The organism is Flexivirga sp. B27 (genome assembly GCF_052905685.1).
The window spans coordinates 54658-169012 of the sequence record NZ_JBPYUM010000002.1 but is presented as its reverse complement, the minus strand read 5'-3'; the positions used below and the strand labels follow the sequence as shown (position 1 = coordinate 169012).

Sequence of the window (114355 nt, the reverse complement as noted above, 5' to 3'; positions counted from 1 at the left end):
GGACGTCGGGATTGCGCGCGACCCACACGCCCAGGACCACGGCCACCACGACATTCGCCAGCGCGGTCGTGATCCACCACCACCGGGTCCGGTAGAGCACGGCCGGGAAGTCACGGGTCACGAAGTCCGCGAGTCGCGACCAGGTCAGTGTGCGCCGCCGCAACGACGCGGTGCGCGCCCTGGCCAACACCGTGGACAGGTATTGCACGACCGTCGGGTCCGGTGCTGCCGACCGGATGAGCGACAGATGCGTGGCAGCCCGCTGGTAGAGATCGAGCAGCTCGTCGGCCTCGGCACCGTTGAGCGTGCGACGAGCACTGAGCACCCGCAGCTGCTCCCACTCGGGGTAGTGCGCCGTGACGAACGCGTCGAGGTCCACGAACCCGACTATAGGCTGGGCGTATGTCGCAGCCGGCCAGCACGCAGCCCCGACGCCTGCGCGGCGCGGACAGCGATCTGATGATCACCGGCGAGGCGGTGCTCATCGACGTGCCGTCGGCGCCGCTGCCGACTCGGATGGTCGCGTCACTGATCGACTGGGCGGTCTACATCCTCGTGCTCATCGGACTGGTCTTCGTCGTGAGCGTGTCCACGTCCGGCAGCAGCGACGCGACCTTCAGCACGCTGATGCTGCTGTCGGTGATCGCGTGTTTCCTCGCCCTGCCGGTCACCGTCGAGACACTCACCCGCGGCCGATCACTGGGCAAGCTGATCATGAAGCTGCGGGTCGTGCGCGACGACGGCGGACCGATCGTCTTCCGGCATGCGTTCGTGCGTGGTCTGGTCGGAGTCATCGAGTTGCCGCTGCTCAGTGCGGTGCCGGCAGTCATCGCGTCGGCCAGCAACGCGCGCGGCAAGCGGCTGGGTGACCTGGCCGCCGGCACGTATGTCGTGCGCGAGCAGACCGGGCTCAAGCTCAGTCCGCCACCACCGGCCCCGCCATACCTCGCGGCCTGGGTGCGCAGCGCCGACCTCGCGCCCCTGCCCGACGGTCTCGCACTGGCGATCCGGCAGTTCCTGATCCGACGGTCCACGCTCACGCCCGCGGCCCGAAATGCGTTGACCGACAACCTGATGCGTCAGGTGATGCCGCTGGTCTCTCCCCCGCCGCCCGCACACACCCACCCGGAGGACGTGCTGTCCGCGGTGCTCACCGCCCGCAGCGATCGCGAGGCCGCCCGGCTGCGGCGCGAGCAGGAGGTCCGGGCGCGGCTGCTCCCGCCGGACCCGCTGCGCTAGGCGCGAGCGGTCGCCTCGTCATACCCGGGTTTGATGACGTCGTCGATGATGGCCAGCCGCTCGTCGAACGGCAGGAACGCCGACTTCATCGCGTTGATCGTCACCCAGCGCAGGTCGTCGAGGGTCCAACCGGCCTCGTCGACCAGCAGCTGCATCTCCCGTGACATCGACGTCCCGCTCATCAGCCGGTTGTCGGTGTTGACGGTCACCCGGAAGCGCAGGTCCTTCAGCCGGGTGATCGGGTGGCCGGCGATCGAATCCGCCGCTCCTGTCTGCAGATTGGACGACGGGCACATCTCCAGCGGGATCCGGCGATCACGGACGTATGCCGCGAGCAGACCCAGCTTCTCGCCGGGCTGGCCGAAGTCGGTGATGTCGTCGACGATCCGCACACCGTGCCCGAGCCGCTCGGCGCCGCACCACTGGATCGCTTCCCAGATGCTCGGCAGCCCGAAGGCCTCGCCGGCGTGGATGGTGAAGTGGGCGTTCTCGCGCTGCAGGTATTCGAAGGCGTCCAGGTGTCGAGTGGGCGGGAAGCCCGCCTCGGCGCCGGCGATGTCGAAGCCGGCAACCCCTTCGTCCCGATAACGCACCGCGAGCTGGGCGATCTCGGTCGACTTGGCCGCATGCCGCATCGCAGTCAGCAGGGCTCGCACCACGATCCTGCCGCCGGATGCCGCCTCACCGTCACGGAAACCCGCGTTGACCGCCTCGACGACCTCCTCCAAGGTGAGGCCGCCCTCGAGGTGCTGCTCGGGGGCATACCGCACCTCGGCGTAGACGACGCCGTCGGCGGCGAGGTCCTGCGCACACTCGGATGCGACGCGGCGCAACGCGTCGGCGGTCTGCATGACGGCGACCGAGTGACTGAACGTCTCCAGGTAGCGCTCCAGCGAGCCGGAGTCCGCGGCCTCCCGGAACCACCGGCCGAGCGAGTCGGCGTCCGACGCCGGCAGCTCGGTGTAGCCGATCTGCGCCGCCAGTTCGACGATGGTGGCCGGCCGCAGTCCGCCGTCCAGGTGGTCGTGCAGCAGCACCTTGGGCAGTGCCTTGATCTCGGGCCGGATGGTGTCCTCACTCATCGCGGTTGACCGTGTCCGGGGAGAAAGCCGGCAGGCAGACAGCGATGTAGTCGGCACCATCGGGTCCGGTGGAGTAGCGAATGCGTTCTCCCGCAGTGGTTTTCAGCGACTGCCCGGCATTGACGGTCGTGCTCTCACCGTCGCCGTGCTCCACGATCACTGCTCCGCGCAACACCACGGTGAACTCGTCGAACTCCGGCGTCTGGAACGGCTCGGACCAGTCGGCTGGCGCCTGCATGTGCGCAACGCTGAGGCGCGACTCATCGGTGCTGGCAGCCCCGATGTGTTCGTCAATGATCTTGCCGCCGGGCACCGGGATCCGCACCGGCTCCGAATAGAGTTGAACCATCAGGCCACTCTAGTGACGTGTGGTGGCTGAGCCTGTCGAAGCCACCAATGTGACCTCGACAAGCTCGGCCACCGCTCAGCAGGCTCGGCCACCTTGCTCAGGCGATCCGGTCGATGACCAACGGCCCTGTGTCTGCTGGGGACTCGCCGATCTCCCACGCACCCTGCAGCGCCTCCTCGGCACGCGAGAAGCGATAGGGAGTGTCGGTGTGCAGGGTCAGCAGCGGCTGGCCGGCCGTCACCCGGTCCCCGGGCTTGGCGTGTATGACGACACCCGACCCCGCCTGGACCCGGTCCTCCTTGCGTGCCCGGCCCGCACCCAGCCGCCAGGCGGCGACGCCGACCGAGAGCGCGTCCAGTCGCTGCAGCACGCCGCTGCTGTCGGCGGTGATGACCTCGGTGTCGCTCGCCACCGGCAACTTCGCATCCGGGTCGCCGCCCTGCGCCGAGATCATCCGACGCCATACGTCCATGGCCCGGCCGTCCCGCAACGCATCCGCCGGGTCGACGTCGGATTTGCCTGCGGCAGTGAGCATTTCGCGCGCGAGCGCGACGGTCAGCTCGACGACGTCGGACGGTCCACCACCGGCCAGCACGTCGACCGACTCCTGCACCTCCAGCGCGTTGCCGGCGGTCAGCCCGAGCGGCGTCGACATGTCGGTCAACAGCGCCACGGTGTGCACACCGGCGTCGGTCCCGAGGTCGACCATGGTGCGCGCGAGCTCACGCGCCCGGTCGGCGGTCTTCATGAAGGCGCCGCTGCCGACCTTCACGTCGAGCACCAACGAGTCGGTGCCCTCGGCGATCTTCTTGCTCATGATCGAGCTGGCGATCAGCGGGATCGCCTCGACCGTGCTGGTGACATCGCGCAGCGCGTAGAGCTTCTTGTCAGCCGGCGCGAGTCCGGCACCCGCCGCGCAGATCACCGCCCCGATCTCGTCGAGTTGCCGCAACATCGCCTCGTTGGACAGCGAGGCCTGCCAGCCGGGGATCGACTCCAGTTTGTCCAGGGTGCCGCCGGTGTGCCCGAGGCCACGACCGGACAGTTGCGGCACCGCCACGTCATACACCGCGACGAGCGGAGCCAGCGGCAGGGTGATCTTGTCGCCGACACCGCCCGTGGAGTGCTTGTCGGCGGTCGGGCGGGACAGGGAGCCGAAGTCCATCCGCTCCCCCGACGCGATCATCGCCGTGGTCCAGTGCGCGATCTCCTCCCGGCTCATGCCGTTGAGGAAGATCGCCATCGCGAGCGCGGACATCTGCTCGTCGGCCACGTCACCCCGCGTATAGGCGTCGATGACCCAGTCGATCTGCTCCTTGCTCAGCGGGGTCTTGTCCCGCTTCGCAGCGATCACGTCGACGGCGTCGAACCGCTCACTCATTGCTGTCACCCACTGCTCTCGCGCCACTCCCGATCATTACGGCCCAACCTTGCTGATCTTGCCAGCACCCGGGGGCACTGCGCGCGACAACCCGCTGATACGGCACAGTTGCCCCTGGTCCCGTGCGGAGAGTCATCGGGAACCATCCGTCCGACCGGTGCGTCAGTGCTACCGGTGACAGGAAAGCCACACCCCGATCCCCCAGGGAGGAACACCATGAAGATCGCCACCCGCACCGCAGCAGCCGCGATGCTGATCGCCCTGCCGATGGGCCTGACCGCCTGCGGCGGCAGCAAGCCGGCCAAGGACGACGTCAAGGCCGGCTACGTCAAGGCCGTGAAGAAGAACCTCGGATCGACCGGCAGCAAGGTGCCCGACTCGCTCTACGACAAGCTGGCCGACTGCATGATCGACAAGTCGTACGACGACCTGAGCGCCGACACCCTCAACAAGCTCAAGGACGGCGACGCGACTGCCGAGACCAAGGTCAAGAAGGAAGACAAGGAGACCATGGACAAGGTCAGCAAGGAGTGCCAGACCAAGCTCTCCGGCGACTTCAGCAAGCTCAACTGACGCGAGCAGTCTCCAGCACGCAATCGCCCCGGCCGGTGTGAAACCGACCGGGGCGTTGCTGCGTCATACCCCGGACAAGTGACACTTCGGAGAGGACACCATGCGTTCGCTTCCCGCCCACCGCGCCGCAGCCGCAGCCGTGCTGCTGGCCCTGCCGCTGAGCCTCGCCGCCTGCAGCTCGTCGAGCAAGCCCGACGCCACCAAGGCTCCTACTTCGAAGTCGGCGCCCTCCAGCGCCGCCCCCACGACCGACAGCGGCACGAGCTCCGAGGAGGGCGGCAAGCCGTCCAAGGCCCAGGTCGCGAGCGGTATGTCGGACTACTTCGTCGGCAAAGGCGTCCCACGGTCACTGGTCGACGACGTCTCGACCTGCGTTGCAAACAAAGGCTATTCGCAGTTCTCCGATGCCACGCTGCGTGCCCTGAAGAACGGCAAGGTCGGCAAGCTCAACCCGCTGGACGCAGGCAAGCTGACCAAGGTCACCACCAACTGTCTGGCCGGCGGGAAGGGCGCCTCACTGCCCAGCGGGATCAGCTGAGCCACGATCGGTTGAGCCACGGGCCGTCGTGTCGGCGACGTGCTGCAGGTCGTCGGGCCCGAACGCCTGCGGCAGCACCTCGGTCATCGGTTGCACACCCTGCGGGGTCAGCAGCAGGCACCGCGCCCCGCCGTGCTCCCACAGCAGTTGCCGGCAGCGCCCGCACGGCATCAGCGCCTCACCGAGCGTGTTGACGCACGACACCGCCACCAGCCGTCCGCCACCGTGCCGGACCAGCTCGCTGACCATCCCACACTCCGCGCAGAGCGTGACACCGTATGCCGCGTTCTCGACGTTGCACCCGGAGACCACCCGGCCGTCGTCGACCAGGCCGGCAACGCCGACCGGGAACCGGCTGTAGGGCACGTAGGCGTGACCGGCGGCGTCGACCGCCGCGGCGGTCAGCGCCTCCCAGTCCACCCCGCCCGCTTCCGGTGACGACACGAGTCATCAACCCTTCACGTAGGGCTCGCCGTCGGCTGCCGGCGCCTTGACCCGGCCGACCAGTCCGGCGACCGCGAAGATGGTGGCCAGGTAGGGCAGCATCTGCAGCAGGTTCTGGTCGATCTTCACCGGCGTGGCGAGCAGCGACAACGCGGTCTGCAACGCGCTGGCGAAACCGAAGAACAACGCAGCACCGAGGGCGCCGCGCGGCGTCCAGCGACCGAAGATCAACGCGGCCAGCGCGATGAATCCTTGCCCGGACGTCATGTTCTTGTTGAACTGCCCGACCGAGCCGATCGTCAGTGCAGCACCTGCCAGGCCGGCGATCCCGCCGCCGACGATGACGTTCTGATAGCGCAACCGCAGCACGTTGATGCCGACCGTGTCCGCCGCCTTCGGGTGCTCACCGACGGCGCGGGTGCGCAGGCCCCACCGGGAGCGCAGCAACATCACGTCGATGACGATCACGATGATGTACATCAGGTAGGTGATGATCGTCTGGTTGAACAGCAACGGCCCCACCACGGGCAGGTCGCCCAGCCCGGGGATCTTGATCGGTGAGAAGACCGACGGCTGGTTGGTCGACGGGGTGTCGTCGGCCATCACCGCGTCATACAGATAACCGGTCAGACCCAGCGCGAAGGCGTTGATGACGACGCCGAGGATGACCTGGTTGACGGTGAACTTGATCGCGAACACCGCGAGCAGCGCACCGACAAGGCCGCCGACGATGACCGCCGCGACCAGCCCGCCCCAACTGCCGACGATGGTGCCGAAGAGCGCACCGGCGAACGCACCGAAGAGCATCTGCCCCTCGATCGCCACGTTGATCACGCCGGTCTTCTCGCACATCACACCGGCCATCGAGCCCAGGATGAGCGGCGTCGCCAGGAACAGCGTCTGATAGAGCAGCGAGCCGACCTGCACCGATTGCTTGCCCTCGGTGCCCGCCCAGGTGAGGAAGGCGATCACGAAGAGCACGCCGGCACCGATGCCGACCCACCGCAGGGTGCGCTTGCCGAAGCCGATCGCGAGGTGCGCGGCTCCCAGCAGCATGATGATCACACCGCAGACCACGATCACGCCCACACCGGGGATGCTGAACTTCGGGACGGTCAGGCCGGTGTCGCGGCTGTTGAGGTCGAACGTCGTCGAGGAGGAGCCGGCCGACATACCCAGCAGCACCGCGGCGATGGCGCCGATCACGACGATCGCGGCACCCGTGCCGATCCGCTTGGTGGTCGTCTGCTTCAGCTCGACGACGTGCTGCTCGACAACCTCGCCGGGAGCAACCTCGACCGTCTCGACCGAGGAGTCGACGACGTCCGCGCGGTCCTCGTTGAGCTCGGGGCTCATCCGTTCCATCCCTTCGCCAGCACCGCCGAGCCGGAGGCCTTGCTACGCCTCAGACGGAAGATCAACCGGATCAGGCCGGGCGCGGCGATGAAGATCACCACGAGGGCCTGCAGGACCTGCACCAGGTCCGGAGGTGTCGGTGTGGACGCCTGCAACTGGCCGCTGCCCGCGGTCAGCGCGCCGAAGAGCAGGCCCGCCCAGAACGTCCCCCACGACGTGCCTCGCCCCAGCAGCGCGACGGTGATCGCGGTGAAGCCGACGCCACCGTCGACGCTCGCGGTCACCTGGTAGTTGTTCGCGTCACCGAGGATCTGCGACGCACCGGCCAGGCCACACAGCACACCGACGATCACCATCACGCCGACGTATGTCGTCGCGACGCTCATGCCGGCGGTGCGGGCCGCGTCCTGGTTGGATCCGACGGCGCGGATCCGGAAACCGAAAGTGCCGTACTTGAGCAGCCACCACACGAACGCCGTGGCGAGGACCGCCAGGACGAAGGAGAAGTTGACGCGCAGGTCGGAGCCGAACAGGTGCCAGAACTGCGCATTGTCCTTGACCGAGCGGGACACCGCCTGCTGGTAGGGCGGGGCCTGGAACCACGTCTGCGTCAGCAGCCAGCTGATGAAGAAGACCGCGATGTAGTTGAGCATGATCGTGGTGATCACCTCGTGCGCACCGGTCTTGGCCTTCAGCAGACCGGCCAGTGCCGCCCATACCGCGCCGCCGACGATGCCGCCGAGGATGGCGACGATGATGTGCAGCCCGGCGGGCAGGTCCCACGCGAAACCGATGTAACCGGCGAAGGCCGCCGCCATCAGGATCTGGCCCTGCGCACCGATGTTGAACAACCCGGCCCGGAAGGCCAGCGTCACCGACAGTCCGGCCAGGATCAGCGGCGTCGCATAAACCAGTGTTTCGGAGATCGGCGACAGCGCCTGCCCGGCGTTCGGGTTGTAGATCGCGCCCTCGAAGATCGCCACGTAGGCGTTCTTGATCGCATCCCACCCGGTGCTGAGGGTGTCGCCGGGCGCCGCGGTGAAGTACTTGGCGGCGTTGCGGGTCGCCTCGTCGGACGCGACGATCAGAATCGCGCCGACGATCATCGCGCAGATCATCGCCAGCACCGTGACCACGGCAGGGTGGTCACTGCGCAGGATCTGCCCGATCGTCTCCCGGGCGTCGCCGGTGTCCTCCTGCTCGGCCAACAGGGTGTCGCCTTCGACCGCAGCGTCTTCAGCCGGCTCGTTCTTCTTGCCGAGGTCGGGGCCTTCCCCGCGCTCGCTCATGCTGACTCCTTGCTGTCGGAGGTCTGCCCGGCCATCAGCAGACCGAACTCCTCCGCTGTCGCTGTCGGCGGTAGCTCGCCGATGATCTTGCCGGCATACATGACGCCGACGCGGTCGGCGAGGCCGATGACCTCGTCCAACTCGGTGCTGACGAGCAACACCGCGGTGCCGCGGTCGCGCTCCTCGACGATGCGCTTGTGCACGAACTCCTGGGAGCCGACGTCGACTCCGCGCGTCGGCTGGGAGACCACGAGCAGCCGCAGCGGACGGCTCATCTCGCGGGCGAGCACGACCTTCTGCTGGTTGCCGCCGGACAGTGTCGACGCGGCGGCGTCAGCGCTCTGGGTGCGGACGTCAAATTCGTCGATGCGCTCGTCGGCGTTCTGCGCGATCGCCGACAGGTTCAGCGAGATCGCGTTGCCGAAGGGCGCCTCGTCATACGTGTCGAGCACGAGGTTCTCGGCGATGCTGAAACCGCCGACCAGCCCGTCGTGCATGCGGTCCTCGGGCACATAACCCACGCCGCGACCGAGGATCCGGTCGGTGCTGTCGTCGGTGATGTCCCGGCCCTCCAAGGTGATCCGGCCGGCGGTCGGCTCGATCAGCCCCACGACCGCCTCGGTCAGCTCGGACTGGCCGTTGCCCTGGACGCCGGCGATCGCATAGATCTCGCCGCCGTGGACGTCCAGGGACACGTTGTCGACCAGCACCTGGCCGGTCGGCGCGGTGACGCTCAGGCCCTCGATGCCCAGCACCACGTCCTTGGCGTCGGCCGGCGCCTTGTCGACCTTCAGCTGCACCGGGCGGCCGACCATCATCGCCGCCAGCTCGGACGGGCTCGCCGTCGGCTCCGCCTGGCCGACGACCTTGCCGCGCCGGATGACCGTGATGGTGTCGGCGATCGCCCGCACCTCGCGCAGCTTGTGGCTGATGAAGACGATCGAGGTGCCGCTCTCCTTCAGCGACCGCATGACGTCCATCAGGTGGTCGGTCTCCTGGGGCGTCAGCACAGCGGTCGGCTCGTCCAGGATGAGCACCTTGGCGTCGCGGGCGAGCGCCTTGAGAATCTCGACGCGTTGCTGGATGCCGACCGGCAGGTCACCCACGACGACGTCCGGGTTGACCTCCAGGTGGTAGTCCTTCGCCAGCCGGCCGACGACGTCACGTGCGCGCTTCTGGTCCAGCATTCCGGCGGACCGGGTGTATTCGTCACCCAGCATGACGTTCTCGGCGACGGTCAGCACCGGCACGAGCATGAAGTGCTGGTGCACCATGCCGATCCCGGCGCGCATCGCATCACCGGGACCGTCGAACTTCTGGGGCGTGCCGTCGACGACGATCTCACCGGCCGTGGGTTCGTAGAGGCCGTAGAGGACGTTCATCAGGGTCGACTTGCCCGCGCCGTTCTCGCCGAGCAGCGCATGGATCTGGCCGGGTTCGACGACGAGATCGATGTGATCATTGGCGGTGAACGAGCCGAACATCTTGGTGATGCCGCGCAGTTCGAGTTTCACTCGTGCTCCTTATCGACGTCGGGACATTGTCGGCCCACGTCGGTCCACGTCAAGCGGGTTGGGCGCAGGTGGATCGCACCGCTCACCCGTCATACCCACGGACGACCGTGGGTGGTCGGCAGTTTAGTTTGCCGACCACCCACGGGATGGTAATTCTTACTTCGGCTGCGCCGGAGAGGTGATCTTGATCTTGCCGGCGACGATGTCCGCCTCCGCCTTCTTGAGTTCCTTCTTCAGGTCCGCGGGCACCTTGGACTCGAACTCGTGGAACGGCGACAGTCCGACGCCCTTGTCCTTCAGCGAACCCACGTAGTTGCCGGTGGGGAACTTGCCGTCGGACGCATTCTTCAAGTAGGTCTCGACTCCACCGGAGAGGTTCTTGGTGGCGCTGGAGATGAAGTACTTGCAGTAGTTGGCGGCGCTCTCGCAACCATCCGTGTCGACCCAGATCAGGTTGAGCTTGCCACCGGCGGCCTTCGCAGCGGCACCCGCGCCGAGTCCGGCGGCACCCGCGACCGGGAAGACGATGTCGGCGCCCTGGCTGACCATCGCCTGGGTGATCGACTTGCCCTTGTTCTGGTCGGTGAACGAGCCGGAGAACGTGCCGCTCTTCTGCTTCTTCTCGTTCCAGCCCAGGACCTTGACGTCCTTCTTCTTGGCCTTGTTGTAGTACTGGACGCCCTCCCAGAAGCCGTCCATGTAGATCGTCACCGGCGGGATGGACAGGCCACCCCAGGTGCCGACGGTGCCGGTCTTCGTCATACCCGCTGCCAGGTAGCCCGCCAGGAAGCCGGCCTCGGCGGTGTTGTACTCGATGCCGTAGACGTTCTTGACACCGGCGCTGCTGGCGTCGATCTCAGCAAAGTGAACCTTGGGGTACCGCTTGGCGACCTGGTCGACGTTCTTCTGCATCAGACCACCGACCGCGATGACCGAGTCACACCCGCCCTGGGCGTACTTGGTGAGGTTCGGGGTGTAGTCGCTGCTGGAGTTGGAGGGGACGTACTTGATCTTGATGTTCGGGTTCGCCTTGCTGGCGGCCTGCATACCGGCCCAGGAGTTCTCGTTGAACGACTTGTCGTCCACACCACCGGTGTCGAGCACCATGCAGGCGCTGATCTTCTTACCTGTGGCCTTGCCCGTGGTGCCGGCGTCGCCGCCGCCACTGGCCGAGCTGCTGTCCGCGGGCTTGCTACCGCAACCGGCGAGCGCCATCGCCGCGACGGCCGAGACGGCCGCAATCTTCATCACCGAACGCACGGTGTCTCCTTTTCGTGGTGCTTCTTCTGACCAGAGTCGTAGCGATCGTTCCGCGATGGCGGGTTGCGAAGGCGTATGACGAACCGGCGGGTCCCCCATCACCCGGCGGTGGGGCAAGTCGGCAGCCTAGCGTCCAGATGCCGAACACATCCACTGATCCGGGTTCTGCGATCGAACTGTTATCTGCGGATCGGATCAGACCTCGCTCAGTGCTGCTACCGCGAGCATCCGCGCGCCCACTCCGATGGCCGACTCATCGATCACCAGGTCGCCCTGGTGCAGCTCGAAGGTCGGCCCGCCGACGGTGCGGGTGCCGAGCCTGGCCAGCGCACCCGGGGTCGCCTGCAGCATCCAGGAGAAGTCCTCACCACCGAGCGACTGCCGGGTCGGCACGACGCTGCGCTCCCCCTCCGTGGTCCGGGCCGCCATCGCGAGCGCGGTGACGGCGTCCTTGTCGTTGACCACCGGCGGGACGCCGCGGATGTGCTCGACCTGCGCCGTCACCTTGTATGGCGCCACGACCTCCCGCACCACTTGCTCGACGAGACCGTCGACGCGCTTCCACTCGTCGGCGTCCAGCATCCGCAGCGTGCCCAGGGCACGCCCGGTCGCGGGTATGACGTTGACGGCGTGGCCGGCCTCGACCTGCCCCCAGACCAGGGCCACCCCGGACCGCGGGTCCAGTCGACGGCTCAGCACCGCGGGCACCTCCGTCAGCACCTTGCCCAGCGCGAAGGTGAGGTCGGCCGACAGGTGCGGCCGGGAGGTGTGCCCGCCCGGGCCGGTCAGCGTGATCTCGATCTGGTCGCACGCGGCGGTGATCGGGCCGGCGGTCAGCCCGACGGTGCCGGCGTCGATGCTCGGGTCGCAGTGCACGGCGAGCGCCCGGTCGACGTCGTCCAGGACGCCCGCGGCCAGCACGTCGTGTGCGCCGCCGGGCATGACCTCCTCGGCCGGTTGGAAGATGCAGCGGACCGCGAGGCCCCGGTCGGCCAGCGACGACTCGATCGTCTTCAACGCCAACGCGACTCCGAGCACGACCGTGGTGTGCACATCGTGTCCGCAGGCGTGGCAACGGCCCTCGACCGTGGAGCGGAAGGGCAGACCGGTCCGCTCGGGCACCGGCAACGCATCCAGATCGGCGCGTATGGCGACCCGCTGCTGCGGGTCGGTGGCGCCGATGTCGGCGACCAGGCCGGTCTCGGGGAGCATCGTCACGGCGATGTCCGCGTCGGACAGCGTGTCGTGCAGGAACGCCGTGGTGCGGGTCTCGTGTCGGGCGATCTCCGGGTGGGCGTGCAGGTCGCGACGCCAGGTGATCAGGGTCGGGAGCAGTCGCTCGACCTCGGCGATGACTGCCGTGACGGGATCGGCGGTCGGACGAGACGTGGCAAGTTCACTCACAAGTCGTTCATGGTACGACCGGTGGTCGTTTCGTCGTTCATCGCCTCGTCGTTCATGGCCTCGTCGTTCATGGCGTCTCAGTAGAGCCACCGACCAGCACCAGGAACGGCCCGATCGATCCGCCGGTCCGGTCCGCCCGCTCGGTGAAGATCTCCACCGCTGTCTCGCGGACGGCGGGGTCGAGTGCGCCGGCGCCGTGCCACAGCACCAGCGTGCCGGGGCGGGCATTGACGTCGCTCAGGCTGTCGGCGAGAGCGTCCCAGTTGCCGCCGAACCACTCCGGCAGCGAGAACGCCTGGCGGCATACGTCCAGGAAGTAGGGCTTGTCGTGCCCGGCCGACGTGTCGAGGTCGACGATCCGCCAGCCGGCGTCCTCGCCCGCGGCGCGGGCGGCCGCCGGTGCGTCGGTCGGGTGCAGCCCGGAGGAGCCGGCAGTGATGAGGTCGACGGGAGTCGTCATGAGGTCACGATCCTCCGGAAGCTGTTGTAGTGGTCGTCGGTGTAGTAGAGCGTGCCGTCGCGGGCGGAGATGATCCGGCGTGCTCCGCGGTCCGGTGACCCGGGCGTCTTGACGGTGAATTCGTGGTAATAGCCGGAGGATTCGCGTGGCAGCAGGCGCTCGCGGTTCTGGAAGACCGTGCCGTCCTGGTGGTAGGGGTAGGGCCCGCCCGACGCGATCAGCCGCATCGTGTCGCGGGCTTCGGCGGGCAGGTCGGCGGCGGCGACGGTCGGCAGGCCGTCGGCCGCGTGATTGCTGCGCGGCATACCCGAGGTCGCGGCGGAGCCGGCATCGTTGCCCGCGCCTGCAGCCGCACTGTTGCCGCCGTTCGCGCTCGGGCCACCGCTCGCAGCGCTGCTTGTGCAACTGGCGAGCACGCAGACCAGCGTGATCAGGACGAGCAGCCCGAAGACCCCGGGGATGAACAGTTCCCGAATGCGCTTGAGCCGCTGCAGCATTCGGTCAGGCTACCGGCGATACCCCCTCCTGACCGAGAGGCGTACCAAGTGACCGAAGGGCGTACTAAATCGGACCCATTTTGTGCGCCACTCGGTCATTTAGTGCTCCTCTCGGTCAGCGGCTGTGGACAACTTCTGCGCGGACTCGCCGGGACGCGCCACGCTGTCACGGCATGAACGCCATCCAGCCCTTGGCCCCGGTCGCGAAGCCGATGTTCGATCCCGCTGCGCTCACCGCTCACGTCGCGCAGCGGGCGGCCGAGGTGCGCCGGCTCCGCGGACTGTTCGCCCCCACATCCATGGGGAAGCTGAGCCTGACCACCGCGCTCGAGTCGTATGACGGGCCCGACCCCGGAGCATGGTCCCGGCTGCGTCGAGGGGCGTTCATGGCAGGAAATCCGGCCGAACTCGACACCCAGGAGCGCCTCATCATGATGGCCGTCGCCGTGCACGAAGCCGCGGAGCGACCGCCCCTCTTCACCCACGGCACTGCCAGGGCGATCCTGGATCTGCCGTCCATCGGTCGCGATCCGCAGCTGATCGAGCTCGCGAAGCCACCCGGCAGATCCGGCAGGTCACCTCAGACCCGCCGGCGACGGACATCGATCGAGCCGACCGGCCTGGCAGTTGATGAACTGCTCGTGACCACCATCGACAGGACCGTCATCGACAGCGCCCGCGAGCGGAGCCTCGAGTCGGCCGTCACGACCGCCGACGCAGCGCTCAGGCGCGAGATCGCAGACGCCGGATCACTTCTCGCCCAGGTTCGTGCGCTGCCGAAGGGAGCACGCGGTTGCAAGATGGCGGAGCTCGCACTCTGTCTCGCCGATGGCCGGGCAGAGTCTCCGCTGGAGTCGCTGAGCCGGATCCGCATGTTCCAGCTCGGGCTGCCGATGCCGGAGTTGCAGGTCGAGTTCTACGACGCATCGGGGTTCATCGGGCGGGTGGACTTCTTCTGGCGCCAGCTCGGCATCATCGGCGAGGCCGACGGGCGGGTGAAGTTTCGGGTGACTGAAGGGCTGACGGGCAAGGCCGCCGAAGAAGCCGCCTGGCGAGCCAAGCGCCGCGACGACCGGCTGCTCCGTCACCCCGCTGTGCGCAAGGTTGGTCACTGGGACTGGGGTGAAGCGTTGAGGTCGCACGTTTTCGTCCAGGTCATGTCAGAGCTGGGCGTCCGTCCTGTGCGACAAGGCGGCTGGCCGATCCCGGACGGTCCGCTCCCCCGCAAGTCACGGGCGATGCCCCTGTGACCGAGAGGAGCATCAAACGACCGAAAGGAGTAGAAAATCCGGGTGATTTCGTACTCCTCTCGGTCACTTGGTACGCCTCTCGGTCAAGACAGGGCGCGGTTGAGGTCGGCGACGAGGGCGGGGCCGCGGTAGATGAAACCGCTGTAGACCTGCACGAGGGAGGCGCCGGCATCGATCAACGCGCGTCCGTCGTCGGCAGTCATGACTCCCCCGACGCCGATCACCGGCAGCGGCGACCGGTCGGCGATGCGCGCCACGACGTAGCGCGCGCGGCGGGTCAGCGGCGCACCGCTCAGTCCCCCGGCCTCGTCGGCGAGCGGCAGGTCGGTCTCCGCGATGCCGTCGCGCGACAGCGTGGTGTTGGTGGCGATGATCCCGCTGGCGTCGGCACGCTGGGCGACCTCCAGCACGTCGTCGATCGCGCCGTCGGTCAAGTCGGGCGCGATCTTGACGAAGATCGGCGTGCGTGAGCGGGTCGCGGTGGCATTGACCAGCTCGGCGAGCAGCTCGGCCAGCGGCTCCTTGTCCTGCAGGGAGCGCAGTCCCGGGGTGTTGGGGCTGGAGACGTTGACCGCGAAATAGTCGGCATGGGCATCGAGCGCGGCAAGGCTGGCCAGGTAGTCGTCGATGGCGTCCTCGACGGGCGTCACCTTGGTCTTGCCGATGCTCACACCCACGGGTATGCCAATCGGGCCCGCCGCAGCGAGCCGGTCCGCGAGAGCCTGCGCGCCCGCATTGTTGAAGCCCATCCGGTTGATGATCGCGTCGCTGCCGCGCAGCCGGAAGAGCCGCGGCTGCGGGTTGCCGGGCTGCGCCTGTGCCGTCACCGTGCCGAGCTCGATGTGCCCGAATCCCAAGTGTTCCCAGACCTTTACGCCCAGGCCGTCCTTGTCGACGCCGGCCGCGAGCCCGACGCGCCCGGGGAACGTCACGCCGGCGACCTCGACGGGCCGGCGCGGTTGCGGCATGCCCCAACCCAGCGCACGTATGGCGGAAGGGTGCTCCCCGAGCTGCGCCATACGGCGGAGCGTGAGGTGGTGCGCGGCCTCGGCGTCACCGCCGCCCACGCGGAAGAGCGCGGGGCGCACGGCGCGGCGGTAGCCAGTGTGCAGAGCCCAGCTCGGCAGGCCCATCAGACGAGCTCGTCGCGACCGCCGGACTTCAGCCGGGCAACGACGGTTTTGACGTCCTGTGCCCGCTCGCGGGTCGTGACCAGCAGCGCGTCAGGGGTGTCGACGACGATGATGTCCTCCACTCCGAGGGTGACGACCACCCGTCCGGAGCGCGGCGCGATCACACCGGTGGTGTCCTCGGCCACGACGTCCTCGGCATTGCCGAGCACCTTGATACCGTCGATGGACTCGGTCAGCAGGGAGCCGAGTGAGTCGAAGTCGCCGACGTCGTCCCAGTCGAAATGCCCTGGGATCACTGCGACTTGACCGTCTGCAGCGGCCGGCTCGGCGAGCGCCTTGTCGATCGCGATCTCGGTCAGTCGGGGCCACAGCTCGGTCAGTCGCAGCGGATTGTCCGCGATGGCACGCAGGTCGGCAGCGAGCCCGGGCTGGTAATGGTCGAGCATGTCGAGCAACATGCTCGCCCGGAAGACGAACATGCCTGCGTTCCAACGGTATTCGCCACTGGCGAGATAGGCGCGGGCAGTGTCGACGTCGGGCTTCTCCACGAACGAGTCGACACCGTGCGCGTTGGGTGCGCCCTGGACGTCGAGCGCCGCTCCGAGCTTGATGTAGCCGAAACCTGTTGCGGGACCTTTGGGTTCGATGCCGATGGTCACCAGCTTGCCGGTGCGCGCGACGGCGACGGCCTCGCGGACGCTGGCACGGAACGACTCGTCGTCGCGGATGACGTGGTCGGCCGCGAAGGACCCGATGATCGCGTCATGGTCGCGCTGCTCGAGGATCGCAGCGGCCAGTCCGATGGCCGGCATGGACTCGCGCGGGGACGGCTCGACCAACAGGGAGTCGATGCCGAGGTCGGGCAGTTGCTGGCGCACCTCGGGTGCGTGGCGCAGGCCGGTGGCGATCAGCAACCGGTCCTCCGACAGCGGCGCCAGGCGGTCGACCGTGCCCTGCAGCAACGACCACCCCGAGCCGGTGAGATCGTGCAGGAACTTCGGCGACCCCGAGCGCGACAGCGGCCACAGCCTGGTGCCCGAACCGCCGGCGGGGATCACCGTCCAGAAGTTCGCGATGGGTCCGGTCTCGTCGGTCGACATGGGCAACAAGCTAATGCACGTTCTTCACCGCGCGCTCACGGGATCGGACACCCACTGTTCACTCGAAGTACACACGCGCACGGCACCGTGTCACTCGTGAGAGTTGCGATTGTGACCGAGTCCTTCATCCCGGCCTGGGGTGGCGTGACCACGACCGTGTGTCAGGTCCTCGACCGCCTGGCTGCCACCGGCCATCAGGCGATGGTGCTCTGCCCCGGCCCAGCGCCTGCGTCATACCGCGGATTCCCGGTGCGAACGGTGCGCGGCATCAGAGTCGACGGGCTGCGCCTGCGCGGCCGCACCGCGGAGCTGGAGCGGCACCTGCACGATTTCGCACCCGATGTCGTGCATGTGGCCTCACCGCACGGCTTGGGCCCGCGCGGCCTGAATGCCGCCGATCACCTGGGCATCCCCAGCGTCGCGGTCTTCCAGACCGATCTCCCCGGGCGCCTCGCGCACCCGTCCGCCAAGTCGCTGCGGCGTGCCCTGTCCGTCGCCGGTATGACGCTGGCGCCCAGCGCCGCGGCGATGCAGCAACTCGCTGCACACGGCGTGCCGCGCGTCGGCCGCTGGGCACGCGGTGTGGACACGACCGTCTACCACCCGAACCGCCGGGACAGCGAACTCACCCGCGAACTGCGCCGTTGCCTGGCGCCCGGGGGCGAGACGATCGTCGGGTATGTCGGCAGACTCACCTCCGAGAAGGAGCTGCATCGGTTGGCCGAGATCGCCGACCTGCCCGGCGTCTCGCTGGCGGTTGTCGGCGACGGTCCGTGCCGCGACCAGTTGGAGCAGTTGCTGCCGCGTGCGTCGTTCCTCGGTCACCGACAGGGCATGGAGCTCGCCGGGACCTTCGCGGCCTTCGACGTCTTCGTGCATCCCGGCCGGCACGCGATGTTCGGCCAGACGCTGCAGGAGGCAATGGCATCGGGTGTGCCTGTCGTGGCACCCGCTGCCGGCGGCCCGCTGGACATCGTCCGACCCGGCGTCACCGGTCTGCTCTTCGACCCGGACCGCTGCGGCGGTCTGCGCGAGGCCGTCGGCGGACTCGTCGCCGACCCGTCGATGCGGGCACGGATGAGCCGCAGCGCCCGGAGCAAGGTCGAGAAGCGCAACTGGCCGTACGCGGTGGACGAGCTCGTCGCGATCTATCGGACCGTGGTCAGCGCGTCCGGCACCCGACGCGCCGCCTGAGTCTCTCCTTCCCGCCCGAACTTGCCCGGCGCACGGTCCACAACCGTGCGCCGAAGTTCGCTAGCGTCCCGTGGGTCGAACTGGTCCAGACCTCTCCCCGCTGGGCCGGGCCTGAGGAAGGAAGACCATGGTGACCACACACCCGTCCCCCACCCCTGCACCGCTCCCCCGTCATCGCATCGCGCGGCGTACGACCGTCGCGCTCGGCACCGCCGTTGCCCTCGCGTTCAGCCTCGCCGGCACCGCCGCGGCGCCCGCCCACGCTGCGGGTAAAAACTCCACAGCCCCAACGACATCCGCGCTCCCGAAGATCTTCCCGCAGCCGCAGCAGATGCAGGCGTCCGGCGCTCCGGTCCCGCTCAGCGGCAAGGTCCAGATCGTCACCGGTGACAACGCGGACCAGCCGACCGTCGAGCTGGTGACGCAGCTGGTGAAGGCGGCCGGTGGCACACCGACCGTCGTCAAGACCGCCTCCGGCGGCGGCAAGCGCATCTACCTCGGCACCGTCGCCAACAACCCCGCGATCGACGACGTCGTCGGTGCGCTCGGCACCAAGGACGCGACCGGCCTGAAGGCCGACGGATACGTGCTGGCCACCGGTCGGTATGACGACAAGCCCACCGTCGTGCTCAACGGCGTCGACCAGCGCGGCACGTTCTACGCAGCGCAGACCTTGCGCCAGCTGATCACGCACAAGCGAGTGCCCGGGGTGAGCATCCGGGACTGGCCGCTGATGTCGATCCGCGGAGCGATCGAGGGCTTCTACGGCATTCCCTGGTCGCACCAGGCCCGTCTGGACCAGATGGCGTTCTACGGCAAGCACAAGATGAACACCTACATCTACACGCCGAAGGACGACCAACTGCTGCGGGCGAAATGGCGCACGCCATACAGCGGCGACGACCTGACCCGGATGCAGGAGCTGGTCAAGACCGCGAACGCCAACCACGTCGACTTCACCTTCGCACTGTCCCCCGGCAACGACATCTGCTACTCGTCACAGTCCGACTTCGACGCGACCGTCAAGAAGTTCGACCAGCTGCGCAACCTCGGCGTCCGTTCCTTCTACATTGCCCTAGACGACATCCCGCTCAAGTTCCACTGCGACGCCGACAAGCAGAAGTACCCCGACAACGGCGACTGGCACTGGCTGGCCGACGCCCAGGCCGACTACCTGAACAAGCTGCAGAAGGAGTACATCGAGCCGAACCACCTCGAGCCGCTGCAGACCGTCCCGACCAACTACAACGGCTCCGGCCCGGACCCCTACAAGGCCGAGTTCGGTGCCCGGCTGGGCGGCGACGTGCGCGTGCAGTGGACCGGCGAGGGCGTCTTCTCCGACACGATCACGGCGGAGTCGGTGCAGCGCGCCAGCACGTCATACAACACCGACCACCTCTACATCTGGGACAACTTCCCGGTGAACGACGGCAAGCGCGGCCGGCTCTTCCTCAACCCGTTGACCGGGCGGGCGCCCGACCTCTACAAGTACATCGACGGCTTCACGTCCAACCCGATGATCGAGCCCTACGCGTCGATGCCCGCGCTCGCCAATTACGGCGACTACACCTGGAACGGCCCGCAGTATGACGCAGACGCCTCCATGTCCGCGGCGCTCGACGAACTCGCCGGTCCCGACCAGGGCACCCGCGAGGCACTGCGCACCTTCGCCGACCTCAACCAGGAGTGGCCGTACCGCGACAGCACGCAGAAGGCCCCCGCGCTGAGCAAGGACATCGCGGCGTTCTGGACCGCCCGCGAGGACGGCACGACCGGCGGCACCGCGCTCGCGAAGCGGCTCGCGGCGATCGTCGATCTCCCCCACAGTCTCAGCGCTATGGCGCAACGCGGCTTCACCAGCGACACGAAGCCCTGGGCCGACGCGGCGTCGTTGTGGGCCAAGGCGTTGCAGCACGAGATCGCGATGCTCAAGGCGATCGACGCCGACGACGGGGCGAAGGCGACCGCTGAGTACTTCGCCGCACAGAAATTGATCGATCAGGCGAAGCAGCCGACCGTGCCCGACCAGGACTCGAGCGGTGCACCGCAGCCGAACCAGATCGTGCCGACCGTCGGCGACGGGGCGTTCGGGGCGTTCACCGCCAAGGCGAACAAGGAACTGATCAACTGGCTCGGCGCGAAACCCATTGACGTCAATAAGTATCCGAGCACGCCCAGCACGTCGATGGGCACTTACTCCACCTACGCCATCGGTCGTATGACGGACGACGACACGTCGACCTACTACTGGTCGAACGCCGCCCCGTCGGTGGGCAGCAACGTCCAGGTCGATCTCGGCTCGGTGCAGCAGGTCGGCAACGTCGTGGTGCGTCAGTCGGACAACGACACAGAGACCGGCGACATGATCTACCACGCGGCGCTGGAGTACTCCACGGACGGCCAGAACTGGTCCACCGCAGGCGAATTCGACACCAAGGCGGTCATCCAGTACAGCTTCGACAAGCCGGTGCAGGCACGCTACGTCCGGCTGCGCGCGACCGCGACGAACCCGGGCGGCAAGTGGGTCAAGATCCGCGACTTCGCTGTCTCGGCGACCTCGCCGGCCTCCTCGAACCTGCCGGCCACCGACGGCACGAGTCCGGCAGAGGCGTTCGACGCCAATCTGACGACGGCCTACCACGCGGCGTCGAAGCCGGTCGACGGCTCGTATCTCGCTCATACATATGACGATCCGGTGTCGTTGCACCAGCTCTCGGTCGTCGCGTCGGCCGGATCCGGCGAGCTCCAGGTGCAGCACGACGGCACCTGGTCGACCGTCGGCACGCTGGCGTCGGGCTCGTCATACGCGACGGGTGACGTCGACCCGTCCTGGCAGGTGACGGGCGTGCGGATGCTCTTCACTCCGGGCTCTGCCGCTCCGGAGATCAACGAATTGGCCGCGCGGTAGGGACGAGCACAGCAGAAGGGCCGGTCGGGAGATCCCGACCGGCCCTTCTCGTATGACGACAGCGCCGCCACAGACTCAGCTCAGTGCTTGGCCTTGATGAAGTCCCGGTTGAGCTGGCTGATGACGTCCAGCGGGATCTCCTTGGGGCACGACGCCGAGCACTCGCCGAGGTTCTGGCAACCGCCGAAGTCCTCCGCGTCGTGCTGGTTGAGCATCTTCACGACACGGGAGTCGCGCTCGGCCTGACCCTGCGGCAGCTCGCCCAGGTGCGTGACCTTCGCACCGAGGAAGAGCATGCCCGAGGCGTTCGGGCAGGCGGCGACGCATGCACCACAGCCGATGCAGGTCGCGGTGTCGAAGGCACGGTCGGCCTTGTGCTTCTGCACCTGCAGGTTGTTGGCCTCCACCGCAGCACCGGTGTTGACCGAGATGTAGCCACCGGCCTGGATGACCCGGTCGAATGCCGAGCGGTCCACGATCAGGTCCTTGACCAGCGGGAAGGCCTGGGCACGCCACGGCTCGATGGTGATGGTGTCGCCGTCGGTGAACGAGCGCATGTGCAGCTGGCAGGTCGTGGTGACCTCCGGGCCGTGGGCCTCGCCGTTGATCATCAGCGAGCACATGCCGCAGATGCCTTCACGACAGTCGGAGTCGAACGCGACCGGCTCGTCGCCCTGCTGGGTCAGCTGCTCGTTGAGCACGTCGAGCATCTCGAGGAACGACATGTCCTCGGAGATGTCCGTGACGGGGTAGGTCACCAGCTCGCCCTGTGCGTCGGGGCCGGACTGGCGCCAGATCTTCAGTGTCAGATTCATTACTTGTAGCTCCGCTGCTTCAGCTGGATGAAGTTGTAGACGAGGTCTTCCTTGTGCAGCACGGGCGGCTCGAAGCTGCCCTCGTTGCCGCCGGCGAACTCCCAGGCGGCGACATACGCGAACTTCTCGTCGTCGCGCAGTGCCTCACCGTCCTCGGTCTGCGACTCGGATCGGAAGTGGCAGCCGCACGACTCGGTGCGGTGCAGTGCATCGATGAACATCAGCTCGGCGAGCTCGAAGAAGTCGGCCACCCGGCCGGCCTTCTCCAGCGACTGGTTGAGCGTCGCGGCCGAGCCCGGCACCTTGACATTGCGCCAGAACTCCTCGCGCAGCGAGCGGACCAGCTCGATGCCCTTGCGCAGCCCGGCGTCGTTGCGCTCCATGCCGCAGTACTCCCAGACGATGTTGCCGAGCTCCTTGTGGAAGGAGTCGACCGTCCGGTCACCGTCGATGGACAGGAACTTCTCGATGCGGTCCTCAACGGACTTGCGGGCCTCGAGCACCTCCGGAGCGTCCTCGGCGACCGGCTCGAACGGGCCCTGCGCCAGGTAGTCACGGATGGTGTTGGGCAACACGAAGTAGCCGTCGGACAGGCACTGCATCAGCGAGGACGCGCCCAAGCGGTTGGCACCGTGGTCGGAGAAGTTGGCCTCGCCCGCCGCGAACAGGCCGGGGATGGTGGTCTCCAGGCCGTAGTCGACCCACAGGCCGCCCATCGTGTAATGCACCGCCGGGTAGATGCGCATCGGCACCTTGTAAGGGTCCTCACCGGTGATCCGCTGGTACATGTCGAAGAGGTTGCCGTATTTGGTCTTGACCGCCTCGACACCCATCCGCTCGATCGCGGACGCGAAGTCGAGGTAGACGCCGCGCCGGAAGTCGCCGACCTTCGGGCCGACCCCGCGGCCCTCGTCGCACACGACCTTTGCCTGCCGGCTACCGATGTCACGCGGCACCAGGTTGCCGAACGCGGGGTACTTGCGCTCCAGGTAGTAGTCGCGGTCCTCCTCGGGTATGTCGCGCGGGTCCTTCTCCACGTCGTCGCGGCTCTTCGGGACCCAGATGCGGCCGTCGTTGCGGAGCGACTCGCTCATCAGCGTCAGCTTGGACTGGTAGTCGCCGGACACCGGGATGCAGGTCGGGTGGATCTGCGTGTAGCACGGGTTGGCGAAGTAGGCGCCCTTGCGGTGCGCGCGCCAGGTCGCGGTGACGTTGCAGCCCATCGCGTTGGTCGACAGGAAGAAGACGTTGCCGTAACCGCCGCTGGCCAGCACGACCACGTCGGCGAGGTGCGTCTCGATCTCGCCGGTGACCATGTCACGCGCGATGATGCCGCGTGCCTTGCCCTTGACCATGATCAGCTCGAGCATCTCGTGGCGGGTGAACTGCTCCACCGTGCCGGCCGCAACCTGGCGCTCCATCGCCTGGTAGCAGCCGATCAGCAGCTGCTGGCCGGTCTGGCCGCGGGCGTAGAACGTGCGAGCGACCTGCACACCACCGAACGAGCGGTTGTCCAGCAGACCGCCGTAGTCGCGGGCGAAGGGCACACCCTGCGCGACGCACTGGTCGATGATGTTGGCGCTGACCTCGGCCAGGCGGTAGGAGTTGGACTCGCGACTGCGGTAGTCGCCGCCCTTGACCGTGTCGTAGAACAGGCGGTAGATCGAGTCGCCGTCGTCGTTGTAGTTCTTGGCGGCGTTGATGCCGCCCTGTGCCGCCACGGAGTGCGCCCGACGCGGGCTGTCCTGGTAGCAGAAGGACTTCACGTGGTAGCCGGCCTCGCCGAGTGTGGCTGCGGCAGCGCCACCGGCCAGCCCGGTGCCCACGATGATGACCGACAGCTTGCGCCGGTTGGTGGGGTTGACGAGCTTGTTGTCGAACTTGGCCTGGGTCCACATCTCCGGGATGGGGACGTCCGGGGCCTTGGTGTCCTCGATCGTGTCGCCGATCGAGTAGAGGTTGTCGATGAGTTCAGACATCTGGCAGCAGTCCTTACTTGATTCCGCCGAAGGCGATGGCGAGCGGCGGGATGACGAAGCCGACGGCGACGATCAGCGCGACGACGATGCCGACGGTCTTGGCGATGGCACGGGACCGAGCGGTCGAGGTGAAACCGAGGGTCTGCGACGCGCTCCAGATGCCGTGGTGCAGGTGCATCCCCAGGGCGAACATCGCCAGCACGTAGATCAGCGTCACCCACCACACGTTGAAGCTGTGCACCACCAACTCGTAGGGGTCGTTCTTGATCGCGACGCTGTTGCCACCCTCGCCGACGTTGAACTTCGGGTTGGTGAACTGCAGCAGGTGCCAGATCACGAAGAGCAGAATGAACAGGCCGCCCCATCGCATCCATTTGCTCGAGAACGACTGTGCGATCGACTTCTTCATGACATACCGCTGCGGGCGCGCGGCCTTGGCGCGCTTCCACAGCACCACGGCGCTGTAGGCATGCAGCAGCACGCTGACGCCCAGGATGACTTCCATGACGGTGAGGAAGCCGTGCCGCGGGAGCATCGGCTCACCGATGGTGCGCAGGTGCTCGGAGTATTCGTTGAAGGCCGCATGGCCGTCGAAGAGCTTGTAGAGATTGCCGTACATGTGGGCAATCACGAAGAGCACGAAGATGATGCCTGTCACGGCCATCAGCAGCTTGAGGAAGACCGTGCTTCCCTGCTTACCGGTGCGGACTCGAGGCGGCTTGGAGACGGTTGAGGTTGCCACGGCTCTCAGGTTACGCCGCAAAGTACCTTGACATCGAAATAAGGTTCACCTAATCGGCCGGGAGCTACCGTCCGAGCGGCCAGGTCGCGACCGACCGCCATACCTGATCGTCACCGTGCTCGTAGAGATCGAACCCATCGACCACAAAACTCCGCTCGTATGACGCCAGTGCGCTGAACGCACCGTCCAGCGCCGCCTCGGGGACGCCGTGGGCGATCGTGACGTGCGGGTGGTAGGGAAACGCCAGCTCACGAGCGACCGGACCGGAGCGCACGGCCGACTCCAATTGCTCACAACTGGCGATGCCCTCGACGACCGCGACGAACACCACCGGTGAGATCGGCCGGAAGGTCGCGGTGCCACGCAGCGTCATCCGGAAGGACGAGACCGACTCCGCGACCGCAGCCAGGTGCGCACGCAGCCCGGGCTCCGCGTCGGCCTCGATCGGCGTCGGCGGCATCAGCGTCACGTGCGGCGGGACGGCGTCGGCCAGCGGGTCACCGGCCTCCAGCCGCGCCTGCTGCAACTCTGCGGCGTAGGGCGCCGGGATGGGGATCGATACGCCGATCGTCTTCATCGGGCAGCAGCCCCCGAGGGGAGGAATCCGACTGCGGCATAAGCACGTTCGAGCACAACGGCGGCAACCGAACGCGCTCGCTCAGCACCGCGCGCGAGGATGCGGTCGAGCTCGGCCGGGTCGGCCAGCAGCTCCTCGACGCGTGCCTTGAAGGGCGCCTGCACGTCGGCGACCAGCGCTGCCACGTCGGTCTTGAGCGCGCCGTATTTGTTCTCCCCCGCGTAGCGCTCGACGAGTGCCTCGATCGAGTCGTCGGACAGCGCGGAGTGGATGCGCAGCAGGTTGGCGATGCCGGGCTTGGCCTCGACGTCGTAGCGGACCTCGTTGTCGGTGTCGGTGACGGCCGACTTGATCTTCTTGGTGTTGGCCTTCACCTCGTCGAGCATCATCAGGTTGCCGTTCTGGTTGTCCGCCGACTTGCTCATCTTGGCCGTCGGCTCCTGCAGCGACATGATCTTGGCGGTGCCCTCGGGGATGTGGCCGCCCGGCACGACGAACGTCTCGCCGTAGCGGGAGTTGAAGCGCTGCGCCAGGTCGCGGGTCAGCTCCAGGTGCTGGCGCTGGTCCTCGCCGACCGGGACAGAGGTGGCGTCATACAGCAGGATGTCGGCGGCCATCAGCATCGGATAGGTGAACAGGCCGACGTTGGTGCCGTCGGTGCCCCGCTTGGAGGACTTGTCCTTGAACTGCGTCATCCGGGCGGCCTCGCCGTAGCCGGTGATGCAGTTGAGCACCCAGGCGAGTTGGGAGTGCTCGGGCACGTGCGACTGCACGAACACCGTCGACGTCTCCGGATCGATGCCACCGGCGAGATACTGCGCCGCGGTGACCCGGGTGCGCTGGCGCAGATCAGCTGGGTCCGGGTTGACGGTGAGCGCGTGCTGGTCGACGACACAGAAGAACGCATCGAAATCCCGCTGCATGCGGACCCAGTTGACCTGAGCGCCGAGGTAGTTGCCCAGGTGCAGCGAGTCGTGGGTGGGCTGCATTCCCGACAGGATCCGTGGGGTGCCCGGTTGGAAGCTCGGTTTGGTAAGGCTGCTGGGCGCGGTCTCGCTCATGGACGGCACGTGCTCTCTTTCATTGCACTCGAACTCATTGCACTGGAACTCACTGCACTCGAACCTGATTCGTGCGGCACCGGACAGTTGGGTGGGGCGACGGATGCCCGGGCACGCGGGAAAGTGTCTCACTCCCACGTCACCGATCGGGCCATCGGTCACCCCTGACTGGACTGTGCCGCCATGTTTGATCGTGTTTAGAATCTTTCGATCCGGTCGCACGGTCCGGATCAGTGTGCCCCGAAGGGAGGTCACGATGCTCGCCCGTCAGCGGCAGGAGCTCATCGCGCAGGCGGTGGAGCAGGACGGCGGCATCCGCGTGTCCGAACTCGTCGCCGAGCTGGGCGTCAGTGACATGACCATCCGTCGGGACATCGAGACGCTCGCCCGCAAGGGCATCGTGCGCAAGGTGCACGGAGGCGCGACCCGCGCGGACCGCAGCACCGACGAGCCCGGGTTCTCCGCCAAGTCCGAGCTGAACCAGGTGGCCAAGTCCGAGATCGCCCGCACCACAGCCGGTCTCATCTCCCCCGGCTCCTCGGTCGCCGTCTCGGCCGGCACCACCGCGTATGCCGTCGCCGAGCAGCTTGTCGGCATCCGTCGGCTGACCGTCGTGACCAACTCCCCCCGCGTGGCGGAGCTGCTGCACGATCCCGACGACAACGACCGCGTCATCGTGCTGACCGGAGGGGTGCGCACTCCCTCGGACGCACTGGCCGGACCGGTGGCCAACGAGATGCTGAGCACCGTGCACGTCGACACGTTGATCCTCGGTGTCCACGGCATCGACCTCGAGGCCGGCATCACGACTCCGAATCTGCTGGAAGCACAGACCAATCGGGCACTCATCAAGGCTGCGCAGCAGGTCATCGTGGTCGCCGACCACAGCAAGTGGGGCACCGTGGGCCTGTCGACCATCGCCACGCTTGACAAGGTCGACACCCTGATCACCGACGCCGACCTCGACGAGCGCGCTCAGCGCCAGATCAGCAAACAGGGCGTGCACCTCGTCATCGCGGCGCGTTGACCCGCCATACCTCGAAGATGTGCTTGGTGTGCTGTGCACCGGCGTAGGTCGCGTAGGACACCGCGAGCGTCGGGGTGCGGGCAGCCACCGCGCGCTGTGACTGCGGGTCGGTGACGATCATGACGAAGCCGACCTTGCCGGGCCCGAGGTAGCTGTCCTCGAAGATCAGGTCACCGGGCCGTTCGTCTCCGGGCTGCACGCGAGTGCCGTGCCCTGCGGCGAGCCAATCACGTTGCTGCTGGGCGGTTCTCGGCAGTTGCACGCCTGCGTTCTTGTATGCCGCCTGCACGAACGACGAACTGTCCCAGGCATCCGGACCGTTCGCGCCGAAGCGATAGGCGTGTCCGACCTCGCTCTCGGCCCACCGGACCGCACCGGCGGCCCGGCTGCTGGCCGCCGTCTCGGCGCCGTCGGTGCAGGCAACACCGCCTGCGCCCTTGCCGTATGCCGCCGCGTAGTAGAGCACGTCGTTGACGTACCACTCCGCATGGTTGTAGGCGAACAACGCGCGCCGCACACCAGCGGCACCCTGCGCGACGTCGACCGCACGCAGCAGGTTGGCAGCGGAGTAGACGCTGTCGGCGTCGCTGTGGATGTCCACCTTGCCGTCGCCGTCGCCGTCGACGCCGTAGTGCGCGAACGTGCTCGGCAGGAACTGCATCAGGCCCATCGCACCGGCCGACGAGGTGGTGTTGTTGCGGCCCTGGGCCGTCTCCTCCATGCCGATGCCGGCCAGCAACGCCCAGGGGACGCCATACTTCTCGCCCGCGCCGCGGTAGAGCTGCATCAGCTTCGGCGGGATCGACATCGCGCCCTGATGCAGGCTCGCCTTGCGCGGAGTGCCCGCCGCCGGAAGCGCGAAGCCTGCCGCGGACGGAGTCGCCGTGACCGGAGCCGGCGCGCGCCCGTCGAGCGGCGCGTTGTGCTGCTTCATGAACGGCACCGGATTGACCGGCTTGCCGTTGACGTGCACCTCGAAGTGCAGGTGCGGCCCGGTGCTCGCACCGGTCGAGCCCTCCTTGCCGAGCACCTGGCCGGCCTGCACCTTGCTGCCGGGGGTGATGTCTGCGGCGATGTGCGCCATGTGGCCGTAGAGGGTCTGCACACCATTGGCGTGCTGGATGGTCACCTCGTTGCCCAGCCCGCCGTAGGGTCCGGAGCGGACCACGGTGCCTGCATCGGCGGCGACGACCGGCCCGGGACCCGGCTGCATCGCCAGGTCGACACCCGCATGCAGCCGGTATTTGTGCGAGATCGGATTGTCGCGGTCCCCGAACGGTGAGGTGATGACATAGCGCTGCTGGACCGGAGCGCGCCATCCGGCCTGTCCGACAACGCAGTCACCTGCGGCAGACGACTTCGATTTCGAGCTGCCCGCTCCGGACGAGTCGGTTGCCGACGCCGAGGACATCGGCACCGCCACCGCGAGCGCTGTGGCCGTGACCAGAGCTGCCGCTCGCAACCGCGAACCGCTCACGCGCGCACCTCGCGACCACTCGTCGGCCTTGGATTGGTCGGTCGACCCAGCACGCATCTGTGCCTCGCTCTCTCCCTCGCCCCGGATCTCGATCATAAGAGGCTCTGTGACGCAGACAACAGTCTTTGCACGAATGATTAGCATCGGGTGGGTGACTGATCAGCGACCTGACGACTCCGGCGACCGCACCACTTCCGCCCCTGCCGCATCTCCCGACACAACACTCACCGACCCGCCCGCCGATGCCCTGGTCCGCCGGTCGCACACACTGGCGACCGCCGCCGGATCCCTCACCTACACCAGCGAGTCCGGCACCCTCGTCCTGCACGCCGACGAGCTGACCGACGGTGTGTGGCACGGCCGCAAGCCCGTGGCGGAGGTCGCGATCACGGCATACACACTCGACGACGCGGATCCCCGGGAGCGCCCGGTCACCTTCGCGTTCAACGGCGGTCCCGGCAGCTCCAGCCTCTGGCTGCACATGGGTCTGCTCGGGCCGCGGCGGGTGGAGATGGGCGACGCCGGTGCGTTGCGGCCGCCGCCATACGACCTGGTCGACAACCCCGAGACGCTGCTCGGCTCGACCGATCTGGTCTTCATCGACCCCGTGTCGACCGGTCTGTCGCGCGTGGTGACCGGCGGCAAGCCGAAGGACTTCCACGGCTTCACCGCCGACATCGAGTCCGTCGGCGAGGTGATCCGCACCTGGGTGACCCGCCAGAACCGTTGGCTCTCACCGAAATTCGTCGCGGGCGAGTCCTACGGCACGACGCGTGCGGCGGCGCTGGCGCAGCACCTGCAGGAGAAGCTCGGGCTCTATCTCAACGGCCTGATCCTGATCAGCAGCGTGCTCGACTTCGGCACCGCGAATTTCGAGCGCGGCAACGACCGAGCACACACGCTCTACCTGCCGTTCTATGCCGCAACCGCGCACTTCCACGGCAAGCATCCGGGCCGGACGCTGCGCGAGGTCCTCGACGAGGCCGAGGAGTATGCCGCCCGCGACTACCCCTGGGTGCTCTCCCGCGGCAACCGGCTCACCGATCTCGAGCGGGCAGAAGCCATTTCGCGTCTTGCGTCGCTGACCGGGCTGAGCCCGGACTACGTCGACCGGGCCGACCTGCGCATCGAGCACTGGCGATTCTTCGGCGAGCTGTTGCGTGACCAGCGGCGCACGGTGGGGCGACTCGACTCACGCTTCACCGGGCCGGCCAGGAGCGCGATCGCCGAGGAGATGGACGCCGACCCGTCGATGGATGCGATCACCGGGCCCTACTCCGCCGCGTTCCAGCACTACCTGGGCGTCGAGCTCGGTGTCACCAGCGAGCAGGTCTACCGCGTGATCAGCGAGGACGTCGGTCGCGAGTGGAGCTTCAAGGAGTTCGAGAACTCCGCGGTCTACGTCATCGACCGGCTCGCCCGGTCGATGCGCCAGAACCCCCATCTGGCAGTGCATTTCGGCTACGGCTACTACGACGGTGCCACTCCGTACTTCTGTGCGATGGACGACGTCGCCCGGCTCGCACCGGAGCTGCTCCCCCGGCTGGAGCACCACTTCTACGAGTCCGGGCACATGACCTACGTGCATCAGCCGACGCGCGTGCAGCAGAGCGCCGATCTCGCCGATTTCGTGCGCCGGCACAGCGGCCGCGGCGACGAGCACTGAGCACGCATGGTTCGATGAACACCGTGGCTACCGGCCGGTAGCCACCAGGCGAAAGGTGAACGTGTCGTGTCGGATCGACGAGTGCTGGTCACCGGGGGTGCGGGATTCATCGGCTCCCACCTGGTGGAGCGATTGCTCGACCGCGGCGACGAGGTCCTCGTCGTCGACAACTTCTACTCGGGGATGCGCTCGAACCTGCATCACCTCTTCGACAACCCGGCCTTCGAGCTGATCAGGCACGACGTCACCTTCCCCCTGTATGTCGAGGTCGACGAGATCTTCCACCTCGCATGCCCGGCGAGTCCGGTTTATTACCAACGTGATCCGGTCCAGACCACCAAGACCAGCGTGCACGGGTCCATCAACATGCTCGGCCTGGCCAAACGCACCGGCGCCAGGATCCTGCTGACCTCCACGTCCGAGGTCTATGGCGACCCCGATGTGCATCCTCAGCCGGAGGACTACTGGGGCAACGTCAACCCCATCGGGGTGCGCTCCTGCTATGACGAGGGCAAGCGGTGCGCGGAGACGCTCTTCTTCGACTACCGGCGCCAGCACGACCTGCCGATCAAGGTCGCGCGGCTCTTCAACACCTACGGGCCGCGGATGCGCCCGGACGACGGGCGGGTCGTCTCCAACTTCATCATGCTCGCGCTGCGCGGCGAGCCGATCACGATCTACGGCGACGGCACGCAGACCCGGTCCTTCTGTTACGTCGACGACCTGGTGGGCGGCCTGCTGGCGCTGATGGAGTCCGATCCGTCATTCACCGGCCCGGTCAACCTGGGCAACACCGGCGAATTCACCATGTTGGAGCTGGCCGAGTTGGTGGTGCGGCTGACCGGCAGCCGGTCACCGATCGTGCACGAGGCACTGCCGGAGGACGACCCAACGCGGCGCCGACCGGACCTGTCGCTGGCGAAGTCCGCCCTCGGCTGGGAGCCGGTGACACCGCTGGCCGACGGGCTGGCCCGGACCATCGAGCACTTCCGAGCCTCCTACACCAACTGAGGCCGGCACGGCAGGCCGAGCACAGCGTCGGACGACGGGTCAGTCGCCCGGAGCGAACTCGTCCACCAGCGGCACGACGTCGGCGATCGAGTCGACGACCCGGGTCGGCACGAACGGGTGCCGCGCGACCTGCTCCGGCGACGTGGACCCGGTCAGCACCAGGATCGTCCGCAGGCCGGCTTCGAGCCCGCTGACCACGTCGGTGTCCATCCGGTCACCGATCATCACCGTCGACTCCGAGTGCGCCTCGATGCGGTTGAGCGCGCTGCGCATCATCAGCGGGTTGGGCTTGCCGACGTAGTAGGGCTCGACACCGGTCGCCCGGGTGATCAATGCCGCGATGGACCCGGTCGCCGGCATCAGCCCGTCCGGTGACGGTCCGCTGGGGTCGGGGTTGGTGGCGATGAACCGTGCGCCTCCGGCGACCAACCTGATCGCCCGAGTGATCGCCTCGAACGAGTAGGTGCGGGTCTCCCCCAGCACCACGTAGTCCGGGTCCCGCGAGGTCATGATGTAACCGATGTCGTGCAGCGCCGTGGTCAGGCCGGACTCCCCCACGACATACGCCGACCCGTTGGGTCGCTGGTCGTCCAGGAACTTCGCGGTCGCCAGGGCTGAGGTCCAGATGGCTTCCTCGGGGATGTCGATCCCGCTGGCGGACAGCCTCGCCCGCAGGTCGCGTGGGGTGAAGATCGAGTTGTTGGTCAGGACCAGGAAACGCAGTCCGAGCGCCTGCAACCGGCCGAGGAACTCCGCCGCGCCGGGTATGGCGCGCTCCTCGTGCACCAGGACGCCGTCCATGTCGGTCAGCCAGCTGTGGACCTCGGCCTTGTCGATCATGCTGCCAGTATCCCTGATCTCGGCGACATACCCACATATCGCCCGACACGCGAGAAGCCCACGTGTGCAGCGCAATTCGCGCTGCACACGTGGGCTCGTCCCGCGAGTGTCCGTCCACTGGCCGAAGGATCGGCCAGTGGACAGGTGGGTCAGGCTGCGGCGCCGACCATGGCCTGCTGGAGGTTTTCGTCGAGTGCGGCGAGGAACTCCTCGGTGGTCAGGTAGGACTGGTCCTTGCTGATCAGCAGCGCGAGGTCCTTGGTCATCTTGCCGCTCTCGACGGTCTCGATGCAGACCCGCTCGAGAGTCTCGGCGAACTGCGTGACCTCGGGGGTCTCGTCCAGCTTGCCGCGGTGGGCGAGCCCACGGGTCCACGCGAAGATCGACGCAATCGGGTTGGTCGATGTGGCCTTGCCCTGCTGGTGCTGACGGTAGTGCCGGGTCACCGTGCCGTGCGCGGCCTCGGCCTCGACGGTCTTGCCGTCCGGGGTCATCAGCACCGAGGTCATCAGGCCGAGGGAGCCGAATCCCTGTGCGACGGTGTCGGACTGGACGTCACCGTCGTAGTTCTTGCAGGCCCACAGGTAGCCGCCCTCCCACTTCAGCGACGCGGCGACCATGTCGTCGATCAGCCGGTGCTCGTAGGTGATGCCGGCGGCGTCGAACTGCTCCTTGAACTCCTCGTCGAAGATGCGCTGGAAGATGTCCTTGAACTGGCCGTCATACGCCTTGAGGATGGTGTTCTTGGTCGACAGGTAGCACGGCACGTTGCGCTGCAGCGCGTAGTTGAGCGACGCGCGAGCGAAGTCCTCGATCGACTTGTTGTAGTTGTACATGCCCATCGCGACGCCGCCGTCCTCGCCGTACTCCGCGACCTCGTGCACCTCGGGCTCGCCGCCGTCGGCGGGCGTGTAGGTGATCGTCACCTTGCCGGCGCCGGGCACCTTGAAGTTCTGCGCCTTGTACTGGTCGGCGTGTGCGTGACGGCCGATGATGATCGGCTTGGTCCAGCCGGGCACCAGGCGCGGCACGTTGGAGATGATGATCGGCTCACGGAAGATGACGCCGCCGAGGATGTTGCGGATCGTGCCGTTGGGGCTCTTCCACATCTCCTTGAGGCCGAACTCCTCCACACGCGCCTCGTCCGGAGTGATGGTCGCGCACTTGACGCCCACGCCGAACTCCTTGATGGCGTTGGCCGCGTCGACCGTGATCTGGTCGTCAGTGGCGTCGCGGCTCTCGATCCCGAGGTCGAAGTACTTCAGGTCGACATCGAGGTAAGGGTGGATCAGCCGGTCCTTGATGAACTGCCAGATGATGCGCGTCATCTCGTCGCCGTCGAGTTCGACGATCGGGTTCTTGACCTTGATCTTCTCCATGCCTGTTTCTGGCTCCTTGTATAGGTCGTGCCGGCTGATCGAACCGGGGGTCTGTGGCGCTGTCGCGCCATACCAGGCTAGCGGCAGCGGGACAAGACCTCGGTGTCAGGCCTTGTCGAGTCGCTGCTAGCGTCATAGGGCGTCATAGCAAAGGAAGACTGTCCCCTCGCCCGAATTGGGAGTTCACGTGAGCGCAACGCCAGTCAAGGTCGCCGTCACCGGCGCCGCCGGCAACATCGGATACAGCCTGCTTTTCCGCATCGCCGCAGGCGACCTCTTCGGCCCGGACACCCCGGTCGAGTTGCGACTGCTGGAGATCACCCCGGCACTCAAGGCGCTCGAGGGCGTCGTCATGGAGCTCGACGACAGTGCTTTCCCGCTGCTCGCCGGCGTCGAGATCGGCGATGACGCCGAGACGGTCTTCGACGGCGTCAACCACGCCCTCCTGGTCGGCGCAAAGCCGCGCGGCCCGGGCATGGAGCGCGGCGACCTGCTCAAGGACAACGGCGGCATCTTCGGCCCGCAGGGCAAGGCCCTCAACAAGGTCGCTGCTGACGACATCAAGGTCACCGTCACCGGCAACCCCGCCAACACCAACGCGCTGATCGCGATGAGCAACGCTCCCGACATCCCCAACGAGCGCTTCACCGCCCTCACCCGCCTGGACCACAACCGCGCGCTCGCGCAGCTGGCCGCCAAGCTGGGCGTGAAAACCACTGACATCACTCAGATGTCGATCTGGGGCAACCACTCCGCGACGCAGTACCCCGACCTGTTCCACGCGCAGGTCGGCGGCAAGTCCGCGGCCGAGGCGATCAACGACCAGGACTGGATCGCGAACACCTACATCCCGACCGTCGCCAAGCGCGGCGCCGCGATCATCGAGGCCCGCGGCGCGTCGTCCGCCGCGTCGGCCGCGTCCGCGACCATCGACCACGCCCGTGACTGGCAGAACGGCACCAACGGTGGTTGGGTCTCGATGTCGGTCCCGTCCGACGGCTCCTACGACGTCCCGGAGGGCATCATCAGCTCCTTCCCAGTGACCGTTGCCGACGGCAAGTGGTCGATCGTGCAGGGCCTGGAGATCGACGACTTCTCCCGCGGCAAGATCGACGCCTCGGTCAAGGAGCTGCAGTCCGAGCGCGACACCGTCAAGGAGCTCGGCCTGATCTGAGGCTGGTAGGCGTTCCGCCGGATGGCTCGGCGGTTTCGTCATACCTCTCGCCATACAAGGAACGGGCGCTGGTCTTCGGACCGGCGCCCGTTTTGTGTGTCATCTGTATGCCGCGCCGGCGCTCACCTCCACACAACTGGCGACCGTTGCCGCTTACGTACGCGAAACCGGTCGAAACGCAGACTTTTCCGGCGACCGTTGCCACTTGTGCACGCCGATGCTGACCAGCAGTCGATAACCGGCGGCCGTTGCCGCTTATGTACGCGAAACCGGAGCGAGCACGCACATTTCCGGCGACCGTTGCCGGTTGTGCACGTGCTGCCCCAGCCTCCCCTCCAGGCGACGCCTGTGGACAACTTCTGCGGGGTGGTCACACACGATGCAACTGTGAGGCATGACCTCCCCGGAACCGATCGACTGGCCGAACCCGGCGGCCCTGCCTGACCTCTTCACGGCTCAGGAGGCGTATGCCGCTGGGCTTGAACGTCGCGACCTCGCCAGCGACAACTACCGCCGACTCTTCCGCGGCGGATACGCCCGGGTGGGAGCCGATCCGCCTTACGTCGACCTGCTGAAATTCGGTCTGCGAGCTGTACCGAGCGCGCAGTTTGCTGCGGAGCACAGCGCCGGTCGGCTCTACGGTGGCATCACGCCAACGGCCTCGTCCTTGCACTTCGGCACCCGCACCAGGCATCACTGCACTCTGGACGGCGTTCGACTGCGCTTCTACAAGAACGACCCGGACCTGGTGACCTACAAGGGAATTCGTGTGACGACGCCCGGCCAGACGTTCCTCGACCTGGCGCGACCCCTGGAGTTCGTCGATCTTCTGGTCTTCGGCGACTCGCTGGTCCGCAATGCACCGTGCAGCCCGACATACCTTCGGCAGTTCGTCGCCGACAAGACCTGCCACGGGGCTCCGCACGCGCGTGAGGTTGCCCGCATGGTACGAGCTTGGGTTCGATCACCGAACGAAAGCCGCCTCCGCCTGCTCATGCTCAGCGGTGGCCTGCCAGAGCCGGAGATCAACTTCGTGGTCCACGACAGATCGACCGGCAGAAGCCGCGAGATCGACCTCGCCTTTCCCGACTGGAAGGTGGCGGTCGAGTTCGACGGGCGCCATCACGTGGAGCGGATCAACCAGTGGGACAAGGACATTCTGCGCCGCGAGGACCTGGAAGCGTTGGGCTGGAAGTTCGTCATCATCACGTCGACATCGATGTATGCCGACCCGTTACGCGTCCTGGTCCGCATCACCGACAAGGTCGTCGCTGCCGGCGGCCCTCGCATCCGGATCCAAGACGGCTGGCGCCGGCACTTCGGCTGAGCATCGCTGATCAGCTGCAGGTTATGACTGTGTCGGCAATGGCCCCACCCATAACCAGCGACCGTTGCCGGTTATGTACGCGTTGAGACGGCATACCCACCCATAACCAGCGACCGTTGCCGGTTATGTACGCGTTGAGACGGCATACCGACGCACAACCGGCAACCGTTGCCAGTTATGCACGCACGGGCTGTCCCGCTCGCACCGGCCGCCCGCAGGTCAGCCGGGCAGCGGGGTGAGCTTCACGATGCCGAAGATGAAGCCGATCGCGCAGGCGAGGATGAGGAACGCCGCGCCGTCCAGCGCTCTCGACCGTATGACGAGGGCGCCGACCAGGCTCTCCGGCAGCGCGAGCCGTCCCAGCCCGGCGACGGCGAACACGAGCGCCAGCAGGTAGCCGCCACCGCGGACCGGACCGGTCGACAGCACGAAGAGCGCGACCGCGCTGCCGAGGATCACGAACCACCACAGCGGTCCGAGACTGAACTTGTTCACGCCTGTTCGGCCTGCCGTTCAGCCGCCGCGACGACATTCGTCAGCAACATCGCGCGCGTCATCGGGCCGACGCCGCCCGGGTTCGGGGTGAGGTGTCCGGCCACCGACGCCACGTCGGGGGCCACGTCTCCGGCGATCTTGCCGTCGACTCGGGAAACGCCGACGTCGAGCACGGCGGCGCCGGGCTTCACCATGTCGGCGGTGATCAGGCCGGGCACACCGGCGGCCGCGACGATCACGTCGGCACCGCGCGTGTGCGCGGCCAGGTCACGAGTCCCGGTGTGGCACAAGGTGGTCGTCGCATTCTCCGAACGGCGGGTCAGCAGCAGCCCCAGCGGGCGCCCGACAGTCAATCCGCGGCCGACCACCACGACCTCCGCACCGTTCAGGTTCACGTCATACCGGCGCAGCAGCTCGATGACGCCGATCGGGGTGCACGGCAGCGCACCGGTCTCCCCCAGCACCAGCTTGCCCAGGTTGACCGGGTGGAGGCCATCGACGTCCTTGTCCGGGGAAACCCGTGACAGCAAAGCGAATTCGTCGAGTCCGGTCGGCTGCTGCACCAGGAAGCCGGTGCACGCCGGGTCGGCGTTGAGCTCGTCGATGACTGCTTCGACCTCGGCCTGGGTGGCCGTCGCAGGCAGATCGCGCCGGATCGAGTTGATCCCGATGCTCGCGCAGTCCTTGTGCTTGGCGCCGACATACCACTTCGAGCCGGGGTCGTCACCGACCAGCACCGTGCCGAGACCGGGGACGATCCCGCGCTCAGCGAGCGCCGCCACGCGCGCACGCAGCTCGTCCTTGATCGTCGCGAGAGTCGCCTTGCCGTCCAGGATGGTTGCCGTCACAGACCGCATCTTTTCACGCGGCGCCGCGCACGGCTGGCACCTGGTCGGCCGGCCGGGATCGGGCAGGGATCCGGCAGGGACGGAGCGGGGATCAGCCGGGCATCGAGGTGAGGCGCACCGAACGTTCCGGATTGTCGATGTTGACGTCGACCAGGCAGATGCTCTGCCAGGTGCCCAGTGCGAGCCGGCCGCCCACCACCGGCACCGTGGCGTATGGCGGGATGAGTGCCGGCATCACGTGCGACCGACCGTGTCCGCGGCTGCCGTGTGCGTGCTGCCACCGGTCGTCGGCGGGCAGCAGATCGCCCAACGCCGCCAGCAGGTCATCGTCGCTGCCGGCTCCGGTCTCGATGATCGCGATCCCAGCGGTCGCGTGCGGCACGAAGACGTGCAGGAGTCCATCCGGTCCGCCGGCTGCGAAGTCTGCGCACTCGCGGGTGATGTCGAGGACGACTTCCCTTGTGCCGGTGTGGAATTGGCGGGTCTCGGTGCGCATGATGTCCATCCTTCCACGAGGGTTTGTGGTCTCGATACGCTCGTTCGTCCCTCACGAGCTACTCGACCAGCATGACTTTCGCTCGTTCCTCACGAGCTACTCGACCCACTTCTGGTGGTCTCGATACGCTCGTTCCTCGCTACTCGACCAACATGACCTTCGCTCGACCTGCTTAACGGCGCAGCTTCTCGGCTGCGGCCAACCAGTCGTCGACATGCTCGGCCATGATGTCAGCACCCTTGCGGCGGTACGCGTTCCGCGCGCGCTCGGCGGCCTTCTCCGCACCCGTCCGGTCGCCGAGCAGCAGCAGGGTGACGGCCTCGTCGACGGCCTGCTCGGCCAGTGTGATCGGCATCGACATACCGGAGGTGGCCGCACGCGCCTCACGCACCCGCTGCAACGCGAGCTCGCCGTTGCCGGTCGCAGCGAGCAGTTGCGCCGCGACCGACTCCCGCAGCCCGGGTGCGTAGCCGTCGTCCTCCAGGGTCGGAGTCTCCGGGTCGTCGTCGAACGCGTCGAGCGCCGCGTCGAGGTCCCCGACACGCAGCAGCATCCGCACGATCCACATGCTGTTCTCCAGCTGGGTGATGTGCGCGGTCAACGGCAGCGCTTCGATCAGCGCGTCCGCCGCGCCGCCCGCGTCGCCGAAGCTGTAGAGCGCCATCGCCCACCGGTCGGTCTCGCTCGCCAGGTATTCCGGACCGCTGGACAGCTCCTTGACCCGCTCCCAGTCGGCGGTCGCGCCGGTGCGATCACCCTGCATGGCACGCAACCACACGCGCAGCGGCAGCAGATTGAGCACCCGGTCGTGTTGTGCCGCACTCGCCGTGATCGCCTGGTCGACGTCTTCCAGCACCAGGCTGACCGACTCGTCGCTCCACATGCCGTATTCGACCCGCGCTGCCGTCAGCCGCCGTTGCACCGGCCGGTCCTCGATCCGTCCGGCAAGGGCGGTCAGCCGACTGACCTCGCCGAGCCCCTCCGTCATACGCCCGGCGAGTCCGTAGGCGATCACCCGTGCCCAGCCGACGTCGAGCGCGACCGAGGGTATGTCGAAATCTGTTGCCGCACCGACGAGTTCGGTGGCGACGCCGATGCCTTCCAGCGGAAGGGTCGCAGCGGTCTGCAACCTGCCCGCCAGCAGAATGCCTTCGCGTTGCACGAGCCACGCGGGCGCTTCGTCGAGCTTCTTGTCGAAGCGTTGCACGACCTCCTCGACCTCCGGGAAGTCCGCGTGGTCGGAGCGCATGAACGCCCGGTGCGCGACGTCGTGCAGGTGTGGGTCGCCGTCGGCATACAGCGGGGTGAGCGAGAGGTATGCCGCCCGGGCACCCGGCTCACCGCGCAGATCGAGCTCCTCCGCCGCATCGAAGGATGCCTTCGCGGCACGGTCGCGCACGCTCTCGATGAGGGAGACGTCGGACGACACGACGGAGATCTCGTCGTAGGCCTTGCGGACGTGCTCGGCGATCGCGCGGCGCTGGGAGCCTTCCAACTCGTCGGCGTGTGCGGCGATCCAGTCGGCCGCTCGCAGGTGGCGTTCGGAGCGGACCTGGCGCGCCTGGGTCCGATAGGCGGTCTCCATCAGCATCGACTGCGCGAACTGGTAGCGGGTGAAACCGGAGTTGTCCTGGTCACCCAGCTCCAGGATGTTCAGCTGGCGAAGTCGGTGCGCCACGTCGTTGCCGTCGTCGTCCGGGTCGGGATTGGCGGTGCGGACAGGACCGACGGCCTCGGCGTAGAACTCGCGTCCGAGGATCGAGCCGACCTCACAGAACGCCCGCTCCATCGGCGTCAGCCGATCCAGCGTCGCCTCGAAGAGGGTGTGCACCGAAACGGGCAGCTCCTCACCGTCGCACATGCACTCCAGCAGCACCTCGAACACCTGCGGGTTGCCGTCACTGCGGCGGATCAGCGCATCGAGGGTCACGTCCACGGGCCGGCCGGACTCGGCGGCCGCGGCTTCCAGCTCGGGCATCCGCTCCTCGGCCATGACGCGCAGCTCGTCCGGCTCGAGCGGATCGATCGGCTCGACGCGGGACTGCTGGCCGCCGCCCCACATCGGTCGTTCCTCGAAGAGCTCCGGCCGTGTGGTGCAGATCGTCAGCACGGGGTAGGTCAGCAACGGCTCGATCAACTGCTCGATCAGGTCGAGCATGGGCTCGCTGGCCCAGTGAATGTCCTTCCACCACACCGCGATCGGGCCACCGAGCGCGAGGCGGGACAGCAGCTTGCGCACCGCCCAGACGATGTCATCGGTCGACGTGGTCTCCTCCGAGCGAGCCGTCGCCGACTCGAGGCGCCGGATGATCGCCGTGGCAGTGCGCTCGTCGAACATCTTGGTGACGGTGTCGGCCCAGTCATCGCCGATGCTCGACAACAACTTGTTCAGCGGCCCGTAGTTGCCGTCGGTGCCCAGCGGCTGCGCCGTGCCGCGCAGCACGCGCAGGCCGTCCCGCTGGTCCAGCAGGTGAGCAACCATGCGGTTCTTGCCGATGCCGGGTTCGCCGACATACGTCACGAACCAGCCCTGCCCGAGCCGTCGCGACCGATCGGCGATGACACTGAGGTCGTGCAGCTCGACCTCCCGGCCGACGAAGGGACTGCGCCGCAGCTCGCCGGAGCGTGCGTCGCGGTCACTGACCTTGTAGACGTCCTGCGGCTCGGTCTTGCCGCGGTGGGTCATCGGCCCGACGAAGTCCAACGAGACCTCGGTGCCGACCATCGCGGCGACGGTGTCGCCGACATAGGTCTCGTCCGGGCCTGCCGCCGACTCGAGCCGTGCCGCGACGTTGACCGCGTCGCCGGTGACCGAGAACTGCCCGTCCGGCTGATGCGTCACGAAGACCTCACCGGAGTTGACGCCGATGCGGACCCGCAAGCGCTGCCCGAGGCGCGCCTGCATCCGCTTGGACAGCTCGCGCATCGCCTCGTGTATGTCGGTCGCGGCCGACACCGCTCGCAGCGCGTCGTCCTCCCGCGTCGCGGGGACGCCGAAGACGGCCATCACCGCGTCGCCGATGAACTTCTCGACGGTGCCGCCGTATTTCCACACGATGCGGGAGATGGCGTCGAAATAGCGCGCCAGGCTGGCGCGCAATGCTTCAGGGTCGAGCGCCTCGCCCAGGCTGGTGGAGCCGACAATGTCGACGAAGAGTATGACGACGTGCTTGCGCACGGGCGCCTGCAGACCTCCCTGTGCGAGCGGCGCCCCGCAGTTGGGACAGAACTTCGTCCCAGCAGGCGACTCGTGGCCGCAACGCCAACAGGTGATCACGATGAGTCATTCTTCCAGACGTTCACGCCGTCGAGCGCCGCCCTGAGTAGCCGCGAGGTACGAGCGGCGTATCGAAGGGTAGCGACGAAGGAGCGTATCGAGACCAAGGAGTGGCGCGCTCATCGCCGCAGCTTGTCGGCGTTGCCAACCCAGCTGTCCACCTGGTCGCACAGCGCGGTCGCGCCTTTTCGCTCGAAGGCATCCTTGGCCGCGTCGACCGCTGTCTGCGAGGCCGTGTCGTCGCCGAGCAGGTGCTCCACGATCGCCGTGCCGACCTGGAGGAGTCCCGCATCGACGAGACTCTCGTCCGGTCGATCAACCCGCGAACTGATCTCAAGCTGCTCGAAGGCGCCCGCGCGGTCACCGTCGAGTGCGTGGTCAACCGCCGCCGTGAGCGATCGGACGTTGGCACGGACCCAGCCGAGCGCCTCTGGGAGGTCGAGCGCGAGCGCCTCCGTCACCTGGACCCGGGCCGTCATCAGATCGCCGGCGAACAGCGCCCACCGAGCCGCCGAAGCACGCAGCGCCGCCGCGTAGGCCATGGCGGTGCCACTCTCGGCCACCTCCCGACCGAGGTCGCTCGCGAACTCGGCCGCCTCGCTGAGCTTGCCCGCGGCAACCAGCGTCCGGTGGTAATGCTGCAGGTCGTAACGGGTCTCCGCACGGGCGACGCCGCGGAACGCCTTCTCGTGCAGCGCCCACTGTCGTTGTGCGTCGTCGAACCGGCCGGTGGTCGCGAGTGCGACTGCGAGCACGGCGGTCGTGGTGCCCCACAAGCCGCGGTTTCCGGAGACCACGACCTGCAGCTTCCGGGCAGCGTCGATGACTTCGTCCAGCGGTGCATTGCCGGCGTAGGAGATCTGCAGGTCCAAATTGAGCCAGACCCGCTGTTGCGCCGTCCGCTGTGCCGCCCTGCTGGCGCGCACACCATCGCGGCAGAGCTCTCGGCATGCGCTCAGATTGCCCAGGTCCGCCTCGACCTGGCTCAGGTAGACGGCTGCAAGCTCCACGGCGAAAGGATCTGCCTGCGGTTGTGCCCGGAGCTTGTCCACCATCGTCGACGCCTCCGCGCGGGCGTCGGCCAGGGTGAGCCCGCCGGTTCGTATGTCGATCAGGTGGCGCGGCACAATTGCGACCGACTGCCAGGTCGGGTCCTGGGCCATCGCTTCGTCGAGCAGGTCCAACCAGCCCTCCCAGCGCTCGATCGAGCCACCGCTGTTGCGTACGATCCCGACCGCATAGGCGACCTCGAAATGCCGCGGGTCATCGGGCGGCAAGAGCCCGAGCAGTGCATCGATGGAGTCTGGCATCGCCGGATCACCGCGAAGTTGTTGCGCTCGCAGCAGATCCATCGCCGCGTCCGCGGCTGCCTCCCGCAAGGACCGCCGTTCGTCGGCCGGTCCGTCGATCTCCTGCAACAACTCGTAGGCCCGCCGACGATGCGCCGCAACGAGTGCGACCGTGTCCGCAGCAACATTGTCACCATGCTGCGACAGCCAGTCCGCGAGCGCCGAATGCCGAGTGATGCGAGTGCGTTTCGGCATCGTTCGATAAGCGGTCTGCTGGAACACCGCCTGTGCGAAGCGGTAGTCACCCCCGTCCGCGACCTCGAAGACGTTGCGGCCCCGCAGCCGTCCGACGGCGGCGTCCGGTTGCGCTACGCCCGCGACGTCGACGACCGGCGCAAGTGGGAAACGCCGGCCGTAGACCGCCGCAACCTCCGCCACGGCACGCTCGTCGACGGTGAGCCGGTCGAGTGCGGCTTCGTAGAGCTGGCTCACCGACGCCGGCAGCCCCTCACCTGCCGCGGCGGACTGGGCGAGCAACTGGAGCACCTGCGGGTTGCCGTCGGCACGCGAGACGAGCTGATCCAGCTCGGCGTCAGCGCCCGAATCGGTGGCGCCTCCGGTGTCCCGGCGCTGCGCCGAGATCGCTTCGGCCGCAACGGCATACAGCTCGTCGGCGGCCAGCGGCACCACGTCCTCGACACGCGACTTGCGACCGCCGCCCCAGCGCGCATCGATGTCGAAGAGTTCCGGCCGGGCGAGGCAGATCGTCAGCACCGGCAGGCCACGGCTGGCCTCCGCTGTCCGACCGATGAAGTCCAGCTGCGCCGCGGTCGCCCAGTGCAGGTCGTCCCATACCGACGCGACCGGCGAGGTCGCACACATCGCGTCGAGGACCTCGTGCACAGCCCACACAACGTCCTCGACGGAAGTCTGCGCGTCGGACAGACCGACTGCTGACCGCAGGCGCTGCAGGACGGCCGACGACTCGTCCCCGAGCAGTTGCCCGACGTACGCCTGCCAGTCGGTGTCGAGGCTGCTCAACCAGCTCGCAAGTGGTGCGAACGCACCGGTGTTCATCGCATCGCACCCGCCGGCGACGACCTGCAGCTGGTCCGCACGACCCTGCGCGAACTGACGGATCAGGCGCGACTTGCCGATGCCGGGGTCACCGACATAAGTGAGCAGCCAGCCGTCCTTGCGCTGTTCCGAACGATCGGCGAGGGCGTCAAGATCGGCCAGCTCCGCCGCCCGCCCGACGAACTCCGGCTCGTGCACCTGGACCACTCGATCCTGGTCGGCTGCCACCCGAAACACCTGCTGCGGCACGGTTTTGCCCTTGTGCAGGATCTCGCCGACATCGTCGAGCACGATCTCGTCCCGCACCAACTCGGCCACAGTGTCGCCGACATACGTCTCGTCGGTGCCTGCCGCTGCCTCCAGCCGCTGCGCCGTGTTGACCGCATCACCGGTCACCGAGAACTGCCCGTCCGGCTGATGCGTCACGAAGACCTCACCGGAGTTGACGCCGATGCGGACGTGCAGCCCGACACCGATCTCGGCCTCGAACTGCCGGGAGAGCTCGCCAACCGCATCGTGTATGCCGCGCGCGGCACGCACCGCCCGGACCGCGTCGTCCTCGCGAGTGCTCGGGACACCGAAGACCGCCATGACCGCGTCCCCGATGAACTTCTCGACCGTGCCGCCCTGCTCCCAGATCGCCTTGGAGACTGCGTCGAAATAGCGAGCAAGCCTCTCCCGCAACGATTCCGGGTCGGCTGCCTCCCCCAACGTCGTCGAACCCACGATGTCGCAGAAGAGGATCACCACGTGCTTGCGCGCGGGTGCCTGCAGGCCACCCTGCGCCACCGCCGCGCCGCACGACAGGCAGAAGCGCGCCTCCCCCGGCAACTCCGCGCCGCACCGAGCACATGTCGTCATACAGCCAACCCCTCATCCCTCACGATTCCGGCCACCACCTGGCCACCACGTCGGCGAAGCCCTGCAGCGTCTTCATGCAGCGCTGTCACGCAGTTTGTCGGCATTGCCGACCCAGGTGTCGACTTGCGGCACCAGCGCCGTCGCCCCCTTGGCGGTCAACGTCTCCCTGGCCAGGTCGGCCGCCGCGGCCGAGGCGACGTCGTCACCGAGCAGCCGCTCGATGATCGCAGTCATCGTATGCATGGCGGCCGCATCCATCGGGCTTTCGTCGGGACGATCCACCCGTGCACTGATCTCCACCTGCCGCATGGCGCCGATCCGATCACCGCGCAGCGCACACTGGACGGCGATCATGTAGGCGGAGTTGGAGTCCTCCAGATAGGCCTGCATCGGCGGCAACTCGACGGTCAGCAGCTGCCTGCAGCACTCGACGGCGTAGGCCAAGTCGCCGGCGAAGATGGCGTCACGCGCCGCGACTCCGAAGAGCGCGGCTGCGAAGCTGGTCAGCTCCACCTCGCTCGCGCGCTGCGCCGAGTATCGCGCGGCATCCTGCGGGCGCCCCTCCGCCAGCAGCAGCTGGGGATAGTGCTGCAGCTCGAAGGCACGCTCCGCCGGCGATTCCTCTGCGTAGGAGTTCGTCAGCTCGTGCCACAACGACCGTGCCCCGCCCAGGTCACCGGTGCTGGCCAGCGCACCGGCCAGCACCGCTGTCGCCGTACGCCACAGCTGCCGCTGACCGGACACCATCTCCTGCAGCGTCCGCGCATCGGCGATCACCTCGGGCAACGGCGTCTGCCCGATGTATGCCGCCTGTATGTCGAAACTGCGCCACCGGCGCTCGATCGCGGTGCGACCATGCTGCCGCGCACGAGCGATGCCGGCCAGGCACTCCTGGTGACACGCGGCGAAGTTGCCCAGGTCGGCTTCGGCCTGTGCCAGCAGGTTGCAGACGATGTCGACGGCCAGCGGGTCGACCTCGTCCAACTCGCCCAGCAGGTCGAGGATCTCCAGACTCTCCTCACGAGTCTGCTCCAGACCCACATCGCCACTGCGCACCGCCGCCAGGCTGCGTGGTGCCCACCGCATGATCTGCCAGGTGGGGTCGTCACCCATGGCGTCGTCGAGCCGATCGAGCCAACGGTTCCACCGAGCCGGCTCCACCCTGGTGCGCAGGTCGCAGCCGGCATGCGCTGCCTCGAAATGCCGATCATCACCCACCGGCAGCACGTCGAGCAGTCGCTCGACGGCGTCCGGCATCCCCGGGTCACCGCGCAGCTGCATCGCCAGCAGCGACTCCAACGCCGCGTCGGCCGCCATACCCTGCAACGCGGTGCGCTCCGCCGGTGAACCCTCGATCTCCTCGAGCAGGGCGAACGCACGCTGCCGGTGCGACGCGATCAGTGCGACCGAGTCCGTCCGCACCGTGTCCCGATGCTCGCCGACCCAGTCGGCCAACGCCGAATGCCGTGTGATGCGAGTGCGTTTGGACATCGTGCGATAGGCCGTCTGCATGAAGGCCGTCTGCGCGAAGCGGTAGTCGCCGTCGGAGGCGAGCTCGAACACGTTGCGGTCCCGGAGCCGGTCGAGCACCGCGGCGGCATCGGTCACGCCGGCAACTGCGCTCACCGGCTCGGCCAGGAACCGTCGCCCGTAGACCGCTGCGGCTTCGACCATCGAGCGCTCCTCGGCGCCCAACCGGTCCAATGCGGCTTCGTAGAGCTGCGTGACCGACGCGGGCAATGCGCCGCCGGCTGCGGCCGACTGGGCGAGCAGTTGCACCACCTGCGGGTTGCCGTCGGCCCGGTCGACGAGATCCTCTGCGGTGACGGCAATATCCCCTGTTTGCAAGGCGATTCGCTCAGCGGCCAACGCCAGCATGTCGTCGTATTCGAGCGGCTCGACGTCCTCGACACGAGCCTTGCGGCCACCACCCCACGCCTCGTCGACATCGAAGAGCTCCGGCCGGGCGAGGCAGATCGTCAGCACCGGGAGCGCCCGGCACGCCGCCGCCAGTCGGCCGATGAAATCGAGCTGTGTCGCGGTCGCCCAGTGCAGGTCGTCCCACACCGACGCCACCGGCGAGGTCGCACACATCGCGGCCAGCACTGCCTGCGCAGCCCAGACGACATCCTCGGTCGAGGTCTGCGCGTCCGACATACCGACCGCGGAGCGCAGGCGCTGCAGGACAGCCGTCGACTCGTCCCCGAGCAGCTGCTCGACATACAGCTGCCAGTCGTCGGCCAGACTCGCCAGCCAGCCGGCCAGCGGCGCAAAGGCGCCGGTGCTCATCGCGTCGCACCCTCCGGCGATCACCCGCAGGCGATCCTCGCGACCACTCGCGAACTGGCGCACCAGCCGCGACTTGCCGATGCCCGGGTCGCCGACATACGTCAGCAGCCAGCCCTGTCTGCGGGCAGCCGACCGGTCGGCGAGCGCAGCCAGGTCGGCCAGCTCGACCTCGCGGCCGACGAAGGCCGGCTCGCGGACGGTGAGGGCGCGGTTCTGATCGGGCGCGACCTGGAAGACCCGCTGCGCGATGGTGCGGCCCTTGTGCACGATCTCCCCCACCTCGTCGAGCACGATCTCGTCCCGGACGAGCTCGGCGACGATGTCGCCGATATAGGTCTCGTCGGTGCCCGCAGCTGCCTCCAGCCGCTGCGCCGTGTTAACCGCGTCGCCGGTGACCGAGAACTGCCCGTCCGGCTGATGCGTCACAAACACCTCGCCGGAGTTGACCCCGATCCGCACGTGCAGCTGCTGATCGTCCCGCTCACCGTGTGCGGACAGGCCCGCCACTGCTTCGTGTATGGCGCTCGCCGAGCGCACCGCCCGGATGGCGTCGTCCTCGCGAGTGTTGGGGACACCGAAGACCGCCATGACTGCGTCGCCGATGAACTTCTCGACAGTGCCGCCCTGCTCCCAGATGGCCCTGGACACGGCATCGAAATAGCGCGCGAGGCGCTCGCGCAACGCCTCCGGATCGGCGAACTCACCGAGGCTCGTCGAGCCGACTATGTCGCAGAAGAGGATGACCACGTGCTTGCGGACCGGCGCCTGCAGATCGCCGTGCGCCACCGCGGCACCGCAGGAGGCACAGAACCGAGCACCCTCGGTCAGATTCGCCCCGCATCGTGCACACGTCACCACGTGTCGAACCTATCGTGGGGCGCCACCGAATTTCCGGACCTCGCCCGTCCACGGTCGAGCTCGCGGTGACAGTCGAGGTCGCGGGCCAGGTCACAGTCGAGGTTGCAACTGCGGTTCGCGATCCGACCCGCGCAACCGCCGCCGCGCTGCTAAGTTGGCCCGGTCACCGCACGGGCGTCAATCGTTCATTTCTCAAGGGGTTCATCCATGGCAAGCTCTCAGTTGAAGCAGATCCTCGCAGGCATCGACCTGTTCGCCGGCCTCAGCCCGGCAGCGATCTCGCAGATCGCCGAGAGCGGGTCGACGTTCCGCAGCGGCCCGGGATCCAAGGTGATCACCGAGGGCGCGAAGGACAGCGGGCTGCGGGTCGTGCTCCAGGGTTCCGCCACTGTCGTCGTCGGCGACGAGGAGCGCGGTCAGATCGGCGTCGGCGACTACGTCGGCGAGCTCTCGATGATCGACGGTGCTGCGCGCTCGGCCACGATCACCGCCGGCCCCGACGGCGTCGAGACGTTCGCGCTCTCCCCGATGGCCTTCATGCCGCTCGTGCGCGGCGACGGTGACATCGCCGCGGCACTGCTGAAGACGCTGGTGGCACGGTTGCGCAAGGTCGAAGCCGCCTCGCACAAGTAGGCATCCCGCGGCAGTAGGGACTCACCGTAGGGATTCCACGGCGGGTCCGTCAGAGGAGGAGCGCAGCGAAAGGGCTCAGCCATTGAGGCTGGGGTCGTAGGCCGAGAGCGAACTCTCGGCCCACGACAAAGCCTCAGTGTGCGAAGTGCCGCGTGCCGGTGAAGTACATCGTGATGCCGGCCTCCTCGGCCGCGTCGATTACTGCCTGGTCACGCATCGAACCACCGGGCGCGACAACGGCTTTGACCCCCGCGTCAATGAGCACCTGCAACCCGTCCGGGAAGGGGAAGAACGCGTCCGATGCGGCGACCGAGCCACGAGCCCGCTCCTCGCCGGCGCGGTTGACCGCGAGGTGGCAGGAGTCGACCCGGTTGACCTGGCCCATGCCGACGCCGACCGAGGCACCGCCGGACGCGAGCAGGATCGCGTTGGACTTCACTGCTCGTATGGCGCGCCACGCGAACTGCAGGTCGGCGAGCGTGGCGTCGTCCGCGGCCGCACCGGACACGAGTCGCCAGTTGGCGGCGTCGTCGCCGCCGGTGACGTTGCCGTCGTCGTCCTTGACAACCGCGTCGACCTTGTCGATCCGCTGCATGAGCATGCCGCCGCTGATCGGCCGAATCTGGACCGGGTCACGCTGCTGGGCGTCTTCCGAGGACAGCTTCAGCAGCCGGATCGCCTTGCGCTTGCTCAAGATCTCGACCACGCCCGGCTCGAAGTCCGGGGCGACGACGACCTCGGTGAAGATGTCCTTCACGGTCTCGGCCATCTCCACGGTCACCGGCCGGTTGGTGGCGATCACGCCGCCGAAGGCCGACATCGGGTCACATGCGTGCGCCTTGCGGTGAGCGTCCGCGATGTCCGAACCAACAGCAATGCCACAAGGATTCGCGTGCTTGATGACAGCGACGGTCGGCTGGTCGCCGTGGTCGTATGCCGCCTGCACCGCCGCGTCGGCATCGACGTAGTTGTTGTAGGACATCGCCTTGCCGAAGAGCTGCTCGGCGGAAGCAATGCCGGGGCGCCAGTGCCGGTAGAGCGCGGCACCCTGGTGGGGGTTCTCGCCATACCGCAGGTCCTGGGCCTTGTCGAAGGTCGCGCCCGACCAGCTCGGGAAACCGGTGCCGTCGCTGGTGTCGACATACACGTTGCTCAGCCAGTTGGCGACGGTGTTGTCGTAGTCGGCGGTGTGCTGGAAAGCCTGCGCTGCCAACAGCTTTCGCTCATCAAGAGTGTAGCCGCCGGCAGCAACGGCCTCGAGAGTTGCGGCATACGAGTCGGGCGAGGTGACGATCGCGACGCTGGGGTGGTTCTTCGCGGCGGCGCGCACCATCGACGGGCCGCCGATGTCGATCTGCTCGATGCACTCGTCCGGGGTCGCGCCGGAAGCGACCGTCTCGCGGAACGGGTAGAGGTTGGAGACGACGAGCTCGAACGGCGCGACGCCCAATTCGCCCAGCTGCGAGAGGTGTTCGGGGATCCGGGTGTCGGCGAGGATGCCGGCGTGGACCTTCGGGTGCAGCGTCTTGACCCGGCCGTCGAGGCACTCCGGGAAGCCGGTCAGGTCCTCGACCTTCGTGACGGGGATGCCGGCCTTCTCGATGAGAGCGGCCGAGCCACCGGTGGAGACCAGCTCGACCCCGGCGGCGTGCAGGCCGCGGGCGAGGTCCTCCAGACCGGTCTTGTCGTAGACGGAGACGAGTGCGCGCTTGATCGGACGGCGACCTTGCTGGTCGGACATGACTCTCCTTGCGAGGGTTGGCAGTTCCTGCGCGCACCCAGGCGGGCGATGCACGCGACTTCCACTCCCTGGTGGTTACCCACCTGCGCCAGTCGTGTGGGGAAAGCCTAACGGGTCCTCCGAGCGCACTCGATCTCGATACGCTCCCTCGTTCCTCGGTCGCTACTCGATCAGCGTGAGCCGACGCGCACCCGGCGCCCGTCCACGGCGAAACCGTCACGCGCCATCCGACCGACCCACTCCACGAGCTGCGGGCGCTCGGCCTCCTTGATCCGCTCGGTCAGGGTGTCGACGGTGTCGTCGTCCTCCACGGGCACGGCACACTGCGCGACGATCGCGCCGGTGTCGACACCGGCATCGACGACGAAAAGCGTTGCGCCGGCGAGCTTTACGCCATACTCCAGCGCATCGCGCGGGCCGTGTATGCCGGGAAAGCTCGGCAACAACGCGTTGTGACTGTTGAGGTAGCGCCCGCCGAACTCGGCCAGGAACCGCTCCCCCACCAGCTTCAGAAAGCCCGCCGAGATGACCAGCTGCGGTGCGTGCGCGGCCACCTGCTCGGTCAGTGCGGCATCCCATGCGTCACGGCTGTCGAAGTCACACACCCGAGACACGAATGTCGGCACGCCGGCGCGTTCGGCACGGGCAAGACCCTCGATGTCGGACCGGTCGGCACCCACGGCCGCGATCCGCACGCCGTATGCCGGGTCCTGCGCGGCATCCAGGAGCGCCTGCAGCAGCGTCCCCGAGCCGGAGACGAGCACAACAACGGGTACGGGCTCGGAAGTGGGGGCCGCGGTCACGACGACCACACTATGGGAGGGCGTGCGGACCGTGAATCAGTGGCACCCGACGTTCGGCTCGCAGGACACGATGTGCCGGCTGCGGCCTCAGCGGCGCAGCGCGCGCTTCCAGTGCAGGAACAGCGTCGCCACCAGCGCCCCGAGCAACAACTCGACCACCAACAGCGGCACGAGCAACAACGACGGGCCGATGTAGTCCAGCGACCCACCACTGACCCCGGCCGTCGACAGCCAGGTCAGCAGCAGCACGATGGCCACCGTCATGCCGACGGCCTGCGCGGCAGTGGTGGCCTTGGTCTTCAGCGACGCGTATGTCGTGAGGTTGGCCAGTGACCGATAACCGACGAACGCGCCGAGCGCCACCGGGATCAGCGGCGCGATGACGGTCCCGGTCGGCAGGGCTCCCGCGTCAGGAACGGCACCGAGCACAGGGATCATCGGCAGCAGGCCACCGTGCACCGAGGTGCTACCGACGCTCACCGCACCGATCTGCATGGCTGCTCCGGTGGTCCAACCGGCCGACCACAACAGCAGGTTGGGCAGTGCGGCCAGTTGCCCGACCCACAGCACGACGCCACCGAGGATCCCCGGCTCGAGTTGGCCGTTGAGATCCCCGATCTGTGCAGCATGGGTCAGCACCAGCAGCAGCACGATCACCAGGCCGACGGCGAGATAGCCCAGCACGGCCTCGGCCGCAGGACGCAGAGCACGGCGGGTCGAGAGCGAGATGCGTTGGTCCAGCATGGTTTTCGCCTGCTCCGCGACTGGTTCGTCGCTGCGCAGCAGTGCCCACGTGCACCCCGCGAAGCCGACCACAAGTGCCCCCGGCAGCACCGTCAGCAGATTCGGATGCGCCGGACCGCTCAGCGCGAGGCCGCAGATGACCAGGCCGGTGGCGACATACCCGCCGATGTATGCCGCGGGGCCTTCCCACCACGCGCCGCCCCGTCCGGACAGGTGGGTGAGCATCGCCTTGGCGCCCATCCGGGCGAACAGCACGGCAAGACCGGTCAGCACCAGCGGGGCAAAGGTCACGCTGTGCGTAGCACCGGCCGCGACCGACACATGGCCGCGATGCGCGAGTGCCCAACCGTCACCGGCGAAGCTCAGCGCGTCCGTCCACGTCGCAGTGCTCTGCGCGTCGGCCGCCCATGCCACCATCACCGGCAGGATCAGCACCAGCCCGAGCGTGACGGCGCCGACCGAGCCGTAGCCGGCAGCAATGGACAGCTGACGCCAGTCCCGGGGCTCGTCCGACGAGGCCAGCGCAGACGGCAGGTTGGTGCGCACGCGATCAAGAAGGCTCATGTTGTGGTCCATGGTCGCCGCCCACGGTGCGCTCGTCCGGCAGGCACGCCGGAGAACCTGCGATCGGAGCTTGTCCACAGCCGCTCCCACAGATCCATCGGTCACCGTTCCGGCGGCTACCCTCAGTGCGCGATACACAATGCCCAGAGAGGGGACTCCGTGGGGAAGATCACGTTCGGGTCCGGCGGGGCGACCGCCTCTCGGTCGACTACACACGAGGTGGACACATGAATCCCTGGCTCGCGGGCGCCATCGTCGGCTGCCTCGGCGTCCCCGTCGGGATCCTGCTGCGCCGGGCCCTGCGCACCGGGAAGTATCGCCGCGACGACGAAGTGGACACACCACGACGTGGCCACCTGTGGGTGACCATCGCCGTGCCGCTGGCGGCGCTGCTCCTCGGGCGCGCGCTGACCGAGGCGCACAACGCCGGTGTCGCGTTCGCCTACTGCGTGTGCCTGCCGCTGCTGGCAGCCCTCGCTGCGATCGACCTGGATGTGCACCGCCTACCGGACGCCCTCACCTTCCGACTCGCACCGGTCGCGGTCGTCATCGCGGCTGCGGCCAGCGTTGCGACCGGAGACTGGTTCGCGCTGCTCCGCTCGGTGCTGGCCGGGCTCGCGCTCGGGGCGGCATACCTGATCCTCTTGCTGGTCTCGCGCGGTGGCGCAGGACTCGGGCTCGGCGACGTGAAACTCGCCGTCGGACTCGGCGTCCTGCTCGGCTGGTTCTCGTGGTCGAGCGTGCTGGGCGGCACCCTCGCCGGTTTCATCCTCGGCGGCCTGTGGGCTGCCGGGCTGCTCATCAGCCGCCGCGCGACGCGCGAGACCTACATCGCTTTCGGCCCGTTCATGATCGGTGGCAGCGTCCTGGCGCTTCTCGCGTCATAGGCGGGCCGTGGCCGCTACGACCTGTCTCACGAAGACGTCAACTGCACACCAGTCATGGTCTTGAATCCCGGCAGCGTGACATTGACCAACGACGTACCGGACGGGAGTGGCGGCAGCACGGCATACAGCACCACACCGTCCCCATTGACGGAGTCGGGCAAGGTGCTGCAGACGCAGCCGGGATCCTGAGGCTCTCCGTAGGTGAAGGGATGGATGGTCTTCTTCGTCTTGGGATCGACGATCCCGAGTTGCCGGGTGTCGAACAGCGGCGGCCGGGAAAGCTGGAACGTGTTCGTAGCAACCGATTTCCCCGAGGCGCTCTTCAATCGCCAGATGACCCGGGTCGCCTGCGCGGTGCTCTTCACCTGCAGGACTTCCGCACGAACCGATGACGTGCCCACAGCTGCCTCCAACGAGCCCTTGCTCGAGGCAATCGCAGGCATATCGGCGCTCGAAGCCATCACCTTCGCGATCGCATCGTCCACGCCGGGGGAGTCCTTTCCGCCCGAGGGGGTGGACGACGCATGCTGGCCGCCGGACGAGGGCGAGGCACCCGTGGAGCTACCGGCGGAGGACGACGGACCGGACGATGAATCGTCACTGCACTCGGAGACCGAAACGGTCAGCAAGGCAGCCGCGGCCAAGGTCGCGATGCGCGTTGCGCACTTCATTGGTCGCCGCCTGTCTTGAACGTGACCGTCACTCTCCGATTGAGCTTGCGGCCCTCCTTCGTCGCATTGTCGGCGACCGGGTCGGCCTCCCCTTTGCCGGACGAACTGAACGTCAGCCCGTCCTTGTGCACCTGCTTCTCCAGCGCCTTCTGCACCGCGGCCGCACGCTTCTCCGACAGTGTCTGGTTGAACGAATCGCTGCCGGTGCTGTCGGTGTAGCCGACGACGGACACGTCCCCGTCGCCCTTCTCGTCCAGCTGCGCACTTACCTTCTTCAGCGTGCCTTTCGCCTTCGCAGTCAGCTCGGACTTGCCATAGTCGAAGAGGACGTCGGTGTCCACCGAGATGGCAGTCTTGTCTGCCGTCCGCTTCGTCGCGGTTTCGGGATCCGCGACGTTGCTTACCAGCGGCCGGATCGACAACTTGGCGTCTGCCTGCTTGATCTCGTCGGTGCTGGGCAGCTTCGGCCAGCCCTTGCCCAACACGACAGGCGACTTCGACGTGGTCGGTGACGGCAGGCTGTCCGTGACCGGCACATCAGTGATCAGGTTGCCGTAGCCGAACCGGATGGTGACGGCCTTCAGGCCGTTCGGCAATGGCGGTAGTAGCGCCCAGCCCACGAGCGGCTTCGTGGTGCCGCCGTAGTCCGTGATGTCGGACTCGTCGCTGCACAGGCACGTTCGGTCGACTGACAGCGGCAGGTAGTACTTCAGTCCCTTGGTGTCCACCGCTGCGACCGACCACGCGGCGGTGATCTCGTACGGCGTGCCGAGGCCCTTTCCCGGCATCACGGCACCCGGCTCGGCACCCTTGCCGCCCACCGAGTAGTAGACAGCGGTGCCGCCGGGAACGCGCACCACCGCGTTGATCGCAGCGTGGATGACGGCGTCCGAGGAGTCGTTGTACTCGTGGTAGGCGAAGGTGCCCGCAATGGGGATGTCACCGGCGCCGGCGGCCTCTGCCGGGGCCGCACCCACACCGGACAACAGCACGGCGGCAGATGCGGCGACGGCTCCTCCTCGGACTCACACATTGGAAAGCAAGTCGGATGTTCCTTTCTCCGGGGCAAACATTCGGGGTGTGGATGTGGCGTCACTCGACCAGACGCGCCTTCAACATATTGCGAAGCGCTTGCGCGTCGTGGCTCACGAGGCGTCCGACTTTGCACGACCGAGAGGCATAGAAAACGACCGAGAGGCATAGCAAATCCAGGGGATTTGCTACGCCTCTCGGTCAGTTGGTGCTCCTCTCGATCAGTGAGAGGTCAGAGCGACTTCAGGATCTCCCGCATCAGCTCGGCGGTCTCGGACGGCGTCTTGCCGACCTTCACACCGGCCGCCTCGAGGGCTTCCTTCTTCGCCGCGGCGGTGCCGGACGAACCGGACACGATGGCGCCCGCGTGGCCCATCGTCTTGCCCTCCGGCGCGGTGAAGCCCGCGACATACCCGACGACGGGCTTGGTCACGTGCTCCTTGATGTATGCCGCGGCGCGCTCCTCGGCGTCGCCGCCGATCTCGCCGATCATCACGATCGCCTTGGTGTCGGGGTCGGCCTCGAACGCCTCGAGCGCGTCGATGTGCGTGGTGCCGATGACCGGGTCACCGCCGATCCCGATGCCAGTGGTGAAGCCGTAGTCACGCAGCTCGTACATCATCTGGTAGGTCAACGTGCCCGACTTGGACACCAGCCCGATCGGGCCCTTGCCGGCGATGGTGTGCGGGGTGATGCCGGCCAGCGACTCGCCCGGCGTGATGATGCCGGGGCAGTTCGGGCCGATGATCCGGGTCTGCTTGCCGATCGAGTAGTTGTAGAACTCGGCGGAGTCCTTCACCGGGATGCCCTCGGTGATGACGACCAGCAGCGGGATCTCGGCGTCGATGGCCTCGATCGCGGCGTCCTTGGCGAACTTCGGCGGCACGAAGGCTACCGACACGTTGGCGCCGGTGGCCTCCATGGCCTCCTTGACGGTGCCGAAGACGGGCAGCTCCTGGCCGCCGATCTCGGCCTTGGTGCCGGCCTTGCGGGCGTTGACACCGCCGACGATGTTGGACCCGGCGTCGAGCATCAGCGCGGTGTGCTTGGAGCCCATGCCGCCCGTCATGCCCTGCACGATGATCTTGCTGTCAGCGTTCAAAAAGATTGACATTCTTGAAGATTCCTTTTTCGTATGCCGTCAGCGGATCACTTGGAGGCGAGCTCGGCGGCCCGTGCCGCGGCCCCGTCCATCGTGTCGACCTGGGTCACCAGCGGGTGGTTCAGCTCGTTCAGGATCGCGCGGCCCTTGTCGACGTTGTTGCCGTCGAGGCGGACGACCAGCGGCTTGGTCGCGTTGTCACCGAGGATCTCCAGGGCGCCCTTGATGCCGTTGGCGACGTCGTCGCAGGCGGTGATGCCGCCGAAGACGTTGACGAAGACGGAGCGGACCTGCTCGTCACCGAGGATGACGTCCAGGCCGTCGGCCATCACCTCCGCGTTGGCGCCGCCGCCGATGTCCAGGAAGTTGGCGGGCTTGACGTCATACTGCTCACCGGCGTAGGCGACGACGTCGAGCGTGGACATGACGAGTCCGGCGCCGTTGCCGATGATGCCGACCTGGCCGTCGAGCTTGACGTAGTTGAGGCCCTTCTCCTTGGCCTTGGCCTCCAGCGGGTCCGCGGCGCCCTTGTCCTCCAGGGCGGCGTGGTCGGGGTGGCGGAAGTCGGCGTTGGCGTCGAGAGTGACCTTGCCGTCCAGGGCGACGATGTCACCGGCGCCGGTCTGCACCAGCGGGTTGACCTCGACCAGGGTGGCGTCCTCCTCGCGGTAGACGTCCCACAGCTTCTGCAGCACCGGGGCGATCTTCGCGCCGAGCTCGGCGTCGAAGCCGGCCTCGTCGACGATCTCCTTGGCCTTCGCCCCGTCGATGCCGACGTTGGGGTCGACGGCGACTCGCGCGAGCGCCTCGGGGCGCTCGACGGCCAGCTGCTCGATCTCCATGCCGCCCTCCTTGCTGCACATCGCAAGGTAACGACGGTTGGCCCGGTCGAGCAGCACGGAGAAGTAGTACTCCTCCTTGATGTCCGCGCCCTGGGCGATCATCACGGTGCCGACGGTGTGGCCCTTGATGTCCATGCCGAGGATCTGACCCGCGAGTTCACGCGCTTCCTCTGCCGACTTGGCGACCTTGACGCCACCGGCCTTGCCTCGGCCGCCCGTCTTGACCTGAGCCTTGACGACGGTCACGCCGCCGGACTTGGCCCCGATCTCGGCAGCGGCCTGCTCGGCCTGCTCCGGCGTCGTGGCGGTCTTGCCGGCGAGCACCGGCACACCGTGCGCCTCGAACATGTCGCGCGCCTGATATTCGAAAAGATCCACGCGGAATCCGTCCTCGTCCCGGGAGTCGACCCCGCGGACCGGCCGGGCGCCCTACGGCGTCGACGTGCGGTACGAGGCAGGCCCCCTCATTGATTCGTGATGAACTTCTGAAGGGATGAAGGTCGCCGTGCCCGCCGACGGACGGCGTGTCCGGGACCTCGTTGTCCAGGTCGGATGCTAGTAGCCCGGCCAGCGTTCGGACAGGTTGGCCCCAGGGATACCGGCGAGTACGTGATCGAACTCACGCGGATGTCGCCGCCACTCTCACGGCCACCCCTTTGCCGAGAGGCCCGTCGATCGTCGAGCGGACCCCCGATTTCGCGGGAGAGGAGCCCGAATCGGCGGTCCCCTGGGCAAACGAGGGGCCTGTCGGAAATCTCAGGTGACTCGCCGGGTCATCGGCACGCGTCCCCTCGTCACGACCGCCGCCAGCGCTGCGGCGAGCAACGGCACGCCGATCACCACCACCAGCAGCGGCGTCCACGGTATGGCGGTGACGGTGTGGTGGGAGTTCTGGTTGGTCACCAGACTCACGGGGTGGCTCACGGCAACACCCGCCACGGCACCGACGGCAAGGCCGAGCAGCGCGCCGAAGAAGCCGACCACGGCGGCGTTCGCTCCGGCGATGCGCCGTCGCAGGGACGCCGGCGCACCCAAGGATGCGAATGTTGCACTGTCCGGCCGGGATTCGGCGTTCGACAACGCCGTCGACGTCAGCGTCGCCACGAGGACCAGCAGACCGAAGACACCCGCGATCAGCCAGTAGAGCCACGCTCCTGCGGTGTCGGGTCCGCGCTCGACGTACAGGAAACTGTTGGCGTCCAGCCGTTCGTTGACTGCCCGCTCGTCGGTGTCGGAGATGCCGCCCGGCACCCGGACGATGACCTGCCGCACGACGCTGCCGCCGGGGATGGGCCTCGCGGCCCGGGTCGACACCAGTGCGCCGGCCTCGACACCGGACCCGAAGCTGCTGTAGGCGTCCGGCTTCGTCGGGACCGTCCGGAAATGGCGCTGCGCCGATCGCTGCGTGGACACGGTGACCGACCCGGCCTTCGCCTCGTCCTTCCCTCGCGCGGTGAGTCGCAGCGTGCCGGCCGACGAGCCCGGCACGTCCTTGGACAGCAGCACGTCCCCGTCACGCAGCGCCGCAACGTCACGTGCATCGAGCCGGAAGACGTGCGCAAGCTGCTCCGGCGACCCGGCCAGCAACGCACCGACGGAAGCATCGGTCGCCTTGGCCCGCAGTGTGCGCAACGGCATCACCGTGGCATCGGGTATGGCGCTCCGCACGACCTTCGCCGCGACGTCCGCCTCCTTCGTGCCGCCTGTCATCACCGACACCAGACCGTCACCCGCACGAAGCGACGGCTGGTAGGCCTCCGCATTGGCGCGCGCGGACGTGGCGAACGCGATGGACAGTGTCGTCAGCGCGGCGACGGTCGCCAGGATCGCACCGACCGTCGCGACGGCCCGACCGCGTTGCCGGCCGACATCGCGTGCGGCGATCCGGAAGGCCAACGGAAGATGCCGGGCGAGCATGCCGAGCCGGCTCAGCAGCCACGGCGCGGTCATCAGCGTGCCGGCGAAGAGCGCGACCGTGCCGACGATGGTGCCGGCCAGCAGCGGCAGGGACAGCCGCTGCGCGTTGATCCCACTGCCGACGAGAGTCACGGTCAGGATGACGCCGCCGGCCACCGCGAGCAGCAGCCCCAGCAACGGCCAGCCGGCCCGCACCTTCGCCGCGGACACGTGTCCGCGCAGGACCGCGATCAGGTTGACCCGCGCTGCCGCGACAGCGGGGATGAAAGCCGCGATCAGTGCGGCGACGACGGCGACCGCGAAGAGCAATATGCCCCAGCCCCAACGCAATTCGACCGGGCCCGGCGTCGCGGACGTCGCCGACCAGTGCCCGTAGAGTTTCGCCGCGGCAGCACCGAGGACAGCGCCCAGCACGATCGAGAGCAACGCCGCGAGCGCACCGAGCAGCAGTGCTTGGGCCAGCACATACTTGCGTAGCTGCTGCTTGGTCGCCCCGTTGCTCGCCAGTTGCGCAAGTGCACGCCGGTGGCGCGCGCCGCTGGCCGCGAATGCGGGGCCGGCGAGCATGGCGATCACGATGACGAGTCCGACGCCCAGCAGGACCCACACGACGGGCGGGACCGCGGTGTAGCCCATCCCGTCAGTGCTCGGGTCGGACTCTGCTTGTCCCGGGTCGTGGATGACGGCGCGACTCGCGACTGCCAACCCGTAGCGATTGAGGTGCTTGACCTCCGGCCACTGGACGGGAGCGCTGCGTTCGAGCAGCCACGTGCTCGCGCCGGCTCTCGGCAGGGTCACCACATCCTGCGCGTTCGGCGTCTCGACGCGACCGACAACTGTCAGCTTGGTGCTGCGCCCGTCGGGACCGACGACGGTCAGCGTGCCGCCGGTGGGGATCCCGTGTCCCGCACCTGATCGGGACACCAGCGCCTGGTGCGTGTTCGTCGGCCAGTGCCCGCTGGTTAGCGTGGCCATCCCGGCATACGCCCGCTGTCGACCGTCAATGCCGAGGAACGCGGCCTGCAACCGGCGATCGCCGACCTGGACGCGACGAACCCGCTCGGTCACCGGGAGGACAGAGCCACCGGTGACCTGCTGGATGTCGGTCGCGTCAGGGGTCTTCGGCCGGCCATCAAAGTGCAACGCCGAACGAGCACCGGCTCCCCCGCTCCAACTTCTCGCGTCGGCAGACTGGGTGACCACGCCGTTGCCGAATTCGCCGGCATTCGTCAGCAGCGCTTGACTCGAGCCCATCGTGCGGCTGATGCCCTCGGCACCGTTGACGTCCTTGGTGAAGGCGAATGTCGCCGCACCCGAGACGAGCAGCAACGGCAGCCCGATCAGCAGCACCACCAACACAGCCCGGCCTCGATGTTTGTGTATGTCGCGGGCGGCGAGCCGCAACGAGACTCGCCAGCCCCCGACATACCCTCCGAGGCCCCCTGAGCCTCGGAGTCGGTCCGATGCGAGCTCCCCCGAGCTGCCCATGTCAGACCTCCAGCAGCGACTCGGGAGTCGCCGCCTCACCTGTCGCGTCGACGACCACGCCGTCGCGCAGGAAGATCACCCGGTCGGCCCACGCCGCGTGCCGCGACTCGTGCGTCACCAGCAGGCCGGCCGCTCCGTCGTCGCACTGGTCGCGCAGAGTGCGCAGGACCGCGTCGCCGGTCGTGGAGTCGAGCGCGCCGGTGGGTTCGTCCGCGAGCACGAGGCGCCGTTCGCCGACGAGGGCGCGGGCGATGGCTGCGCGCTGCTGCTGACCCCCGGACAGGTGCTCTGGGAAGCGGTCGGCGAGCTCGAGTATGCCGACCTTTCCGAGTGCGTCACGAGCTGCCGCGCGTGCCCTCTTCAGACTCACGCCGTCCAATTCCATTGGCAGAGAGACGTTTTCGATCGCGGTCAGCGACGGGATCAGATTGAGATCCTGGAAGACGAAGCCCATCGCCCGACGCCGCAACGCATCCAGCCGCGGCCGGGTCAACGCGTGCAGATCATGGCCGTCGACCAGCACCTTGCCGCCGGTCGGAGCATCCAGGCCGCCGGCGACGTTGAGCAGCGTCGACTTGCCGGAGCCACTCGGCCCCATGACCGCGACCAGCTCGCCTGCGGACACCGTCAGGCTCACGCCACGCAGTGCGTGCACCGCCGTCTCGCCGCTGCCGTGCGTGCGATCGACGTCGTCCAGGACCAGCGTGGGCCGCACACTCATCGCGTCACCCCCTCATGCGCTGCGGGCTTCTCCGCGGTGGCGCCGGGCGCCGTCCGCGAAGCTTTCGCCCGGGTAGGGGTGATGCGGCTGATCCTCGCCTCCACGTGGTCCAGCCAGCGCACCTCGGCCTCGTCGGCGAAGATCAGCGACTCGAGCACCAGCTCCCAGGCGAGGTCCTCGCCGTCGGCGCCTCGCTTGAGCCGGGTGAGGTCGCGCAGGTGCGTCATCGTGGCGGTGCGCTGGGTCTGCACGATGCGTTCCACGTCGACTCCCGGCAACGTGACGGCGAGTGCGAGCTTGATCGCCAGCTCGTTGCGCGGTGTCTGCTCACGACCGACCGGAGCGCTCCACCACTGCAGCACCTCGTTCTCACCCGCACCGGTGAGTTGGTAGGCGATGCGGCCTTCCTCGTCGGCCATGCCCGCGGTCTCGACCAGTCCGTCACGCTCCAGGCGCCCGAGAGTCGTGTAGACCTGCCCGACGTTCAGCGGCCACGTGCCCCCCGTGCGGTGCTCGAACTCCTGGCGCAGCTGCGCGCCATACATCGGGCCGCTCTGGAGCAGCGCGAGCAGGCTGTGCTTGATCGACATACGACGGTCCCCCGATCGGTGTATACCCGGTATTCATCACCGGTGGAGAGATGTATACCGGGTATATCCCCACCTTCGCAAGGCGCCTCGCACACGCTGTCGGATCGTTTCGCCCGTTTCGCCATCTGGACGCTCTCCGACCCCTAAAATGACGCGGGTGTTCTTTTCCGGTCGGCTACCCCTTCTGACACAGGACGCGCATCGATGAGCAGCAGTTATGAAGGTCGTCATCGCACGCGGCCGGTCCGCCCCCAAGGTCGGCATCGCGCGACCGCGACGAAGGGCCATCAGCTCCGGCGCATCGGAGTGCCGACCGGAGTGGCGGTGGCGGCCACCGTGGGCGGCGCAGTCGTCGCCGCCGGACTGACACCGACACCGGTCGGCGGCCGCAACCTCGCGATCGACCGCTCGCCGTATGACGCCTCCAGCGCGGCCAGCGTCGCCAAGGCGAACGCCGCAAAGCCCAACCGCGTGCTCCCCGGCACGGTCTCCCGGGGGAACGCGTCGGGCGCCCGCCCCAAGGCCACCTCGAAACCGAAGGCGAAATCGACACCGAAATCGAAGCCGAAGCCGACCTCGAAACCGACCGCGTCGAAGGCCATTCCGAAGCCCAAAAAGACTCTGCCGCCTAAGAATCCGTGGACCTGCGCGGTCAACGGTTGCGCCGGCCCGATGGTGTCGGGCTTCGGCGCACGAGTGTCGCCGGGCGGCATCGGCTCGATCTATCACCAAGGTGATGACTTCGCGATCGCGTGGGGCACGCCGCTGCAGTCGATGCACGACGGCACGGTCGTGTCGACGGGTTGGGTGGATGGCCTCGGCATCCACGTGACCATCGACTACGGCGACGGCATCCAGAGCGTCTACGGCCACATGTCGCGAGTGCAGGTCTACCCCGGCCAGCGGGTTGCGCGCGGGCAGCTCGTCGGGCACTCAGGCAACACCGGCAACTCCACCGGACCGCACCTGCACCTGGAGATCCACCTGGGTGGTGTGCCCGTCGACCCGGCGCCATGGCTACAGGCGCGCGGGATCTTCTAGACGCTCAACGTTCGGTTTCGACAGGCTCAACCACCTCGAGTTTCGACAACCTCAACCACCTTCCCGCTGGCCGAGCCTGTCGGTCACCGGAGGTTTCGACAAGCTCAACCAGCTCTTCGACAAGCTCAACCAGCGCCGGGGTTTACAGCTTCTCGACCGGGGCGTAGCGCAACAGCAAGCGCTTCACGCCGGTGTCGCCGCCGAAGTCGATGTGCGCCATCGCCCGGTCGCCCTGACCCTCCACCCGTATGACGGACCCGAGCCCGAACGTGTCGTGTGTGACCTTGTCGCCCGAATCAAGTGCAATGACAGGGCGATTGCCCGGACTGCGCACACCGGGACGCGCCGCGAGCCGGGCGACCGCCGGTGTTGAGGACGGCCGCGTCGCCGTCGTGGTGACGCGCTGCCAGTCCACAAGACCGGACGGGATCTCGTCGAGGAAGCGCGACGGCGGGTTGTATTGCGGCGCACCCCACGCGGACCGGACCTCGGCGCGGGACAGGTGCAGCCGCTCGCGGGCACGCGTGATGCCGACATACGCCAGCCGCCGCTCCTCCTCCAGCTCCTTGGGATCCCCGAGCGCGCGCAGGTGCGGGAAGGTGCCGTCCTCCATGCCGGTGAGGAAGACGACCGGGAACTCCAGGCCCTTTGCCGTGTGCAGCGTCATCAGCGTCACGACGCCGACGTCCTCCCCTTCCTCGTCCGGGATCTCGTCGGTGTCGGCGACCAGCGACACCTGCTCGAGGAAGTCCTCGAGCGATCCGCCGGGATAGTTCTCGTCGAATTCCTTTGCCACTGCGATGAGTTCGGCGAGGTTTTCCACCCGGGTCTCGTCCTGCGGGTCGGCGCTCTTGCGCAGCTCGGACAGGTAGCCGGACTGGTCGAGGATGGCTTCCAGCAGGTCACCCACGCCCGCGTCGTCGGACTCGTGCACCTCGCGCAGCGACTCCAGCAGTGCGGTGAAGGCGTTGATGCAGGTCACCGACCGGGTGGCGATGCCTGGAGCGTCACCGGCGCGACCGAGCGCCGCGATGAACGGGATCCGCTCACGCTCGGCGAGTGCGGAGACGCAGGCTTCGGCACGGTTACCGATGCCGCGCTTGGGGACGTTGAGGATGCGACGCAGGTTGACGGTGTCGGCCGGGTTGGACACCACTCGCAGGTAGGCCAGCGCGTCCTTGACCTCGCGTCGCTCGTAGAAGCGTGTGCCGCCGACCACCTTGTAGGGCAATCCCACGCGCACGAAAACCTCTTCCAGTGCACGGGATTGGGCGTTGGTGCGATAGAAGACGGCGACGTCCTTGGGCTTCACCCCGTGCTCGTCCCCGAGCTCGTCGATGGTGCGCGCGACGAATGCCGCCTCGTCGTGCTCGGAGTCCCCGACATACCCGACGATCGGTGCGCCGTCGCCTGCCTGCGACCAGAGATTCTTGGGCCGGCGACCTTCGTTCTTGGCGATGACGGCGTTGGCCGCCTGCAGGATGTTCTGGGTCGATCGGTAGTTCTGCTCCAGCAGGATGGTGTGCGCCTGCGGGTAGTCCTGCTCGAACTCCACGATGTTGCGGATCGTCGCCCCGCGGAACGCGTAGATCGACTGGTCCGCGTCACCCACCACGCACAGCTCGGCAGGCGGCACCTCGCCGAGCGCTGCATCCGAAACCTGGTGTCCGACAAGCTCTTTCACGAGTTGGTATTGAGCAATGTTGGTGTCCTGGTATTCGTCGACCAGCACGTGCCGGAAGCGCCGGCGGTAGTGCTCGGCGACATCCGGGAAAGCCTGCAGGATGTTGACCGTCATCATGATCAGGTCGTCGAAGTCGAGCGCATTGGCCTGCCGCAGCCGCCGCTGGTATGACGAGTAGGCCTCCGCCAGCGTCCGCTCCTGATGGGTGCCTTCGGCGACCTGCGAGGCGTAGGTCTCCTCGTCGATCAGCTCGTTCTTGAGGTTGCTGACCTGGTGGCTGAACGACCGCGGCGGAAAACGCTTGGGATCGAGGTCGAGGTCGCGCATGACCATCGCCATCATCCGCTGGCTGTCGGCTGCGTCGTAGATGGAGAAGGTCGACTTCAGGCCGACCTTGCTCGCCTCACGCCGCAGGATCCGGACACACGCCGAGTGGAAGGTCGACACCCACATCGACCGCGCGACCGGACCGACCAGCGCCTCGACCCGCTCGCGCATCTCGGCGGCTGCCTTGTTGGTGAAGGTGATCGCGAGGATCTGCCCGGGCTGCACGTGCCGAGCCGCCATCAGATGGGCGATGCGGTGCGTCAGCACCCGGGTCTTGCCCGAGCCGGCGCCGGCCACGATCAGCAGCGGCGGCCCCTCGTGCAGGACCGCCTCGCGCTGCTGCGGGTTGAGGTCGGCGACCAGGCTCTCCGGGTCGGCAGCGGAGGGCTTGGCCGGCGCGTCGTCCTGCCGCGGTGCTTCCTTGCCGAGACTCGCCCAGGTCGGGACGCCGCGCTCGTCGACGTCCTCGCGGTCCGCGCCGGTGGAAACGGTCGCGGAAGCGGCGTCGGTCGGGAGTCCGGGCAGGGGAAGGTCGTCGAAAAGGCTGCTCATGTCGGCTTCAACCCTACGATGGCCCGCCGACGGAGGCGGAGACTGTCCACCTCACTTGGCGGGCAGGCTCCGGGCTAAGTCCAGACCCCGCTCGACCCACTCGGCGAGCGTCTCGTCGTCGAGCTGTGCGGCGTCGACACGCAGCCAGCCGTTCATCGATCGGCCGCCCATGACCATCCGCTCCACTCCCTCTCGCAGGAGCAGCTGATCGGTGTCCTCCGGGTCCACCCGGGCCATCAGTCCACCGGTCCTGGACGCGGCGACCGCCATGTGCCCACCGGTCAAGAACGCCACTCCCCCGAACATCCGCTTGTCGGTCACGTCCAGGTCGTCAGTCAGCAGCTCGCGGACACGGTCGACGAGCGTCGCGTCATACGCCATGCGCTGCATTGTGCCCCAGCGCACGGACATGCACCCCGATCATGCGTCCGGGCAGGCCCCCGCTGTCGCCAGCTGCTTCGGACACCCTGCGGTGCGCGTTGTGCGTCGGGTTGCCCTGACGGCCAGCGCTGCTGCGCTCGCGACGAGCCCGAGTTCGAGCACGCCATACCCCACGAACGTCGGGCGCAGACCCCAGTCCTGGGCTGCCAACCCGGCGATGACGGCGGGGATGCTGAAGGCGGTGTAGCCGAGCACATAGATCGCAGCGAAGGTCTGGGCACGCTTGTCCGCCGGCGTCACGGCGGCGATGGCTGCCACCGCCGACTGGAATGCGGCGCCGAAACCGACACCGGCGATCGCGGATCCGATGATGTAGACCACGCTCGAACCGACCGTGACCCCGACGACCGAGACGAGCACTCCACCGCCCAACGAGACAAGCCCCAGCCACCGCCGAGCCTCCTGCGGAATCCGGTGAATCACCAACAGCACCAGGCCTGCCGGCGTGAAGAAGCTGGCGAGGACGAGCCCGACGTGAAAGTGGTCGCTCACTCCGAGCAGGCGGGCGACTGCAGACGAGCCGAGCGACAGATAGAGACCGCCGAGCGCCCAGGTCGCCGCCATCGCGGGCGCAAACGCCAGGAAGGCCGATCGTGCCTCGGCAGCCACGCCGACGCTCGGCCGCACAGCGCGACGCACCGACCGCAGGTCGGTCCTGCGCCGCGGCGGCTCGGGCACGAACATCGCGACGACGGCGAGCAGCAGATAGACGCCGAAGAGCGACCAGAAGACGAACTCGCGCGGCCACGGCGCGTGCTGCACCAGCCCGCCGGCAACTGCGGCACCCAACGCCAGGCCGATGCCGGGAGCGCCACCCGTCACGACGGAGCCCTTGTGTGCGTCGGGCTGCAGGTCGACGATCAGTGCACTGACGGCACCGGTGATCGCCCCGGTCGCGATGCCCTGGATGATCCGAGCAAGCAGCAACGCGCCCACACCGCCGGCATGCGCGAAGATCACCATCGCCGCCGCGAGCACCAGGAGCCCGCCGACGAGCATCGGCCGCCGACCGACATGATCAGCCAGCGATCCGACCGTCAGCAGCGTGCCGAGCAGCGCGACGACATACACGGCGAAGATCACCGTGAGCGTGAATGACGAGAAGCCCCAGAGCTGTTGGTAGACCGGATAGAGCGGTGACGGCGCTGCGGCGCCTGCCATCAGACCGACCAGAGCGGCGCCGGCGACGGCGAAGCCGGCCGGTCGGGACAAGCGGAACGACATACGAAGCCTCTCACCAATTGCAATGATCTCTGCTTTAGTGAGCAGCGTACGCCTGCAATGGGCTTAACGCCAAGAGAACTGCAATAATGTCCGGTATGCCGACAGCAACCACCTCCGTGAAGCGCCGTCCCGGTGGGCGGAGCGCACGCGTGCAGGACGCGGTCTACAGCGCCGTCGGTCAACTCATGGCAGATCACCGACCGGACGAGATCACGATCCCGATGGTCGCCGACCGCGCCTCGGTCAACCCGACGAGCGTCTACCGGCGGTGGGGCGACGTCGATGCGCTCCTGGAAGAGGTCGCGGTTGCGGCGTTCACCCGCGACGACGAGACACTGCCGGACACCGGGAGCCTGGAATCGGATCTGCGCGAGTGGGCGCGCGTCATCGCCGCGGACATCGCGCGACCACACCGCACGCGCTACCTGCGCGCGATGGTCAACGCACGCGACGGCGTGCTGGAGGACAGTTGTCCGTGCTGGCAGTCCCGCCGCGTGCAGCTGACCACGATGACCGATCGGGCATGTGACCGCGGCGAGCAGGCTCCGTCGGTCGAGCAGGTGCTCGATCACGTGATCGCCCCGCTCTACCACCACGTCGTCTTCGCGCTGCCGATCGACGAGGCGTATGCCGAGGGTCTGGTCAACGACGTCCTGTCGATGCATCCCAGGACATCCTGATTCGGACGGCCCGCGCTCAACCTGCCGTCGACACCACGCGGGTCACCACAGTTGCTCGACGTGTTCGGCCCAGCCGAAGACATCGGTCACGTCATACGACTGACCGCCCGCGTCGGTGACAGTGCCCGACCAGGTGCCGAAGCACTGCCAGGTGCGGGACCGGATGACCTTCAGGTCGGTGGCAACGTGCCGCACGTGCTCGACAGCGAAGGTGAGATCGACACCGGACCCGGTGACCCGCCACGGCACCCGCCAGTCAGCCTGGTCGTAGGCCCAGTCCAACTGATCGATCTTGGTCAGGCGCCCGTCGATCAACAGCGAATTCTCCGTGGCCCCAGTGCCGTCCGTCCACTTGCCGCCGACCTGTATGCCGATCTCGTGCGCGCCGCAGCGCCCCGATCCGGCGCCCCAGTTCCAGGTGATCGACCGCGGCCAACGACCGCGGCCGTGATCGAGCGTCGCCCACGCCTCGCCGCCGCCCAGTCGGTGCTCCACTCCGTCGATGCGCAGCGACCCGCTTGCGGGGCGAGCGACGTCCTTCACGGTGTATTGGAAGAGATGGTCGGACCACGGCACCACCACACCGAGGCGCTCGTGGCCCTCAGGAAGCGCCGCCACTATGTCGACGTCGACCCGCTTGCCGCGCGCCTGCAGTCGCGTGCCGTCGGCCTCGGGGGTGATGGTGATGGTCAGGCTCTTCGACCGGAATGTCGTGGGGCCGGCGTCCAGGCTTCCGGGCAGTGTCGTGCCCATTCCGAACGGCGTGACGGCGTCCTGGTTGATCTCCTGTCCGGTGCGCCGGTCGAGCACCCAGAAGTTGTTGACCCCGGCATAATCGATGCTCGAAACCGTCAGTGCGACAACGTGATCCGGCGTCGTGACCGCCCAATACTCCCAGCGCTTGTTCCGGCCGAACCCCACTCGACCGTGACCGATGCGATCGGTGTTGTGCATCGGCTGGGTGGTCCAGCCGACCGCGTCGGGGTTGAGGCGTCCCGTCGCGTCCGTCAGCGAGCACGGTGCCGTGAGGTGTGGGCTGGTGCGTGGCGTGACCATGCGGTGATGATCGCAGGTGGGCGGTCCTGACGACCGATGCGGCAATTGCCCGGTTGAGCGGTGGGACAGAATTCGGTGGCCATACCGGCCGCGCCAATGTCACGATCGGTGAATGAACGACGACCTATCTCGTGCGCGAATCCGGTTGATACAACCAACCGTTCAGCTCCACGACGCCTTCTTGGACTGTGCGTTCGAATTCGGCACCGGCCACCGTGACGGGTTCGCCACCGACTCGGTCCCGGACGACGATCTGAACGACCCGTCGCGGTTCGCGGCCTGGGTCGCCACGCGAGTCGCGTATGCCGACGAAGCCACCGAGCTGCCGCCCGACCGCGTGCACGACACGTTGTCCTGGATCATCGACGAGCGAGACCCGTCACGCATACTGGGCTCGATCTCGCTGCGGCACCGGCTCAACGACTTCTTGCTCGCCGTCGGCGGTCACATCGGGTATGGCGTGCGGCCTTCCGCTCGCCGGCAGGGAGTCGCGACGGCCGCGCTGAGGCTCGCTCTCGACCAGGCGAAAGACCTTGACCTGCAACGGGTTCTGATCACCTGTCAGACCGACAACGCCGCCTCGGCGCGGACCATCGAACGCAACGGCGGCGCTCTCGAGGACATCCGGGAGACCCCTGACCACGACACCGTCCGTCGCTACTGGATCGACCTCGACGGCTGAGCGTCGGGCGTGGGTCACGCAGTGCGCCGGCGGACCTCATAACGCAGATCGACCCGCTGCCCGTTCTGCCGCACATCCCGAAGTGACAGCCGGTCGGAGGTGATCCGTCGTGGGAGTAGTTGTGCACCCGCGCCGAGCGCCACCGGCACCATGCCGACGCAGATCTCGTCCAGCGCGTCCGCGTCGTCGAACGCTCCGACGAGCTCTCCGCCGCCCAGCAGCCAGACCTTCCGGTCGCCGGCGGACCCGGCGATCTCGTCGAGGTGGTCGCCGACGTCACCCGCGACGAAGCGGATCGGCACGCCCGGAATCGCCGGGAGGTCACGGTGTGTGAACACCCAGGTCGGCCGGTCGGCATACCACTCGCGCCATTTGCCGGGCTGCTCCAGCACCTTCTCGTGCTCCAGCACCCACGTGTAGGTCGTCGCGCCCATGACGAGCGCACCGACCGACTCGATGAAATCCGGGATCTCCGTGTCGTCCTCGGTCGTCGGCACGTCGAAGAGCCACTGCAGTGAGTTGTCCTGGTCGGCGATGAAGCCGTCGATGGTGCATGCCGTGAAATACGAGAACTCCGTCATCACCCGCACGGTAACCGCAGCTACCGACAGCTACCCGTGATCGACGACCACCGCCGCGTGATCGCTCCACCGTTCGCTGTATGCCGCCGCACGGCCTACCTCGAACCGCTCGACCCGTGCGGCCAGGGACGGCGAGTCCAGCACGTAGTCGATCCGCCAGCCACTGTCGTTGTCGAACGCCTTGCCGCGCCAGGACCACCACGTGTAGGGCCCGTCGACGTCACCGGCACGCTCGCGCACCACGTCGGCCCAGCCCGACTCGAACCAGGACGTCAGGTGCTTCTGTTCCTCGGGTAGGAATCCGGACTTCCCGCGATTTCCCTTCCAGTTCTTGAGGTCTCGCGTTGTGTGACAGATGTTGAAGTCGCCGGTAACGACGGCGTCCCGGTCGATCAGCTCCGCCATACGCGCACCCATGGCTTCCAGGAACGCGAACTTGTCGTCCTGCTTCGGAGTGCCCGCCTCGCCCGTGTGCACGTATGCCGACACGACCGTCACCGGCACCCCGGCGACGTCCACCGTCGCTTCGATCCAGCGTCCGTCGTCCTCGAAACCCGGCAGCCCGACGACGATCTCGCCGATCGGGTGCCGCGAGAGCACTGCGACGCCGGCGCGACCCGCCGTGGCCGAAGGTGCGTGCGCAATCTGCCACGAGGCGAAGTCGGACCCTGCCAGCGCCTTCGCCAACTGGTCGTCGGACGCCCGAACCTCTTGCAACGCAAGGACATCCGCGTCCTGCGCAACCAGCCAGTCGAGTCCTCCGCGACGCACGGTCGCGCGGATCCCGTTCACATTCGCAGTCACAACTCGCACGGGAATGACTCTCTCATCCGACGCCGCTGCTTCGAGAACGGGACCTCGAGACGGTTGCTCGTCCCTCACAACCTCCTCGGCCACCTCGGATGCGCTCCTCCGGCACTCGACCAGCTTCACAAGGTGGTCGAGTAGGCGTGCTCACTCAAGGTGGTCGAGTAGGCGAGCCCCAAAGGGCGAGCCGTATCGAGACCCCGTGCGTGTCGCGTGCCTGGTCTCGATACACCCTCCGCCGCTGCGCTCCCCCGGGCACTCGACCACCTTCATTTGCTCTCCCGGGCACTCGACCACCTTGGTGCGTCGGCGCTCGACCAGCTTCGTCTGCCCGCGCGCACTCGACCAGCGGGGATGATTGGATCGAGCCATGACGCTCGACCCCGCTCTCACCCACCTGCTCGACGCACGCCTTGCCGACGCACAGCGCACCAGCCGCGCACCGTCGGCCGCCGCCGCCCTGATCGGCGCCGGAGACGTCGTCTGGTCCGGCGCAGTGGGTCACACCAACGGCCGTGCGGATGGTAAAACCGCAACAACCGCAACGCAATACCGCATCGGGTCGATCACCAAGACGTTCACCGCGGTGCTCACGCTGCGCCTGGTCGACGACGGGCTGGTCGAGCTCACCGACCCGATCGCGAAGCATCTCCCCGAGCTGGCCGAGCGGCTGCCGGGAGTCCGCGTCAGCGAGTTGCTCACCCACGGCTCCGGGCTGCCCGCCGAGACCGAGGGCGCGTGGTGGGAGCGCAGCCACGGCCGCACCTGGGACGAGCTGCAGTCGAGCATCCGTCCGATTCACCGGCCCGGACGCCGATTCCATTACAGCAACGTCGGATTCGCGGTCGCCGGCGAACTCGTCGCCCGCCTCCGGGACAGCACCTGGTGGGACAGCCTGCAGCAGGAGGTGCTGCAGCCGCTCGGGTTGCGCGACACCACATACGCACCGACCGACGCTGCAGCACCCGGGCTCGCCGTCCACCCCTACGCCGACCTCCTCCACGACGAGCCCGCCACCGACACGCTGTCGATGGCACCCGCGGGACAGCTCTGGTCGACGGTGCACGACCTCGCGACGTTCGCGCGTTTCCTGGCGTATGGCGACGAGCGCGTCCTCTCCGACGCGCTCCGCACGGAGATGCAGATCCCCGCGCTGATCAACGACGACCCGGGTTCGGCATACACCCGCGCCTACGGCTTCGGCCTGGACATCATCAACTCCGGCGGTCAGCGCTTCATCGGGCACGGCGGCTCGATGCCCGGCCACCAGTCGTCGCTGAAGATCGGCCCGGAGACCGGCGACGGCGTCGTCATACTGGTCAACAGCACCGCCGGCCTCGCACTGGACGGCATCGCGCTGGTGCGTGAGCTGCGCGAGCACGCGCCACGCACGACCACTGCCTGGACCGCAGACGCCACCCCGGCGGACGACGCCGCGGACGTGGATTCCCCTGTCGGCACGTGGTTCTGGGGCCCCCGGCCACACGTGCTGACCCGCGAGGGAGACCGACTCCGGCTGGCTCCGGTGGCAGGCGGGCGCGGCTCCCGGTTCGTCGCCGACGGGTCCGACAGCTGGGTCGGCCTCGACGAATACTTCGCCGGCGAACGCCTCACCGTCCACCGCCGCGACGACGGCGCACCGGCATACCTCGATCTCGGCAGCTTCCGCTTCACCCGCACGCCGTACGATCCCAGTGGGGACATTCCCGGCGGTGTCGGAACAGGCTGGCACTGACCGACGTTAGGGAATTCGATGGATCACTGGCTGACGACGATTCCGCCCATGGCGGTCTATCTCATCGCGGGCCTCGCGGTCGGCATCGAGAGCCTCGGCGTGCCGATCCCGGGAGAGACGATCCTGGTCGCGGCCGCCATCCTGTCGTCCCATCACGAAGTCTCGGTCAGCCCGCACGGCATCGCGATCGCGGCCGTCCTCGGTGCGGTCATCGGCGACACCATCGGATACACCATCGGGCGAAGGTATGGCGAGCGCCTCTTCGGCTACCTCGAGCGACGGTTCCCGCACCACTTCAGCCGCGACTTGGTCGACTACGCCGAGCACGTCTTCCAGCGCTGGGGCATGCTCGCGGTCTTCATCGGCCGGTTCATCGCACTGTTGCGGATCTTCGCGGGGCCGCTGTCGGGCTCGCTGAAGATGCACTACCCGCGCTTCCTGCTCGCCAACGCGACCGGCGCGATCTGCTGGGCGGGCGGCACGACCTACCTCGTCTATTACGTCGGCAAGGCCGCCGAGGAGTACCTCAAGAACTTCTCGTATGTCGGGCTCGGTCTCGCCGTCGTCATCGGCCTGCTGGGCTCGACGGTGCTGCGTCGCAAGATGCAGCGCAATGTCGAGATCTTCGCCGCCGAGCGTGCTGCCGCTGCCGCCGCCGAGACCGACGCCGAGCGGTCCGCGACCTGACCCGACCGGCTGATAACGACTTGGGGCACAGCTGCCCGACCCGGTGCTCGACCGTGGAGTTGTCGGCTAGCTTCAGCTGATCGGCAACGATCGGGGCGGGTCACCATGCACACAGGCACACTGCAGGCAGCACGCCGGGTCCGCCTCGTGCGCGCCGCGCTCGCCATACTCACCGCGACCCTGCTCTCGGCGTGCGGCCAGTCCCCGGACCTCTTCGCCGACACTCCCGCCCCCGCATCAGAGGCCGCCTACGACGGTCCGCTGTATGTGTCGGTCCCGTCCGCGGCGCCGAAGCCGCAGCGGTATGGCGCCGCCGGCATGGCGCTGCAGTGCACGACCGACGAGGGCATCGAGGGTGCTTCGTCCAGCGGCGCCAAATACGACGACGGTGGAGTGGCCGACAACCCGAAGGATGCCCTGCGTCTGGCGTCCGGGGAGTCGGTCTTCGACGGCGCCCGCAGCAATTTCCGCCTCGTGCGCGAGGAGAAGACCCGTGCCCTGTTCACGTATGCCGTCGAGGGCCGCACGCGGCAGGCGATCGTCGTCCACGATGGGCCGACGATCGCCGAGAGCGGCTGGCACATCGAGTCCTGGGCACGATGCGACTTGTCGGAGTTTCCCGACGAGGTGACCGATCAGGCGGGCCTGCAGATCTGGTCCGACGCTTCAGGTCACCGCGCACCCACGACGCGACTGGTCTCCTGGCAGGGCCCCGAGCACTGCCAGTGGCAGGACATGACGTTCCTCGAGATGGGCAAGGCGACCTACGTGCGCGCGCCGTCGCCCGATGTGCGCGAATTCTTCGATGCTGCGTACCGCAGCGACATTCCGCTGCCGGCGAACGCCACGGACACCGGCTATCACCGCGACGGCCGGCACCTGTGGCTCTCCCCCGACAAGCAGCGCGCGTATGTCGGTAGCCCGGACCACGTCGAGCAGTGGCCGAGGACAATCCAGCAGCTGGGCTGCGCCTGACGCCATCCGGAGCCACCCCGCGATCAACAGGCCGCAACGTCGATCAAGCGGCCCGATGGTGGTCGTACCACGCTGAAACCCATCAGCAACCACCACCAGAGGAGGACGCCATGAGCGACCCGAATGCACTGCCGATCAGCGACCCGCTGCGTCATACGGCCAAGATCCAGACCCGGCTCACCGACCTCGCCGAGCACCTGCGCGAGGACGTCAAGAAGGTCGACGAGCCGCAGGCCAAGGCACTGTTCGAGACCTCGGCCGAGGTCCTGCTCGGACTGCGCAACGCCTTCGCCGACTACGAGAAGGGCGACGAAGACGCCTGGCAGCACAACTGATCGAGCGGACACGAACGCACCCAGCGGACACGCATACTCGCCAGTACAGGGCGGATTTTCGTGTCCTCCCGGTGGCGATTGTGTCCGCTCGGTAGGAATGAGCCGCGCGGTTACAACAGCCTTCGTGCCATCGCCCACGAGGTCAGCTCGTGCCGGGAGGAGAGCTGTAGCTTCCGCAGCACCGAAGAGACATGTGTCTCAACGGTTTTCACCGAGATGTAGAGCTCCTTGGCGACTTCCTTGTATTGGTAGCCGCGGGCAATCAGCCGCATCACCTCACGCTCGCGGGCGGACAAGCGGTCCAACTCCTCGTCGACCTCGGCGATCTCACCGGCGGCGGCGCCGAACGCGTCGAGCACGAAGCCGGCCAGCCGCGGGCTGAAGACGGCGTCGCCGTCCTTGACCCGGTGGATCGCGGAGATGAGGTCGGTCGGGTTGATCGTCTTGGTGACGTAGCCGCGAGCGCCCGCCCGGATCACCGAGATGACGTCCTCGGCGGCGTCGGACACCGACAGCGCCAGGAACCGCACCGGCTGCCCGTCATCGGTCTGCACCCCGGCGCAACCGGTGACGACGTCCGCACCGCCGTTGCCGTTGCCGCCGGGCAGGTGCACGTCCAGCAGCACGACGTCGGGGCGGGTCTCGCGGATGACCTTGATCGCCGCGTCGACGTCGGGGGCCTCCCCGACGACGCTCACCGAGTCGTCCAGCTCGGCCTTCACCCCGGACCGGAACATCCGGTGGTCGTCCACCAACACGACATTCGCGTTCATGCTCGGCCCTCACCCTTCTGTTGATCGTCTGCCGGCTCCGGCAACGGCATCCGCAACCGCACCTCGGTGCCGTCGTCCAGGCGCCGCACCTGTGCCTCGCCCCCGTGGCGGTCCATCCGTCCCATGATCGACTCACGCACACCCAGCCGGTCCTCGGGTATGTCGTCGGGGTCGAACCCCGGCCCGTGGTCGCGCACGAACGCTTCGGCCTGCCCTGGACCCACTTCGAGGAAGACCGACACCGGCGGCTCGCCGTGCCGCACGGCGTTCGCCAGGGCCTCCCGCAGCGCGTTGACCAGCGCTGCCCCGGACTCCTCCAACGCGCGGTCGCCGGTCACCACGACGTCCACCGGTATGCCGTGCAGCGTCTCGATGTCACCGGCCGCTTCCTTGACGGCTCCGGCGAGCGTGGCGTCACTCGTGGCCTGTTCGGCATACAGCCAGCCACGCAGCTCACGCTCCTGGGCACGCGCCAACAGTTGCACCGCCTGCGGGTCGTCCGCGCGGCGCTGGATGAGGGCGAGGGTCTGCAGCACCGAGTCGTGCAGGTGCGCGGCGATGTCGGCCTTCTCGGTCGCGCGGATCCGCTCGGCCTGCTCGGTGCGCAGCGTGTCGACGAAGCGGGCGATGAACGGTGCGCCGAGGATGCCGGCACCCAGCAGCACGACGAGCACCCCGACGGTCACGTCGCGCAGGCGCCCGAGACCACCGCCCTGGGAGAGCAGCAGGATCAGACCCATCAGCGCCATCACGATGCCGATGACCGTGCGGATCCGGGTCTCGCGGCGGTCGCCCGCGCTGATCCACTGGCGCCGCTCGGCGCTGCCGAGACGGGACCACACCAGCACCAGTCCGACGCCGATCACCAGCAACGGCAGGGTGAGTGACAGCCGACCGACCGACCGCGTCACCCCACTCGCGGCCAGACCGCCGACGATCAGCAGCGGGATGCCGACGAGGAACATCCGCCCGCGGGAGATGCCGCTGCCAGCCTTGTCGAACGGCTGCACCAGAGCCGGACCGTCCGACTGCGGCATGGTCAGCCAGAGAAATCCGTAGACCGGCAGCCCGAAGAGGAAGACGATCGACACCGCGGTGATGATCCGCAGGCTGGTCAGCGGGACGCCGAGGTGGTGGCTGACGCCGGCACACACTCCGGCCACTACCCGGCCCTCGGTGGGTCGGGTCAGCGGCGGGCGCTGTATGCCGCCCTCGGCCTCACTCTCGACCCCGACTGTCTCGCTCACGACTCCAGTCTCGCGCACTTCCGAGCGAGTGCCGACCGATCAGCGCCCTTTTCGGGGACGCCTCAGGGCACCGTCAGGGTCGACCCGCATGGCAGCGGGCGCCATACACCGTCAAGGTTGTCGGTATGACGCACCAGACCGACCCGGGCCACCGCCCGCCGCCGCCCCCGCCGCAACAGGACGGCGATGCGCTGGACCGACTCTTCGCCGCGGCACGACGCCTCGGGCTGGTCCGCGACGGCAGCGAGAAGTGGCTCGGTGGTGTCGCGGCCGGGCTGGCCCGCCGCTGGGCGGTCGACCCGCTGATCGTCCGCGCCGGACTCATCCTGATCACCTGCATCTTCGGCATCGGCATTCCGATCTACTTCATCGCCTGGACCTTGCTGCCCGACGACTCCGGCGAGATCGTCGCGGAGAAGGCGGTGCGGCACGGCGACACCTCCTCGATCGTGCTGTGCATCGCCGCGGTCACCTTGTCGGTCGGCGGCTTCGGCGCCTTCTGGTCGATCGGGTCCGGCTGGGGTCTCAGCGGCCAGGCGATCGGCCTCGGCCTGCTGGCGTGGGCCTTCCTCGCCTGGCACGGCCACGGACCGGGCGCCCGGCGCGAAGACGAGTCGACCCACGAATGGACCACTCGCCTCGGCGACAGCATCCGCACCGACCGCTCCGGCGCACGCCCCGAGCCATCGGGCCCGAGCACCGGCAATCGTGCGGCGGCCGCCGGTGCTGCAGCGCGCGCCGGCCGGGTCGACCTGCGCAAGTCCAGCGAGGGTCACGACTGGACCCCGTGGTCGACCGCGGACACGACGCCCGGCGTGCAGACACCGTGGGGCACGGTCGCTCCGCCACGCATCAAGCGACGCCGCATCGGCGCTGCGCTCACCTTCGCAATCCTCGGAATCTCAGTGCTGGCAGGCGCATTCACTGCGCTGGTCCTTGTCGGCACCTCCCACGGCGACAGTGCCCTGCAGGTGGGCCTGGCCGCCGGAGCCGCCGTCGCGGCCGTCGCGCTGGTCATCGGGGGACTGGCGGGACGTCGCGGCGGCGCGCTCGGCCCACTGACCACCGTCGCCGTGGTCCTCGCACTGCTCACCAGCGCTGCCGCGCCCGCGGGTATGCCGTGGACCGGGACGATCGGCGACGAGTCGTGGCGGCCGACCTCGGTGGCGTCCGGCACCCAGCACAACTTCACCATGCGGGTCGGCAACGGCGACCTGGACCTCAGCGGCCTGCGTGCCGCCGACCTGCCCGCGCAGACCGATCTCAACGCCCGGATCAATGTCGGTCAGCTGACCATCACGGCGCCCGCCGGCACCACGCTGCGAGTCGACGGCTACGCCCACATCGGGCAGATCGAGGTCGTCCGATCGTCCGGCAGCAACTCCGATAACTCCGGCAAGCAGCGGATCAGTGGTCACGGCGGCATCGAGACCCGTCACACGTTCACCGTCGGCAGCGGACCCAAAATCATCGACCTGGACGCCAGCGTCGGGGTCGGCAACATCACCATCAAGGAGCAGCCATGAATGAGGACCCTGGCCAGGACCGCGAGGCCCCGCGCGACCAGCCACCGGCATACCCCACCGAGGAGATGCCCACCTACCGCAGGGCCGCCTCGCACCCGGAGCCGACACCTCCGACGAGCGAGCCAACAGCCTCATGGCGTGCGGGATCCACCGGCGAGTTGCCGGTGAGCGGCATCCCCGCCGCGCCGGTGCGGCCGGTCGCCCCTCGCGGCCCCTACGTGCCCACCGTCGTGCGGGGACTCCTGGTGCTGCTGGCCGCAGCGCTCGTGGTCGTATGGCGCGTGGTCGACGACCCCGACTGGACAGTCGTGGGGATCGGTATGGCGATCGCCGCCGGCGCGATGCTGCTGCTCACCGCCGGCGTCAGCATGCTGGTCCGGCATACACGCGACGACCGCGAGTTCGATCGGATGCTGTCGCGGTCATGAGCTCGACAGCATCACCGACCGGTCAGCCGGCGGCGGAGCGTGCGCGGTCGTATTCGCCGAGCACGATCTGCAGCACGTCCGACCAGCCCAGCTCGTGTGTCGACTCGCGGCTGCACCGCGAAAGGCGTTCGCGCAGTGCGGGATCGGCGCCCACCCGGCCCAACGCCGCCACGAACTCCGCGTCGTCCCGGACCACCAGTCCGGTGCACTCGTGCTCGACCAGGTCCGCGACGGCGCTCTCTTCACGGGTCAGCACCGGCAGCCCGCAGGCCCGCGCCTCCGCGGCAGCGATCCCGAACGCTTCGAGCACGGTCGGCGCGGCGTACATGTCGGACTCCCGGTAGAGCTCCCGCAACGCCATGGGTGACAGACGACCGGGCAGCGTGCACCACGGCGGGCGACGTCCGTCGAGGCGGCCGCGCAGCGGCCCGTCACCGGCGATCGTCAGTCGGATGTCGACGCCCGAGGTGTCCCGGGCCCGGGCGACCATGTCGACCAGTTGTTGCGGACGCTTGCGGGCTGCGAGACGCATCGCACTGACCACTCGGAACTCCCCAGCACCGGCAATCGTCCTCCCAGGGGGACCCACCCCGGCAGACCAGAAGGAAGTGTCGATGCCGTTCGGGACGATCGTCACCGGCGCGTCCGCGACCCGTTGCAACGGCGCCGCGGCGACGCGTGACACCGCGGACAGCGCGGCGCCTCGCCGTGCCCAGCGCCCGACATACCCCAGTGCCCGGACAAGAGCCTCGGACCGCCCGGTGACGCTGTGCCACGTCGCCGCCACCGGCACGCCGAGCCGGAGAGCGACACCGACGCCGTCCATGGCAAACGGGCTGACCACCCCCAGGTGCGCGTGCACGACGTCGAAGTCATTGCGCTGCAACACTTTTCGCAAGGACCGGCGCGCTCGCGGGTTCACCAGCAGACCGCCCGGGAGCTCCCGCTCCATGCCCAGTCGGTGCACCACCACCGACTCCGAGGTGTCCTCCCCCGGTGTGATCGTGAGCACCTCGACCTCGTGCCCGACATCACACAGCGCACGGGCAAGTCCGTGCACCTGAGTCTCGATGCCACCGAGCCTCGGCGGGTAGCAGTCCGACACCAATGCGACCTTCATCGGTCACCAAGACTGCCATGCACCGCGAACTGCACCATCGCCTGTGCCCGGCGAACCGACATGCGGAAGGATGGGCTCGATGTCCTACACCCTGGTGGCGTTCCACGCGCACCCCGACGACGAAGCGCTGCTGACCGCCGGCACCCTCGCGAAGGCTGCCGCCACCGGTCATCGGGTCGTCCTCGTGGTCGCCACCGACGGTGCACTCGGCCTGACGTCCGGAGCCTTCCAGGACCGGCTGGGCGATCGTCGGCTCGCGGAGCTGCAGCGCAGCGCCGCCGCCATGGGGATAGCGCGCGTCATACATCTGGGGTATGCCGACTCGGGGATGGTCGGCGACGTCCCCGCCGACCCGCCCGGCAGTCGGCGGTTCGTGCGAGCCACCGGCGCGGCACGGATGCTCGCCGACATCCTGCGCGAGGAGCAGGCCGACGTGCTCATGTCGTATGACGCCGCGGGCGGCTACGGCCACCGCGACCACGTCAAGGTCCACCAGGTCGGGGCCGAGGCCGCGCGCCTGGCAGGCACCCCGCGGGTCGTCGAGGCGACCGCCCCGCGCGAGCTGCTGACCCGCGCGGTGCACCTGATCGCCCGACTGCGGCAACTGCCCGGCGACTTCGACCCGGAGGTCTACGAGCGCGCCTTCACCCCGCGCGACCAGATCACCCACCGGATCGACGTGCGCGGGCAGATCAGCGCCAAGCGAGCCGCCATGCGCGCCCACGCTTCCCAGGCCGCCGCGGACGACGGTGCCGACCGAACACTCGGCAAATTTCTGCAGATCCCCCGGCCAATTTATGATGTGGTTTTCGGACGGGAATGGTTCCGCGATCCAGCGCACACCGGGCCCGTCTCAGATGACATCTTTGCGGGGTTGGGATGAAGAGCTCGAGGCGCACCTCGACGCCGCCCAGCGCCGCAAAACGCACGGTGCAGATCGACGAGATCGTCGCCGGCAACATGCAGGTCGCCGACGAGGACGACAGCAACGCACCCGCGATGCCGAAATTCAGCTGGCGACTGCTGATCCACGCAGTCCTGGGCATCGCACTGGCCGCCGTGATGATCGGTGCCCTGCCCTGGTTCACCTCCACCACGTGGGGTGAGATCGGTCACCACCTCGACCTGGTCGGGCCGAAGGCGTCAATGGAGTGCATGGGCATCATGCTGCTCGGCCTGGCCATCTACACCTTCACCCTGTCCGCCGCGCTGCCCGGGCTCTCGCACCTGAAGGCGTCGATCATCAACGTCTCCGGCTCGGCCGTCAGCAACGTGCTGCCCGGCGGCGGTGCGGTCGGGATGGCCTCGACATACATGATGCTGCGGTCGTGGGGCTTCGCCCGGCGCAACATCTCCACCGGCCTGATCGTGAGCGGCATCTGGAATGTCCTCTTCCGCGTCGGGCTCCCCCTCATCGGGATCGCCGCGGTGTCCAAGTCGACTGACACGCTGCCGTCGATCGTGCGCCGCGGCGCCTGGTGGGGCGGCATCATTGGGCTGCTGCTGCTGATCGGGTTCGTGGTCGCGCTGATCCGCCCGACCTGGACCGCATGGCTCGGCGATCAGCTCGACAACCGGCTCGGCCCGCTCGTGGCGCGGATGCGCCGCGGCGCCAACAAGGGCAAGCGGCTCAACCTCAAGCACCTGCTGCTGGACCAACGCGCCCGCATCAGCACGGTCACCAAGCACGGCTGGTTCCCGATGTCGCTGGGTGTCATCGGGCAGCTTGCGTTGTGGTTCCTGCTCTTCTGGCGGGTGATGGAGGCAGTCGACGTGGACCTGCCGGTCGCCGACCTCTTCGCGGCATACGCGATCGGCCGGCTGATGACGGCGATCCCGTTCACCCCCGGCGGGCTCGGCTTCACCGAGGCCAGCACCGTGGTCATCCTGGTCTTCTGGGGCGCCAACCCGGCCGCCGCGAGCGCGGGCGTGGTCGTCTTCGCGATCTTCACGCACATCGCCGAGATCCCGATCGGTGCGCTCGGCTGGCTGGCCTGGTGGGCGATGCCCAAGACCGGTGTCGCTGCGAAGGCGTCGCCCTAGCCAGGTCCGTCGGAGCGTCTAGGCAACGACCCGGTCGACGGCGACCGCGACCCACCCGACGACCACTGCAAACATCCCGCCGAGCAGACCGAGGGTGAGCACCGCCAGCGGCAGGTCGTGTATGCCGAAGCTCGGCCGCACCCCGATCAGCACCACCAGCAGGCCGGCCAGCACCACTCCGAGCACCGACGCGCCCACGAGGCGCAGCGGGCGGCGCCCGACCGGCCGGCGACGCTGCAACAGGCCGGTGACCGCGAGTGCGACCGCCGCCCAGCCGAGGCAGACCATCCCGGCGGCCAGGACATCACCCGGGCGGTGCCAGTGCGCCGACACCGTGCCCGCACCGACGAACGTGGCCAGCAACGCCGCGCCCGCGGTGATCAGCGGTCGCCAGCGGTATGACGCGACGATGACCGCAGCCAAGGCCAGCGACAGACCGACCGTAGTGTGCCCGCTCGGCAAGGTGTTGCGACCCGAAACCGACTCCAGCACCTGATATTTCAAGATCTGCGTGGTGATGTTGGCACCGGCGATCAGCACACCAGCCGACACGGCGACGGCCCACCGGCGCTGCAGCATCGCGACCACGACGCACGCGGCCAGACAGACCGCCACGCTGACGTCGGTGACCAGGCCGAGCACGTCCAGGATCCGCGACCACGCTTCGGGGCTGGTGCCCAGCGAGTGCATCATGCGCTCGTCCCGGTTGAAGCCGGTGACCGAGTGGATGGCGTAGCGCACCACGACCGTCAGGCCGACGATCGCAAAGGTGGCCATGATCACGGCGTGCACCCAGGCGGCGGCGCGCCCCGGACCCTGTGCACGGGGCTGTTGGTACGGGGCTTGTTGGTACGGGCCCTGCTGGTATGGCGCTTGCTGGGATGGCGACTGCTCGTACGCGAGCGGCCGCGTCTCATCGTGCGCGGGTGCCGAAGGCGCTGTCGTCATCGAGGCATCCTCCTCGGCGAGGGTGTGCGGCCGCCGGGGAAGTCTTGTGCGTCCGCTGTGCGCCGCGCTCGTATCCCCCTCACCCGGTCGGCCCTCGTGCACGCCTGTTACTCCCACTCGATCGTGCCCGGCGGCTTGCTCGTCACGTCGAGCACGACCCGGTTGACCTCCGACACCTCGTTGGTGATGCGGCCCGAGATGCGCGCCAGCACGTCATACGGCAGGCGGGTCCAGTCGGCGGTCATCGCGTCCTCGGACGACACCGGGCGCAGCACGATCGGGTGACCGTAGGTGCGGCCGTCGCCCTGCACGCCCACCGAGCGCACGTCGGCCAGCAGCACCACCGGGCACTGCCAGATCTCCCCGTCGAGACCGGCCGCGGTCAGCTCCTCGCGGGCGATCAGGTCGGCGGCGCGCAGGATTTCCAGCCGCTCTCGGGTGATCTCACCGACGATGCGGATGCCCAGGCCCGGACCCGGGAAGGGCTGCCGCTGCACGATGCCGTCGGGCACACCGAGCTCGGTGCCGACCTGGCGGACCTCGTCCTTGAAGAGCAGCCGCAGCGGCTCGACGAGGGTGAACTGCAGGTCGTCGGGCAGGCCGCCGACGTTGTGGTGGGACTTGATGTTGGCAGCGCCGGTGCCGCCGCCGGACTCCACCACGTCGGGGTAGAGCGTGCCCTGCACCAGGAACTTCACCGGGTGCTGCTCGTCGCCGCGGTCGGAGACGATGTCGCGCGCCGCTTGCTCGAAGACGCGGATGAACTGCGCACCGATGATCTTGCGCTTCTCCTCCGGATCGCTCACTCCCGCAAGGGCATTCAGGAATTGCTCGCTGGCGTCGATGACGACCAGGTCGACACCGGTCGCGTCGACGAAGTCCTGCTTGACCTGCTCGGCCTCCCCCGACCGCAGCAGGCCGTGGTCGACGAAGACGCACGTCAGCTGCTCACCGATGGCGCGCTGCACGAGCGCACCCGCGACCGAGGAGTCGACACCGCCGGAGAGCGCGCAGATGGCGCGGGCGTCGCCGACCTTCGCACGGACGTCCTCGACCAGCTCCTCGACCATCGCCTTGGGTGTCCAGTCCGCCTCGAGACCGGCACCGCGCAGCAGGAAATTCTCCAGGACTCGCTGGCCGAAGGTCGAGTGCATGACCTCGGGGTGCCACTGCACGCCATACAGCTTGCGCTCGTCGTCCTCGACGGCCGCGACGGCGGCGCCCGGCGTGGTGGCAGTGACCCGCAGGCCCTCAGGCGCTTGGGAGGCGGAGTCGCCGTGGCTCATCCAGACCGACTGCTGTGGCGGCTGACCGTTGAAGAGCGTGGACGAGGTGTCCTGGATGTCGGCCTGGGTGGCGCCATACTCGCGCAGTCCGGTGTGCTCGACCGTGCCGCCGAGCGCGCGGACCATCGCCTGGAAGCCGTAGCAGATGCCGAAAACCGGCACGCCCGCATCCAACAGGGCAGCGTCCAGGGCGGGGGCGTTGTCGGCATACACCGACGACGGGCCGCCGGACAGCACGATCGCGGCCGGCTGCTTGGCGAGCATCTCCTCGGCCGACATGGTGTGCGGGACGACCTCGCTGTAGAGCTGGGCCTCACGCACCCGGCGCGCGATGAGTTGCGCGTATTGGGCGCCGAAGTCGACGACGAGGACTGGCTTTTCGGTGAGCGGCGCTGTCACGCGCTCGATTCTATCGGCCGGCAGCCGGATCTCCTCACGCGCCGGCGTCGTGCAGCAGCGCGCTCACGCCAGTGTTGACCTTGCGCTCCAACCAGAACGACAGGACCGGCACGAACGCGGTGCAGATGTAGCCGACCATGCGCACCGCGGTCCACCGCAGCTTGGTGCCGAGGTTGAAGACCGACGCCATGAACGCCATGAAGAGCACCCCGTGGATCGGCGACCACCAGGCCAGCGCCTCGTTGTCGAAGCCGTAGTGCAGGATCAGCTCGACGCACAGGATCAGCAGTGCGACACCGGCGATCACCGCCATGATCCGGAAGAACTTCAAGGCGGTGACGACCTTGTCGAGGTCGTCGGTGGGGCGCAGCTCGCCCGCCGGTGTGGTCAGGACCTGCGTGTCAGACATGACTTCCTTCGGTCTGGTCGTGTGGTGCGTCGGGTATGGCGGGGTCGGTCCCCTCTTCGCTGTCCGACTGCTCGCCGGACTGATTGCCGGGCTGCTTGTCGGACTGATTGTCCGGCGGAGCCTCGCCGGCACGTAGCTCGGGGTGCGCCTCGCGGCGCAACTCACGGATGTAGATGAAGACCGCGAACGCCGCGAAACTCCACCACTGCAGCGCGTATCCGGCGTTGACCAGGCTGAGCCCGCCACTTCCCGGTTGCGGCGGCGGGAACGGCTGCACGCCCTTGGTGTGCATCGCGGGCTGCTCGCCGGTGAGGAAGACGAACCCGTTGTAGATGTTGCCGCCCCACCTGGTCAGCAGGGCCGGCAGGTCGACGGTGGTGAGCCGGCCGGACGAGGTGTCACCGGACGAAGGCGCCTCACCCGGCGCCAGTGCGCCGGTGACGGTGACCGTCCGCGTGCTCGGCTTCGTCGCCTGCGACGGCTTGGCGACGAATCCGCGCACGACCGGGATGCGGGCGTGCGTGCTGTTGACGACGACGGGCGTGACCACCCAGTAGCCGTCGGTGCCGTGCAATATCCGGCCGCTGACCAGGACCTGGCCCTTCGGGTCGTAGTGACCGGTGAAGCGCACCGGCTGCAGCGAACCGTCGTGCGGGAAATCCTGCTGCGGCTTCAGCATCGAGTCCAGTGCGACCACCGGGCTCTTGCTGTCATCGCCCATGGTCTTCTGGCCGCGGTCCTGCGCGACACCCCACTGCCACAGACCGGCGACCACACAGCCGCCGAAGAACAACACGGCGACCGCCAGCAGTCCCAGCATGCGGGGCCGGAACGCAGCACGAAACACCCTTGCAGGATACGTTGCCGACCTTGGCGCAACGTCACCGCCGGGCCACGACCACCCTCGTACCGAGAGGACCCTCGATCACCGAGAGGACCGGCGATTCGGCCCTCTGGGACACGAAATTGCCGGTCCTCTCGATCAACGGGGGGCCGCTCGGCGGGTGGAGCCGGTCACTCAGCCGGCGGCGGGCACCTTCGGCATACCGAGGTCCACGCCGGGCACCCGCGCTGCAGGTGCCGCCGTGCGCCGGTATGGCGAACCCTGCTCCGGGCGCGCATCGCTCTCGCCCTTGGCCGGCCACATGGCGATGGCCCGCTCGGCCTGCGCGGTGATCGTCAGGGACGGATTGACCCCGAGGTTGGCACTGACCGCGGCGCCGTCGACGACGTGCAGGCCCGGGTAATTCCACACCCGGTGATAGGGGTCGATGACGCCGTGCTCCTCGTCGGCCGAGATCGCGACTCCGCCGAGGAAGTGGGCGGTCATCGGCATACCGAAGAACTCCGGCCAGCAGACACCGGCGATCGCGTCGACGTCACCGACCTTCTTCAGCCGCTCGGTGATCGCTCGAATGGCCTTGTGCCCCTGGGGAATCCAGCGCGGGTTCGGCTCGCCATACCCCGGCGCAGTCGTGAGCCCGACGCGACCGAAACGGCGTCGCGGCTTCACCGTGATCGAGTTGTCGATGCTCTGCATGACCAGCGCGATGATGGTGCGCTCGCTCCACTTCGGCCCGAGCACACGCGCCGCGCGCACCGGGTTGCGGAGCAGTTGGCCGAGCATTTCGGCGGTGCGTCCCGGCACCTTCTTGTCACCGTTGACCAGGAACGTCGACATCAGCCCCATGAGGTTGGAGCCCTTGCCGTAGCGGACGTTCTCAATGTGCGTGTTCTCGTCGATGTGGAACGACGTGGTGATCGCGACGCCGTGCGTCAGGTCGACGCTGTCCGGTACCTTGACCGCGGCAGCACCGCCCAGCTCCTCGGAGTTGGTGCGGGTGAGCTCGCCGAGCTTGTCGGACAGGTGCGGCAACCGGCCGGTGACCTTCATCCGGTGCAGGAGGTTCTGGGTGCCCCACGTGCCCGCGGCGACGACGACCTGCTCCGCCGTGACACTGCGACGGTCCTTGGCGACCCAGGCGCCGGTGCGTTCCGAGGTCACCCGGAAACCACCGCCGGTGACCGGCTCGATCTCGACGACCGTGCGCAGCGGCTCGATCGTGACACCACGACGCTCGGCGAGCGCCAGGTAGTTCTTCATCAGGGTGTTCTTCGCGCCGACCCGGCAGCCGACCATGCAGTTGCCGCACTCGGTGCAGCCGGTGCGCTCGGGCCCCTCTCCGCCGAAGTAGGGATCGGCCACCTGCTTGCCGGACTCACCGAAGAAGACACCGACGGGTGTCTTGCGGAACGTCGAGCCGACACCGAGATCGTTCGCGGTGTCCTTCATCAACTGCTCGACCGGCCCCTGGCACGGATTTTCCTCGACGACGCCGAGCATCCGTTTGGCGACCTCGTAGTGCGGGCTCAGCTCGGCGTCCCAGTCCGTGATGTCGCCCCACTGCTGGTCGGCGAAGAACTCCGGCGGCGGCTTGTAGAGGGTGTTGGCGTAGTTGAGCGAACCACCGCCCACACCGGCGCCGGCGAGGATCATCACACCGGGCAACTGGTGGTAGCGCTGCACCCCGAAGCACTTGAGGCGCGGTGCCCAGAGGTACTTGCGCAGGTTCCAGGACGTCTTGGCGAACTCGTGGTCCTCGAAGCGGCGGCCCGACTCGTAGACGTGGACGTCGTAGCCCTTCTCGGCGAGCCGGAGTGCGGACACGGAGCCACCGAAGCCGGACCCGATCACCAGCACGTCGTGGTCGAATCCTCTTGATTCCGAGGAAGATCGAATGTCGGTCATGACAGACGGAATCCCTTCATCACTCGCATACCGGTCGCCATCGAGCGCGCCCAGACCTTCTCCGGCACGCCGGTCGGGACCTTGAACGGTGTGCCGTGTTGCACGGCGACGTTCTGCGACTCGGTGTATTTCAGGATGCCCTCGGCGCCGTGACGGCGGCCGAGGCCCGACTCGCCCATGCCGCCCATCGGGGAGCCGTTGCTGGCCCATGCGGCGGCATACCCCTCGTTGACGTTGACCGTGCCGCAACGGATCTGCTCGGCGATGCGCCGGCCGCGGCGGGTGTCCTTGGACCAGACCGAGCCGTTGAGCCCGTAGTTGGTGTCGTTGGCCAGCGCGATCGCCTCCTCGTCACTGCTGACGCGATAGACGGCGACGACCGGACCGAAGGTCTCGCCGTTGCGGCAGTCCATGCCGCCGGTGACGCCCTCCAACACCGTCGGCTCGTAGAAGTAGGGGCCCAGCTCCGGTCGCGGGTGGCCGCCGGCGAGCACCGTCGCCCCTTTGGCGCGGGCGTCCTCGACGTGCTGGGTGACGCGCTCCAGCTGTGCCTGCGAGATCAGCGATCCCATGTCGGTGCCCCAGGCCAGGTCGCTGCCGAGCGACATCTTCCGCACGCGCCCCAGGAAGTGTTTGAGGAAGTCGTCGGCGATGCGCTCGTGCAGGATCAGTCGCTCGATCGAGATGCACAGCTGCCCGGCCGAGGAGAAGCAGGAGCGCACGGCGCCCTCGGCGGCGATGCGCAGGTTGGCGTCGTCGGCGACATACATGGCGTTCTTGCCGCCGAGCTCGAGGGAGGCGCCGACCAGCCGGGACGCGGCGCGCTCGGCGACCTTGCGGCCGGTGGCCGTCGAGCCGGTGTACATGACGTAGTCGGCGCGGTCGAGGACGGCTTCGCCGACGGTCTGGCCCGGACCGAGCACGACCTGTAGGACACCCTTGGGCAGGCCGGCCTGGTCGAGCAGCTCGATCGCGCGCAAGGCGGTCAACGATGCCTTCTCGTCGGGGCGGACCACCACGGCGTTGCCGGCGACCAGCGCGGGCAGTGCGTCGGTGATCGACATCGACAGCGGGTAGTTCCAGGGGCCGACGATGCCGATCACGCCGCGCGGGTGATGCAACTCGGTCGACTGCGTGAGGACGGGTATGGCGCCCAGGTGCTTCCGCGGCTTGAGGTAGTCGGGCGCCTTGCGGGCGTAGTGCCGGCAGATGCCCGCGACGTCGAGGATCTCCTCGAAGGCGTTCTTGCGGGTCTTGCCCGACTCCAGCTGGATCAGGTCGAGCAGCTCGTCACGGTGCTGCAGGATCAGGTCGTGGTAGCGCAGCAGGATCTTGGCCCGGTCGGGCACGGATCGGGCCGCCCAGCCGGTCTGTGCGGCGCGCGCCGCGTCATACGCCTGCTCGACGTCGGCGACCGTCGACACCGGCAACTGCGCGATGACGCCGGCGGTGAAGGGCGTCACGCAGTCGTAGGTCTGCGCGTCCGCTGCGGCGCGGACCCGCCGGGCGAGCCGCGCGGGCAACGTCGGGTCGACCGTGTGCGGCGCCGGACTCGGCCGGGCGGCGTCGGCCGGATCGGTGACTTCCGTGGTCGAGGTGCTCTGCAGCTGGTCCGTCATTACTCAAGGGTAACGTGGCGGCGCTCACAGTGGGAGTGAGTCGCCCAGCCGTCTTACTCTTCGGTAACTAGGAACGCTGGTACGGCGCGACGACAGTCTCGACCCGCTGGAATTCCTTCAGCTCGGAGTAGCCCGTGGTGGCCATGGCGCGGCGGAGTGCACCGACCAGGTTGCTGGTGCCATCGGCGCTCTGCGCGGGCCCGGTGAGGATCTGCTCCAGTGTCCCCGCGGTGCCGACCTCGACGCGCTCACCACGCGGCAACGCCTCGTGGTGCGCCTCGCTCCCCCAGTGGAATCCGCCGCCGGGCGCGTCGGCCGCGCGTGCGAGCGACGCTCCGAGCATGACGGCGTCGGCGCCGCAGGCGAACGCCTTGATGATGTCGCCGGACAGGCCCATGCCGCCGTCGGCGATGACGTGCACGTAGCGGCCGCCGGTCTCGTCCATGTAGTCACGGCGGGCGGCGGCGACGTCCGCGATCGCGGACGCCATCGGCGCGTGGATGCCGAGTGCGCGACGCGTCGTGTGGGCGGCGCCGCCACCGAAGCCGACGAGCACGCCGGCCGCGCCGGTGCGCATCAGGTGCAGCGACGCGGTGTATGTCGCAACGCCGCCGACGATGACCGGGACGTCGAGCTCGTAGATGAAGCGCTTGAGGTTCAGCGGCTCGGCCCGACCGCTGACGTGCTCGGCTGACACCGTCGTGCCGCGTATGACGAACAGGTCGACGCCCGCGTCGACCACGGTCTTCCAGTGCTCCTGGGTGCGCTGCGGTGACAGCGCTCCCGCGGTGGTGATCCCGGCATCACGGATCTCGCCCAGTCGCAACGTGATCAGGTCGGGACGGATCGGTGCCCGGTAGATCTCCTGCATGCGGGCCAACCCGTTCGCCGGGTCGAGCTGAGCGATCTCGCGCAGCAGCGGCTCCGGGCTCTCGTAGCGGGTCCACAGACCCTCCAGGTCGAGGACCGGCAGGCCGCCCAACCTGCCCATCTCGATCGCCGACGCCGGGCTCATCACCGAGTCCATCGGTGCTGCCACGACCGGCAGGTCGAAGTGGTAGGCATCGATCTGCCACCCGACGGACACGTCCTGCGGGTCGCGCGTGCGGCGCGACGGCACGATCGCGATGTCGTCGAAGGAGTATGCGCGGCGGCCCCGCTTGCCTCGGCCGATCTCGATCTCAGTCACGAGGGCAGGCTACCGGCCGTGGTAGGTCGAACGCTCGACGTGTCCGCGGCAACCGGCGCGAGCCGCCGCGCCACGACCACGCCCAGCAACGCCGCGACGACGGCGAGCGTCAGTCCGCTCGCGAAGGCGGCCACGTGCGAGTGCGGGGTCAGCCCGCTGAAGACGATCGCCGACACGGCCAGCAGCACGGACGTCGTCAGCATCTCGGTGGTCTGCACCGACGACGCGTTGCGTCCCTGCTCGTCATCCGCCGACATACCCATCAGCAGCACGGTGAGCGGTGAGTAGGCCAACCCGATGCCCCCGCCACCGATCAGCCAGAAGGCATAGAGCGTCCACGAGGGCGTGCTCGACCAGGCGCTCGCGACTGCTCCGGTGATGCCGATCGTGAGCAACACCAGACCGATCCGTGCCAGCCGCCGCTGGTCCTCGTGCGAGATGCGCCGGCCCGCAAGCCACGCGGCGAGGCTCCAGGACAGCGCGCCGACGGTGAGAACGACACCGGCAGCGGTGGCGCTCATGTGGTGCTGCCGGGTGAGTATCAGCGGCAGGTAGACCTCGGTCCCCGCGAACGCCGCGCCGAGCAGCGCGCGGGTCGCGACCACGGACGGTATGCCGTGTCCGCCGCGCAGTGTGCCGGGCGGCACCAGTCGCGGCACGAAGACCACCAGGAGGGCCAGACCGCCCGCCATCAGACCCACCGCCGACGTCAGCGCGCGGTCGGCCGCCAGGGAGAGCAGCACCGCACCCGTCGCCGCACCCGCGGCAGCCAGCAGTCGCCGCCGGACCGACGACGTCGCTTCCCGCTCACGCTTGGCCGCCTGCTGCCGCCGCATGGCCGGCAACAGCAGCGCCAGCCCCGGTATGGCGAACGCGGCACCGACCCAGAAGACCCACCGCCACGAGACGTCCGTCGCGAGGTAGCCGGCCAGCGGTGGACCGAACAACGACGGGGCGACCCAGGCGGCCGAGATGCCCACGAAGACCTTCGGGCGCAGCGCGTCCGGGAAGGCGGCTGCGATCAGCACGTAGAGGGCGACGCTGTCCAGTCCCCCGCCGATGCTCTGGACGGTCCTGCCCAGGATGAGCATGGTCATCGACTGCGCGGCGCCGGCGAGCAGCAGTCCGGCGACGAAGAGGCTGGCGCCGGTGATGATCACCAGCCGGGGGCCGCTGGAGTCCGCCCACGCGCCGGACACCACCATCGCCAGGACTGTCGCGGCGAGCGGGACGGCGAAGACCACGGGGTAGATCGCCAGACCGTCCAAATCCTTTGCCACGGTTGGCATCGCGGTCGACACCGCGATCTGCTCGAAGGCCACCAGCACCTCCAGCAGGACGACCCCGATCAGCGTCATTCGGCGTATCGGCGTCCACGGGCTGTCGGTCACCCGGACAACGCTAGGACTTCGAGCGAGCTTGATGGCAAGCGCGTCCACGGCGACGCCGGCGACATACTCCGGCAAAAGTGCCTGCCGGAGGCGTCGGCTGTGCTGAGGTGGGGCCATGAACGACATCTCCCGCGCACAGAGCAACACGGTCGACGACGTCATCCGCAGGTCCGCGAACCGTTTCGGCGACCGGGTGGCGCTGCGCTTCGAAGAGCGCAGTTGGACGTATGCCGAGCTGGATCGCGCGGTCGACGCCGTCGCCGCGCACCTGCTGACGCTCGGCCTCGAGCCGGGCGCGCGGGTGGCGGCATACGGGAAGAATTCCGATCTGTATGTCGTGGCGTTCCTCGCCTGCGCGCGATCCGGCCTCGTGCACGTGCCGATCAACTACAACCTGGTCGCCCGGGAGCTGGACTACCTGATCGCTCAGTCGGGCAGCTCGGCGGTCCTGGTCGACCCCGGCCTGCGCGATCGTCTGGCCGACGTCGAGCACTGTCCCGGGCTGGTCCTCCCGCTGCGCGGGAGCGACTCTTTGGAGCAGGTCGCATTGTCCGGTGCGGCGAATCCCGATACGCCGCAAGTGTTCTCGGGTTCGGGCGAGGACGCGGTCGTCCAGCTGCTCTACACGTCCGGGACCACGTCGGCGCCGAAGGGAGCGGTGATGACCCACCGCTCCCTGGTGAGCGAATACGTCAGCTGCGTGGCCGCGCTCGACCTCGCCGAGGACGACGAGCCGCTGCACGTGATGCCGCTCTACCACTCGGCGCAGATGCACGTCTTCGTCCTGCCCGGACTGATGGTGGGCTGCAGCAGCACGATCCTCGAGATCCCGGCACCGGACGACATCCTGCGACGCCTGTCAGCCGACGGCCACCGCTCGTTCTTCGCCGCCCCGACGCTCTGGGTCGCGATCGCGAACCACGCCGACTTCGCGTCGCGCGGGCTCGGCGACCTGCGCCGTGCCTACTACGGCGCGTCGATCATGCCGGTGCCGGTGCTGCAACGTCTGCAGGCCGCCTCGCCGGATCTGGGCTTCTACAACTGTTTCGGGCAGTCCGAGATCGCGCCGCTCGCGACGGTGCTTCGCCCGGAGGAGCACGCCGATCGCCCGGACAGCGCCGGCCGTCCGGTGCTGTTCGTCGAGGCGCGCGTCGTCGACGGTGACGGCAACGACGTCCCGGTCGGTGAGCAGGGCGAGATCGTCTACCGGTCGCCGCAGCTGTGCGACGGCTACTGGGACAACCCGGAGGCGTCGGTCGCGGCGTTCGAGGGCGGCTGGTTCCACTCCGGCGACCTGGTCCGCCGGGACGAGGAGGGCTACATCTTCGTCGTCGACCGGATCAAGGACGTCATCAACACCGGCGGTGTGCTGGTCGCCTCCCGGGAGATCGAGGACGCGCTCTACACCCACCCGGCCGTCGCCGAGGTCGCCGTCGTCGGCATACCCGACGAGAAGTGGGGCGAGAAGGTCACGGCATACATCGTCCGCAAGGGTGAGGTGAGCGCCGACGAACTGCTCCAGCACGCGCGCACCGACCTGGCGCCGTTCAAGGTGCCCAAGCAGGTCGAGTTCCTCGACGACCTGCCCCGCAACGCCTCCGGCAAGATCCTCAAGCGGGAGTTGCGCGACACCGCCCGCTGACGTCGGCGGCGCTTCCGCCCTTCGGCGACCGTTCACGCGCTTGTCACTCGCGCCACCCGTCGGGTGCGAGAGCTTCGTTGCATGACCAGACGTCGCCTCATCGTCACAGCCACCGCACTCGTCATCGCCGCCGCCGGCACACCCGCCGCGAGCGCCGCTGCCGAGAGCGCTCATCCAGCGAATCTCCCTCTGGGAGCAGCGAATCTGACCGAGACCCGTTCGACCACCACCCTCGCGCGTGGCATCACGCTGACGCACATCGTGCGCGGCATGACGCCCGCCGACCCGGACGAGATCAACACCACCGACCAAGGACCGTGGGTCGTCAATCAGTTGACCATCGACCCGCACCTCGCCCGCGGCCACCTGCAGGCGACCTACGGCAAGGACATCGCCGGCGGCGAGTCGGTCTCCGACCTGGTCGCCTCGTCGCGCGGGCTGATCGGCACGAACGCGTCGTTCTTCACCTACACCGCGAGCAAGGACTACCCCGGCGACCCCGTCGGCCTCGGCGTGTATGGCGGGAAGCTGCTCTCCGAGCCGACGAACGACCCTGCTGAGCAGGACGTCGTCTTCGACGGGCGCTCGGGCGCCATGACCTTCGGCCACACGACGTGGACCGGCAAAGCAGTCGACAAGCGCACCGGCGCTGCCGCCGACCTCGACGGGGTCGACCATCCGCCGGCCGTTCCGGCGGGATGCAGCGCAAACACGAAATGCGACCTTCCAGGCCAAACCGAATGGATCACAACGGAGTTCGGCGCGCGCACTCCGGTGGGACAGGGCCGCGAGGTCGTGCTGGGTCGCAACGGTTGCGTCATACGCTCGACCGCGTCCCGCGGCGCGTCCCTCGCCAAGGGACAGGTCGCGATCCAGGCGACGGGTTCGGATGCGACCGCGCTCGCGCTGTTGGCCGGTCGCCGCGCCTGCTTCACACTGCGCCAGACGCTGACCGATGAGGCGGGCGCCCCGGTGCGGCTGACGCGCTCGACATACGGGGTGAACGGCCGCTACCGGCTCACCGCCGATGGTGCGATCGTTGCGCCGTCAGGCACGGGCAGCATGTTCGACCGCAACCCGCGCACCATCTTCGGCCGCACCGCGGACGGCAAGATCTCGCTGATCACCGTCGACGGTCGTATGACGTCCAGTGTCGGCACCACGATCGCCGAAACAGCAACGGTGGCACAGTCGCTCGGCCTGGTGGACGCGGTCAATCTCGACGGCGGCGGCTCGACCACGCTCGCCACACCGGCCGGCGCCCTCAACACCCCGAGCGGCAGCGGCGGCACCCAGCGCCTCGTCGGCGACGCCCTGGTCTGGGTCCCCTAGCGGATCGAGCCGATAGGCACCCCGCTGATCGAGAGGCGTACTTCCGCATCGAGAGGCGTACTTGATCAGGGCAGATTTGTACGCCTCTCGATGCTTAGGTACGCCTCTCGATCAAGACAACAGCGCAGAAGATCAGCGGGAGTAGTTCGGCGCCTCGACGATGCCCTGTATGTCGTGCGGGTGCGACTCCTTGAGCCCTGCCGTGGTGATCCGCACGAACCGGCCGCGCTCCTGCAACTCCGGGACGGTGTTGGCGCCGACGTAGAACATCGACTGGTGCAAGCCGCCGACCAATTGGTGGATGACGTTGCCGAGAGGGCCGCGGTAGGGCACGCGGCCCTCGATGCCCTCGGGCACGATCTCGTCGTCGCTGGCGACGTCGGCCTGGAAGTAGCGGTCCTTGGAGAACGACTTCTTGCCGCGGGAGGCCATCGCGCCGAGCGAACCCATGCCGCGGTAGGTCTTGAACTGCTTGCCCGCGACCAGGATCAGGTCGCCGGGCGACTCCTCACAGCCCGCGAGCAACGAACCCAGCATCACCGAATCTGCGCCTGCGACAAGGGCTTTGGCGATGTCGCCGGAGAACTGCAGGCCACCGTCGCCGATGACCGGGACACCGGCCGGCGCGCAGGCCAGCGACGCCTCGTGGATCGCGGTCACCTGCGGCACGCCGACACCGGCAACGACCCGCGTGGTGCAGATCGAGCCCGGGCCGACGCCGACCTTCACCCCGTCGACGCCCGCGTCGACCAGTGCCTGGGCACCCGCGCGGGTGGCGACGTTGCCGCCGAGGATCTGCACGTGCCGGGTCGCCGGGTCCGACTTCAGCTTGCGGATCATGTCCAGCATGAGGCGGGCGTGACCGTTGGCGACGTCTGGCACCAGCACGTCGACACCAGCCTCGACCAGCGTGGTCGCGCGCTCCCACGCGTCGCCGAAGTAGCCAATTGCAGCTGCGACAAGCAGCCGGCCGTCGGCGTCGTAGGAGGCGTCGGGGAACTGCTCGGACTTCACGAAGTCCTTGACCGTGATCAACCCGGCGAGCTTGCCGTCGTCGTCCACCAGCGGCAGGCGCTCACGCTTGTGCTGGCGCAGCAGTGCGGTCGCGTCCTCGCGGCTGATGCCGACCGGGCCGGTCACCAGCGGCATCGGCGTCATCATCTCCGACACCTTGGTGGTGGCCCACTCGGCGACCGGGGTGAAGCGCAGGTCGCGGTTGGTGATGATGCCGATCAGGTGGTCCTCGACGTCGACCACGGGCAGGCCGGACACGCGGTAGCGGCCACACGTCTCGTCCAGCTCCTCCAGCGTCGCGTCGGGACCGATGGTCACCGGGTTGGAGATGATGCCGGTCTGGGTCCGCTTGACCAGGTCGACCTGCTCGGCCTGGTCGGCGATCGACAGGTTGCGGTGCAGCACACCGATGCCGCCTTGGCGCGCCATGGCGATCGCCATACGGGACTCGGTGACGGTGTCCATGGCTGCCGACACCAGCGGCAGCCGGAGGCTGATCTCGCGGGTCAACCGACTGGTGGTGTCGACCTCGCTGGGGATGACGTCGGTTTCCCCGGGCAGCAACAGCACGTCGTCATAGGTGAGACCGAGCTGGCCGAACTTGGCGGGGACATCGAAGGAATGGGTGGGCGCGTGCGACTCCTCGAATGCCATTGCCAAAGTGTAGAAGGCGCGTCATCACGGGGGAACAGAAGGTCAGTCGGCGGCGTGAGCGGCTCGCGCGCTCAGTGGCTCGAGCTGCTGGAGCGGGCCGCGTTGCTCGACCTGCTGCCCGATGTGCTGCTGGATGACGAGTCGCTCGGCTGCGTCGAGGTCGAGGACAGCGTGGGCGGTGTCGAGTCCGACGTGGACGACGTGGCGCTCGGCTTCGGCGTGCGAGTCGGCTTCGGCGGGTGCGTCGGCTCGGGCGGCCGCGTCGTGGAGCCGGGTGCCGTCGTCGATGCCGACGGGCCGGTGCTGCTGCTCGGCCGCGAGGACGGCGTCGAGCTGGACGAGCTGGAGTCCGACGGTGTCGAGGAAGATGTCGAGGTACTCGACGGGTACTGGGAGCTCGAGGACTGCCCGGTGGACGACGGCGGTGCCGATGTCCGCACCGGCGGTGGGGTCCACCGCGATGCCGGCGGATGTCCTGGAGTCGCCCGGTGCCGCGCGGTGTCCAGCACACCAGGCAGGAAGCGGTGCGCCACCGCGGACGACGCCGTCGTCGACGGATCGAGCGTGGGTCCCTGTGTCGACGCGGTCGACGAGACCGACTCGGACGACTCGTCGGTCGCGTAGCTCGACGACGGGTCGGTCGGGGCCGCGGTCGACACCGGTGCGTTGGTGCTCTGCGGTCCGGCGGCGCCGGAGCCGAAGTCGGCACCGCGGTGCGCGAAGCCCATCTGGTGCACGACCTTGGTGATGACCGGGACTCCGCCGACGGCTGCTGCCACGCCCGAGATCGACAGCGCGGTGATGGTCGCAGCCACGACCACGCCCACCCGTGCCGGCCCGCGGCGGGCGCGCCTGCGGGCATAGCGGCCGGCGGGAACCGGCCGGTCCGGCGCGTCGATCTCGCGCACCCAGCTGGCCAGCGCGTCGGTGGTTGCGTCGGAGTGCTGCGGTGCACTGCGAGCGCCCAACGAGTCGAGCAACTCGTCGTCGCGGCGGATGTCGTCGATGTTGGGGGTCACGGCTCGCTCCGCTCGTCCCCGAGGATCTTGCGCAGCCGGGTCAGCGCCCGGTGCTGTGCCACGCGTATGGCGCCAGGGGTCATCCCCAGCGCGTCGGCCGTCTCCTCCGCGGACATGCCGACCGCGACACGGAGGGTGAGGATCTCGCGGTGCTGCGGGGACAACCGGTCCAGCAGCGCCCACACCTGAGCGGACTGCTCGTCGGCGACGGCGCACTCCTCCGGCCCGGGCGTCTCGTCCACGGTCTCCGGCAGGTCGTCGGTCGGGTCCGGGCGGCGAATGACGCCGCGCTGCACGTCGGCGACCTTGTTGGCCGCGATGCGGTAGACGAAGGCCTCGAACGGTGCACCGCGGTCGGTGTAGCGCGGCAGCGCTGTGAGGACAGCCACGCACACCTCCTGGGCCGCATCCGCCGCGGCATCGGCGGCGGCCGAGAAGGGCCCGAGCTTGCCGCGCGCATATCGCACGGCCAACCGGTGCACGGCCGCCATGAGTTCATTGGTCGCTGCCGCATCTCCCTCTCGGGCGGCCGCAGCCAGGTCACGCAATGGAATGTGCGTGTCCGGTGATGACATCGCCGCGAGGCGCGAAATCGTTACGGGGGCAGCGGTCGGTGGGCCGGCCAGGTCGTCCTGGCCGGCACTGGATCGCGAAGTCCCCGAGCTCACGTCATCCCAACGTCAGGTTGCTGATTGCCCCACGCCATACGGCGTACATACGTCAGCGTAGGTCGTGCACCCCCGTCCTGCCTACTCCACCGGCAACCTTCTGCTCCGTGCGACCACTTCGCATGAACCGCCGCGGTCCGGCCGTGAACGCACCGGTGCCCGGGCGAAGCTCGTGCTTCGTCCGGGCACCGGTGTCGTGCACACTCGGCCGGCCCGAGGGGCCCACCGGAAGGATGCGGGATCAGTGACCGTGACCGTGACCGGCCGCGGGCTCCTCCTCTTCCTTCTTGTCGACGACGAGCGTGTCGGTGGTCAGCACCATCGACGCGATCGAGGCGGCGTTGCGCAGTGCGGAGCGGGTGACCTTCACCGGGTCGATGACGCCCTGGGCGATCAGGTCGCCATACTCACCGGTCGCGGCGTTGAGGCCGCTGCCGGCGGCCTCCTCGCGCACGCGGGCCACGGCGACGTAGCCCTCCAGGCCGGCGTTCTCGGCGATCCAGCGCAGCGGCTCGGCCGTGGCCTTGCCGATCAGCGCGGCACCGGTTGCCTCGTCGCCTTCGAGGTCGAGCTTCTCCAGGACGCTGGCGGCATGCACCAGGGCCGAGCCACCGCCGGCGACGATGCCCTCCTCGATGGCCGCACGGGTTGCCGAGATGGCGTCCTCGATGCGGTGCTTCTTCTCCTTCAGCTCCACCTCGGTGTGAGCACCGACCTGGATGACGCAGACGCCACCGGCCAGCTTCGCCAGCCGCTCCTGCAGCTTCTCGCGGTCCCAGTCGGAGTCGGTGCGCTCGATCTCGGCCTTGATCTCCTTGACCCGGCCACCGACCTGCTCGGCGTCACCCTGACCGTCGACGATGGTCGTGGTGTCCTTGGTGACGACGACCCGGCGGGCCTGGCCCAGCATGTCGAGGTCGACCTGGTCGAGCTTGAGCCCGACCTCCTCGGCGATGACCTGACCACCGGTGAGGATCGCGATGTCCTGCAGCATGGCCTTGCGGCGGTCACCGAAGCCGGGCGCCTTGACCGCGGCGACGTTGAAGGTGCCGCGGATCTTGTTGACCACCAGCGTGGACAGGGCCTCGCCCTCGATGTCCTCGGCGATGATCAGCAGCGGCTTGCCGGACTGGACGACCTTCTCCAGCAACGGCAGCACGTCGTTGATCGAGGAGATCTTGCCCTGGTTGATCAGGATGTAGGCGTCCTCCAGGACGGCCTCCATCCGCTCGGTGTCGGTGACGAAGTAGGGCGAGATGTAGCCCTTGTCGAACTGCATGCCCTCGGTGAACTCCAGCGCCGTCTCGGCGGTGGAGGACTCCTCGACGGTGATGACGCCGTCCTTGCCGACCTTGTCGAACGCCTCGGCGATCAGGCCACCGATCGTCTGGTCCTGCGCGGACAGGGCGGCGACCTGGGAGATCTCCTCCTTGCCCTCCAGCTCGCGGGCGTCGGCCAGCAGCTGCTCGCTGATGGCGTCGACGGCCTTGTCGATGCCGCGCTTGAGCGCAGCCGGACCGGCGCCGGCGGCGACGTTGCGCAGGCCCTCGTGGACCATCGCCTGTGCCAGCACGGTTGCGGTCGTGGTGCCGTCACCGGCGATGTCGTTGGTCTTGGTGGCGACTTCCTTCGCCAGTTGCGCGCCGAGGTTCTCGTAGGAGTCCTCGAGCTCGACCTCACGGGCGATGGTCACGCCGTCGTTGGTGATGGTCGGTGCGCCCCACTTCTTGTCGATGACGACGTTGCGCCCCTTGGGGCCGAGCGTCACCTTGACGGCGTTGGCGAGGGCGTCGACGCCCCGCTCGAGCGCCTTGCGCGCGGAGTCGTTGAACTCCAGTTCCTTTGCCATTGTTGGCCTTTCGTCTAGCAGGTCGCGTATGACGATGCCCTAGCCCTGCCATGCCGGCGGGCTAGGGCGCGTCATACGCACGATGCGTGGGGTCGTTACTTCGAGACGACTGCGAGGACGTCGCGGGCCGAGAGGATGAGCAGCTCCTCGCCGGCGTACTTGACCTCGGTGCCGCCGTACTTGGAGTAGATGACGCGGTCGCCGACAGCGACGTCCAGCGGGACGCGCTGGCCGTTGTCGTCGATGCGACCCGGACCGATGGCCAGGACCTCGCCCTCCTGGGGCTTCTCCTTGGCGGTGTCCGGGATGACCAGGCCGGAAGCGGTGGTCTGCTCGGCCTCGACGGACTTGACGACGATGCGGTCCTCGAGCGGCTTGATGTTCACCGACACGGTGTGACCTTCCTGTTCGGGGGCCCGATGACGGGCCGTGGATGCGTGCCCCGGGCCTACGTGCAACCGTTGGTCACGTCGTGGGCGCCGTCGCGGGGGTCGACCACGAAATGCGGTTGGCACTGTCCCGGGAAGAGTGCCAGCACTGAATCTATGCGTTCCTTAGCACTCATGCAACTCGAGTGCCAAAACTCGTCGGATCATCTCATCCGGCCGGGAAGGTCGCCGTGCCGCGCAGGTCGATGTCGCGCCGCGCCGGCTGATCCGGCAGCTTCGTCCGGTCGCGGTCCAGCGCCATCGGCAGCCGATACCGCAGGTGTATGGCCGAGGCCTTCCCCTCCGGCACCAGCCACGCGCGATCCGCCAGTTGCACCGAGTCGCCGACGACGACGTCCTTGCCGGCCAGCTTCGGTTCGCCGGTCACGCCCTGCGCGCTGACGGCCACGGTGGGCGCACCCGAGGCGACGTAGCGCGCGCCTTCGGCGTCCGAACCGGGTGGGTAGACCGTGGCATCACCCTCCGAGCGCACGACACCGGCGGAGAACAACACCAGCCACTCCTTGCCTGCCGGCGCCGCGCCCAGACCGGCCACGTAGACCGAACGGTGCAGCGGCAGCACGCACGAGACATTGAAGAACACCCGCCCGGGGTGGCGGCGCTCGGACGGGTCCGCGCACTGCGAGGACGGCGACGGGTTACGCAGCTCGGCATCTCCGGAGGCTGCATGCACGGTGCGGCCGGCATACCGCGCCTCGATGCGGGTCGAGGCAGCGTCCCCCTTCACGACGACGACCGTCGACGACCCGGCGTCGCCAGCCCGGACCCTGCTCGCGAGCCGGTAGCGCTGGCCGCCGGTGACCAGGAAGAGATCGGCCCCGGGATCAGCCCGCTGGCGCGGACTCGCAGCGGGCCACACCGGCGGCAGCCCGAGTCGGGTCGGCGTCCAGGACACCTGGACCATCGCCGCGCCATCGGGCGCCTCCACCTCGTCATCGCCGGAACCGACCGCATCACCGTGACTGACCATGAGGTTCAACTGCGCAAGAGGGATCTGGACGTGCACCCGCCGCTGGGCGTCGTAGTCCGTCACCGACCGGTCGGCGAAGCGGTCGCCGACGTGGACCGTATGCCGCCCGAACACCACCCACCCGAGCACTCCGATCCCGAGCACGACGACCAGCAGCAGCACCAGCCACCGGACTGGGCGCCGACGTGCTACGTCGGTCTGCGCCGCGCTCATCGGGCCGGCTCCCCGACGGCCGGCCGCACGTCACGACGCGACACGACCATCGAGCTGGTGGCCGGGGCACGACCGACGGTCCCGTCGTCCCCGGACTCGCTGCGGCGCAACTTCACCCGGAGCACCGAGTTGACCGTCGCCGCGTCCCCGCTGCGGATCGCGAAGACGTAGGCGCCGTTGGCCGGGGCGCTGTAGCCGTAGGACTTTCGGCTCTCGCCCGGCTGCCGCAGCACCTTCACCGGCCCGTGCCCGGCCACGCTGACCGTCAGGGAGGGCCCGGTCCCGTCCTTGTCACCGTCCTTGTGGTCGACCTCGTAGTCGACCTCGTCATCTACCGAACGCCATTGCGCCGCGTCGTCGTTCAGGTAGTAACCGACATCGCTCACGACCAACCACTCCTTCCCCCTCGCGGCCCAGCCGAGTCCTTCCAGGTACGGCCTCCGGACGGCCCGCTGCCCCTGCTTCACCTCGGCCCGCCATTCGAAGTGCGATCGGGGGTCCTTCGGTTGCTTGCGTTCGATCGACACCGCAGGGTTGCTGCCGAACGGCCACGCCTCGGTGCGGTAGAGCGACGCGAAGGCACCGGCGGACCGTTGTCCACTGCTCACCGCGACCGTCTGGCTGCGCCCGGCGAAACCGGCCACGACCTCGACCTGATCGGCATCGCCTGGCAGCGCGGCAACTGCCTCCTGCTCACGCGTGCCCGGTCGCAGCCTGCGGTCCACCATGACGGTCTTGCCCGGCGAGCGCACCGCGAGAGTGCTCGGCCCGTCGCCCGGCAAGCCTCCCGCCGGTGATGGCGGGTCGGTCAACGCACTCGACTCGGTGGACGACCAGACGATTTCGACCAGAACCCCTCCTCGCGGCGCCCGGACCTTGTCGTCGTCGACGGTCCCGGACCCGCCGACCGAGACCTGCACGTTCAGCTGTGCGTTCGGCATCGCCATCGGCAGCGTGTTGCTCACCACCGGCCCGGACAGCGCGACCTCGCCCGGCCGGACCGTGCCGGCCGCGAGCCGATCCTTGGTGATGTTGTGGACGATCAGACCCGCAAGCCCGACCGCGAGCACCACCACCACGACCGTGATCACCGTGCCCGGACGGCGCCATAGGCGGCGTCGCTCCCCTGTCTCCCCCACATCTGGTTCCCCCACGTCTGTTTCCCCCACGTCTCCTGCTTCCGGTGTCCGTCCTGGCACCTGATCGGATCGACCGCGTGCCGGACAACGCTCGCATCGACCACTTGCCGGGCACTTTCATCGCGCTATATCGCTCGGAGGGTCGACCACGGCTGGGTACCTGGTGTGCCTCCGGACGGTCTCCTTCAGTCGAGCGGGGGCCGACGGACTCCATTCGGCCTTCTTCAAGCCCACATCGAGAACGACCTCCACGTTCACGGCGGCGCCGGCTCTTCCGGCCGAGAACAGGTAGTCGTTCGTCGTCGTTCGAGGCTCTTTTTCGGTGACCGAGTCGAGGAGTTTGATCGGGCCATTTCCGTCCGCGGTGACCTTCAACGTCGCTGGGTCGGCAGGAACGTAGGACGCCGCCTCGTCGCCGCGCTTCCAGTGGGCGGGTGGGTTCAGCCGGTAGCCCGCGCCTTCGATCAGGATCCACTGATGACCGCGAGCCGCCCAGCCGGCTCCGTCGACGTACGGCGTCCGGTAGAACTGTCCGGCGAACGTCCGACCGCAGGGGAGGTAGGACACCTCGTCTGCGGGCGGCTGCGTCCGTTCGCTCGACACCGATCCACGCGCCGGGTCCACATCGGTGGCGTAGAGCGTCGCGAAGTCCCCCGCCGTCAGATGACCGTCGGCGATGTCGAGGGACTGCGTGCGCCCCTCGAACGTCACCACGAGTTCGACGTCGTCAACGCCACCGGGCACCGCAACGATCTTCTTCTCGTCATCGACGCCGGGCGTGTTCGCCCGTTCCGGGACGACGCCGCGGTCGATCTCGATCGAGGAAGCTCGCGATCGGACGCTGAGCCCGATCTTGTGCTTGCCGAGGTACTTCGTCGGGACACGGTCAGTGGTGGTTGCAGACCAGGTGACGCCCACCAGGAGACCGTCCTGTGGTGCCTTGATGATCGTTGGGTTGTATCTGTCGACGTCGGACTTGCTGCCCTCGTGCCCGACCACGGCTCGCACGGTCAGGTCAGCGCCCGGCACTCTGAAGTCGTACGTGTCCTCAGCGGCATTCGTCGAGATCGCGTAGTCCGGACCGCGGTCGTCCCCCACCTCGAGTCGGTCGCCCCGGTTGGCGTGGTGTCTCCACACCACACCGGCGAAAACCAACAACGCGACGCAGAGCACCGCGAGGATGACGCCCTCCACAGTGCTGCGTTGCCTCCGTACGTTCCGCTTCTCCCCCGTCGCCCCCATGCGCGTCCTCTGCCCCTTCGGAGTCACGATCCTCTCGGTCCGAGCGAGACACTGCCATCAAGCACTTTCGTCACGCTTGCAGTCCGCCATAACGGGCCGACCCGGACGGCTGGGCCAACTTCGGTTACCCGGCCGGGACGGTCGTCGTCGTCGAGACGTCGACCTGGTATGTCGCCGGCGCGCCCGACCAATCGCTGCGCGCCCGGTCGATCTTGGTGGGCAACCGGTAACGCAACCGCACGGTCGACGGCCGGTCGGCGTCCACGAGCCAGGCCCGGTCGGCAACCTTCACCGACGCCGCGACCATCGTGTCCGACCCGGCGACCCGTGGCCTTGCCGTCACACCATCGACCGTGACGCTCACCGAGGGCGCACCCGACCGGACGTATTCGGCGTGCCGGTTGCCCGCGGCATACCGCCGAACCGCATCCTCGCGTCGCGTCGCGGCCGCGCTGCTGACAATCAGCCACTCCTTGCCGGAGGGGGCCGCGCCGAGACCTGCCACGTAGTGACCGCGATGAACCGGCAGGCTGCAGGTCACGCTGACGTAGGTCTTGTCCGGGGTGTCCTCGCACGCCGAGTCAGTCTCTCGTTGCGCAACCCGAGGCGTGGACGGACCGGCGCTCGAACGGAACGTCCGCCCGGCGAACCGGGACTCGATCCGTGCATCGGACCCATCGCCTCGCACGACGACGATCGCGGATGCTCCGTCACCAGCAATGGTTACCGCGCTCCCGATCGGATAACGGTGGCCGCCGGTCACCAGCGTCAGCCGCGCACCGGGGTCCTGCCGCTCGCGCGCATCCGCCGTCGGCCACACCGGCGACGCCTGCTCGTAGACCGATGGCGCCCAGGAAACCTGCACGATCATCGCGCCGTCCGGCGCACGCGTCCGGTGCTCGCGCTCGCCGATCTCCGGCGCGGTCTCGACGGTCACCGACAGCGCGCCGAAAGCCACCGGCACCGACAACTTGGTGGTGTCCGTCTCCTGCCCCGCGAAGACGGTCTGTGCGTCGAGTCGCTCTCCCACCCGCACACTGTCCTTGCCCTCGGCCGACCGGCCGACGACAGTGGCCACCAGGGCGACCACGAGCACGACGACGACGGCAGCCGCGACCCACGGCCAGCGGCGACCGCGCGACATACGACCCGGCGCACTCATCGCTGCCCCCGAAGCGTCGGGTCGTAATCGGCCGGATAGGTCGTCGTCGTTCGCAACCGCATCGTCGAGTGCGCGGGTGCACCCGCGACGTCGCGGGTGGTGCGCTTCAGCCGAGCACGAACGTCGACGACGGTCGTCACCTCCGCGCCGGTCTCGACCGAGAAAACGTAGTTGGCCGTCCGTTTGGTGACGCCGCCCTGCGACTGCGTCGTGGGGCGACCGAGCGTCCGCAGCGCCTTCTTGCTACCGGTCTTCTTGCCGCCGGTCTTCGTGCCGCCGATCGTGACCGACACGATCGGCTTCGCGGCTGCCGAGTAGTAGGCCACGCCGTTCCCGCCGCGCCACGTCGCTGCTTCCTCGGAGAAGCGGTAGCCCGCTCCGCGGAGCAGCACCCATTGCTGCCCGGACGGTGCCCAGCCGAGCCGATCGAGGTATGGCGTACGGGTGACCGTCCCGCCCAGCGCGTCGCAGAACCAGCGGAACTCCGAGCCGGGATCCGTCGGCTGGTCCTGCGCCATCGACACGACCCGATTGCTGTCGGTCCGAGCGCCATACAGGGACGCGAACGAGCCCAGGTCGCGCCGCCCGCCGAGCAGCGAGACCGTCTGCGAACGTCCTGCGAACTCCACTTCCAGCTTCACGTCGCCGACGTCACCGGGCAGGGCGACCAGCTTCTCGGTGCGGTGCTCCGAGCTGTATGTCGCCTGCTTCGGCGCAGTCGCCCGGCCGGCCACCACGGAGGTGTCCTTCGACCGGATGCGCAAGGTGCTGGGGTGGTCGCCGAGGTGGTCCGACCCTGCCACGCCCAGGCGCGCGACCCTCCAGTCCAGATGCACCAGCAAGCCACTTTCCGGTGCCTTGAGCCGTTCGTAGCCGTCGGCGGAGTCGTCCGACGTCGACGCCTGCCGGCCCGTTTCGACATTCACCGAGATCTGTGCCCCGGGGACGACCAACCGATAGCTGCCGGCGAAATATCCGTCGCCCATGGAGTATTCACCGGATCGCGTCGCACCCACGGACAGCCGGCCCTTCTCCGACTGATGGTGCACCAGTGCCGGGACGCCGACGGCAAGGGCGGCAACCAGAGCCACGACGACCAGGGCGACTATCGCGACACCGGCACGACGTCGCCACCACGGCTTGCTGTCGATCGTCATGGAAGGGTGGACGTCACGTCGCACGGCGTTGGTTCCGCCGGGACACCGGGGCTCAACCCAACGGCAGCTTCGCGGCGGGCGGCGCGTGGGAGGGGTCCACACCGTCGAAGAGACTGCTGACCGACTCCCCCGCGTGAATGCGTGCGATGGCCTCGGCGAAGAGCGCCGCGACCGAACGCACATGCAGCTGAGGCCAATTCGCCGGTGTGGGCACCGTGTCGGTGGTAACCACCTGCCCGATCAACGGGTGGCCGGAGAAGCGCTCGACGGCCGGGCCGACGAACAGGCCGTGGGTGCATGCGATGTCGGCGACCGTGCAACCGCGCTCACCGAGCCGGTCCAGCAACTCCACGACCGACCCACCCGTCGCGATCTCGTCGTCGAGCACGATGGCCCGCTTGCCGTCGACGTCACCGACGATCGTGTCGATGACGACCTTGTCGTCGGAGATCCGCTTCTTGGAGCCGGCCGCGACCGGCAGCCCCAGCAGCCGCGCGAACTGCTGCGCGGTCTTGGCATTGCCGAAGTCCGGGGAGACGACGACCGAGTCGCTCAGGTCGTCGGCCAGATTGTCACGCTCCCGGAAGTATTCGGCGAGCTCGCCGATGGCGGTCAGATGATCGACCGGCGTCGAGAAGAAGCCGTGCACCTGCGGTGCGTGCAAGGCCATCGTGATGACCCGGTCCACACCGGCGGACGCGAGCAGGTCGGCCACCAACCGCCCACCCAGCGAGATCCGGGAGGCGTCCTTCTTGTCCGAGCGTGCATAGGCGAAGTAGGGGATGACGGCGGTGATGCGTTCGGCCGACGCGCCTCGTGCCGCGTCGATCATCAGCAGCAGCTCCATCAGGTGATCCTGGGTCGGCGGCACCAGCGGCTGCACCAGATAGACGTCCCGCTGGCGGCAGTTGGCCAGCAACTGCGCCTGCAGGCAGTCGTTGCTGAAACGGGTCAGGTCGACATACGACCTCGGCACCCCCAGGTGCGTGCAGATGCTGTCGGCGAGGGCGGGGTGGGCTGATCCGGAGAAGACGACGATCTCGCGCACGGTCGGCAAGCCTTCCATTGGACGGATGCGGTTCGCACTTCGACTCTAGTGGCAGCCGCGCGCGGACGCTCCCGACGCATTCGCCCTGTATGGCGCCTAGGCCCGACCGGAGAACTGCTGGAGCCGCTCGGTCGAGCCGGTGATGACCAACTGGTCACCGCGGCCGATCCGCGTCTCGGGACGGGCGTCCTCGAAGGCGCCGCCGGGATGCTTGACCGCGACGACCGTGACGCCATACTTCCCGCGCAGGTTGAGCTCGGAGAGCGTCTGATCGTCAAATTTCGCTCCACACGACATCCGGCCGATTCCGAAGCCGCTCTCCAGCTCGTAGTAGTCGGCCAGCGAGCCCACCAGCAGCCGTCCGATGCGAGCACCCATCTCCCGCTCGGGCAGGACGACGTGATGCGCGCCGATCCGCCGCAGGATGCGAGCGTGCTGCTTGGTCATCGCCTTGGCCCAGATGCTCGGCACTCCGAGGTCGGCCAGGTTGGCGGTGGTCAGGATGCTCGCCTCGAGGTTGGATCCGATGGCCACCACGGCGCGCTCGAAGTCCCCGGCACCGATCTGTCGGAGCGCCTCGACGTCGCTGCTGTCGGCCTGCACCACGTTGGTGAAGCGGGCCGACCACTTCTGCACCAGGTCCAGGGACTGGTCGACGCCCTGGACGTCCCAGTCCTGCTCGGTGAGTGTCGTCGCCACCGCGGTGCCGAAGCGCCCCAGACCCACGACCAGCACGCTGTGCGGGTCGAGCGCGCCGCGCCTCTTCTTCCCCGTCATACCTTCACTCCTCGTCCTCAGCCGGCCGGACTCCAGGATCCGCAACCGACAGCTCAACCGACAATGGGGAACTCCTCCGGTAGCTGGTAACGCCGCTTGTTGCGACGCATCGCCAGTGCGGTGCCGACGGTCATCGTGCCGACTCGGCCGATGAACATCAACGCGACGAGCACGATTTGCGCCGCCACGGGCAGCTTGCTGGTCAGGTTGGCCGACAGCCCGGTCGTCGAGAACGCCGAGATCGTGTCGAAGAGGACCAGTTGCATCGGCTGCTCGCTGATCGTCAGGATCGCGATCGTCCCGATCATCACCGTGCCGACACCGAGCAACGCAACAGTCAGTGCCTGCCGCTGCACCGCAACGGGTATGGCGCGCCGCCCGACCCTCGCCTGCGGTTCGCCGCGGACCTCGGAGATGATGACGGCCCCGAGCAGGAAGAACGTCGAGACCTTGATTCCGCCGGAGGTGCCCGCGCTGCCGCCGCCGATGAACATCAGCACGTAGTTGATCGCCGTCGTCTCGGGCCGGACCGCGGTGTAGTCCACGGTCGAGAACCCGGCTGTGCGGGGGAAGACCGCGCCGCCGATGCAGTTCCAGATCTTGTCGGTCACATCGAGATTGGCCAGCGTCCCGGGGTTGCGCCATTCGAACGCCAGGAACGTGCCCAGCCCGACCAGGAAGAGCACGACCGAGCCGCCCAGCGTCAGCCGCGTGTGCATCGACCAGTCCTTCGGCCGGCGTCGGCGCATCAGCTCGAACCACACCGGATAACCCAGGCCACCGATGAACACGCCTCCGCACAGCATCCCCAGGATCCACGGGTCGTAGGTGAACTTCGCGGCACCTTCGGTGTAGAGGGTGAAACCGGCGTTGTTCACCGCCGACACCGAGTGGAAGAGACCCTCCCAGGCGGCACGTCCGAGGCTCTCGCCATACGCGAAGTGCAGCCGCAGTGCCATGAACACCGCGAGGCAGGCCTCGAGCGCGAGGTAGAAGCGCACGATCACCCGGATCATCGACCGGGCGTGCGCCGGCGTGTCGGTGTGTGCCTCGGCCTGCGCGGCGAGCGTGCCCTCGATGCCCATCCGCCCGTGCAGCAGTTGCAGCAGCCGCGCCGACAACGTCACGATGCCCAGGCCGCCGGCCTGCACCAGCAACAGGATCACCACGTGCCCGAACGGATTCCAGTAGGTGGCGACGTCGACCGGCGACATACCGGTGATGCAGGTGGCACTGGCTGCGGTGAACAACGCGGTGCTGAACGCGGCGTGGCCATCGTGCACCGTCGTGAACGGCAACGCGAGCAACAAGGTGCCGATCGACACCGTGATCGCGTAGAACACCACGACGGTCCGTGCCGGACCGAATCGGGTTCGTCTCATCCGCCGCCCCCACGTCGTATGCCGCGGGGCGGAGCGGCAGGCAGACTTCGCGAGGTGGTCATGCGCCACACTTAACCGCATGAACGGTGATCTCGGTGCCCCTGGCCTGGTGGGTGATATGCGTTGACACCCGCCCTACTGGCCCGATTGATGAGCGGCGAGGGGGCTGCGTTGCTCGCCGCGCTGCCGCCGTATGACGAATCGGCCGCCTTCACCCTCGCTGATCGGCTGCGGGCAGAAGGCTTCGACGCGGACCTCGTCGCGGCCGCGCTGACCCAGTCCCGGTTGCGGGCCCGGGCCGAGGACAAATTCGGCGAAGCGGCGCACTCGATGCTGTTCACCGTCGACGGCCTGGAGCAGGCGACGCGCCGGCAGATCGCCCGGTTGCATGCCCGGCGCCTGCTCGACTCCGGCACACGGCACGTCTTCGACCTCGGCTGCGGCATCGGCTCCGACGCGCGGGCCTTCGCCGACGCCGGGCTGCGGGTCACCGCGGTCGACGCCGACGAGGTGACGGCCGGCGTGGCGCACTTCAACCTGCGGGCGTTCGAGCACGCGCAGGCACACTGCGAGCGCGCCGAGGACGTCACCGTCCCCGCGCCGACACAGGCACGGGACGCCGCGGTCTGGCTCGACCCGGCGCGTCGCACACCCGGGGTCAGCGACATACACGGGCGGACCCGGCGGACGTTCCGGCTCGATCAGCTCGCACCGTCCTGGGACCTGGTCCGCGAAGTGAGCTCCGGGTCCGCCGCCGCGGGCGTGAAACTGTCGCCGTCGTTCGCGCATTCGCAGATCCCGTTGGGGACGCAGGCGCAGTGGACGTCATACGACGGCGAGGTGCTGGAGTGCGCGCTGTGGTGGAACGACGCGGCGTGGGACCCGGGCCGCTCCGCGGTCGTGGTCAGTGACCAGTTCGCCTACGAGGTTCTCGAGCGGGACGCCGACGGCGCGAACCCGGAGACGGCCCGCCTGGACCGGATGCACGGGTTCCTCTACGAGGCGGACCGCGCCGTCATCCGTGCCGGGCTGAGTGGTGCCCTGGTGCGTCGGGTCGACGGAGCCGAGCTCGACACCGGCATCGGCATCGTGACGTCGCCGCGCGACGTCATCGTGCCGTGGGCCAAGAAGTATGCCGTCTCCGACGCTATTCCGTTCAACATCAAGGCTTTACGGTCCTGGGTGCGAGATCACCGGATCGGGCGGCTGACGATCAAGAAGAAGGGCGCGTCGGTCGACCCCGAGCAACTGCGCCGGCAGCTGCGGCCGCGCGGGGACAACGAGGCGACGATCCTGGTGACACGCGTCGGCGGCGCCCACGCCGTGCTCATGCTGGTGCCCACTGCGTGAGTTACCGTCTATCCGTGCCTGCCTCTCGACGACTTGTGCACGTGGTCAGCGCCTCCGCCGTCTGCGCGGTCCTGGTCACGGGGTGTTCCTCCGGCTCCGGCGCGGACTCGACCGCAGCCTCCGGCTCCACTGCGCCGGGCGCCTCGAGCACGACGGCCCCCTCATCGAGCAGTTCGTCCGCCGCGACGAGTCGACCCACGTCGGCCTCCCCGACGTCCTCGGCGAAGAAGTCGAAGACACCCTCACCGACGTCCTCGTCGAAGACCCACAGCAAGTCCGCGAAACCGACACCGGCGAGCAGTTGCGTGCAGCGCACCTATGCCAAGCTGACGCCTGCGCAACGCACCGGCCAGTTGCTGATGATCGGACTGGACCACGGCTCCCCCGCGTCCGCCGACGACGCACTGATCGCCGGACAGCACGTCGGCAACGTCATCTACCTCGGTGGCTGGACCGGCGCCTCGGGCATCCGGTCGACCTCGGATCACCTGCAGGCACAGGCCACTTCACGTGCCACCGGCAAGGTGCCGTTGCTGATCGCCGCGGACCAGGAGGGCGGCGCCGTCCAGCAACTCAAGGGCGCCGGCTTCAGCTCGTTGGAGTCCGCACTGCAGCAGGGCACGATGAGCAAGAGCGCCCGCACTGGTTATGGCAAGCTCATCGGTCGCCAGCTCAAGGCCGTCGGCGTCAACCTCAACCTGGCCCCGGTCGCCGACACGGTGCCCACCTCGATGTCCTCGAGCAACGCACCTATCGGCCGGTTCGCCCGCGAATACGGCCACGACCCGGCCACCGTCGCGCCCGCTGTCTCCGATGTCGTCCGCGGGTTGCACAGTGCCGGAGTGGGCGCCACGGTCAAGCACTTCCCCGGCCTCGGCCGAATCACCGGCAACACCGACGTGACCTCCGCAGGCACCACGGACACCCAGACCACCGCGACCGACAGCTACCTCAAGCCGTTCGCGGCGGGCATCAAGGCGGGAGCCGGAGCAGTGATGATGTCGTCGGCGCGATACGCCAAGATCGACGCCTCGAGCCAGGCGACGTTCTCACACAAGATCATCACCGGGGTGCTCCGCGGCTCACTCGGCTGGCACGGTGTCGTCATCACCGATGACATGAATGCCGTTGCGGTGCAAGGTGTTCCGGTGGGCCAGCGGGCCGTGCGCTTCGTCGCCGCCGGTGGCGACATCGTGCTCACCGGCAAGGCGTCCGACGCCGGTCCGATGCTGCAGGCACTGAACGCGAAGGCGTCGTCGGACAAGAAATTCGCCGGCCAGGTCGAGGCTTCGGTCAAGCGTGTGCTGACCCTCAAGCAGCGCCTCGGGCTGCTGAGTTGTTGAGCTCTACTCCTCGCAGTACAGCCCTGACTTCCGCTCGCGAGCTCGCGGTGCGTCAGCGCTGTACTGGTCGTCGTCTCGCGGGCGTCCGCTGATCGTGCAGTTCAGTTCATCGTGCCTGGTCGCCCTCTCCTGACGGCGCAATGGGGAACGAGGGCACGACCGGACTACGACGCCTTGGTCTGGCTGACCGGCATCGACGAATCCGCAGGCAGGCCAAGCGAACTCGGCTCCAGGCCACGCTGCACCATCTGCGATCCGAGCGCTGCCACCATGGCGCCGTTGTCGGTGCACAGCCGCACCCGCGGCACGCGCAGGCTGATGCCTGCCGCGTCGCAGCGCTCCTGCGCCATCGCGCGCAGGCGCTTGTTGGCCGTGACTCCACCGCCGATCTGCAGGTCGGCGACGTCATACTCCTGGCAGGCGTCGATCGCCTTGCGGGTCAACACATCCGCGACCGCCTCGTTGAAGCTCGCCGCCACATCCGCGACCGGCACCGGCTCCCCCGCCGCCTGGCGCTCCTGCACCCAGCGCACGACCGCGGTCTTGAGCCCGGAGAAGGAGTAGTCGAAGCGGTGCCGTTCCAGGTCCTTGCGTGAGGTGAGCCCGCGCGGGAAGCGTATGGCGGCGGGGTCGCCGTCGGCTGCCGCGCGCTCGATGTGCGGGCCACCGGGATAGGGCAGCTCGAGCACCCGGGCGATCTTGTCGAACGCCTCACCAGCCGCGTCGTCGATCGTGCCGCCCAGCTCGACGACGTCCGAGGCGATGTCCCGGACCATCAGCAGATTGGTGTGCCCACCCGAAACCAGCAGTGCCGCAGTGGGTTCCGGCAGCGGCCCGTGGTCGAGCACGTCCGCGCAGACGTGCGCGGCGAGATGGTTGACGCCATACAGCGGCTTGTCCAGTGCCCAGGCCAACGCCTTGGCGGAGGCGACACCGACCATCAGTGCACCGGCCAGTCCCGGCCCTGACGTGACCGCGATCGCGTCGACGTCACTCAGACGCTGGCCGGCGTCCTCGCACGCCCGCTTGATCGTCGGGATCAGCTCCTCCAGGTGCGCGCGACTGGCGATCTCGGGCACCACGCCGCCGAAACGAGCGTGCTGGTCGACGCTGCTGGCCACCGCGTCACCCAGCAGTGTGTTGCCGCGCACGAAGGCCACGCCGGTCTCGTCGCAGGAGCTCTCGACGCCGAGGATCAGCGGCTCAGTCATCGGTCTTCTCCCCTAGGTGGCGGCGCATAACGTGCGCGTCGACGTTGCCCGGGCGGTAGTAACCCCGCCGGGTCCGGATGTGCTCGAATCCTGCTCGTAGGTAAAGGTTTCGGGCCGCCTCGTTGTCGGCACGAACCTCCAGCAGCAGCGCGTCGGCGCCGCTGTCGACGGCCTCCTCGGTGAGGTGCTGCAGCAGCGCTCGACCCAGTCCACGCCCCCGGCACTGCGGAGTCACCGCGATGGTCATGATGTCGGCCGTGGCACCGGCACAGTCGATGCCGCCGTAACCGACGATCGAGCCGGAGTCCTCGGCAACCGTGTAGCGGCGGCGCGGGCGGCCGGCCAGCTCGGACCACCAGGAGGAAGCCGACCACGCGTCATGCTCGAAAAGCTGCTCGTCCAACGCGGTGAGCTGCTCGATGTCGGGCCACTGCATCTCCCGCATCCGCAGGTCCGTGCTCATCGCGGCAGCACCGACTTCTGCGCCGTCGCGGGCTTGGCGTCCGGCTGCCGCAGGTAGAGCGGTTGCGGCGGGAGCAACTCGTGGCCGAGGCCCAGCTGCTGCACGGCGTATGACGCGAGGCTTCCCGCCGGCACGTCCAGCGGCTGCAGAGCCGGGCCGAACGACTCGGGGAAGAGCACGGGGCCGCGACCGGCGGCGGGCAGCTCCCGGATCTGCGACGGGAGGTCGGCCGGGCGGGCGACCTGCGGCATACCCGAGACCCGCTCGATGGCCCCGTCGGCCGCGCGGTAACGCGCCCAGTAGACCTCCTTGCGCCGGGCGTCACCGGCGACCACGAAGTCGGCCGGAGCGCCCTGCTCGACAGCGGCGAGGGCCAGTGCGTCGAGGCTGCAGACGCCGTGGACCGGCAGATCCAGCGCCAGGCCGAGCGAGACGGCCGTCGCGAGACCGACGCGCATCCCGGTGAACGGGCCGGGGCCGACGCCCACCGCGACCGCGGTCAGCTGGGCCGGTGTCCGGCCGGCGGAGGCGACCACCGAGGAGATCATCGGTGTCAGTGTCTCGGCGTGCCGGCGCGGGTCGATGAGGGACTCCTCGGCCAGGACGCGGTCCCCGTCGTGCAGGGCGACGGTCACTGCGAAGGTCGCGGTGTCGAGAGCGAGCAGAAGCACCGCCCAAGACTACGGCGCCGCCACCTCGCGCCCAGTGACGGCTCCCTCGCCGAGTGACGGCGAGATCTCGCCGTCACTCGGCGAGGGCGCCGTCACTCGGCGGCGAGAAGCGTGCGGACCATGGCCTCGAACCGGCGCCCGGTCGCTCGCAGCGTGACCAGCCGGGCGTCGCCGTCGGTGTCCAGCACCAGCTCGAGGTGCTCGTCGGCGAGGCTCTCGGCCATCCCCGCACCCCACTCCACGACCGTGACCGAGTCGGCGATGTCCGCGTCGAGGTCGAGGTCGTCCAGCTCGTCGGAGCCGGAGAGCCGATAGGCGTCCACGTGGACCAGCGCGGGGCCGTCGACCAGCGACGGATGGATCCGTGAGATGACGAAGGTCGGCGACGTGATCGG

The 114355-nt window shown here is 68.3% G+C and carries 101 protein-coding genes, 1 pseudogene and 1 riboswitch (2 of these 103 running past the window's edge); of the genes and pseudogenes, 29 read left to right on the top strand and 73 right to left on the bottom strand.

Annotated elements, in window-relative coordinates; translation table 11 throughout:
* Positions 1-379, bottom strand: partial view of a stage II sporulation protein M gene (locus ACSZL9_RS09640; protein WP_446665276.1) — the 5' portion only. Its footprint begins 617 nt before the window's first position; 379 of the gene's 996 nt are visible here — the first part of the coding sequence; its start codon is at positions 377-379; its stop codon lies off the left edge, out of view.
* Positions 380-402: 23 nt separating this feature from the next.
* Between ACSZL9_RS09640 and ACSZL9_RS09635 the strand changes: the two genes are divergently transcribed.
* Positions 403-1239, top strand: a complete 837-nt coding sequence (locus tag ACSZL9_RS09635) for an RDD family protein (RefSeq protein WP_446665275.1) — start codon at positions 403-405, stop codon at positions 1237-1239.
* Here ACSZL9_RS09635 and ACSZL9_RS09630 read toward each other — a convergent pair.
* The 3 genes from ACSZL9_RS09630 to ACSZL9_RS09620 form a co-directional block, all read right to left on the bottom strand.
* Positions 1236-2321 (bottom strand): adenosine deaminase, encoded by a 1086-nt coding sequence (locus ACSZL9_RS09630; protein WP_446665274.1) that lies wholly within the window; start codon positions 2319-2321, stop codon positions 1236-1238. The two genes, ACSZL9_RS09635 and ACSZL9_RS09630, sit on opposite strands and share 4 nt — an antisense overlap.
* Positions 2314-2670, bottom strand: coding sequence for a cupin domain-containing protein (locus tag ACSZL9_RS09625; RefSeq protein WP_446665273.1), 357 nt, complete (start codon positions 2668-2670; stop codon positions 2314-2316). The genes ACSZL9_RS09630 and ACSZL9_RS09625 overlap by 8 nt, the downstream gene beginning before the upstream one ends.
* 97 nt (positions 2671-2767) lie before the next feature.
* Positions 2768-4051 (bottom strand): thymidine phosphorylase, encoded by a 1284-nt coding sequence (locus tag ACSZL9_RS09620; RefSeq protein WP_446665272.1) that lies wholly within the window; start codon positions 4049-4051, stop codon positions 2768-2770.
* 216 nt (positions 4052-4267) lie between these two features.
* On the opposite strand from ACSZL9_RS09620, the gene ACSZL9_RS09615 reads away from it, so the two are divergent.
* Together ACSZL9_RS09615 and ACSZL9_RS09610 are read left to right on the top strand one after the other, a co-directional pair.
* Complete coding sequence (locus ACSZL9_RS09615) at positions 4268-4624, top strand: hypothetical protein (RefSeq protein ID WP_446665271.1); 357 nt, start codon at positions 4268-4270, stop codon at positions 4622-4624.
* Between the two features lie 100 nt (positions 4625-4724).
* Positions 4725-5162 (top strand): hypothetical protein, encoded by a 438-nt coding sequence (locus ACSZL9_RS09610; RefSeq protein ID WP_446665270.1) that lies wholly within the window; start codon positions 4725-4727, stop codon positions 5160-5162.
* On the opposite strand, the gene ACSZL9_RS09605 is transcribed toward ACSZL9_RS09610, so the two are convergent.
* The 8 genes from ACSZL9_RS09605 to ACSZL9_RS09570 all read right to left on the bottom strand — a co-directional run bounded on the left by ACSZL9_RS09605 (position 5139) and on the right by ACSZL9_RS09570 (position 13386).
* On the bottom strand, positions 5139-5606 hold the full coding sequence (locus ACSZL9_RS09605) for a cytidine deaminase (RefSeq protein WP_446665269.1): 468 nt from the start codon (positions 5604-5606) through the stop codon (positions 5139-5141). The two genes, ACSZL9_RS09610 and ACSZL9_RS09605, sit on opposite strands and share 24 nt — an antisense overlap.
* 6 nt (positions 5607-5612) lie before the next feature.
* Entirely contained in the window at positions 5613-6962 is a 1350-nt protein-coding gene (locus tag ACSZL9_RS09600) for an ABC transporter permease (protein WP_446665268.1), read from the bottom strand.
* Positions 6959-8251 carry an ABC transporter permease gene (locus tag ACSZL9_RS09595; protein ID WP_446665267.1) on the bottom strand — a complete coding sequence of 431 codons (1293 nt, stop codon included), beginning with the start codon at positions 8249-8251 and terminating at the stop codon, positions 6959-6961. The genes ACSZL9_RS09600 and ACSZL9_RS09595 overlap by 4 nt, the downstream gene beginning before the upstream one ends.
* Entirely contained in the window at positions 8248-9765 is a 1518-nt protein-coding gene (locus ACSZL9_RS09590) for an ABC transporter ATP-binding protein (protein ID WP_446665266.1), read from the bottom strand. Before ACSZL9_RS09590 ends, ACSZL9_RS09595 begins: the two co-directional genes overlap by 4 nt.
* Before the next feature lie 156 nt (positions 9766-9921).
* Positions 9922-11025 carry a BMP family lipoprotein gene (locus tag ACSZL9_RS09585; RefSeq protein ID WP_446665265.1) on the bottom strand — a complete coding sequence of 368 codons (1104 nt, stop codon included), beginning with the start codon at positions 11023-11025 and terminating at the stop codon, positions 9922-9924.
* Positions 11026-11220: 195 nt separating this feature from the next.
* A complete protein-coding gene (locus ACSZL9_RS09580) occupies positions 11221-12429 on the bottom strand; it encodes an amidohydrolase (protein ID WP_446665264.1) in 1209 nt (402 codons plus the stop codon).
* A 67-nt stretch (positions 12430-12496) separates the two neighbouring features.
* Entirely contained in the window at positions 12497-12889 is a 393-nt protein-coding gene (locus tag ACSZL9_RS09575) for a barstar family protein (protein ID WP_446665263.1), read from the bottom strand.
* Positions 12886-13386 carry a ribonuclease domain-containing protein gene (locus ACSZL9_RS09570; protein WP_446665262.1) on the bottom strand — a complete coding sequence of 167 codons (501 nt, stop codon included), beginning with the start codon at positions 13384-13386 and terminating at the stop codon, positions 12886-12888. Before ACSZL9_RS09570 ends, ACSZL9_RS09575 begins: the two co-directional genes overlap by 4 nt.
* A gap of 173 nt (positions 13387-13559) precedes the next feature.
* Between ACSZL9_RS09570 and ACSZL9_RS09565 the strand changes: the two genes are divergently transcribed.
* Positions 13560-14636: a hypothetical protein gene (locus tag ACSZL9_RS09565; protein ID WP_446665261.1), complete on the top strand. Its 1077-nt coding sequence runs from the start codon at positions 13560-13562 to the stop codon at positions 14634-14636.
* An 83-nt stretch (positions 14637-14719) separates the two neighbouring features.
* On the opposite strand, the gene ACSZL9_RS09560 is transcribed toward ACSZL9_RS09565, so the two are convergent.
* Positions 14720-15769, bottom strand: coding sequence for a quinone-dependent dihydroorotate dehydrogenase (locus ACSZL9_RS09560; protein ID WP_446665260.1), 1050 nt, complete (start codon positions 15767-15769; stop codon positions 14720-14722).
* Complete coding sequence (locus ACSZL9_RS09555) at positions 15769-16869, bottom strand: mannose-1-phosphate guanylyltransferase (RefSeq protein ID WP_446665259.1); 1101 nt, start codon at positions 16867-16869, stop codon at positions 15769-15771. Before ACSZL9_RS09555 ends, ACSZL9_RS09560 begins: the two co-directional genes overlap by 1 nt.
* A gap of 96 nt (positions 16870-16965) precedes the next feature.
* On the opposite strand from ACSZL9_RS09555, the gene ACSZL9_RS09550 reads away from it, so the two are divergent.
* Both ACSZL9_RS09550 and ACSZL9_RS09545 read left to right on the top strand, forming a co-directional pair.
* The gene (locus ACSZL9_RS09550; RefSeq protein WP_446665258.1) at positions 16966-18063 is read left to right on the top strand and encodes a glycosyltransferase family 4 protein; all 1098 of its coding nucleotides are present in this window, start codon (positions 16966-16968) and stop codon (positions 18061-18063) included.
* A 127-nt stretch (positions 18064-18190) separates the two neighbouring features.
* Positions 18191-20971 carry a beta-N-acetylglucosaminidase domain-containing protein gene (locus tag ACSZL9_RS09545; protein ID WP_446665257.1) on the top strand — a complete coding sequence of 927 codons (2781 nt, stop codon included), beginning with the start codon at positions 18191-18193 and terminating at the stop codon, positions 20969-20971.
* A gap of 80 nt (positions 20972-21051) precedes the next feature.
* Here ACSZL9_RS09545 and ACSZL9_RS09540 read toward each other — a convergent pair whose 3' ends face one another.
* The 5 genes from ACSZL9_RS09540 to trpS form a co-directional block, all read right to left on the bottom strand.
* Positions 21052-21786, bottom strand: coding sequence for a succinate dehydrogenase/fumarate reductase iron-sulfur subunit (locus ACSZL9_RS09540; RefSeq protein ID WP_446665256.1), 735 nt, complete (start codon positions 21784-21786; stop codon positions 21052-21054).
* A complete protein-coding gene (locus ACSZL9_RS09535) occupies positions 21786-23765 on the bottom strand; it encodes a fumarate reductase/succinate dehydrogenase flavoprotein subunit (protein ID WP_446665255.1) in 1980 nt (659 codons plus the stop codon). The genes ACSZL9_RS09540 and ACSZL9_RS09535 overlap by 1 nt, the downstream gene beginning before the upstream one ends.
* Before the next feature lie 13 nt (positions 23766-23778).
* Complete coding sequence (locus ACSZL9_RS09530) at positions 23779-24507, bottom strand: succinate dehydrogenase cytochrome b subunit (RefSeq protein ID WP_446665254.1); 729 nt, start codon at positions 24505-24507, stop codon at positions 23779-23781.
* Positions 24508-24571: 64 nt separating this feature from the next.
* On the bottom strand, positions 24572-25084 hold the full coding sequence (locus tag ACSZL9_RS09525) for a 2'-5' RNA ligase family protein (RefSeq protein ID WP_446665253.1): 513 nt from the start codon (positions 25082-25084) through the stop codon (positions 24572-24574).
* On the bottom strand, positions 25081-26145 hold the full coding sequence (gene trpS / locus ACSZL9_RS09520; RefSeq protein ID WP_446665787.1) for a tryptophan--tRNA ligase: 1065 nt from the start codon (positions 26143-26145) through the stop codon (positions 25081-25083). The genes ACSZL9_RS09525 and trpS overlap by 4 nt, the downstream gene beginning before the upstream one ends.
* Positions 26146-26401: 256 nt before the next feature.
* On the opposite strand from trpS, the gene ACSZL9_RS09515 reads away from it, so the two are divergent.
* Entirely contained in the window at positions 26402-27172 is a 771-nt protein-coding gene (locus ACSZL9_RS09515) for a DeoR/GlpR family DNA-binding transcription regulator (RefSeq protein ID WP_446665252.1), read from the top strand.
* Here ACSZL9_RS09515 and ACSZL9_RS09510 read toward each other — a convergent pair.
* Entirely contained in the window at positions 27156-28649 is a 1494-nt protein-coding gene (locus tag ACSZL9_RS09510) for a peptidoglycan DD-metalloendopeptidase family protein (protein WP_446665251.1), read from the bottom strand. The two genes, ACSZL9_RS09515 and ACSZL9_RS09510, sit on opposite strands and share 17 nt — an antisense overlap.
* Before the next feature lie 151 nt (positions 28650-28800).
* On the opposite strand from ACSZL9_RS09510, the gene ACSZL9_RS09505 reads away from it, so the two are divergent.
* Both ACSZL9_RS09505 and ACSZL9_RS09500 read left to right on the top strand, forming a co-directional pair.
* A complete protein-coding gene (locus ACSZL9_RS09505; RefSeq protein ID WP_446665250.1) occupies positions 28801-30315 on the top strand; it encodes a S10 family peptidase in 1515 nt (504 codons plus the stop codon).
* A gap of 66 nt (positions 30316-30381) precedes the next feature.
* Positions 30382-31326 carry a UDP-glucuronic acid decarboxylase family protein gene (locus tag ACSZL9_RS09500; RefSeq protein ID WP_446665249.1) on the top strand — a complete coding sequence of 315 codons (945 nt, stop codon included), beginning with the start codon at positions 30382-30384 and terminating at the stop codon, positions 31324-31326.
* Between the two features lie 39 nt (positions 31327-31365).
* On the opposite strand, the gene ACSZL9_RS09495 is transcribed toward ACSZL9_RS09500, so the two are convergent.
* Positions 31366-32166, bottom strand: a complete 801-nt coding sequence (locus ACSZL9_RS09495; RefSeq protein WP_446665248.1) for an HAD-IIA family hydrolase — start codon at positions 32164-32166, stop codon at positions 31366-31368.
* Between the two features lie 149 nt (positions 32167-32315).
* Positions 32316-33545 (bottom strand): NADP-dependent isocitrate dehydrogenase, encoded by a 1230-nt coding sequence (locus tag ACSZL9_RS09490; protein WP_446665247.1) that lies wholly within the window; start codon positions 33543-33545, stop codon positions 32316-32318.
* Between the two features lie 187 nt (positions 33546-33732).
* Here ACSZL9_RS09490 and ACSZL9_RS09485 point away from each other — a divergent pair, with 187 nt between their 5' ends.
* Together ACSZL9_RS09485 and ACSZL9_RS09480 are read left to right on the top strand one after the other, a co-directional pair.
* Positions 33733-34719 carry a malate dehydrogenase gene (locus ACSZL9_RS09485; RefSeq protein WP_446665246.1) on the top strand — a complete coding sequence of 329 codons (987 nt, stop codon included), beginning with the start codon at positions 33733-33735 and terminating at the stop codon, positions 34717-34719.
* Between the two features lie 394 nt (positions 34720-35113).
* Positions 35114-36046 carry a hypothetical protein gene (locus tag ACSZL9_RS09480; protein WP_446665245.1) on the top strand — a complete coding sequence of 311 codons (933 nt, stop codon included), beginning with the start codon at positions 35114-35116 and terminating at the stop codon, positions 36044-36046.
* 219 nt (positions 36047-36265) lie between these two features.
* On the opposite strand, the gene ACSZL9_RS09475 is transcribed toward ACSZL9_RS09480, so the two are convergent.
* From ACSZL9_RS09475 to ACSZL9_RS09445, 7 genes and pseudogenes are all read right to left on the bottom strand, one after another.
* Positions 36266-36541: a DUF3017 domain-containing protein gene (locus ACSZL9_RS09475; protein ID WP_446665244.1), complete on the bottom strand. Its 276-nt coding sequence runs from the start codon at positions 36539-36541 to the stop codon at positions 36266-36268.
* Positions 36538-37389, bottom strand: coding sequence for a bifunctional methylenetetrahydrofolate dehydrogenase/methenyltetrahydrofolate cyclohydrolase (locus tag ACSZL9_RS09470; protein WP_446665243.1), 852 nt, complete (start codon positions 37387-37389; stop codon positions 36538-36540). The genes ACSZL9_RS09475 and ACSZL9_RS09470 overlap by 4 nt, the downstream gene beginning before the upstream one ends.
* Before the next feature lie 91 nt (positions 37390-37480).
* Positions 37481-37885, bottom strand: a complete 405-nt coding sequence (locus ACSZL9_RS09465) for a YjbQ family protein (RefSeq protein WP_446665242.1) — start codon at positions 37883-37885, stop codon at positions 37481-37483.
* Between the two features lie 172 nt (positions 37886-38057).
* Positions 38058-41063, bottom strand: a complete 3006-nt coding sequence (locus ACSZL9_RS09460) for an adenylate/guanylate cyclase domain-containing protein (RefSeq protein ID WP_446665786.1) — start codon at positions 41061-41063, stop codon at positions 38058-38060.
* A gap of 30 nt (positions 41064-41093) precedes the next feature.
* A pseudogene (locus ACSZL9_RS09455) lies at positions 41094-41162 on the bottom strand (zinc-ribbon domain-containing protein); the annotation flags it as partial.
* Between the two features lie 119 nt (positions 41163-41281).
* On the bottom strand, positions 41282-44389 hold the full coding sequence (locus ACSZL9_RS09450) for an adenylate/guanylate cyclase domain-containing protein (RefSeq protein ID WP_446665241.1): 3108 nt from the start codon (positions 44387-44389) through the stop codon (positions 41282-41284).
* A 72-nt stretch (positions 44390-44461) separates the two neighbouring features.
* Entirely contained in the window at positions 44462-47464 is a 3003-nt protein-coding gene (locus tag ACSZL9_RS09445; protein ID WP_446665240.1) for an adenylate/guanylate cyclase domain-containing protein, read from the bottom strand.
* Between the two features lie 279 nt (positions 47465-47743).
* Here ACSZL9_RS09445 and ACSZL9_RS09440 point away from each other — a divergent pair, with 279 nt between their 5' ends.
* The gene (locus ACSZL9_RS09440; protein WP_446665239.1) at positions 47744-48169 is read left to right on the top strand and encodes a cyclic nucleotide-binding domain-containing protein; all 426 of its coding nucleotides are present in this window, start codon (positions 47744-47746) and stop codon (positions 48167-48169) included.
* Positions 48170-48302: 133 nt separating this feature from the next.
* On the opposite strand, the gene purH is transcribed toward ACSZL9_RS09440, so the two are convergent.
* The 3 genes from purH to ACSZL9_RS09425 all read right to left on the bottom strand — a co-directional run bounded on the left by purH (position 48303) and on the right by ACSZL9_RS09425 (position 52021).
* The gene (gene purH / locus ACSZL9_RS09435; RefSeq protein ID WP_446665238.1) at positions 48303-49910 is read right to left on the bottom strand and encodes a bifunctional phosphoribosylaminoimidazolecarboxamide formyltransferase/IMP cyclohydrolase; all 1608 of its coding nucleotides are present in this window, start codon (positions 49908-49910) and stop codon (positions 48303-48305) included.
* Between the two features lie 28 nt (positions 49911-49938).
* Positions 49939-50016, bottom strand: a riboswitch (ZMP/ZTP riboswitch).
* Between the two features lie 64 nt (positions 50017-50080).
* Positions 50081-50713, bottom strand: coding sequence for a phosphoribosylglycinamide formyltransferase (gene purN / locus ACSZL9_RS09430; RefSeq protein WP_446665237.1), 633 nt, complete (start codon positions 50711-50713; stop codon positions 50081-50083).
* Positions 50714-50800: 87 nt separating this feature from the next.
* Positions 50801-52021, bottom strand: a complete 1221-nt coding sequence (locus tag ACSZL9_RS09425) for a cell division protein PerM (protein WP_446665236.1) — start codon at positions 52019-52021, stop codon at positions 50801-50803.
* Positions 52022-52248: 227 nt separating this feature from the next.
* On the opposite strand from ACSZL9_RS09425, the gene ACSZL9_RS09420 reads away from it, so the two are divergent.
* Entirely contained in the window at positions 52249-52908 is a 660-nt protein-coding gene (locus tag ACSZL9_RS09420; RefSeq protein ID WP_446665235.1) for a prepilin peptidase, read from the top strand.
* A gap of 26 nt (positions 52909-52934) precedes the next feature.
* Here the strand turns inward: ACSZL9_RS09420 and ACSZL9_RS09415 are convergent, their stop codons facing one another.
* The 7 genes from ACSZL9_RS09415 to ACSZL9_RS09385 form a co-directional block, all read right to left on the bottom strand.
* Positions 52935-53393: a hypothetical protein gene (locus ACSZL9_RS09415; RefSeq protein ID WP_446665234.1), complete on the bottom strand. Its 459-nt coding sequence runs from the start codon at positions 53391-53393 to the stop codon at positions 52935-52937.
* A gap of 182 nt (positions 53394-53575) precedes the next feature.
* Entirely contained in the window at positions 53576-54571 is a 996-nt protein-coding gene (locus tag ACSZL9_RS09410) for an OmpA family protein (RefSeq protein WP_446665233.1), read from the bottom strand.
* Between the two features lie 272 nt (positions 54572-54843).
* A complete protein-coding gene (gene sucD, locus ACSZL9_RS09405; RefSeq protein WP_446665232.1) occupies positions 54844-55725 on the bottom strand; it encodes a succinate--CoA ligase subunit alpha in 882 nt (293 codons plus the stop codon).
* Positions 55726-55760: 35 nt separating this feature from the next.
* The gene (sucC, locus tag ACSZL9_RS09400; protein WP_446665231.1) at positions 55761-56933 is read right to left on the bottom strand and encodes an ADP-forming succinate--CoA ligase subunit beta; all 1173 of its coding nucleotides are present in this window, start codon (positions 56931-56933) and stop codon (positions 55761-55763) included.
* 378 nt (positions 56934-57311) lie between these two features.
* Complete coding sequence (locus ACSZL9_RS09395) at positions 57312-59825, bottom strand: FtsX-like permease family protein (protein WP_446665230.1); 2514 nt, start codon at positions 59823-59825, stop codon at positions 57312-57314.
* Positions 59826-59961: 136 nt separating this feature from the next.
* Positions 59962-60681, bottom strand: coding sequence for an ABC transporter ATP-binding protein (locus tag ACSZL9_RS09390; protein ID WP_446665229.1), 720 nt, complete (start codon positions 60679-60681; stop codon positions 59962-59964).
* Entirely contained in the window at positions 60678-61271 is a 594-nt protein-coding gene (locus ACSZL9_RS09385) for a PadR family transcriptional regulator (RefSeq protein WP_446665228.1), read from the bottom strand. The genes ACSZL9_RS09390 and ACSZL9_RS09385 overlap by 4 nt, the downstream gene beginning before the upstream one ends.
* Positions 61272-61475: 204 nt before the next feature.
* Here ACSZL9_RS09385 and ACSZL9_RS09380 point away from each other — a divergent pair, with 204 nt between their 5' ends.
* Positions 61476-62312, top strand: coding sequence for a M23 family metallopeptidase (locus ACSZL9_RS09380; protein ID WP_446665227.1), 837 nt, complete (start codon positions 61476-61478; stop codon positions 62310-62312).
* Between the two features lie 142 nt (positions 62313-62454).
* On the opposite strand, the gene pcrA is transcribed toward ACSZL9_RS09380, so the two are convergent.
* From pcrA to ACSZL9_RS09365, 3 genes are read right to left on the bottom strand one after another with little or no spacing between them, the layout of a single operon-like run.
* Entirely contained in the window at positions 62455-64875 is a 2421-nt protein-coding gene (gene pcrA / locus ACSZL9_RS09375) for a DNA helicase PcrA (RefSeq protein WP_446665226.1), read from the bottom strand.
* Between the two features lie 51 nt (positions 64876-64926).
* A complete protein-coding gene (locus tag ACSZL9_RS09370) occupies positions 64927-65286 on the bottom strand; it encodes a TfoX/Sxy family protein (protein ID WP_446665225.1) in 360 nt (119 codons plus the stop codon).
* Positions 65287-65295: 9 nt separating this feature from the next.
* The gene (locus ACSZL9_RS09365) at positions 65296-66540 is read right to left on the bottom strand and encodes an MFS transporter (protein ID WP_446665224.1); all 1245 of its coding nucleotides are present in this window, start codon (positions 66538-66540) and stop codon (positions 65296-65298) included.
* Between the two features lie 95 nt (positions 66541-66635).
* On the opposite strand from ACSZL9_RS09365, the gene ACSZL9_RS09360 reads away from it, so the two are divergent.
* Positions 66636-67220, top strand: a complete 585-nt coding sequence (locus tag ACSZL9_RS09360) for a TetR-like C-terminal domain-containing protein (RefSeq protein WP_446665223.1) — start codon at positions 66636-66638, stop codon at positions 67218-67220.
* Positions 67221-67262: 42 nt separating this feature from the next.
* Here ACSZL9_RS09360 and ACSZL9_RS09355 read toward each other — a convergent pair whose 3' ends face one another.
* Complete coding sequence (locus tag ACSZL9_RS09355; protein WP_446665222.1) at positions 67263-68276, bottom strand: DUF2804 domain-containing protein; 1014 nt, start codon at positions 68274-68276, stop codon at positions 67263-67265.
* A 181-nt stretch (positions 68277-68457) separates the two neighbouring features.
* Here ACSZL9_RS09355 and ACSZL9_RS09350 point away from each other — a divergent pair, with 181 nt between their 5' ends.
* Positions 68458-68958 (top strand): GNAT family N-acetyltransferase, encoded by a 501-nt coding sequence (locus tag ACSZL9_RS09350; protein WP_446665221.1) that lies wholly within the window; start codon positions 68458-68460, stop codon positions 68956-68958.
* A 14-nt stretch (positions 68959-68972) separates the two neighbouring features.
* Here the strand turns inward: ACSZL9_RS09350 and ACSZL9_RS09345 are convergent, their stop codons facing one another.
* The gene (locus tag ACSZL9_RS09345) at positions 68973-69539 is read right to left on the bottom strand and encodes a dihydrofolate reductase family protein (protein WP_446665220.1); all 567 of its coding nucleotides are present in this window, start codon (positions 69537-69539) and stop codon (positions 68973-68975) included.
* A 30-nt stretch (positions 69540-69569) separates the two neighbouring features.
* Positions 69570-70343, bottom strand: coding sequence for an exodeoxyribonuclease III (locus ACSZL9_RS09340; RefSeq protein WP_446665219.1), 774 nt, complete (start codon positions 70341-70343; stop codon positions 69570-69572).
* 373 nt (positions 70344-70716) lie between these two features.
* Here ACSZL9_RS09340 and ACSZL9_RS09335 point away from each other — a divergent pair, with 373 nt between their 5' ends.
* From ACSZL9_RS09335 to ACSZL9_RS09320, 4 genes are all read left to right on the top strand, one after another.
* The gene (locus ACSZL9_RS09335) at positions 70717-72081 is read left to right on the top strand and encodes a serine hydrolase domain-containing protein (protein ID WP_446665218.1); all 1365 of its coding nucleotides are present in this window, start codon (positions 70717-70719) and stop codon (positions 72079-72081) included.
* 48 nt (positions 72082-72129) lie between these two features.
* Positions 72130-72768, top strand: a complete 639-nt coding sequence (locus ACSZL9_RS09330) for a DedA family protein (protein ID WP_446665217.1) — start codon at positions 72130-72132, stop codon at positions 72766-72768.
* Between the two features lie 105 nt (positions 72769-72873).
* Positions 72874-73743 carry an LptM family lipoprotein gene (locus ACSZL9_RS09325; RefSeq protein WP_446665216.1) on the top strand — a complete coding sequence of 290 codons (870 nt, stop codon included), beginning with the start codon at positions 72874-72876 and terminating at the stop codon, positions 73741-73743.
* Between the two features lie 110 nt (positions 73744-73853).
* The gene (locus tag ACSZL9_RS09320; protein ID WP_446665215.1) at positions 73854-74078 is read left to right on the top strand and encodes a hypothetical protein; all 225 of its coding nucleotides are present in this window, start codon (positions 73854-73856) and stop codon (positions 74076-74078) included.
* Between the two features lie 110 nt (positions 74079-74188).
* On the opposite strand, the gene ACSZL9_RS09315 is transcribed toward ACSZL9_RS09320, so the two are convergent.
* Positions 74189-74851 carry a response regulator gene (locus tag ACSZL9_RS09315; RefSeq protein ID WP_446665214.1) on the bottom strand — a complete coding sequence of 221 codons (663 nt, stop codon included), beginning with the start codon at positions 74849-74851 and terminating at the stop codon, positions 74189-74191.
* The gene (locus ACSZL9_RS09310; protein ID WP_446665213.1) at positions 74848-76098 is read right to left on the bottom strand and encodes an ATP-binding protein; all 1251 of its coding nucleotides are present in this window, start codon (positions 76096-76098) and stop codon (positions 74848-74850) included. Before ACSZL9_RS09310 ends, ACSZL9_RS09315 begins: the two co-directional genes overlap by 4 nt.
* Before the next feature lie 125 nt (positions 76099-76223).
* Between ACSZL9_RS09310 and ACSZL9_RS09305 the strand changes: the two genes are divergently transcribed.
* Positions 76224-77624: a PspC domain-containing protein gene (locus ACSZL9_RS09305; protein ID WP_446665212.1), complete on the top strand. Its 1401-nt coding sequence runs from the start codon at positions 76224-76226 to the stop codon at positions 77622-77624.
* A complete protein-coding gene (locus tag ACSZL9_RS09300) occupies positions 77621-78052 on the top strand; it encodes a hypothetical protein (RefSeq protein ID WP_446665211.1) in 432 nt (143 codons plus the stop codon). The genes ACSZL9_RS09305 and ACSZL9_RS09300 overlap by 4 nt, the downstream gene beginning before the upstream one ends.
* Before the next feature lie 22 nt (positions 78053-78074).
* On the opposite strand, the gene ACSZL9_RS09295 is transcribed toward ACSZL9_RS09300, so the two are convergent.
* Positions 78075-79172 carry a glycosyltransferase gene (locus tag ACSZL9_RS09295; protein WP_446665210.1) on the bottom strand — a complete coding sequence of 366 codons (1098 nt, stop codon included), beginning with the start codon at positions 79170-79172 and terminating at the stop codon, positions 78075-78077.
* 79 nt (positions 79173-79251) lie between these two features.
* Here ACSZL9_RS09295 and ACSZL9_RS09290 point away from each other — a divergent pair, with 79 nt between their 5' ends.
* Together ACSZL9_RS09290 and ACSZL9_RS09285 are read left to right on the top strand one after the other, a co-directional pair.
* A complete protein-coding gene (locus ACSZL9_RS09290; RefSeq protein WP_446665209.1) occupies positions 79252-80055 on the top strand; it encodes a PIG-L deacetylase family protein in 804 nt (267 codons plus the stop codon).
* Positions 80052-81215, top strand: coding sequence for a lysylphosphatidylglycerol synthase transmembrane domain-containing protein (locus ACSZL9_RS09285; protein WP_446665208.1), 1164 nt, complete (start codon positions 80052-80054; stop codon positions 81213-81215). The genes ACSZL9_RS09290 and ACSZL9_RS09285 overlap by 4 nt, the downstream gene beginning before the upstream one ends.
* 18 nt (positions 81216-81233) lie before the next feature.
* Here the strand turns inward: ACSZL9_RS09285 and ACSZL9_RS09280 are convergent, their stop codons facing one another.
* The 8 genes from ACSZL9_RS09280 to ACSZL9_RS09245 form a co-directional block, all read right to left on the bottom strand.
* Positions 81234-82163, bottom strand: a complete 930-nt coding sequence (locus ACSZL9_RS09280) for a phosphatase PAP2 family protein (protein ID WP_446665207.1) — start codon at positions 82161-82163, stop codon at positions 81234-81236.
* A gap of 107 nt (positions 82164-82270) precedes the next feature.
* The gene (guaA, locus tag ACSZL9_RS09275) at positions 82271-83848 is read right to left on the bottom strand and encodes a glutamine-hydrolyzing GMP synthase (protein WP_446665206.1); all 1578 of its coding nucleotides are present in this window, start codon (positions 83846-83848) and stop codon (positions 82271-82273) included.
* Positions 83849-83882: 34 nt separating this feature from the next.
* On the bottom strand, positions 83883-84257 hold the full coding sequence (locus ACSZL9_RS09270; protein WP_446665205.1) for a DUF3817 domain-containing protein: 375 nt from the start codon (positions 84255-84257) through the stop codon (positions 83883-83885).
* A complete protein-coding gene (locus tag ACSZL9_RS09265) occupies positions 84250-85104 on the bottom strand; it encodes an SURF1 family protein (protein ID WP_446665204.1) in 855 nt (284 codons plus the stop codon). Before ACSZL9_RS09265 ends, ACSZL9_RS09270 begins: the two co-directional genes overlap by 8 nt.
* A 171-nt stretch (positions 85105-85275) precedes the next feature.
* Positions 85276-87006: a GMC oxidoreductase gene (locus tag ACSZL9_RS09260; RefSeq protein WP_446665203.1), complete on the bottom strand. Its 1731-nt coding sequence runs from the start codon at positions 87004-87006 to the stop codon at positions 85276-85278.
* Complete coding sequence (locus ACSZL9_RS09255; protein WP_446665202.1) at positions 87003-88625, bottom strand: succinic semialdehyde dehydrogenase; 1623 nt, start codon at positions 88623-88625, stop codon at positions 87003-87005. Before ACSZL9_RS09255 ends, ACSZL9_RS09260 begins: the two co-directional genes overlap by 4 nt.
* A gap of 67 nt (positions 88626-88692) precedes the next feature.
* Positions 88693-89814, bottom strand: a complete 1122-nt coding sequence (locus ACSZL9_RS09250; protein ID WP_446665201.1) for a GuaB3 family IMP dehydrogenase-related protein — start codon at positions 89812-89814, stop codon at positions 88693-88695.
* Entirely contained in the window at positions 89811-91205 is a 1395-nt protein-coding gene (locus tag ACSZL9_RS09245; RefSeq protein WP_446665200.1) for an MFS transporter, read from the bottom strand. The genes ACSZL9_RS09250 and ACSZL9_RS09245 overlap by 4 nt, the downstream gene beginning before the upstream one ends.
* A gap of 115 nt (positions 91206-91320) precedes the next feature.
* On the opposite strand from ACSZL9_RS09245, the gene ACSZL9_RS09240 reads away from it, so the two are divergent.
* Both ACSZL9_RS09240 and ACSZL9_RS09235 read left to right on the top strand, forming a co-directional pair.
* Positions 91321-92847 carry a fatty acyl-CoA synthetase gene (locus ACSZL9_RS09240; protein WP_446665199.1) on the top strand — a complete coding sequence of 509 codons (1527 nt, stop codon included), beginning with the start codon at positions 91321-91323 and terminating at the stop codon, positions 92845-92847.
* Between the two features lie 81 nt (positions 92848-92928).
* Positions 92929-94179 carry a phosphodiester glycosidase family protein gene (locus ACSZL9_RS09235; RefSeq protein ID WP_446665198.1) on the top strand — a complete coding sequence of 417 codons (1251 nt, stop codon included), beginning with the start codon at positions 92929-92931 and terminating at the stop codon, positions 94177-94179.
* Between the two features lie 132 nt (positions 94180-94311).
* Here the strand turns inward: ACSZL9_RS09235 and guaB are convergent, their stop codons facing one another.
* Positions 94312-95847, bottom strand: coding sequence for an IMP dehydrogenase (guaB, locus tag ACSZL9_RS09230; RefSeq protein WP_446665197.1), 1536 nt, complete (start codon positions 95845-95847; stop codon positions 94312-94314).
* Positions 95848-95901: 54 nt separating this feature from the next.
* Between guaB and ACSZL9_RS09225 the strand changes: the two genes are divergently transcribed.
* Complete coding sequence (locus tag ACSZL9_RS09225; RefSeq protein WP_446665196.1) at positions 95902-96471, top strand: hypothetical protein; 570 nt, start codon at positions 95902-95904, stop codon at positions 96469-96471.
* A 391-nt stretch (positions 96472-96862) separates the two neighbouring features.
* Here the strand turns inward: ACSZL9_RS09225 and shbA are convergent, their stop codons facing one another.
* The 11 genes from shbA to ACSZL9_RS09170 form a co-directional block, all read right to left on the bottom strand.
* Complete coding sequence (shbA, locus tag ACSZL9_RS09220) at positions 96863-97441, bottom strand: RNA polymerase sigma factor ShbA (protein ID WP_446665195.1); 579 nt, start codon at positions 97439-97441, stop codon at positions 96863-96865.
* 334 nt (positions 97442-97775) lie between these two features.
* Positions 97776-99383, bottom strand: coding sequence for a chaperonin GroEL (gene groL / locus ACSZL9_RS09215; protein ID WP_446665194.1), 1608 nt, complete (start codon positions 99381-99383; stop codon positions 97776-97778).
* A gap of 95 nt (positions 99384-99478) precedes the next feature.
* Positions 99479-99775: a co-chaperone GroES gene (gene groES, locus ACSZL9_RS09210; RefSeq protein ID WP_446665193.1), complete on the bottom strand. Its 297-nt coding sequence runs from the start codon at positions 99773-99775 to the stop codon at positions 99479-99481.
* Between the two features lie 205 nt (positions 99776-99980).
* Positions 99981-101015, bottom strand: coding sequence for a hypothetical protein (locus tag ACSZL9_RS09205; protein ID WP_446665192.1), 1035 nt, complete (start codon positions 101013-101015; stop codon positions 99981-99983).
* Positions 101012-102169 (bottom strand): hypothetical protein, encoded by a 1158-nt coding sequence (locus ACSZL9_RS09200; protein ID WP_446665191.1) that lies wholly within the window; start codon positions 102167-102169, stop codon positions 101012-101014. The genes ACSZL9_RS09205 and ACSZL9_RS09200 overlap by 4 nt, the downstream gene beginning before the upstream one ends.
* Positions 102170-102271: 102 nt before the next feature.
* The gene (locus tag ACSZL9_RS09195) at positions 102272-103423 is read right to left on the bottom strand and encodes a hypothetical protein (RefSeq protein WP_446665190.1); all 1152 of its coding nucleotides are present in this window, start codon (positions 103421-103423) and stop codon (positions 102272-102274) included.
* A 97-nt stretch (positions 103424-103520) separates the two neighbouring features.
* The gene (locus tag ACSZL9_RS09190; protein ID WP_446665189.1) at positions 103521-104558 is read right to left on the bottom strand and encodes a hypothetical protein; all 1038 of its coding nucleotides are present in this window, start codon (positions 104556-104558) and stop codon (positions 103521-103523) included.
* Positions 104555-105715: a hypothetical protein gene (locus tag ACSZL9_RS09185; RefSeq protein ID WP_446665188.1), complete on the bottom strand. Its 1161-nt coding sequence runs from the start codon at positions 105713-105715 to the stop codon at positions 104555-104557. The genes ACSZL9_RS09190 and ACSZL9_RS09185 overlap by 4 nt, the downstream gene beginning before the upstream one ends.
* A gap of 52 nt (positions 105716-105767) precedes the next feature.
* Entirely contained in the window at positions 105768-106763 is a 996-nt protein-coding gene (locus ACSZL9_RS09180) for a ribose-phosphate diphosphokinase (RefSeq protein ID WP_446665785.1), read from the bottom strand.
* A gap of 96 nt (positions 106764-106859) precedes the next feature.
* Positions 106860-107540 carry a potassium channel family protein gene (locus ACSZL9_RS09175; RefSeq protein WP_446665187.1) on the bottom strand — a complete coding sequence of 227 codons (681 nt, stop codon included), beginning with the start codon at positions 107538-107540 and terminating at the stop codon, positions 106860-106862.
* A gap of 53 nt (positions 107541-107593) precedes the next feature.
* Positions 107594-108922: a TrkH family potassium uptake protein gene (locus ACSZL9_RS09170; protein ID WP_446665186.1), complete on the bottom strand. Its 1329-nt coding sequence runs from the start codon at positions 108920-108922 to the stop codon at positions 107594-107596.
* A 123-nt stretch (positions 108923-109045) separates the two neighbouring features.
* Between ACSZL9_RS09170 and ACSZL9_RS09165 the strand changes: the two genes are divergently transcribed.
* Positions 109046-110272, top strand: a complete 1227-nt coding sequence (locus ACSZL9_RS09165; RefSeq protein ID WP_446665185.1) for a class I SAM-dependent methyltransferase — start codon at positions 109046-109048, stop codon at positions 110270-110272.
* Between the two features lies 1 nt (position 110273).
* Here ACSZL9_RS09165 and ACSZL9_RS09160 read toward each other — a convergent pair whose 3' ends face one another.
* Positions 110274-110588 (bottom strand): hypothetical protein, encoded by a 315-nt coding sequence (locus tag ACSZL9_RS09160; RefSeq protein ID WP_446665184.1) that lies wholly within the window; start codon positions 110586-110588, stop codon positions 110274-110276.
* Here ACSZL9_RS09160 and ACSZL9_RS09155 point away from each other — a divergent pair.
* The gene (locus tag ACSZL9_RS09155) at positions 110578-111615 is read left to right on the top strand and encodes a glycoside hydrolase family 3 N-terminal domain-containing protein (protein WP_446665183.1); all 1038 of its coding nucleotides are present in this window, start codon (positions 110578-110580) and stop codon (positions 111613-111615) included. The genes ACSZL9_RS09160 and ACSZL9_RS09155 overlap by 11 nt on opposite strands.
* Positions 111616-111779: 164 nt before the next feature.
* On the opposite strand, the gene tsaD is transcribed toward ACSZL9_RS09155, so the two are convergent.
* The 4 genes from tsaD to tsaE form a co-directional block, all read right to left on the bottom strand.
* Positions 111780-112826, bottom strand: a complete 1047-nt coding sequence (gene tsaD / locus ACSZL9_RS09150; RefSeq protein ID WP_446665182.1) for a tRNA (adenosine(37)-N6)-threonylcarbamoyltransferase complex transferase subunit TsaD — start codon at positions 112824-112826, stop codon at positions 111780-111782.
* The gene (gene rimI, locus ACSZL9_RS09145) at positions 112819-113289 is read right to left on the bottom strand and encodes a ribosomal protein S18-alanine N-acetyltransferase (protein WP_446665181.1); all 471 of its coding nucleotides are present in this window, start codon (positions 113287-113289) and stop codon (positions 112819-112821) included. Before rimI ends, tsaD begins: the two co-directional genes overlap by 8 nt.
* On the bottom strand, positions 113286-113960 hold the full coding sequence (gene tsaB, locus ACSZL9_RS09140) for a tRNA (adenosine(37)-N6)-threonylcarbamoyltransferase complex dimerization subunit type 1 TsaB (RefSeq protein WP_446665180.1): 675 nt from the start codon (positions 113958-113960) through the stop codon (positions 113286-113288). The genes rimI and tsaB overlap by 4 nt, the downstream gene beginning before the upstream one ends.
* Positions 113961-114052: 92 nt before the next feature.
* Positions 114053-114355, bottom strand: partial view of a tRNA (adenosine(37)-N6)-threonylcarbamoyltransferase complex ATPase subunit type 1 TsaE gene (tsaE, locus tag ACSZL9_RS09135; protein ID WP_446665179.1) — the 3' portion only. The gene runs 165 nt beyond the window's last position; only the last 303 of its 468 coding nucleotides appear in the window; the start codon falls outside the window, past its right edge; the stop codon is at positions 114053-114055.

What these genes read in the sequence shown, in the direction of transcription:
- ACSZL9_RS09635 (WP_446665275.1), top strand. Translation starts at nt 403, where the DNA reads ATGTCGCAGCCGGCCAGCACGCAGCCCCGACGCCTGCGCGGCGCGGAC.
- ACSZL9_RS09630 (WP_446665274.1), bottom strand. Translation starts at nt 2,321, where the DNA reads ATGAGTGAGGACACCATCCGGCCCGAGATCAAGGCACTGCCCAAGGTG.
- ACSZL9_RS09625 (WP_446665273.1), bottom strand. Translation starts at nt 2,670, where the DNA reads ATGGTTCAACTCTATTCGGAGCCGGTGCGGATCCCGGTGCCCGGCGGC.
- ACSZL9_RS09620 (WP_446665272.1), bottom strand. Translation starts at nt 4,051, where the DNA reads ATGAGTGAGCGGTTCGACGCCGTCGACGTGATCGCTGCGAAGCGGGAC.
- ACSZL9_RS09615 (WP_446665271.1), top strand. Translation starts at nt 4,268, where the DNA reads ATGAAGATCGCCACCCGCACCGCAGCAGCCGCGATGCTGATCGCCCTG.
- ACSZL9_RS09610 (WP_446665270.1), top strand. Translation starts at nt 4,725, where the DNA reads ATGCGTTCGCTTCCCGCCCACCGCGCCGCAGCCGCAGCCGTGCTGCTG.
- ACSZL9_RS09600 (WP_446665268.1), bottom strand. Translation starts at nt 6,962, where the DNA reads ATGAGCCCCGAGCTCAACGAGGACCGCGCGGACGTCGTCGACTCCTCG.
- ACSZL9_RS09595 (WP_446665267.1), bottom strand. Translation starts at nt 8,251, where the DNA reads ATGAGCGAGCGCGGGGAAGGCCCCGACCTCGGCAAGAAGAACGAGCCG.
- ACSZL9_RS09575 (WP_446665263.1), bottom strand. Translation starts at nt 12,889, where the DNA reads ATGACGACTCCCGTCGACCTCATCACTGCCGGCTCCTCCGGGCTGCAC.
- ACSZL9_RS09570 (WP_446665262.1), bottom strand. Translation starts at nt 13,386, where the DNA reads ATGCTGCAGCGGCTCAAGCGCATTCGGGAACTGTTCATCCCCGGGGTC.
- ACSZL9_RS09565 (WP_446665261.1), top strand. Translation starts at nt 13,560, where the DNA reads ATGAACGCCATCCAGCCCTTGGCCCCGGTCGCGAAGCCGATGTTCGAT.
- ACSZL9_RS09560 (WP_446665260.1), bottom strand. Translation starts at nt 15,769, where the DNA reads ATGGGCCTGCCGAGCTGGGCTCTGCACACTGGCTACCGCCGCGCCGTG.
- ACSZL9_RS09555 (WP_446665259.1), bottom strand. Translation starts at nt 16,869, where the DNA reads ATGTCGACCGACGAGACCGGACCCATCGCGAACTTCTGGACGGTGATC.
- ACSZL9_RS09545 (WP_446665257.1), top strand. Translation starts at nt 18,191, where the DNA reads ATGGTGACCACACACCCGTCCCCCACCCCTGCACCGCTCCCCCGTCAT.
- ACSZL9_RS09540 (WP_446665256.1), bottom strand. Translation starts at nt 21,786, where the DNA reads ATGAATCTGACACTGAAGATCTGGCGCCAGTCCGGCCCCGACGCACAG.
- ACSZL9_RS09535 (WP_446665255.1), bottom strand. Translation starts at nt 23,765, where the DNA reads ATGTCTGAACTCATCGACAACCTCTACTCGATCGGCGACACGATCGAG.
- ACSZL9_RS09525 (WP_446665253.1), bottom strand. Translation starts at nt 25,084, where the DNA reads ATGAAGACGATCGGCGTATCGATCCCCATCCCGGCGCCCTACGCCGCA.
- trpS (WP_446665787.1), bottom strand. Translation starts at nt 26,145, where the DNA reads ATGAGCGAGACCGCGCCCAGCAGCCTTACCAAACCGAGCTTCCAACCG.
- ACSZL9_RS09515 (WP_446665252.1), top strand. Translation starts at nt 26,402, where the DNA reads ATGCTCGCCCGTCAGCGGCAGGAGCTCATCGCGCAGGCGGTGGAGCAG.
- ACSZL9_RS09495 (WP_446665248.1), bottom strand. Translation starts at nt 32,166, where the DNA reads ATGATCGACAAGGCCGAGGTCCACAGCTGGCTGACCGACATGGACGGC.
- ACSZL9_RS09490 (WP_446665247.1), bottom strand. Translation starts at nt 33,545, where the DNA reads ATGGAGAAGATCAAGGTCAAGAACCCGATCGTCGAACTCGACGGCGAC.
- ACSZL9_RS09480 (WP_446665245.1), top strand. Translation starts at nt 35,114, where the DNA reads ATGACCTCCCCGGAACCGATCGACTGGCCGAACCCGGCGGCCCTGCCT.
- ACSZL9_RS09465 (WP_446665242.1), bottom strand. Translation starts at nt 37,885, where the DNA reads ATGCGCACCGAGACCCGCCAATTCCACACCGGCACAAGGGAAGTCGTC.
- ACSZL9_RS09450 (WP_446665241.1), bottom strand. Translation starts at nt 44,389, where the DNA reads ATGACGACATGTGCTCGGTGCGGCGCGGAGTTGCCGGGGGAGGCGCGC.
- ACSZL9_RS09440 (WP_446665239.1), top strand. Translation starts at nt 47,744, where the DNA reads ATGGCAAGCTCTCAGTTGAAGCAGATCCTCGCAGGCATCGACCTGTTC.
- purH (WP_446665238.1), bottom strand. Translation starts at nt 49,910, where the DNA reads ATGTCCGACCAGCAAGGTCGCCGTCCGATCAAGCGCGCACTCGTCTCC.
- ACSZL9_RS09425 (WP_446665236.1), bottom strand. Translation starts at nt 52,021, where the DNA reads ATGAGCCTTCTTGATCGCGTGCGCACCAACCTGCCGTCTGCGCTGGCC.
- ACSZL9_RS09420 (WP_446665235.1), top strand. Translation starts at nt 52,249, where the DNA reads ATGAATCCCTGGCTCGCGGGCGCCATCGTCGGCTGCCTCGGCGTCCCC.
- sucD (WP_446665232.1), bottom strand. Translation starts at nt 55,725, where the DNA reads ATGTCAATCTTTTTGAACGCTGACAGCAAGATCATCGTGCAGGGCATG.
- ACSZL9_RS09390 (WP_446665229.1), bottom strand. Translation starts at nt 60,681, where the DNA reads ATGAGTGTGCGGCCCACGCTGGTCCTGGACGACGTCGATCGCACGCAC.
- ACSZL9_RS09385 (WP_446665228.1), bottom strand. Translation starts at nt 61,271, where the DNA reads ATGTCGATCAAGCACAGCCTGCTCGCGCTGCTCCAGAGCGGCCCGATG.
- ACSZL9_RS09380 (WP_446665227.1), top strand. Translation starts at nt 61,476, where the DNA reads ATGAGCAGCAGTTATGAAGGTCGTCATCGCACGCGGCCGGTCCGCCCC.
- pcrA (WP_446665226.1), bottom strand. Translation starts at nt 64,875, where the DNA reads ATGAGCAGCCTTTTCGACGACCTTCCCCTGCCCGGACTCCCGACCGAC.
- ACSZL9_RS09370 (WP_446665225.1), bottom strand. Translation starts at nt 65,286, where the DNA reads ATGTCCGTGCGCTGGGGCACAATGCAGCGCATGGCGTATGACGCGACG.
- ACSZL9_RS09365 (WP_446665224.1), bottom strand. Translation starts at nt 66,540, where the DNA reads ATGTCGTTCCGCTTGTCCCGACCGGCCGGCTTCGCCGTCGCCGGCGCC.
- ACSZL9_RS09360 (WP_446665223.1), top strand. Translation starts at nt 66,636, where the DNA reads ATGCCGACAGCAACCACCTCCGTGAAGCGCCGTCCCGGTGGGCGGAGC.
- ACSZL9_RS09355 (WP_446665222.1), bottom strand. Translation starts at nt 68,276, where the DNA reads ATGGTCACGCCACGCACCAGCCCACACCTCACGGCACCGTGCTCGCTG.
- ACSZL9_RS09345 (WP_446665220.1), bottom strand. Translation starts at nt 69,539, where the DNA reads ATGACGGAGTTCTCGTATTTCACGGCATGCACCATCGACGGCTTCATC.
- ACSZL9_RS09335 (WP_446665218.1), top strand. Translation starts at nt 70,717, where the DNA reads ATGACGCTCGACCCCGCTCTCACCCACCTGCTCGACGCACGCCTTGCC.
- ACSZL9_RS09330 (WP_446665217.1), top strand. Translation starts at nt 72,130, where the DNA reads ATGGCGGTCTATCTCATCGCGGGCCTCGCGGTCGGCATCGAGAGCCTC.
- ACSZL9_RS09325 (WP_446665216.1), top strand. Translation starts at nt 72,874, where the DNA reads ATGCACACAGGCACACTGCAGGCAGCACGCCGGGTCCGCCTCGTGCGC.
- ACSZL9_RS09320 (WP_446665215.1), top strand. Translation starts at nt 73,854, where the DNA reads ATGAGCGACCCGAATGCACTGCCGATCAGCGACCCGCTGCGTCATACG.
- ACSZL9_RS09315 (WP_446665214.1), bottom strand. Translation starts at nt 74,851, where the DNA reads ATGAACGCGAATGTCGTGTTGGTGGACGACCACCGGATGTTCCGGTCC.
- ACSZL9_RS09305 (WP_446665212.1), top strand. Translation starts at nt 76,224, where the DNA reads ATGACGCACCAGACCGACCCGGGCCACCGCCCGCCGCCGCCCCCGCCG.
- ACSZL9_RS09300 (WP_446665211.1), top strand. Translation starts at nt 77,621, where the DNA reads ATGAATGAGGACCCTGGCCAGGACCGCGAGGCCCCGCGCGACCAGCCA.
- ACSZL9_RS09295 (WP_446665210.1), bottom strand. Translation starts at nt 79,172, where the DNA reads ATGAAGGTCGCATTGGTGTCGGACTGCTACCCGCCGAGGCTCGGTGGC.
- ACSZL9_RS09290 (WP_446665209.1), top strand. Translation starts at nt 79,252, where the DNA reads ATGTCCTACACCCTGGTGGCGTTCCACGCGCACCCCGACGACGAAGCG.
- ACSZL9_RS09285 (WP_446665208.1), top strand. Translation starts at nt 80,052, where the DNA reads ATGAAGAGCTCGAGGCGCACCTCGACGCCGCCCAGCGCCGCAAAACGC.
- ACSZL9_RS09280 (WP_446665207.1), bottom strand. Translation starts at nt 82,163, where the DNA reads ATGACGACAGCGCCTTCGGCACCCGCGCACGATGAGACGCGGCCGCTC.
- ACSZL9_RS09270 (WP_446665205.1), bottom strand. Translation starts at nt 84,257, where the DNA reads ATGTCTGACACGCAGGTCCTGACCACACCGGCGGGCGAGCTGCGCCCC.
- ACSZL9_RS09260 (WP_446665203.1), bottom strand. Translation starts at nt 87,006, where the DNA reads ATGACCGACATTCGATCTTCCTCGGAATCAAGAGGATTCGACCACGAC.
- ACSZL9_RS09255 (WP_446665202.1), bottom strand. Translation starts at nt 88,625, where the DNA reads ATGACGGACCAGCTGCAGAGCACCTCGACCACGGAAGTCACCGATCCG.
- ACSZL9_RS09240 (WP_446665199.1), top strand. Translation starts at nt 91,321, where the DNA reads ATGAACGACATCTCCCGCGCACAGAGCAACACGGTCGACGACGTCATC.
- ACSZL9_RS09235 (WP_446665198.1), top strand. Translation starts at nt 92,929, where the DNA reads ATGACCAGACGTCGCCTCATCGTCACAGCCACCGCACTCGTCATCGCC.
- guaB (WP_446665197.1), bottom strand. Translation starts at nt 95,847, where the DNA reads ATGGCATTCGAGGAGTCGCACGCGCCCACCCATTCCTTCGATGTCCCC.
- shbA (WP_446665195.1), bottom strand. Translation starts at nt 97,441, where the DNA reads ATGTCATCACCGGACACGCACATTCCATTGCGTGACCTGGCTGCGGCC.
- groL (WP_446665194.1), bottom strand. Translation starts at nt 99,383, where the DNA reads ATGGCAAAGGAACTGGAGTTCAACGACTCCGCGCGCAAGGCGCTCGAG.
- ACSZL9_RS09205 (WP_446665192.1), bottom strand. Translation starts at nt 101,015, where the DNA reads ATGAGCGCGGCGCAGACCGACGTAGCACGTCGGCGCCCAGTCCGGTGG.
- ACSZL9_RS09190 (WP_446665189.1), bottom strand. Translation starts at nt 104,558, where the DNA reads ATGAGTGCGCCGGGTCGTATGTCGCGCGGTCGCCGCTGGCCGTGGGTC.
- ACSZL9_RS09185 (WP_446665188.1), bottom strand. Translation starts at nt 105,715, where the DNA reads ATGACGATCGACAGCAAGCCGTGGTGGCGACGTCGTGCCGGTGTCGCG.
- ACSZL9_RS09175 (WP_446665187.1), bottom strand. Translation starts at nt 107,540, where the DNA reads ATGACGGGGAAGAAGAGGCGCGGCGCGCTCGACCCGCACAGCGTGCTG.
- ACSZL9_RS09170 (WP_446665186.1), bottom strand. Translation starts at nt 108,922, where the DNA reads ATGAGACGAACCCGATTCGGTCCGGCACGGACCGTCGTGGTGTTCTAC.
- tsaD (WP_446665182.1), bottom strand. Translation starts at nt 112,826, where the DNA reads ATGACTGAGCCGCTGATCCTCGGCGTCGAGAGCTCCTGCGACGAGACC.
- rimI (WP_446665181.1), bottom strand. Translation starts at nt 113,289, where the DNA reads ATGAGCACGGACCTGCGGATGCGGGAGATGCAGTGGCCCGACATCGAG.